General features: G+C 70.8%; 104 protein-coding genes, 2 tRNA genes and 1 pseudogene (1 of these 107 running past the window's edge). 55 read left to right on the top strand and 52 right to left on the bottom strand.

All coding sequences use genetic code 11. The features are described from left to right. On the top strand, positions 1 to 117 hold the end of the coding sequence (katG, locus tag EJV46_RS14990) for a catalase/peroxidase HPI (RefSeq protein ID WP_131549504.1). It extends 2,079 nt beyond the left edge of the window; the window shows 117 of its 2,196 coding nt (coding positions 2,080-2,196); the start codon falls outside the window, past its left edge; its stop codon occupies positions 115 to 117. 117 nt (positions 118 to 234) lie between these two features. Here katG and EJV46_RS14985 read toward each other — a convergent pair whose 3' ends face one another. After that, a complete protein-coding gene (locus EJV46_RS14985) occupies positions 235 to 1,461 on the bottom strand; it encodes an MFS transporter (protein WP_240782576.1) in 1,227 nt (408 codons plus the stop codon). 64 nt (positions 1,462 to 1,525) lie between these two features. Between EJV46_RS14985 and EJV46_RS14980 the strand changes: the two genes are divergently transcribed. After that, the gene (locus EJV46_RS14980) at positions 1,526 to 2,299 is read left to right on the top strand and encodes a helix-turn-helix domain-containing protein (protein ID WP_131549503.1); all 774 of its coding nucleotides are present in this window, start codon (positions 1,526 to 1,528) and stop codon (positions 2,297 to 2,299) included. On the opposite strand, the gene EJV46_RS14975 is transcribed toward EJV46_RS14980, so the two are convergent. The 3 genes from EJV46_RS14975 to EJV46_RS14965 all read right to left on the bottom strand — a co-directional run bounded on the left by EJV46_RS14975 (position 2,277) and on the right by EJV46_RS14965 (position 5,681). Beyond that, positions 2,277 to 3,842, bottom strand: a complete 1,566-nt coding sequence (locus EJV46_RS14975) for a D-aminopeptidase (RefSeq protein ID WP_131549502.1) — start codon at positions 3,840 to 3,842, stop codon at positions 2,277 to 2,279. The two genes, EJV46_RS14980 and EJV46_RS14975, sit on opposite strands and share 23 nt — an antisense overlap. A gap of 85 nt (positions 3,843 to 3,927) precedes the next feature. Continuing rightward, complete coding sequence (locus EJV46_RS14970; RefSeq protein WP_131549501.1) at positions 3,928 to 5,112, bottom strand: cupin domain-containing protein; 1,185 nt, start codon at positions 5,110 to 5,112, stop codon at positions 3,928 to 3,930. A gap of 104 nt (positions 5,113 to 5,216) precedes the next feature. Continuing rightward, positions 5,217 to 5,681 (bottom strand): hypothetical protein, encoded by a 465-nt coding sequence (locus EJV46_RS14965; protein WP_131549500.1) that lies wholly within the window; start codon positions 5,679 to 5,681, stop codon positions 5,217 to 5,219. Between the two features lie 252 nt (positions 5,682 to 5,933). On the opposite strand from EJV46_RS14965, the gene EJV46_RS14960 reads away from it, so the two are divergent. Next, on the top strand, positions 5,934 to 6,899 hold the full coding sequence (locus tag EJV46_RS14960; protein ID WP_131549499.1) for a tripartite tricarboxylate transporter substrate binding protein: 966 nt from the start codon (positions 5,934 to 5,936) through the stop codon (positions 6,897 to 6,899). Between the two features lie 117 nt (positions 6,900 to 7,016). On the opposite strand, the gene EJV46_RS14955 is transcribed toward EJV46_RS14960, so the two are convergent. After that, positions 7,017 to 7,652 carry a class I SAM-dependent methyltransferase gene (locus EJV46_RS14955; protein WP_131549498.1) on the bottom strand — a complete coding sequence of 212 codons (636 nt, stop codon included), beginning with the start codon at positions 7,650 to 7,652 and terminating at the stop codon, positions 7,017 to 7,019. Positions 7,653 to 7,783: 131 nt separating this feature from the next. Here EJV46_RS14955 and EJV46_RS14950 point away from each other — a divergent pair, with 131 nt between their 5' ends. Both EJV46_RS14950 and EJV46_RS14945 read left to right on the top strand, forming a co-directional pair. Next, positions 7,784 to 8,293, top strand: coding sequence for a tripartite tricarboxylate transporter TctB family protein (locus tag EJV46_RS14950; RefSeq protein ID WP_240782575.1), 510 nt, complete (start codon positions 7,784 to 7,786; stop codon positions 8,291 to 8,293). Continuing rightward, the gene (locus EJV46_RS14945; RefSeq protein ID WP_131549497.1) at positions 8,293 to 9,798 is read left to right on the top strand and encodes a tripartite tricarboxylate transporter permease; all 1,506 of its coding nucleotides are present in this window, start codon (positions 8,293 to 8,295) and stop codon (positions 9,796 to 9,798) included. Before EJV46_RS14950 ends, EJV46_RS14945 begins: the two co-directional genes overlap by 1 nt. Here the strand turns inward: EJV46_RS14945 and EJV46_RS14940 are convergent. Further along, on the bottom strand, positions 9,770 to 10,201 hold the full coding sequence (locus EJV46_RS14940) for a VOC family protein (protein WP_131549496.1): 432 nt from the start codon (positions 10,199 to 10,201) through the stop codon (positions 9,770 to 9,772). The two genes, EJV46_RS14945 and EJV46_RS14940, sit on opposite strands and share 29 nt — an antisense overlap. A gap of 114 nt (positions 10,202 to 10,315) precedes the next feature. Here EJV46_RS14940 and EJV46_RS22880 point away from each other — a divergent pair, with 114 nt between their 5' ends. The 14 genes from EJV46_RS22880 (at position 10,316) to EJV46_RS14870 (ending at position 26,144) form a co-directional block, all read left to right on the top strand. Next, a complete protein-coding gene (locus EJV46_RS22880) occupies positions 10,316 to 10,702 on the top strand; it encodes a type II toxin-antitoxin system CcdA family antitoxin (protein ID WP_165585560.1) in 387 nt (128 codons plus the stop codon). 4 nt (positions 10,703 to 10,706) lie between these two features. Then, the gene (locus tag EJV46_RS14930; protein ID WP_131549495.1) at positions 10,707 to 11,009 is read left to right on the top strand and encodes a CcdB family protein; all 303 of its coding nucleotides are present in this window, start codon (positions 10,707 to 10,709) and stop codon (positions 11,007 to 11,009) included. A 2-nt stretch (positions 11,010 to 11,011) separates the two neighbouring features. After that, complete coding sequence (locus EJV46_RS14925) at positions 11,012 to 12,682, top strand: stimulus-sensing domain-containing protein (protein WP_131549494.1); 1,671 nt, start codon at positions 11,012 to 11,014, stop codon at positions 12,680 to 12,682. A 34-nt stretch (positions 12,683 to 12,716) separates the two neighbouring features. Then, entirely contained in the window at positions 12,717 to 13,973 is a 1,257-nt protein-coding gene (locus EJV46_RS14920) for an HdeD family acid-resistance protein (RefSeq protein ID WP_131549493.1), read from the top strand. Positions 13,974 to 14,083: 110 nt separating this feature from the next. Beyond that, positions 14,084 to 14,602 (top strand): ribosome maturation factor RimP, encoded by a 519-nt coding sequence (gene rimP / locus EJV46_RS14915; RefSeq protein ID WP_370323087.1) that lies wholly within the window; start codon positions 14,084 to 14,086, stop codon positions 14,600 to 14,602. Positions 14,603 to 14,605: 3 nt separating this feature from the next. Continuing rightward, positions 14,606 to 16,159 (top strand): transcription termination factor NusA, encoded by a 1,554-nt coding sequence (nusA, locus tag EJV46_RS14910; protein ID WP_131549491.1) that lies wholly within the window; start codon positions 14,606 to 14,608, stop codon positions 16,157 to 16,159. Positions 16,160 to 16,187: 28 nt separating this feature from the next. Beyond that, positions 16,188 to 16,784, top strand: coding sequence for a DUF448 domain-containing protein (locus EJV46_RS14905; RefSeq protein ID WP_131549490.1), 597 nt, complete (start codon positions 16,188 to 16,190; stop codon positions 16,782 to 16,784). A gap of 21 nt (positions 16,785 to 16,805) precedes the next feature. Then, complete coding sequence (infB, locus tag EJV46_RS14900) at positions 16,806 to 19,598, top strand: translation initiation factor IF-2 (RefSeq protein ID WP_131549489.1); 2,793 nt, start codon at positions 16,806 to 16,808, stop codon at positions 19,596 to 19,598. A gap of 171 nt (positions 19,599 to 19,769) precedes the next feature. Further along, the gene (gene rbfA / locus EJV46_RS14895; RefSeq protein ID WP_131549488.1) at positions 19,770 to 20,189 is read left to right on the top strand and encodes a 30S ribosome-binding factor RbfA; all 420 of its coding nucleotides are present in this window, start codon (positions 19,770 to 19,772) and stop codon (positions 20,187 to 20,189) included. A 70-nt stretch (positions 20,190 to 20,259) separates the two neighbouring features. Continuing rightward, positions 20,260 to 21,204, top strand: a complete 945-nt coding sequence (gene truB, locus EJV46_RS14890; protein WP_131549487.1) for a tRNA pseudouridine(55) synthase TruB — start codon at positions 20,260 to 20,262, stop codon at positions 21,202 to 21,204. A 71-nt stretch (positions 21,205 to 21,275) separates the two neighbouring features. Continuing rightward, positions 21,276 to 21,545 carry a 30S ribosomal protein S15 gene (rpsO, locus tag EJV46_RS14885; protein WP_131549486.1) on the top strand — a complete coding sequence of 90 codons (270 nt, stop codon included), beginning with the start codon at positions 21,276 to 21,278 and terminating at the stop codon, positions 21,543 to 21,545. Positions 21,546 to 21,585: 40 nt separating this feature from the next. Further along, positions 21,586 to 22,101 carry a hypothetical protein gene (locus tag EJV46_RS14880; protein ID WP_165585559.1) on the top strand — a complete coding sequence of 172 codons (516 nt, stop codon included), beginning with the start codon at positions 21,586 to 21,588 and terminating at the stop codon, positions 22,099 to 22,101. Between the two features lie 302 nt (positions 22,102 to 22,403). Then, a complete protein-coding gene (gene pnp / locus EJV46_RS14875) occupies positions 22,404 to 24,614 on the top strand; it encodes a polyribonucleotide nucleotidyltransferase (RefSeq protein ID WP_131549484.1) in 2,211 nt (736 codons plus the stop codon). Positions 24,615 to 24,743: 129 nt separating this feature from the next. After that, complete coding sequence (locus EJV46_RS14870; RefSeq protein ID WP_131549483.1) at positions 24,744 to 26,144, top strand: nitronate monooxygenase family protein; 1,401 nt, start codon at positions 24,744 to 24,746, stop codon at positions 26,142 to 26,144. A gap of 12 nt (positions 26,145 to 26,156) precedes the next feature. Here EJV46_RS14870 and EJV46_RS14865 read toward each other — a convergent pair whose 3' ends face one another. Both EJV46_RS14865 and EJV46_RS14860 read right to left on the bottom strand, forming a co-directional pair. Next, positions 26,157 to 26,780 (bottom strand): hypothetical protein, encoded by a 624-nt coding sequence (locus EJV46_RS14865; RefSeq protein ID WP_131549482.1) that lies wholly within the window; start codon positions 26,778 to 26,780, stop codon positions 26,157 to 26,159. 53 nt (positions 26,781 to 26,833) lie between these two features. Beyond that, complete coding sequence (locus EJV46_RS14860) at positions 26,834 to 28,288, bottom strand: PLP-dependent aminotransferase family protein (protein WP_131549481.1); 1,455 nt, start codon at positions 28,286 to 28,288, stop codon at positions 26,834 to 26,836. 118 nt (positions 28,289 to 28,406) lie between these two features. Between EJV46_RS14860 and EJV46_RS14855 the strand changes: the two genes are divergently transcribed. From EJV46_RS14855 to EJV46_RS14845, 3 genes and pseudogenes are all read left to right on the top strand, one after another. Further along, positions 28,407 to 29,126 (top strand): pyridoxamine 5'-phosphate oxidase family protein, encoded by a 720-nt coding sequence (locus EJV46_RS14855; protein WP_131549480.1) that lies wholly within the window; start codon positions 28,407 to 28,409, stop codon positions 29,124 to 29,126. Continuing rightward, a pseudogene (locus EJV46_RS23540) lies at positions 29,080 to 30,512 on the top strand (amidase family protein). Before EJV46_RS14855 ends, EJV46_RS23540 begins: the two are co-directional and overlap by 47 nt. 7 nt (positions 30,513 to 30,519) lie before the next feature. Beyond that, a complete protein-coding gene (locus EJV46_RS14845) occupies positions 30,520 to 31,779 on the top strand; it encodes a hypothetical protein (protein ID WP_131549479.1) in 1,260 nt (419 codons plus the stop codon). Here the strand turns inward: EJV46_RS14845 and EJV46_RS14840 are convergent. The 7 genes from EJV46_RS14840 to EJV46_RS14810 all read right to left on the bottom strand — a co-directional run bounded on the left by EJV46_RS14840 (position 31,770) and on the right by EJV46_RS14810 (position 38,823). Continuing rightward, complete coding sequence (locus EJV46_RS14840) at positions 31,770 to 32,534, bottom strand: ABC transporter permease (protein ID WP_131549478.1); 765 nt, start codon at positions 32,532 to 32,534, stop codon at positions 31,770 to 31,772. The two genes, EJV46_RS14845 and EJV46_RS14840, sit on opposite strands and share 10 nt — an antisense overlap. After that, the gene (locus EJV46_RS14835; protein WP_240782573.1) at positions 32,531 to 33,289 is read right to left on the bottom strand and encodes an ABC transporter ATP-binding protein; all 759 of its coding nucleotides are present in this window, start codon (positions 33,287 to 33,289) and stop codon (positions 32,531 to 32,533) included. The genes EJV46_RS14840 and EJV46_RS14835 overlap by 4 nt, the downstream gene beginning before the upstream one ends. Before the next feature lie 26 nt (positions 33,290 to 33,315). Then, positions 33,316 to 34,320, bottom strand: a complete 1,005-nt coding sequence (locus EJV46_RS14830) for an ABC transporter substrate-binding protein (protein ID WP_131549475.1) — start codon at positions 34,318 to 34,320, stop codon at positions 33,316 to 33,318. Between the two features lie 87 nt (positions 34,321 to 34,407). Continuing rightward, entirely contained in the window at positions 34,408 to 35,298 is an 891-nt protein-coding gene (mmsB, locus tag EJV46_RS14825; RefSeq protein WP_131549474.1) for a 3-hydroxyisobutyrate dehydrogenase, read from the bottom strand. A 39-nt stretch (positions 35,299 to 35,337) separates the two neighbouring features. Then, positions 35,338 to 36,897: an alkaline phosphatase gene (locus EJV46_RS14820; RefSeq protein ID WP_206020828.1), complete on the bottom strand. Its 1,560-nt coding sequence runs from the start codon at positions 36,895 to 36,897 to the stop codon at positions 35,338 to 35,340. After that, a complete protein-coding gene (locus tag EJV46_RS14815) occupies positions 36,887 to 37,564 on the bottom strand; it encodes a DUF599 domain-containing protein (RefSeq protein ID WP_131549473.1) in 678 nt (225 codons plus the stop codon). Before EJV46_RS14815 ends, EJV46_RS14820 begins: the two co-directional genes overlap by 11 nt. Positions 37,565 to 37,608: 44 nt before the next feature. Further along, positions 37,609 to 38,823: an NADP-dependent isocitrate dehydrogenase gene (locus EJV46_RS14810; RefSeq protein WP_131549472.1), complete on the bottom strand. Its 1,215-nt coding sequence runs from the start codon at positions 38,821 to 38,823 to the stop codon at positions 37,609 to 37,611. Positions 38,824 to 38,998: 175 nt separating this feature from the next. Here EJV46_RS14810 and EJV46_RS14805 point away from each other — a divergent pair, with 175 nt between their 5' ends. Together EJV46_RS14805 and EJV46_RS14800 are read left to right on the top strand one after the other, a co-directional pair. Next, positions 38,999 to 40,351 carry a hypothetical protein gene (locus EJV46_RS14805; protein WP_131549470.1) on the top strand — a complete coding sequence of 451 codons (1,353 nt, stop codon included), beginning with the start codon at positions 38,999 to 39,001 and terminating at the stop codon, positions 40,349 to 40,351. Between the two features lie 47 nt (positions 40,352 to 40,398). Continuing rightward, positions 40,399 to 41,133 carry an SDR family NAD(P)-dependent oxidoreductase gene (locus EJV46_RS14800; protein WP_131549469.1) on the top strand — a complete coding sequence of 245 codons (735 nt, stop codon included), beginning with the start codon at positions 40,399 to 40,401 and terminating at the stop codon, positions 41,131 to 41,133. Positions 41,134 to 41,139: 6 nt separating this feature from the next. Here the strand turns inward: EJV46_RS14800 and EJV46_RS14795 are convergent, their stop codons facing one another. The 4 genes from EJV46_RS14795 to EJV46_RS14780 form a co-directional block, all read right to left on the bottom strand. Continuing rightward, positions 41,140 to 42,102, bottom strand: a complete 963-nt coding sequence (locus EJV46_RS14795) for an MBL fold metallo-hydrolase (RefSeq protein ID WP_131549468.1) — start codon at positions 42,100 to 42,102, stop codon at positions 41,140 to 41,142. Positions 42,103 to 42,116: 14 nt separating this feature from the next. Further along, a complete protein-coding gene (locus tag EJV46_RS14790) occupies positions 42,117 to 43,100 on the bottom strand; it encodes an MBL fold metallo-hydrolase (protein WP_131549466.1) in 984 nt (327 codons plus the stop codon). A 34-nt stretch (positions 43,101 to 43,134) separates the two neighbouring features. Next, positions 43,135 to 44,376: a class I SAM-dependent RNA methyltransferase gene (locus EJV46_RS14785; RefSeq protein ID WP_131549465.1), complete on the bottom strand. Its 1,242-nt coding sequence runs from the start codon at positions 44,374 to 44,376 to the stop codon at positions 43,135 to 43,137. 146 nt (positions 44,377 to 44,522) lie between these two features. Next, positions 44,523 to 45,713 (bottom strand): acyl-CoA dehydrogenase, encoded by a 1,191-nt coding sequence (locus EJV46_RS14780; RefSeq protein WP_131549464.1) that lies wholly within the window; start codon positions 45,711 to 45,713, stop codon positions 44,523 to 44,525. 231 nt (positions 45,714 to 45,944) lie between these two features. On the opposite strand from EJV46_RS14780, the gene EJV46_RS14775 reads away from it, so the two are divergent. Continuing rightward, positions 45,945 to 46,922 (top strand): serine hydrolase, encoded by a 978-nt coding sequence (locus tag EJV46_RS14775; protein WP_131549463.1) that lies wholly within the window; start codon positions 45,945 to 45,947, stop codon positions 46,920 to 46,922. 120 nt (positions 46,923 to 47,042) lie between these two features. On the opposite strand, the gene EJV46_RS14770 is transcribed toward EJV46_RS14775, so the two are convergent. Next, positions 47,043 to 48,653 (bottom strand): DEAD/DEAH box helicase, encoded by a 1,611-nt coding sequence (locus EJV46_RS14770; protein WP_240782600.1) that lies wholly within the window; start codon positions 48,651 to 48,653, stop codon positions 47,043 to 47,045. Positions 48,654 to 49,144: 491 nt separating this feature from the next. Here EJV46_RS14770 and EJV46_RS14765 point away from each other — a divergent pair, with 491 nt between their 5' ends. Then, on the top strand, positions 49,145 to 49,843 hold the full coding sequence (locus EJV46_RS14765) for an alpha/beta fold hydrolase (RefSeq protein ID WP_131549462.1): 699 nt from the start codon (positions 49,145 to 49,147) through the stop codon (positions 49,841 to 49,843). Positions 49,844 to 50,070: 227 nt separating this feature from the next. Here EJV46_RS14765 and EJV46_RS14760 read toward each other — a convergent pair whose 3' ends face one another. After that, positions 50,071 to 50,409 carry a hypothetical protein gene (locus EJV46_RS14760; protein ID WP_131549460.1) on the bottom strand — a complete coding sequence of 113 codons (339 nt, stop codon included), beginning with the start codon at positions 50,407 to 50,409 and terminating at the stop codon, positions 50,071 to 50,073. A 263-nt stretch (positions 50,410 to 50,672) separates the two neighbouring features. On the opposite strand from EJV46_RS14760, the gene EJV46_RS14755 reads away from it, so the two are divergent. Next, the gene (locus tag EJV46_RS14755; RefSeq protein ID WP_131549459.1) at positions 50,673 to 51,230 is read left to right on the top strand and encodes a DUF4189 domain-containing protein; all 558 of its coding nucleotides are present in this window, start codon (positions 50,673 to 50,675) and stop codon (positions 51,228 to 51,230) included. Between the two features lie 23 nt (positions 51,231 to 51,253). On the opposite strand, the gene EJV46_RS14750 is transcribed toward EJV46_RS14755, so the two are convergent. The 7 genes from EJV46_RS14750 to EJV46_RS14720 are packed head-to-tail and all read right to left on the bottom strand — an operon-like array spanning position 51,254 to position 58,019. Further along, entirely contained in the window at positions 51,254 to 52,957 is a 1,704-nt protein-coding gene (locus tag EJV46_RS14750) for a GMC family oxidoreductase (RefSeq protein ID WP_206020827.1), read from the bottom strand. Positions 52,958 to 52,969: 12 nt separating this feature from the next. Next, positions 52,970 to 53,626, bottom strand: a complete 657-nt coding sequence (locus tag EJV46_RS14745) for a glutathione S-transferase family protein (RefSeq protein ID WP_131549458.1) — start codon at positions 53,624 to 53,626, stop codon at positions 52,970 to 52,972. A 10-nt stretch (positions 53,627 to 53,636) separates the two neighbouring features. After that, entirely contained in the window at positions 53,637 to 54,371 is a 735-nt protein-coding gene (locus EJV46_RS14740) for an ABC transporter ATP-binding protein (protein ID WP_131549457.1), read from the bottom strand. After that, positions 54,368 to 55,123 carry an ABC transporter ATP-binding protein gene (locus tag EJV46_RS14735; protein WP_131549456.1) on the bottom strand — a complete coding sequence of 252 codons (756 nt, stop codon included), beginning with the start codon at positions 55,121 to 55,123 and terminating at the stop codon, positions 54,368 to 54,370. The genes EJV46_RS14740 and EJV46_RS14735 overlap by 4 nt, the downstream gene beginning before the upstream one ends. Next, a complete protein-coding gene (locus EJV46_RS14730) occupies positions 55,120 to 55,995 on the bottom strand; it encodes a branched-chain amino acid ABC transporter permease (protein WP_131549455.1) in 876 nt (291 codons plus the stop codon). Before EJV46_RS14730 ends, EJV46_RS14735 begins: the two co-directional genes overlap by 4 nt. Before the next feature lie 10 nt (positions 55,996 to 56,005). Beyond that, positions 56,006 to 56,875 (bottom strand): branched-chain amino acid ABC transporter permease, encoded by an 870-nt coding sequence (locus EJV46_RS14725; protein WP_131549453.1) that lies wholly within the window; start codon positions 56,873 to 56,875, stop codon positions 56,006 to 56,008. Between the two features lie 4 nt (positions 56,876 to 56,879). Next, positions 56,880 to 58,019: an ABC transporter substrate-binding protein gene (locus EJV46_RS14720; RefSeq protein ID WP_131549452.1), complete on the bottom strand. Its 1,140-nt coding sequence runs from the start codon at positions 58,017 to 58,019 to the stop codon at positions 56,880 to 56,882. Positions 58,020 to 58,129: 110 nt separating this feature from the next. On the opposite strand from EJV46_RS14720, the gene EJV46_RS14715 reads away from it, so the two are divergent. Both EJV46_RS14715 and EJV46_RS14710 read left to right on the top strand, forming a co-directional pair. Further along, the gene (locus tag EJV46_RS14715; RefSeq protein WP_165585558.1) at positions 58,130 to 59,605 is read left to right on the top strand and encodes a M81 family metallopeptidase; all 1,476 of its coding nucleotides are present in this window, start codon (positions 58,130 to 58,132) and stop codon (positions 59,603 to 59,605) included. Then, a complete protein-coding gene (locus EJV46_RS14710) occupies positions 59,602 to 61,164 on the top strand; it encodes an ABC transporter substrate-binding protein (protein ID WP_165585557.1) in 1,563 nt (520 codons plus the stop codon). The genes EJV46_RS14715 and EJV46_RS14710 overlap by 4 nt, the downstream gene beginning before the upstream one ends. 9 nt (positions 61,165 to 61,173) lie before the next feature. On the opposite strand, the gene EJV46_RS14705 is transcribed toward EJV46_RS14710, so the two are convergent. The 6 genes from EJV46_RS14705 to EJV46_RS14680 all read right to left on the bottom strand — a co-directional run bounded on the left by EJV46_RS14705 (position 61,174) and on the right by EJV46_RS14680 (position 66,151). Then, entirely contained in the window at positions 61,174 to 62,412 is a 1,239-nt protein-coding gene (locus EJV46_RS14705; RefSeq protein WP_131549447.1) for a diguanylate cyclase, read from the bottom strand. 178 nt (positions 62,413 to 62,590) lie between these two features. Continuing rightward, positions 62,591 to 63,352, bottom strand: coding sequence for a class II aldolase/adducin family protein (locus tag EJV46_RS14700; RefSeq protein ID WP_131549446.1), 762 nt, complete (start codon positions 63,350 to 63,352; stop codon positions 62,591 to 62,593). Positions 63,353 to 63,437: 85 nt separating this feature from the next. After that, the gene (locus tag EJV46_RS14695) at positions 63,438 to 63,806 is read right to left on the bottom strand and encodes a hypothetical protein (RefSeq protein ID WP_131549445.1); all 369 of its coding nucleotides are present in this window, start codon (positions 63,804 to 63,806) and stop codon (positions 63,438 to 63,440) included. A 108-nt stretch (positions 63,807 to 63,914) separates the two neighbouring features. After that, complete coding sequence (locus EJV46_RS14690) at positions 63,915 to 64,247, bottom strand: hypothetical protein (protein WP_131549444.1); 333 nt, start codon at positions 64,245 to 64,247, stop codon at positions 63,915 to 63,917. Between the two features lie 222 nt (positions 64,248 to 64,469). Further along, a complete protein-coding gene (locus EJV46_RS14685; RefSeq protein ID WP_131549442.1) occupies positions 64,470 to 65,393 on the bottom strand; it encodes a manganese catalase family protein in 924 nt (307 codons plus the stop codon). Between the two features lie 29 nt (positions 65,394 to 65,422). Beyond that, on the bottom strand, positions 65,423 to 66,151 hold the full coding sequence (locus EJV46_RS14680; protein WP_131549441.1) for a ferritin-like domain-containing protein: 729 nt from the start codon (positions 66,149 to 66,151) through the stop codon (positions 65,423 to 65,425). 268 nt (positions 66,152 to 66,419) lie between these two features. On the opposite strand from EJV46_RS14680, the gene EJV46_RS14675 reads away from it, so the two are divergent. Further along, positions 66,420 to 66,896, top strand: a complete 477-nt coding sequence (locus tag EJV46_RS14675; RefSeq protein WP_131549440.1) for a hypothetical protein — start codon at positions 66,420 to 66,422, stop codon at positions 66,894 to 66,896. Positions 66,897 to 67,889: 993 nt separating this feature from the next. Here EJV46_RS14675 and EJV46_RS14670 read toward each other — a convergent pair. Then, positions 67,890 to 67,964 (bottom strand) — tRNA-Thr (locus EJV46_RS14670). A gap of 116 nt (positions 67,965 to 68,080) precedes the next feature. Here EJV46_RS14670 and sppA point away from each other — a divergent pair. From sppA to trpA, 7 genes are all read left to right on the top strand, one after another. After that, on the top strand, positions 68,081 to 68,992 hold the full coding sequence (gene sppA / locus EJV46_RS14665; protein WP_131549438.1) for a signal peptide peptidase SppA: 912 nt from the start codon (positions 68,081 to 68,083) through the stop codon (positions 68,990 to 68,992). Between the two features lie 70 nt (positions 68,993 to 69,062). After that, a complete protein-coding gene (ihfB, locus tag EJV46_RS14660; protein WP_131549436.1) occupies positions 69,063 to 69,365 on the top strand; it encodes an integration host factor subunit beta in 303 nt (100 codons plus the stop codon). Next, positions 69,365 to 69,649 carry a lipopolysaccharide assembly protein LapA domain-containing protein gene (locus EJV46_RS14655; RefSeq protein WP_131549434.1) on the top strand — a complete coding sequence of 95 codons (285 nt, stop codon included), beginning with the start codon at positions 69,365 to 69,367 and terminating at the stop codon, positions 69,647 to 69,649. The genes ihfB and EJV46_RS14655 overlap by 1 nt, the downstream gene beginning before the upstream one ends. Positions 69,650 to 69,662: 13 nt before the next feature. Continuing rightward, positions 69,663 to 70,376: an orotidine-5'-phosphate decarboxylase gene (pyrF, locus tag EJV46_RS14650; RefSeq protein WP_131549433.1), complete on the top strand. Its 714-nt coding sequence runs from the start codon at positions 69,663 to 69,665 to the stop codon at positions 70,374 to 70,376. A gap of 11 nt (positions 70,377 to 70,387) precedes the next feature. After that, entirely contained in the window at positions 70,388 to 71,026 is a 639-nt protein-coding gene (locus tag EJV46_RS14645; protein WP_131549432.1) for a phosphoribosylanthranilate isomerase, read from the top strand. A gap of 71 nt (positions 71,027 to 71,097) precedes the next feature. Next, positions 71,098 to 72,360 carry a tryptophan synthase subunit beta gene (gene trpB / locus EJV46_RS14640; protein WP_131549431.1) on the top strand — a complete coding sequence of 421 codons (1,263 nt, stop codon included), beginning with the start codon at positions 71,098 to 71,100 and terminating at the stop codon, positions 72,358 to 72,360. After that, positions 72,357 to 73,229 (top strand): tryptophan synthase subunit alpha, encoded by an 873-nt coding sequence (gene trpA / locus EJV46_RS14635; protein WP_131549430.1) that lies wholly within the window; start codon positions 72,357 to 72,359, stop codon positions 73,227 to 73,229. Before trpB ends, trpA begins: the two co-directional genes overlap by 4 nt. Here the strand turns inward: trpA and EJV46_RS14630 are convergent. Next, a complete protein-coding gene (locus tag EJV46_RS14630) occupies positions 73,226 to 74,257 on the bottom strand; it encodes an LLM class flavin-dependent oxidoreductase (RefSeq protein ID WP_131549428.1) in 1,032 nt (343 codons plus the stop codon). The two genes, trpA and EJV46_RS14630, sit on opposite strands and share 4 nt — an antisense overlap. A gap of 28 nt (positions 74,258 to 74,285) precedes the next feature. Next, a complete protein-coding gene (locus EJV46_RS14625) occupies positions 74,286 to 74,951 on the bottom strand; it encodes a DUF2848 domain-containing protein (RefSeq protein ID WP_131549426.1) in 666 nt (221 codons plus the stop codon). Positions 74,952 to 75,018: 67 nt separating this feature from the next. Here EJV46_RS14625 and EJV46_RS14620 point away from each other — a divergent pair, with 67 nt between their 5' ends. The 5 genes from EJV46_RS14620 (at position 75,019) to EJV46_RS14600 (ending at position 80,181) form a co-directional block, all read left to right on the top strand. Then, on the top strand, positions 75,019 to 75,876 hold the full coding sequence (locus tag EJV46_RS14620) for an NAD(P)-dependent oxidoreductase (protein ID WP_206020826.1): 858 nt from the start codon (positions 75,019 to 75,021) through the stop codon (positions 75,874 to 75,876). A 93-nt stretch (positions 75,877 to 75,969) separates the two neighbouring features. Further along, positions 75,970 to 76,932: a tripartite tricarboxylate transporter substrate binding protein gene (locus EJV46_RS14615; protein ID WP_131549424.1), complete on the top strand. Its 963-nt coding sequence runs from the start codon at positions 75,970 to 75,972 to the stop codon at positions 76,930 to 76,932. Positions 76,933 to 76,981: 49 nt separating this feature from the next. Then, positions 76,982 to 77,941 carry a tripartite tricarboxylate transporter substrate binding protein gene (locus tag EJV46_RS14610; RefSeq protein WP_131549423.1) on the top strand — a complete coding sequence of 320 codons (960 nt, stop codon included), beginning with the start codon at positions 76,982 to 76,984 and terminating at the stop codon, positions 77,939 to 77,941. A gap of 71 nt (positions 77,942 to 78,012) precedes the next feature. Continuing rightward, positions 78,013 to 79,161, top strand: a complete 1,149-nt coding sequence (locus EJV46_RS14605) for a winged helix-turn-helix domain-containing protein (protein ID WP_240782572.1) — start codon at positions 78,013 to 78,015, stop codon at positions 79,159 to 79,161. 51 nt (positions 79,162 to 79,212) lie between these two features. Beyond that, complete coding sequence (locus tag EJV46_RS14600; protein WP_131549419.1) at positions 79,213 to 80,181, top strand: tripartite tricarboxylate transporter substrate binding protein; 969 nt, start codon at positions 79,213 to 79,215, stop codon at positions 80,179 to 80,181. A 62-nt stretch (positions 80,182 to 80,243) separates the two neighbouring features. Here the strand turns inward: EJV46_RS14600 and EJV46_RS14595 are convergent, their stop codons facing one another. Beyond that, positions 80,244 to 80,723 carry an AraC family ligand binding domain-containing protein gene (locus EJV46_RS14595; RefSeq protein WP_131549418.1) on the bottom strand — a complete coding sequence of 160 codons (480 nt, stop codon included), beginning with the start codon at positions 80,721 to 80,723 and terminating at the stop codon, positions 80,244 to 80,246. A gap of 77 nt (positions 80,724 to 80,800) precedes the next feature. Next, positions 80,801 to 81,742: an alpha/beta hydrolase gene (locus tag EJV46_RS14590; protein ID WP_240782571.1), complete on the bottom strand. Its 942-nt coding sequence runs from the start codon at positions 81,740 to 81,742 to the stop codon at positions 80,801 to 80,803. A 132-nt stretch (positions 81,743 to 81,874) separates the two neighbouring features. On the opposite strand from EJV46_RS14590, the gene EJV46_RS14585 reads away from it, so the two are divergent. From EJV46_RS14585 to EJV46_RS14580, 3 genes are all read left to right on the top strand, one after another. Further along, positions 81,875 to 84,478 carry a GNAT family N-acetyltransferase gene (locus EJV46_RS14585; protein ID WP_131549414.1) on the top strand — a complete coding sequence of 868 codons (2,604 nt, stop codon included), beginning with the start codon at positions 81,875 to 81,877 and terminating at the stop codon, positions 84,476 to 84,478. Positions 84,479 to 84,549: 71 nt separating this feature from the next. After that, positions 84,550 to 84,720 (top strand): hypothetical protein, encoded by a 171-nt coding sequence (locus tag EJV46_RS22875; RefSeq protein WP_165585556.1) that lies wholly within the window; start codon positions 84,550 to 84,552, stop codon positions 84,718 to 84,720. Positions 84,721 to 84,797: 77 nt separating this feature from the next. After that, on the top strand, positions 84,798 to 85,643 hold the full coding sequence (locus EJV46_RS14580; RefSeq protein WP_131549413.1) for a hypothetical protein: 846 nt from the start codon (positions 84,798 to 84,800) through the stop codon (positions 85,641 to 85,643). 65 nt (positions 85,644 to 85,708) lie between these two features. Here EJV46_RS14580 and EJV46_RS14575 read toward each other — a convergent pair whose 3' ends face one another. From EJV46_RS14575 to EJV46_RS22870, 4 genes are all read right to left on the bottom strand, one after another. Further along, positions 85,709 to 86,545, bottom strand: coding sequence for an alpha/beta fold hydrolase (locus tag EJV46_RS14575; RefSeq protein ID WP_131549412.1), 837 nt, complete (start codon positions 86,543 to 86,545; stop codon positions 85,709 to 85,711). Between the two features lie 166 nt (positions 86,546 to 86,711). After that, positions 86,712 to 87,668, bottom strand: a complete 957-nt coding sequence (msrP, locus tag EJV46_RS14570) for a protein-methionine-sulfoxide reductase catalytic subunit MsrP (RefSeq protein ID WP_131549411.1) — start codon at positions 87,666 to 87,668, stop codon at positions 86,712 to 86,714. Continuing rightward, entirely contained in the window at positions 87,640 to 89,352 is a 1,713-nt protein-coding gene (locus tag EJV46_RS14565) for a DUF6311 domain-containing protein (RefSeq protein ID WP_131549410.1), read from the bottom strand. Before EJV46_RS14565 ends, msrP begins: the two co-directional genes overlap by 29 nt. A gap of 241 nt (positions 89,353 to 89,593) precedes the next feature. Beyond that, positions 89,594 to 89,812 (bottom strand): hypothetical protein, encoded by a 219-nt coding sequence (locus EJV46_RS22870; protein WP_165585555.1) that lies wholly within the window; start codon positions 89,810 to 89,812, stop codon positions 89,594 to 89,596. 597 nt (positions 89,813 to 90,409) lie between these two features. Between EJV46_RS22870 and EJV46_RS14555 the strand changes: the two genes are divergently transcribed. From EJV46_RS14555 to EJV46_RS14535, 5 genes are all read left to right on the top strand, one after another. Then, positions 90,410 to 90,661, top strand: a complete 252-nt coding sequence (locus tag EJV46_RS14555) for a hypothetical protein (protein ID WP_165585554.1) — start codon at positions 90,410 to 90,412, stop codon at positions 90,659 to 90,661. Positions 90,662 to 90,842: 181 nt separating this feature from the next. Continuing rightward, positions 90,843 to 91,862 carry a sulfate ABC transporter substrate-binding protein gene (locus EJV46_RS14550; RefSeq protein ID WP_131549407.1) on the top strand — a complete coding sequence of 340 codons (1,020 nt, stop codon included), beginning with the start codon at positions 90,843 to 90,845 and terminating at the stop codon, positions 91,860 to 91,862. Positions 91,863 to 91,872: 10 nt separating this feature from the next. Then, a complete protein-coding gene (gene cysT, locus EJV46_RS14545) occupies positions 91,873 to 92,742 on the top strand; it encodes a sulfate ABC transporter permease subunit CysT (protein ID WP_131549406.1) in 870 nt (289 codons plus the stop codon). Then, a complete protein-coding gene (gene cysW / locus EJV46_RS14540) occupies positions 92,739 to 93,581 on the top strand; it encodes a sulfate ABC transporter permease subunit CysW (protein ID WP_131549405.1) in 843 nt (280 codons plus the stop codon). Before cysT ends, cysW begins: the two co-directional genes overlap by 4 nt. Beyond that, positions 93,578 to 94,687 (top strand): sulfate/molybdate ABC transporter ATP-binding protein, encoded by a 1,110-nt coding sequence (locus EJV46_RS14535; RefSeq protein WP_131549404.1) that lies wholly within the window; start codon positions 93,578 to 93,580, stop codon positions 94,685 to 94,687. Before cysW ends, EJV46_RS14535 begins: the two co-directional genes overlap by 4 nt. Before the next feature lie 89 nt (positions 94,688 to 94,776). On the opposite strand, the gene EJV46_RS14530 is transcribed toward EJV46_RS14535, so the two are convergent. The 6 genes from EJV46_RS14530 to ssb form a co-directional block, all read right to left on the bottom strand. Then, positions 94,777 to 94,849: transfer RNA gene (locus EJV46_RS14530), tRNA-Lys, on the bottom strand. 45 nt (positions 94,850 to 94,894) lie between these two features. Next, a complete protein-coding gene (locus tag EJV46_RS14525; RefSeq protein WP_131549403.1) occupies positions 94,895 to 95,416 on the bottom strand; it encodes a peptidylprolyl isomerase in 522 nt (173 codons plus the stop codon). A gap of 133 nt (positions 95,417 to 95,549) precedes the next feature. After that, on the bottom strand, positions 95,550 to 96,134 hold the full coding sequence (locus tag EJV46_RS14520; protein WP_131549402.1) for a peptidylprolyl isomerase: 585 nt from the start codon (positions 96,132 to 96,134) through the stop codon (positions 95,550 to 95,552). 40 nt (positions 96,135 to 96,174) lie between these two features. Continuing rightward, positions 96,175 to 96,687 (bottom strand): pantetheine-phosphate adenylyltransferase, encoded by a 513-nt coding sequence (coaD, locus tag EJV46_RS14515; protein WP_131549401.1) that lies wholly within the window; start codon positions 96,685 to 96,687, stop codon positions 96,175 to 96,177. Continuing rightward, complete coding sequence (gene gyrA / locus EJV46_RS14510; RefSeq protein WP_255466054.1) at positions 96,680 to 99,439, bottom strand: DNA gyrase subunit A; 2,760 nt, start codon at positions 99,437 to 99,439, stop codon at positions 96,680 to 96,682. Before gyrA ends, coaD begins: the two co-directional genes overlap by 8 nt. A gap of 141 nt (positions 99,440 to 99,580) precedes the next feature. Next, positions 99,581 to 100,096 (bottom strand): single-stranded DNA-binding protein, encoded by a 516-nt coding sequence (gene ssb / locus EJV46_RS14505; protein ID WP_131549400.1) that lies wholly within the window; start codon positions 100,094 to 100,096, stop codon positions 99,581 to 99,583. A gap of 167 nt (positions 100,097 to 100,263) precedes the next feature. On the opposite strand from ssb, the gene uvrA reads away from it, so the two are divergent. Next, a complete protein-coding gene (uvrA, locus tag EJV46_RS14500; RefSeq protein ID WP_131549399.1) occupies positions 100,264 to 103,161 on the top strand; it encodes an excinuclease ABC subunit UvrA in 2,898 nt (965 codons plus the stop codon). A 285-nt stretch (positions 103,162 to 103,446) separates the two neighbouring features. On the opposite strand, the gene EJV46_RS14495 is transcribed toward uvrA, so the two are convergent. After that, a complete protein-coding gene (locus EJV46_RS14495; protein WP_131549398.1) occupies positions 103,447 to 104,691 on the bottom strand; it encodes an MFS transporter in 1,245 nt (414 codons plus the stop codon). Between the two features lie 258 nt (positions 104,692 to 104,949). On the opposite strand from EJV46_RS14495, the gene EJV46_RS14490 reads away from it, so the two are divergent. Continuing rightward, positions 104,950 to 106,542 carry an ABC transporter substrate-binding protein gene (locus EJV46_RS14490; RefSeq protein ID WP_131549397.1) on the top strand — a complete coding sequence of 531 codons (1,593 nt, stop codon included), beginning with the start codon at positions 104,950 to 104,952 and terminating at the stop codon, positions 106,540 to 106,542. Between the two features lie 13 nt (positions 106,543 to 106,555). On the opposite strand, the gene EJV46_RS14485 is transcribed toward EJV46_RS14490, so the two are convergent. Both EJV46_RS14485 and EJV46_RS14480 read right to left on the bottom strand, forming a co-directional pair. Further along, positions 106,556 to 107,650, bottom strand: a complete 1,095-nt coding sequence (locus tag EJV46_RS14485; protein WP_131549396.1) for an NADH:flavin oxidoreductase — start codon at positions 107,648 to 107,650, stop codon at positions 106,556 to 106,558. Positions 107,651 to 107,726: 76 nt separating this feature from the next. After that, a complete protein-coding gene (locus EJV46_RS14480; protein WP_370323085.1) occupies positions 107,727 to 108,641 on the bottom strand; it encodes an A/G-specific adenine glycosylase in 915 nt (304 codons plus the stop codon). A 107-nt stretch (positions 108,642 to 108,748) separates the two neighbouring features. Between EJV46_RS14480 and EJV46_RS14475 the strand changes: the two genes are divergently transcribed. The 3 genes from EJV46_RS14475 to EJV46_RS14465 all read left to right on the top strand — a co-directional run. Beyond that, positions 108,749 to 109,228 (top strand): DUF721 domain-containing protein, encoded by a 480-nt coding sequence (locus tag EJV46_RS14475; protein WP_165585553.1) that lies wholly within the window; start codon positions 108,749 to 108,751, stop codon positions 109,226 to 109,228. 248 nt (positions 109,229 to 109,476) lie between these two features. Continuing rightward, a complete protein-coding gene (locus EJV46_RS14470; RefSeq protein ID WP_131549393.1) occupies positions 109,477 to 110,109 on the top strand; it encodes a thioredoxin domain-containing protein in 633 nt (210 codons plus the stop codon). Beyond that, positions 110,106 to 111,680, top strand: a 1,575-nt coding sequence (locus EJV46_RS14465) for an AAA family ATPase (RefSeq protein ID WP_165585552.1), incomplete at its 3' end; no start/stop codon positions are given. The genes EJV46_RS14470 and EJV46_RS14465, both read left to right, overlap by 4 nt.

Raw genomic sequence — 111,680 nt, 5'->3', positions numbered from 1 at the left:
GTGTTGCGCTCGCTGGCCGAGGTCTATGCCCAGGGCGACGCGAAGGAGAAGTTCGTGAAGGACTTCGCGTCCGCCTGGACGAAGGTCATGAATCTCGACCGCTTCGATTTGGCTTAGCCCCTAGACGCCGGGCGGCGGCATCCGCCGCCTTGGCTTCGCCGCGCCGCTGGACACCCGGGGGCGCGGTCGGCTGGGCGGCGCCGGCCGCGGTGCGGCCGGATGGTCGCTCCTGCTCTACTCCGCGGGAGCCGGCGCCGTGGCGGCGCGCCACAGTTCCGGCTTCAGCTCCTCCTTCCGGTTCGGGAACCAGAAGGCGCAGACCAGCGTCACCATCCCGAAGCCCGACAGCACCACCATCGCCGCCGCCAGATTGCCCGTGGCCTCGTGCAGGAAGCCCACGATCGGTGAGGCGAGGGCGGCGCCCAGGAAGCCCACCGTGAAGCGGATGGAGTAGATCTTCGCCCGCATCTCGGGGGCGATGTAGCGCGCGGTCATTGTCTCGTTCACCGTCACCTGGCCGAAGATCGCCGAGGCCACGAGGGCGGAGACCGGCAGCACCGCCCAGCCGTCCAGGAAGGACAAGGCGAGCAGCCCCGGAACCAGGACGATCGACAGCGGCATGAAGACCGATTTCAGCGTCTTGCGGTCGATCATCCGGCCGACGGTGTATTGCGTGACGCCCCCGCAGATCGTCGCCAGGAAGGCGAGCAGGCCGACCACCGGCAGCAAGTCCGGATTGCCGGCCAGGCGCTCCTGCATGAGCTTGGGCAGCAGCAGCGTGAAGGCGTTGAACACCAGCCCCGAGACGGCGCCGATGGTCAGCAGCGAGATCACCGCGTGGCGCACCACATGCCGCGGGATCACGGGGAAGGGTCGGGTCTGCACGCCGGCCTTCTTCGCGTCGAAGGCGGGCTCGCGCAGATAGATCAGGCCGACGCAGATGCAGACCAGCCCGGGCAGGATGAAGGCGTAGCGCCAGCCCATCTGGGCGGAGACGAAGGCGGTCACCACCGGCGCCAGCGCCACGCCGATATTGCCGAAGACGCCGTTGATCCCCATCGCGCGGCCCACCCGGTCGCCGCCGGCCTCGGCGATGATGGCCGTGCCGATCGGGTGATAGATCGCGAGGAAGCCCCCCATCACCACCAGGGCGGCGGCCAGGCCGAAGGGGCCCGAGGCGAAGCCCGCCGCCACCATGCCGGCGCCGGCGCCGAGGAAGCAGGCGATCATCATCGCCTTGCGGCCGACCTTGGAAGCGATCCAGCCCATCGGCAGCGCGCCGATCCCGTAGACGACGAACATGGCCGTGCCGAGCGCGAGGATGGGGCCATAGGCGGTCCCGAAGACCTCGCCATCTTGCTGGACCATGGCGAGGACGGCGGTCGCGAGGATCAGCAGCCCGTAATGGGTGAAGAGATGCGCGGCATTGATGAGGCAGATCTGCCGGGTGGCGGGTGACATGAGGGCGATTTCCTTTCGTTGCGCCAGGGAATAGCCTGTCCATCGATCAACGTCCGGACGAGTGATGTCGCGTATCTGCCACAACCCCCGTACCATCGCCCAGGAGCAGGTGGACCGCCCGCTCGCCGCCTTCGCGCGCGACTATGGCGAGGGCGAGAGGACGGGCTGGCACGACCACGGCCGCGCGCAGCTGCTCTACGCGATCGAGGGCGTGATGCGCGTGGATACGCCGGGCGCGCTTTTCGTGGTGCCGCCCGGCCGCGCGCTCTGGGTTCCCGCGGAGATGTCGCACGAGGTGCGCAGCCAGGGCCGCGTTGCCATGCGCGCCCTGTTCTTCCGCGCCGATGCGGCGCGGGTGGGCGAGGCCGTGCCGGCCGTGCTCGGCGTCTCGGCCCTGCTGCGCGAACTGATCCTCGCCGCCTGCGCCGAGCCGCTGGAATGGGACGAGGCCGGCCGCGGCGGCCATCTCGCGGCGCTGATCGCCGAAGAGGTGGCGCGTGCGCCGCGCTTGCCCTTCGGCGTCCCGGCGCTGCGAGACGCGCGGCTGAAGCGCCTCGCCGAGGCCCTGGCGACACAGCCGGCCAGCGCCCTCACGCTCGACGAATGGGCGGGCCGCTGCGGCGCCAGCGCGCGCACCCTCGCGCGGCTCTTTCATGCGGAGACCGGGATGGGCTTCGCCCGCTGGCGCCAGACGCTGCGCCTCGCCGAGGCGGCCGCGCTGCTGGCCCAGGGCGCGACGCCCGCGCGCGCCGCGGCGGCGGTGGGCTATGCCAGCGCGCCCGCCTTCGGCGCCGCGTTTCGCGCGGCCTTCGGGATCACGCCGGGCGAGGCGCGCTGAGCCTCTCGTAGACCAGCCGCCGCGCCAGCCAGCATCCCACCTCCACGCCCGCCGGCCTGCCCCCCGCATCGCGCCGGAAGGCCAGCGTCCAGTCGCCGGGCGGCGTGTGGTCCAGGGCGCGCGGGCAGGGCAGGGCCCAGAGGTCCGTCGCGATCGGCTTCAGCAGCTCCATCCGCCCCTGGCCGAGGAAGCCCGAGAAGCCGCCATAGAGCGTGCCGCCGCTCTCCACGACGGTGAGCTCGGCGTCCAGTTCCGCGCAGCGATAGCGCCCGCCGACATCCGCCGCGGCCTCGCCGGGGGCGGGCTGCAGGCGTGTCGAGGAATTCTCCTGCGGACGGAGCATCCAGAGGCCATCGCTGGCCATGCGGAGCTTCGTGCGGCCGTTGCCGGCCGTGCCACCGGCAAGGAGGTCCAGCCGCTCGGGCGAATGGCCGAAGCGCAGCAGGATCTGTCCAGGCGCCGCGTGCTCGATGCGCGCGGAAAGCCCGGTCTCCGGCTCGATATAGGCGCCGAGCCAGGAGGGCGGGGGGAGAGCGGCGTCGGGGGTGGTGCGTGTCTCGCCCAGCACGGCGGCCAGCAGGTCCATCGCGGCGCCATAGGCATCACCGAAATGGTTGAACATCACGACGACCGAGACGCGCTCGGAGGGCACGTAGACCCGATGGCTGCGCCAGCCGCGCAGCGCGCCGCCATGGCCGGTATGCGCGCGGCCGAAATCGCGGCCTCGCGCGAGGCCAAAGCCGTAGGGCGCCTCTGCGCCGTTCGCGAAATTCACCGGTGCCGAGATGCGCCCATAGAGCGAATCCGCCTCGCCGCGCGTCGCGTCGATATGGCGCTCCCAGGCGATCATGTCGTCGAGCGAGGCGCCAAGCCCCGCATCGCCTGTCCAGAGGATGCGGTTTTCCGCCGCGCGAAAGCCGCCGGCCTGGGTGCCTTCGTAGCCCTCGGTCCCGTCGGGCATGGCGCGCGTGTCGGCGGCGAGGATCGCCGTCTCCATGCCCGCGCGGTCGAAGACATGCGCGCGCAGCAGGTCGGCAAAGGGCTTTCCGGTGCGCTCCTGCAGCAGGTCGGAGAGCAGGCGGAAATTCTGGTTCACGTAGGAGTAGCGCGTTCCCGGCGCGAAATGCAGCGAGCGCGTGCCGGCGATGACGCGGGCGGCCTCCGTGTCGCCGAAGGGCGCCTCCACCGGCGAGCCGTGCAGCATCGCGACGGCCCAGTAGTCGCGCAGGCCGGACTGGTTATGCGCGAGATGCGTCGCCGAGGGCGCCGGCTCTTCGAGCAGAGGCAGATGCGCGCGCAGCCCGGCGTCGAGCGCCGTCGGATCGCGGAAGAGGTCCAGCAGCGTCGCGCAGGTGAACTGCTTGGTGATGGAGCACATGCGGAACAGCGTGCGCGGCGTGAACGGGATGCGCCGCTCGCTATTGGCCCAGCCCCAGGCGTGGCGGGCCAGGACCTCGCCGTCCCGCAGCACGGCGACGGCGCCGCCCGGTCCGGCATAGGCATGGGGGAGCTTCGCGAGGGCGGCGTCGAGACGGTCGGTCATGCGCGTCAGCTTCTCACGCCCATCGCCGCTTCGCGAGGGCAGGGCCGCCCGGCCCCGCATGCCGCGACACCGGTTGGAGTGAAGGCTAAACCGCCTCCAGCAGGCCCATCCGCCAGAGCTTGTGCGCGAAGTCCCGGTCCTCCGGCGCCGCGCCCTCGCTGAGCGCCGTGAGGGTCTCGGTCTGAGCCGCCGAGAGGTCCAGCGTGCCGCCGGTCCAGAACAGCGTCGCCGCGCCGTCATCGGCCAGGACCAGATGGGTGTGCATGCCTTCGGCCAGACGCAGCGGGCCCTCCGGCATCGGCGCGAAGAGGCCGCGGGCCGGCAGGGGCTGCCGGTCCCGGGCGAGCTGCTCCAGCAGCAGGTTGGTGAGGCGGCCGGCATGCTCGGGCCTGGCCATGCCGTTCAGCCGGGCGGCGAGGGCCGCGAACAGATCCGCCTCGCCGATGCGCCAGGTGGGGACGCTCTCGCGCAGCACGGGGTCGCTGAGCTCCAGCTCGTCGACGAGGCTGCGGATGGCCTGGGCCCAGCTCGCCTCCAGCAGCCCGAGCGTGATGTGCAGCGAGCGCTCGCCGGGTAGGGTGGCCGCGTCGTGCATCACCCCGCGCGGGATGTAGAGCAGGTCGCCGGGCGACATCGTCAGCTCGTGCGGCTCGCCGGCCGGCTGCATGTTCCCGGGCCAGGGGGTGCGGCGCGTGGGGCGCGGCAGGGGCTCGCCGTCCCAGACGCGCCAGCGCTTGCGGCCCTCGACCTGCAGCACGAAGACGTCATGCGTGTCGTAATGGGTGCGGAAGCCCTGCGCGGCCGGCGGGGTGAGATAGATATTGGCCTGCACGCCATGCAGGAACAGGCGCTCGAGGCCCCGGCAGAAATCGGCGAGCGGCGGATGGGTCTCGTGGAACTGCGAGACGACGAGGGAGGCGCCGGCGTCGAAGCGCGCGAGCAGCGCAGGCAGGTCCACGCGGCCGTCGGGCAGGGCGTATTCGTGCTCGGGCACGCCGGCGCTGCCGCTGCGCGATTCGTCGGCCATCGAGATGCGCGGGCTGCGCGCGCCATCGGTGCGCAGATGCGCGTCGATCGCGGCGACGCTCACGAGATGGTCGAAGCGGCTCGGCTCCGCGGCCGGGAAATGGCGCCAGTCCGGGCCCTCGCGGAGGGCGAGCACCTCGTCCACGGTCATCCCGGGGAAGGCGAGGGCGAAGGCGGCCTCGGCCAGTCCCCGGGCCATCTGGCCCCGACCGCCTTGCCCCTGATCCATGAGACCCTGATCCATTCGACCGTGATCCATGGCGCCCCGATCCATCGTCATTTCCATCAGGCGTTCCGCCGCGTTGTCCGGGCGCAGCTTAGCGCAGGTGCCGGCGATGCCGATGGGGGTCAGTAGCGGCCGCGGCCGGGCCCGTCATACGGGTCGCGGTCGGTGCGGCCCGTGTAGCCGCCGCCGCGATAGCCGCCGCGGCCGTTGCCCGCCCCATCGGAGGGGTCGTTGTCGGTGATGCCAGTGCCGCGTCTGGGAGCGCGATAGCCGCCGCGGCCGTTGCCGGCGCCGTCGCTGGGGTCGTTGTCGGTGATGCCGGTCCTGCCGCCGCGATAGCCGCCGCGCCCATTGCCGGCGCCGTCGTTCGGGTCGTTGTCGGTGATGCCGGTCCGGCCGCGATAGCCGCCGCGCCCGCGGCCTGCGCCGTCGCTCGGATCGTTGTCGGTGATGCCCGTGCGAGGCTGGGCTTCCGCCGGGGTCGAGAGCGCCGCCGCCGTGGCCGCCCCCAGGCCAGCGCCGCCCGCCACCCGGGCGATAAGGAGACGGCGCGTCAGGCGAGGGTCTTTCTTCTCGGCGTCGGACATTCGTTGGGCCTTGTTTCCCCTTGGATACAGCAGCTTGGCCCGAGACATTGCCGGATCGCAAGGTCTTTCCCCGCGGCGATGCGGTGAAGCATGATTTTTTGATCGCAGGCGCGGGTGCACAGGAGGCTCGGCGCGTTCCGCCCCGGTTGCGCCGGACGCCGTCCGGGACCCATCCTGGGGCCGAACCCGATCCCGGCGGGACGTCCAGGGAATCGCAGGAAAGGGCCGAGCCCCATGAACCGCAGGAATCGCATGAACCGCCGATCCCTCCTCGCCGCCGCGGCGCTTGCCCCGCTGGCCGCCGGCGAGGCCGCCGCCCAGGGCAGTCCGCGCTTCGCCCATATGAGCATGTTCATCCCGGCCGGCCCCGGCGGCGGCTGGGACGGACTCGGCCGCGCCATCGAGCAGGTCGCGCGGCCGGCGGGCCTGGTCGGCAGCTTCCAGTTCGAGAACGTCGGCGGCGCCGGCGGCATCGTCGGTCTGCCGCGCTTCGTGGCGCAGCGGCGCGGCCGCGGCGACGCGCTGATGGTCTCGGGCTCCATCATGGTGGGCGCGGTGCTGACCAACCGCTCGCCGCTCGGCCTGTCGAGCGTCACGCCGATCGCGCGAATGACCCAGGAGGTCGGCGTGGTGGTGGTGCCGGCGCAATCCGACATCCAGGACATCGCCGGATTGCTGAGCGCCTTCCGCACCCATCCCGGCGGCACCTCGGTCGCGGGCGGCAGCGCCGGCGGCACCGACCACATCACCCTCGGCCTCATCCTGCGGGCGCTGGGCCGCAGCGCCCGCGAGGGCAGCTACGTGGCCTTCGCCGGCGGCGGCCCGGCCCAGGCGGCGATCCTGGGCGCGCAGGTGAAGTGCGGCATCTCGGGCTACTCCGAATTCGCCGAGCAGATCCGGGCGGGACGGATGCGCGCGCTGGCCACCACGGGCGAGACGCGCAGCGCGCCTGGCATCCCGACGCTGAAGGAATCCGGCGTGGACGTGGTGATCGCCAATTGGCGCGGCGTCTTCGGCGCGCCCGGCATCACTGCGAACCAGAAGGCCGCGCTGACAGGCTTCGTCACCGACCTCGTGGCCTTGCCCGCCTGGCGCGAGCTGACGGCGACGCGTGGCTGGGACGACGCCTTCCTTTCGGGCGCCGAGTTCGAGCGCTTCCTGGCCGCCGACACCGCGGCCACGGAGACCGTGCTGAAGGAGCTCGGCCTCGCCGGCTGATGAGCCTCGTCACCAGGGCTGATGTCCCGTGCCGTCCCCCTAACCATCTCCGCTGCGGACGGGTGCCGCGCTGAACGCGCCGGACGCCGCCACCTTCCACCGCGGAGCGGCCAAGGGCTACGCGGACCCTCCGCCGCTCGCCGCGGCCTGATCGACCCTTTGGGCTAGCCAGACGGTGTGCCCATTGCAGCCGGGATCCTCGGCGCGGTGGGCCACCACCCGGAAGCCGTTCTGATCCAGCAGGGCCTGGTACTCCACCGGGTCCAGGCTGGCGTGGAAGAGCGTCTCGCCCTCGAATCGGCCCAGCGCCACGCCATGCGCCGGGCCGCTCGTGTACATCAGCGCCGCGCCCGCCGCCGCATGATCGCGGAACCGGGGGAAGATGCGGCGCTGGTCCTCCTGGTCCAGGTGGAAGAAGCTGTCCCAGGCCAGGATGCCGTCGAAGCGGCGGCCGAGCGCGAGGCCGCGCATATCGGCCACATGCCAGTCCCGGCCGGGGAAGCGCGTCCGGCACAGCTCGATCATCGAGGGCGAGGAATCCACGCCCGTCACGCGCAGGCCGGATTGCTCAAGATGCCGCGCGATCGGCTCGCCCGAGCCGCAGCCCAGGTCCAGCACCTCGCCGCCGGGGGGAATCAGCGCCGCGAAGCGGTCCAGCCAGGCCCGCTCGAACAGGTTCTTGCCGCGTCGCCTGTCGAAAGCGGCGGCATGCCGCTCGTAGAGGCCGATGATGCTTGCGGCGTCGGGATGCATGTCCGCAGCCTGCGACACGCCGCGCCGCCTGTCACGGCATGGCCGGAAAGCCATCTTCCGGACAGGTGACTCTCGGCGGCAAGCTGCCAGAAGAAGCCGAGGAACCGAGGAACCGAGGAGTCGCGAGGCCGATGACATCCCGTATGCCCTTGCCCGACCTGTTTGCCGGGCTCGCCGTGCTGGGCTTCGGCCTGATCGGCTTATGGCAGGCCTGGGCCATTCCGGTCTCGCCGCTCCATGCCCAGGTCGGCCCCAAGGCGATCCCCTATGTCGTCGCGGCCGGGCTGACGGCGCTCGGCGCCGGGCTCGTAGGCGCGGCGCTGCGCGGCGGCTGGTCGCACGGGATAGAAGAGCTGGCCGGCGCCGCGCCGCCGAACCGGCGGGCCCTGGGCTTTCTCTTTGCCGGCCTCCTCGCGAACCTCGTCCTGATCGGCCCGGCCGGCTTCTCCATCGCGGCCTCCGTGCAGTTCGTTCTGGTGGCCGCGGCCTTCGGCAGCCGCTCCATGGCGCGCGACCTGCTGATCGCCCTGCCGCTGACCCTGCTGGCCTGGTTCCTCTTCGTGCAGGGTCTCGGCGTGAACATCGGCGCCGGGCTGCTGGAAGGCTTCATTCTGCGGCTGCTCGGGCAGGAGCCGGTCTGATGGAGGCGATCGGCGGGCTGTCCCTCGGCTTCTCCCATGCGCTCAGCCTGGGCAACCTCGGCTGGGCGCTGCTGGGCTGCTTCCTCGGCACGGCGGTGGGCGTGCTGCCGGGCATCGGGCCGGCGCTGACCATCGCGCTGCTGCTGCCCATCACCTACCAGGTGAGCGCCACGGGGGCCTTCATCCTCTTCTGCGGCGTCTTCTACGGCGCGATGTACGGCGGCAGCACGACCTCGATCCTGCTGAACACGCCGGGCGAATCCGGCTCCATCATCACCGCGCTGGAGGGGGCCAAGATGGCGCGCAGCGGCCGGGCAGGGCCGGCGCTGGCGACGGCGGCCGTCGGCAGCTTCGTGGCCGGCGTCGTGGGCACGCTGGGCATCGCCTTTCTCGGCCCGATCATCGTGGACTACGCCCTGCTGCTGGGCCCGGCCGAGTACTTCTCGCTGATGCTGCTCTGCTTCGTCACGGTCTCCGCGGTGCTGGGCGGCTCGGCGCTGCGGGGGCTGACGAGCCTGTTCTTCGGCCTCTCGCTGGGACTCGTCGGCATCGACCTCCAGACAGGCCAGCCGCGCATGACCTTCGGCCTGCCGGAGCTCTTCGACGGGGTGAACGTGGTGCTGGTGGCCGTCGCGCTCTTCGCGGTGGCGGAGGCGCTCCACATGGCCTGGCACCATGTGGAGGGGAGGGCGCGGGTGCGGCCGGTGGGCCGTCTCTGGCTTTCGCGATCCGACCTGAAGCGCAGCTTCTGGCCCTGGATCCGCGGCGCCGGGCTGGGCTTCCCCTTCGGCGTGATGCCGGCCGGCGGCACCGAGATGCCGACGATGCTCAGCTACTACGCCGAAAAGAAACTGGTCGCGCCCGAGCATGCGGAGGAGTTCGGCACGACCGGCGCGATCGAGGGCGTGGCCGGGCCGGAGGCGGCCAACAACGCGGCGGCGGCCGGCGTCCTGGTGCCCATGCTGACATTGGGCCTGCCGACCAGCGCGACGGCGGCCATCATGCTCTCCGCCTTCCAGAGCTACGGCATCCAGCCCGGGCCGCTGCTGTTCCAGACGCAGGCCGAGCTGGTCTGGACGCTGATCGCGAGCCTCTTCGTCGCCAATGTGATGCTTGTGGTGCTGAACCTGCCGCTGATCGGCCTCTGGGTGCGGATCCTGAAGATTCCGCAGCCGCAGCTCTATGCCGGCATCCTCGTCTTCGCGACGATCGGCACCTACGGCATCTCCAACTCCGTCACCGACCTGCTGCTGCTCTATGGCATCGGGATCATCGGCATGTTCATGCGGCGCTTCGACTTTCCCGTGGCGCCCGTCGTGATCGGGATGATCCTGGGGCCCATGGCCGAGCAGGCGCTGCGCCAGGCCATGACCATCAGCGAGGGCGACTGGAGCACCTTCGTGACCCGGCCGGGCAGCCTCGCGATCCTGATTCTCGTGGCACTGGCGCTGCTGGGGCCGCGGTTCTACGTGCGGATCATGCGGCGGCGCGCGGCGGGGGCGTGAAGACGCATTCCAGCTTCAGCCCGTCCGGGTCGGCGAAGAAAACGGCATAGTAGCCGCGTCCCTGATTGTACTCGGGATATTCGGCCGGGGCGTCGAGGATAGGGGCGCCCGTCTTCAGGAGCAGGGCGTGCATCTCGTCCACGGCCGCCCGGCTTTCCACCGCGAAGGCCAGGTGATGCAGCCCGGGGGCGTAGCGGTCGTGCGGGCGGCCGGCGCTTTCCTCGCGGGCGCGCCGGATGTCGATGGAATGCTCGCCGAGCGGCGAGACGAGCTCCCAGCCACAGGCCTCCTCGCCCTGGCGCAGGAGCCGGTAGCCGAGGGCGGTCAGGACAGCATGGTAGAGCGCGAAGGACGCCTTCGGATCCCGGACGGTCAGGTCTATGTGATGCACGACGCCGCGCATGCGAACCGCTCCTGCTGCTGTCCAGAAATGCGCCGCGCCCGCCGTCGGTTTGCTAGGTTCGGCCTGTCAGGATCGACCTTGCAGGCCGCGAGGCCCTGGGCTAGCGTCCGGACCATGCGGGATCCCGGTCTTGCCAAGGCGATCGAGCGGGCCGGGGGCGTCAACGCCCTGGCGCGGGCGCTCGGCCTTGCCAGCGCCTCGGTCGCGCAGTGGCGCAGCGTGCCGCCGGCCCGGGTCGGCGAGGTCGCGCGGGCCACCGGCCTCGCCCCCGCCGAACTCCGGCCCGACCTGAATCCCGGCTTCGCCGAGACCCAGGCTCCTTTCGCGGAGGCGGAGGCCCTTGGCCTGGACGCGGCCGCCATCGCCGCCCAGGCCTTGCGCGAGGCTGTCCGCGCGGAAAAGGCCCGGCGCTGGCTGGAAGAGAATCGCGAGGCGATCGAGGCCTGGAACCGCTGGACCGAAGAGAACGGGCTTCCCCTCGCCGAATACCGGATGTTCTGACGCCATGGCGCGCTTCGACCTGTTCCGCCGCGCGCGCGGCGCCCCGGGCTATCTGCTCCAGGTGCAGAGCGAATTCCTCGACGCGCTCGAGACGCGCGTCGTGGCGCCGCTGCTGCCGCCGGCCGCCCTGCCCCTTCCGGTGCGCGACCTGCATCCCCGCTTCGAGATCGAAGGCGAGCCGTTCCTGATGGCGACTCAGCTTCTCGGCGCCATTCCGCGCCGCGAACTCGGCCGGCCGGTCGGCTCCCTCGCCGATCGCCAGGAAGAGATCACCCGCGCCCTCGACACATTGCTGACCGGCTTCTGACCATGCCCGAAGCCCCTCTCCTCAAGCCCGACGAGGCCGCCCCGGCCGAGGAGCGGCTGCGCCGCCGCTGGGTCTCGCCGCTGCTGCGGCGCATCCTGCTGGTGAACGCGCTGCCGCCGGCGCTGCTGGCCGCCGCGCTGCTCTACCTTGACCAGTACCAGAACGGCCTGCTGGCCGCCGAGGTTGAGGCCATGCGCAACCAGGCACGCATCTATGCCGGCGCCATTGCCGAGGCCGCCGTCCGCATCCAGGACGACCGCGCCGTGCTCCTCCCGGAGCAGGCGCGGCCGCTGCTGCGCCGGCTGGTCGAGCCCTCGCCCAACACCCAGGCGCGGCTCTTCGACACGGCCGGGCTCGTCGTGGCCGACAGCCGTGTGCGCGAGGCGGTGGGCGGCGCCGTAGTCACCGAGCCGCTGCCCGCGCCGGTCTCGCGCGGCGCGCTCTCGGACACCGTCTCGGGCCTCTACGAGCGTGTGCTGAGCCTGCTGCCGACCCAGTCGCGCAATCCCGTCGTGCTCGACACCACGCCCGACGCCCAGAGCTTCGACTGGCAGCCCGATCTCGGCCCCGAGCGCCAGGCGGAGCTGCGGCTGGCGCTGGAGGGCGGCGTCACCCCCTATATCCGCCGCACGCCCGACGGCCGCCTGCTGGTCTCCGTGGCCGAGCCCGCCCGGCGCGGCGCCCAGGCGGTGGGCATCGTGCTGCTGACGCGCGAGGCCCGCGAGGTGGACGAGCGGCTCTTCGAGATCCGCGCCAGCGTGCTCGGCCTCTTCGTGCTGGCGCTGATCCTGACCGTCGCCGTCTCCCTCTATCTCGCGCGCACCATCGCGACGCCGATCCTCCAGCTCGCCGGCGCGGCGGCCGAGATGCGGCAGGGCAAGGGCCGGACGGGCAGCGTGCCGAGCGGCTTGCTGGAGCGCCGCGACGAGATCGGCGTGCTCGCGCGCGACCTGCAGGCCGCGGCCCGCGCGCTCTGGGCCCGCATCGACGCGAACGAGCGCTTCGCGGCCGATGTCGCGCACGAGCTGAAGAACCCGCTCACCAGCGTGCGCAGCGCCATCGAGACGCTGCTGCGCGTGGAGGACCCGGCGCAGCAGCGCCGGCTGCTTTCCATCATCGCGAATGACGCCGTGCGCATGGACCGGCTGATCGGCGACATCTCGGACAGCTCGCGCGTCGATGCCGAGCTCTCGCGCAGCATCTCGGAGCCGGTGGATATCGGCCCGATCCTCGCCGTGCTGGTGGAGCTGCACAACACGACGCGCCAGCCGAACGACCCGGAGATGCTTCTGGAGGCGCCCGAGAAGCTGGTGGCGATGGGGGTGGAGGACCGCCTCGTGCAGGTCATCCGCAACCTGCTGGGCAATGCCGTCTCCTTCAGCCCGCAGAACGGCCATGTCTGGCTCCGCGCCCGAGAGACGGCGGCGGAGGTCGAGCTCACCGTGGAGGACGAGGGGCCCGGCATCCCCGACGCCAGGCTCGAGGGGATCTTCGACCGCTTCTATTCCGAGCGTCCGCGCGACGAGCGCTTCGGCCAGCATTCGGGGCTGGGCCTCTCCATCTCCAAGCAGATCATCGAGGGGCTGCGCGGGCGGATCGGCGCCGAGAACCGCAGGGACGCGGAGGGTAAGGTGCTGGGGGCGCGGTTCGTGGTGCGGCTGCCGAAGGCCTGAAGCGCATGACCGGCGTCCCCATGAGGGCAGGAGCATGATCGAAGTCGCCGCCATCCTGATCGGCGCCGAGACCGTCCGGCGCCGCTGGTGGGTGGTCGCCGCCATCGGGCTGCTCTGGATGGCGCTCGGCGCATTCTTCTTCGCCGATGCCCTCGTCGAGGAGGTGCGGATCAGCGACGTGTATTTCGTGATCCCGCTGCTGATCGACGGCGGCCTCTCGCTCGCCGCGGGCTTCAACAGCGCGGGCACGGGCCGGAAGGTCCGCTTCACCAAGGCCGCCGCCTTCCTGGCCATCGCGCTGCTGGTGATCTTCGACCCCGGGCACAGCGCGATGATCATCGGCTTCGTCGCGGGCATCTACCTGGTCGTCGACGCCGTCTGGCGGGCCATGAGCGCCCATGTGGTCCGGTTCCGGCGGTGGCGCCTCTCGCTGCTCCATGCCGGGATCGAGTTCCTGCTGGGCGCCTGGTCCTTCGTGCCCTGGCCGACGCAATGGCAGGGCGAGGTGGGCATCGATGTCGGGCTGCTCCTCATGGTCTCGGCCCTCGGCGTCTGCGGGCTGGCCTGGCGCATCCTCCGCATGCCTCCCGGCACGCCCATGTCCAGGATCATGGCGCATGAGGGCAGCCGGGAGGTCGCCTCTTCGCGGAACGCGGCCGCTTCCACGCAGCCGCGCGTGGCCGCCATCGTCCATGTCTGGACGCCCACCGGCGCGCTCGCGCCGATCGGCCGTGGGGTCAGCCGCTACGTGGCGGCGCTCGACGAGCAGGGCGTCATCTCGACCGGCCATGCCGCCCTCGAAGCGCCCGGCTTCTATGTCAGCCATTATCCGGCGGCGGAGATCGACCGTTCGGCCGGCGATTTCCGCCGGACGCTGAGGGCGACGCGCGACAACGACGTGCCGGGGCGGTTCCTGCCCAGCTACCAGGAGGAGAGCGCCGGCTGGTGCCCCTCCACGCTGCAGGTGCGTCTCCCGGGCCTCGACCTGCCCGCGATGCGCGGCTTCTGGGACGCCTACGGCGCCGACACGACCTACAACCTGACGAACCGGAACTGCTCGAGCACCGTGGCGGCCGTGATCGAGGCCGGGCTGGAGGGGGTCTTCGCCGCGGAGGCGCGCTCCCCCTGGTTCCTGCTGCGGCTGCTGCTGAGCCCCGAGCTCTGGATCGCCGGGCATCTGCGCGCCCGCACGGCCGCGATGGCCTGGACGCCGGGCCTTGTGCTGGATTACGCCCGGGCGCTGTCCTACCTCGTCACCCTCCCTGAGCGCCCGGGGCGGAGGCCGGCTTGACACCCGGGCCGCTGCACCCTTGCAACGGCATCCCGAAAGCGTCATATGAGGGCCTTGCCAACACCATCCGTTCATAGGGGGGTGGCCTTCCGGGGCCGCCTTTTTTGTTTTTGACGATCGAACGTCCGCGACATGAAGGGCTCGACGCCCGCATTGCCGATCTCGTGGCTCCCACCATCGAGCACATGGGTTACGAGCTCGTCCGCGTGCAGATCAGCGGGAAGGAGCGCCCGACGGTCCAGATCATGGCGGACCGGATGGACGGCGCGACCTTCACCGTCAGCGATTGCGAGAACATCAGCCATGCCGTGGGCGCCGTGCTCGACGTCGCCGATCCGATCAAGGCCGAATGGATGCTCGAAGTCTCCTCGCCCGGCATCGACCGCCCGCTGACCCGCACCAAGGACTGGGAGCGATACGCCGGCCATGTCGCGACGGTGGAGATGCAGATCCCCGTCGACGGCCGCAAGCGCTTCCGCGGCATCGTGCTCGGTGCGGACCTGGAGCAGGCGCGGCTCCGCCTGGACGAAGGCCCCGAGATCTCCCTCCCGCGCGACCAGATGCGGCGCGCGAAACTCGTCCTCACCGAAGAACTCATCGCCGCCACGTCGGCGAAAAAAGGGAACTGAGACATGGCCCTGGATGTTGCGATCCCCCGCCCCGAATTCCTGCAGGTCGCCGAGGCCGTCGCGCGCGAGAAGATGATCGAGCGCGAGGAAGTGCTCGAGGCCATGGAGCTGGCCATGGGCAAGGCCGGCAAGCAGACTTATGGCCAGAACAAGGACATCCGCGCCGAGATCGACCGCAAGACGGGCGCCGTGAAGCTCTCGCGCTGGACCCAGGTGGTCGACGACGAGGCGCTGGAGGACGAGGAGACGCAGATGCCGATGCGCATCGCGACCAGGATCCGCCCGGGGATCCAGGTCGGCGAGTTCATCGTGGATCCGCTCCCGCCGGTGGATTTCGGCCGCATCGGCGCGCAGACGGCCAAGCAGGTCATCGTCCAGCGCGTGCGCGAGGTCGAGCGGAAGAAGCAGTTCGACGAGTACAAGGACCGCGTCGGCGAGATCATCAACGGCACGGTGAAGCGCACCGAATACGGCAACCTGATGGTGGAGCTAGGCAAGGCCGAGGCGCTGCTGCGCCGCGACGAGACCATCCCCCGCGAGGCCTTCAAGAACGGCGACCGCGTGCGGGCCTATATCTACGACGTCCGGGAGGAGCCGCGCGGCCCGCAGATCTTCCTGTCGCGCACGCATCCCGGGTTCCTCGCGAAGCTCTTCGCCCAGGAAGTGCCCGAGATCTACGACGGCATCATCGAGATCAAGGCCGTGGCCCGCGACAGCGGCTCGCGCGCCAAGATGGCCGTCATCTCGCGTGACAGCAGCATCGATCCCGTCGGCGCCTGCGTCGGCATGCGCGGCTCGCGCGTGCAGGCCGTGGTCGCCGAGCTGCAGGGCGAGAAGATCGACATCATCCCCTGGAGCTCCGACATCGCGACCTTCATCGTGAACGCGATGGCGCCGGCCGAGGTCTCCAAGGTCGTGCTCGACGACGAGAGCAAGCGCGTCGAAGTCGTGGTGCCGGATGAGCAGCTTTCGCTCGCCATCGGCCGTCGCGGCCAGAATGTGCGCCTCGCCTCGCAGCTCACGCGCTACGACATTGACATCCTGACCGAGGCCGGCGAATCCGAGCGTCGCCAGGAGGACTTCCGCAAGCGCAGCGGCCTCTTCGTCGAGGCGCTGGATGTGGACGACGTGATCGCCGGCCTGCTGGTGACCGAGGGCTATTCGACGATCGAGGAGATCATCGAGGTCGACGACGAGGAGCTGGCCGGCATCGAGGGCTTCGACGAGGCCATCGCCACCGAGCTGAAGCGCCGCGGCATGGCCTTCCTCGAGGCCAAGGACGCCGAGTTCGAGAATCGCCGCGTCGAGATCGGCGTGTCGGACCAGATCGCCGAGATCGGCACCTTCACGCCGGCCATGCTGGTCGCGCTGGGCGAGGGCGGGGTCAAGTCGCTGGACGACCTGGCCGACCTGGCCTCCGACGAGCTCATCGAGATCCTGGGCGCCGATGCGATGGACGAGGAGACGGCCAACGCCGTCATCATGGCCGCGCGCGCGCATTGGTTCGGCGAGGAGGGCGAGCAGGGCCGGAACGAGGGGGAAGAGGCCACTGGCTGACCTTGCGCAACCCGCCGCGGAGACCGATATGCCGGATGACGCGATCGCGCGCGAGCGCGGTCCGTTGCGGCGCTGCATCGTCACGCGGCAGGTGCTCCCCAAGGAGCGGCTGGTCCGTTTCGTCATAGGTCCCGCGCGCGAGCTGGTGCCCGATCCGGGTGGACGCCTGCCGGGTAGGGGCCTATGGTTGCTGGCGCAGGAAGACGTGTTGCGGAAAGCGCTCAAGCAGGGCGCCTTTGCCAAGGCAGCGCGGGGCTCCGTGGGAGTTCCGGGCAACCTTGGCGCGCTTGTCGTTTCCGGCCTGCGGCAGCGCATCCGCGATTTCCTGGGCTTCGCCCGGCGCAGCGGCGAGGCGGTCGCGGGGCGTGAGGCGGTGATGGACTGGCTCCGCCACGGCAAGGTGGCGCTGCTGGTCCAGGCTTCGGACGGCAGCCCGGCCGAGCGGAGCAGGCTGGTCGGCAGCCGTGAATTGCCGGTGCTGACTCCGCTCACGGCCGCGGAGTTGGGAGGGGTTTTCGGAAGGGATCGCGCGGTGCATGTCGCGGTCTCCCCGGGTCGGATGGTGTCCTCGCTGCAGGCGGAGACGGCCCGGTTGGCCGGCTTCGAGCCGGCAGCCGGGGTTTAGGGATTGGTTTCGGAACGGCGAATGAGCGACCAGAACGATCAGGATGCGGCGAAGAGCCGGTTGAGCCTCCGCCCCGCGGGCCGCTTGGAGCTGGGGAAGACTGTCGACGCCGGAAGCGTCCGGCAGAGCTTCAGCCATGGGCGCTCGAAGGTGGTCCAGGTCGAGGTCGTGAAGAAGCGCGCCACGGTGCCCGGCACGCCGCCCGCGACGCTGCGTGCCCCCACGCCGCCGGCGCGCCCCGGTGCGCCGCAGCGCCCGGCCGCGCCCGGTGGCCCGGCAAAGCCCGGCGCGGCTCCCTCGCGCGGGCCGGCGCCCAGCGCCGGCCGGCCGCTGACCGCGAGCGAACTCGCCACGCGCCAGCGCGTGCTCGAGGAGAACCGCCGCCTCGAGGCCCAGCGCGAACGCGAGCAGCGCGAGCAGCAGGCCCTCATGGTGCGCAGCGCCGCCGAGGAGGCCGCCCGCCGTGCCGAGGACGAATCTCGCCAGCGTGAGGAGGACGAGGCCAACGCCCGCGCCGCCGAGCAGGAGGCCAAGCGCGCCGAGCGCGAGGCCGCCCGCGCGGCCCCGGCTCCGGCCGCCGCTCCCCAGCCGGCTCCGGCTGCTGTCGCTCCTGCCGCGGCTCCGGCGCCCGCGCCGCGTCCGGCCGCTCCCCAGGAGGCGCCCCGCCCCGCCGCGCCCCGCGTGACGCCGCTTGCGGCCCGCGCGACGCAGGGGCCCGCCGTTCGGCCGTCCAATCCGCCGTCGTCGCCTTCCGCGCCGTCGGCCAGGCTCTCGCTCAACCCGCGCGCCCGCGGCGAAGAGGAGGACGACCGCCGCGGCCCCGCGCGCCGTCCCGGTGGCTTCACGTCGCCCGGCGGCGTGAAGCGCCCGATGCCGGCGCCTGTGAAGAAAACCCCGCTGGCCGGCGGCCGCCGCGACGCCAGCGGCCGCATCGACGTGGCCGCCGCGATGGATGGCGAGGACGAGCGCAGCCGCTCGATGGCCTCGGTCCGCCGTGCCCGCGAGCGCGAGCGGCGCCAGCAGGAGCTGGCCCGCCTCCGTGCCGGCCAGGAGCGCGTCGTCCGCGACGTGGTCATCCCCGAGACCATCACCGTCCAGGAGCTGGCCAACCGCATGGCCGCCCGCGGCGGCGAGGTGGTGAAGGCGCTGTTCCGCATGGGCGTGATGGCGACTCTGACCCAGAGCATCGACGCCGACACGGCCGAACTGGTCGCGCAGGAATTCGGCCATCGCGTGAAGCGCGTGGCGGAAGACGACGTGGAAATGGGCCTCGAGGGCATGGTCGACGAGGACGAGGCGCTGCAGCCGCGCCCGCCCGTCGTCACCATCATGGGCCATGTCGACCACGGCAAGACGAGCCTGCTCGACGCCCTCCGCAAGACGGACGTGGCGGCGCGCGAGGCGGGCGGCATCACCCAGCATATCGGCGCCTATCAGGTCGAGACCGCGTCGGGGAAGGTCACCTTCATCGACACGCCGGGCCATGAGGCCTTCACGGCGATGCGTGCCCGCGGCGCCGGCGTCACCGACATGGTGGTGCTGGTGGTGGCGGCCGATGACGGCGTGATGCCGCAGACCATCGAGGCCATCAAGCACGCCCGCGCCGCGGACGTGCCGCTGATCGTGGCGGTGAACAAGATCGACAAGCCGGGCATCAACCTGGATCGCGTGCGGCAGGAGCTTCTGCAGCACGAGATCGTGGTGGAAAGTCTGGGCGGCGACACGCAGGAGATCCAGGTCTCGGCCACCAAGGGCACGAACCTCGACAAGCTTCTGGAGGCCATCATCCTCCAGGCCGAGATCCTCGACCTGCGCGCCAATCCGGACCGCTCGGGCGAGGGCACCGTGATCGAGAGCAAGCTCGATCGCGGCCGCGGCCCGGTGGCGACGGTGCTCGTGCAGAACGGCACGCTAAACCAGGGCGACATCGTGGTCGCCGGCTCCGAATGGGGCCGCGTGCGCGCGCTGGTGGACAATCGCGGCGCGCAGATCAAGGCGGCCGGCCCGTCCTTCCCGGTGGAGATCTTGGGCCTTTCGGGCGTGCCCTCGGCCGGCGAGAACTTCGTCGCCGTCGAGAGCGAATCCAAGGCGCGCGAGGTCAGCGAGTTCCGCCAGCGGCGGGCGCGCGACAAGGCGGCGGCGCTGCTGGGCGCCAACCGCGGCTCGCTCAACGAGATGCTGGCCCGGATCCAGGCCGGCGAGCAGAAGGAAGTGGCGGTCGTCGTCAAGGCGGACGTGCAGGGCTCGGCGGAGGCGATCAACGTCACCCTCGGCAAGCTCGGCAACGAGGAGGTGCGCGTGCGCGTGCTGCACTCGGCGGTCGGCCAGATCACCGAGAGCGACATCCAGCTCGCCAAGGCGTCCAACGCCGTAGTCGTGGCCTTCAACGTCCGCGCCACGACGCAGGCCCGCGAGATGGCGCAGCGCGACGGCGTGGACATCCGCTACTATTCGATCATCTACCAGGTGTCGGACGACATCGAGGCGATCTTCAAGTCCCGCCTGGCGCCGGTCCAGCGCGAGAACTTCATCGGCTACGCGACCATCCTGCAGGTCTTCGAGGTCAAGCGCCTCGGCAATGTGGCGGGTTGCCGCGTGACCGAGGGCGTGGTGAAGCGCGGCTGCGGCGTGCGCCTCATCCGCGAGGGCGTCGTGATCCACGAGGGCGAGCTCGGCACGCTGCGCCGCTTCAAGGACGATGTCCGCGAGGTCACCAATGGCTACGAATGCGGCATGGGCTTCAAGAACTATGACGACATCCGCGTCGGCGACCAGATCGAGTGCTTCGAGACGGAGACGGTCGCCGCGGCATAGCCGCGGCGAGTCTTTTTTGCCCTCAGGCGCCGGGCGCCGCCTCCGGCGGCTTGGCTCCGCCGCGCCCCTGGCGCGCCGGGCCGCAAGGTGGAGTGGGCGGCGCCGGCGGCTTTGCCGCCGGATTCCCTGAATTGGGTGCCCGTTCTTTCGGGGGCGCCATGAGGTAAGGCCATGGCCAAGCGTCAGCACGACACCCCGCCCGGCGCGCCCTCGCAGCGCCAGCTCCGCGTTTCGGAAGAGGTGCGCCACGCGCTGGCGGCCGTCTTCGAGCGGGGGGATTTCCGCGACCCCGACCTCGCCAATGCGCGGATCACCGTGACGGAGGTGCGGGCGAGCCCGGACCTCAAGCACATGACGGCCTTCATCAGCGGCCTAGGCCGCGACGTGCCGCCGGAGCAGTTTGCGGCGCTGAAGCGGGCCAGCGCCTTCCTGCGGGGGCAGGTGGCCAAGTCGGTGCGGCTGAAATTCGCGCCAGCGCTGCATTTCCAGCCGGACGAGGCGCTCGACTACGCCATGAAGATGGACGTGCTGATGAAGCAGCCGGAGGTGGTGCGGGATCTCAAGACCGACGAAAAGAAGGAAGAGAGTTGAGCGAAAGCCCTACCCCTCCTGGCTCAACCGCGTAGAACCCGCGCTGCAAATCGGACCGACTTCACCAGACATGGCACGCAACTTCCGCAAGAAGCCCCGCGGTCGCGAGATCGACGGCTGGCTCATCATCGACAAGCCCAGCGGCATCGGCAGCACCGACGTCGTGAACAAGGTGAAGCGCGCCTATGACGCGCAGAAGGCGGGGCATGGCGGCACGCTCGACCCGCTGGCCACGGGCCTGCTGCCCATCGCCTTCGGCCATGCCACCAAAACCGTTCCCTATGTCATGGACGGTACCAAGGTCTATCGCTTCACGCTGCGCTTCGGCGAGGCGCGCGACAGCGACGACGCCGACGGCGCCGTGATCGAGACCAGCGATGTCCGCCCAACGGACGAGGCCATCCGCGCCGCGCTGCCCGCCTTCACCGGCGACATCATGCAGGTTCCGCCCATCTATTCGGCCATCAAGGTGAATGGCGAGCGCGCCTACGATCTGGCGCGCGACGGGCAGGTGGTCGAGCTGGAGGCGCGCCCGGCGCGCGTCGATCGCTTCGAACTCATCGCTCGGCCCGACGCCGACACGGCCGAGTTCGAGGTCCAGTCCGGCAAGGGCGTCTACATGCGCTCGCTGGCCCGCGACGTCGCCCGCGCCACCGGGGCCGTCGGCCATATCGTCGCCCTGCGCCGCACGCGGGTCGGACCCTTCCAGGAATCGGACGGCGTGGCCCTGGACAGGATCGTCGTTACAGGCGATACGCCTCCCCCTTCGCTGGACCTCCTTCTGCCCCTGACGACCGCGCTGGCCGACATCCCGGCACTGGCCGTCGTGGAAGGGGAGGCCGCCCGCCTCAGTTTCGGCCAGGCTTTGAGCCTCGTGGATCTGATGGGCCGGGTTCCATCCGAGGCCAGCCCCGATGGGGGCCTGGTCCGCGTGATGGCAGGGGAGCGGTTCGTCGGGTTGTGTCGCCTCGAGGAGGGGATGCTGCGGCCCGAGCGGTTGATGGCCCCGGCTTGAGAAAGCCGGCCTAGACCAACGGATCGGTTCATCTCTCAGCCGCACCCGCGGCCAACCCGAAGGATCTCACGATGTCGATCACCGCGGAGCGCCGCCAGGCGCTCATCACCGAGCATGCCAAGAAGCCGGGCGACACCGGCAGCCCCGAAGTGCAGGTCGCCCTGCTCTCCGAGCGCATCTCGAACCTCACCGAGCACCTGAAGACCCACGCCAAGGATTTCCATAGCCGCCGTGGCCTGCTGGTCCTGGTCGGCCAGCGCCGTGGCCTGCTCGACTATGTGAAGCGCAAGGATAAGGCGCGCTACGACGCGCTGATCGCCAAGCTCGGCCTGCGCCGCTAGGGCAGATCCCGAACATGCTGCTTCGCATGATCGGGTGAAGATGCTCGAAAACAAAAAGTTAGAGCTTTTGAGTGAGCCTATTCGAACGGAAAAAGCTCTAAGGGCGATGGCGGCCGGGGGCGTTCCGCTCTACCGGAACAGCCGCTCCTGGCGCCTGCGCTGTCTGTGTCTCGGCTTCTGGGCCCTGGTCGCTTTCTTCGCGGCCGGGGCCCTTCTGATTCACGCGACCGGGTCGGATCGGGGTAACGACGTGGAAAGCTTCGCCGGCCTGGCACTCGTAATCGGCGCGTTCGCGCTGCTGCTCGATACGTATCGGCGCGTCTACGTGATCTCGATGCGCCGGCTCGGCGACGAACTCCATGTGGAGACGCTGGGACTGTTCAGCCCCGGCCGGCACCGGCTGGACGGGCGGGCGCTGCGCGGCGCGCGGCAGAGCCGGTATCTCGCGCGGGGCAGGGTCTCGACCGCGACCCTGCTGCCCCGGCCCGGCCGGTGGTTCCCCTTCGTGATCGACACGACCGAGGATCGCCTGCACGCCCCCATCCGGCGGCCGTGATTCGCGCTGGCATTCCCCGGCCATCCGGTCCATAAGGCCGCCCAGCCGGTCCCCGGGTCTGCCCGGGCCGGCTCAACCACGCGCGCAGCGGTGGGTTGTCAGAGCCTCCGATCCCCCCGAATGGAAGACGGGTCTGGCGGCGTTTCCGGCCACATGGCTTGCCGCGGGGGAACCCCGGCCCCCATGTTCCCCGAAGCGCCGAAAGCCTCCCTCCCACAAGGGCCTTTTCCGCGGACGGCTGTCACACCTGCCGCATGCGTACCAGAAGTCCCCGCACCGATGCGGGGCGAGAAGGACGACGCATGTTCGACAACTACTTCCGCAAGGATATCGCCTGGGGCGGTCAGATCCTGACGCTGGAGACCGGCAAGGTCGCCCGTCAGGCCGACGGCGCCGTCATGGCTCGCCTGGGCGACACTATCGTGCTCTGCACCGTGGTTGGCGCCCGCAACGTGAAGCCGGGCCAGGACTTCTTCCCGCTGACGGTCAACTACCAGGAAAAGGCCTTCGCGGCCGGGAAGATCCCCGGCGGCTTCTTCAAGCGGGAGGGCCGTCCCTCCGAGAGCGAGACGCTGATCTCGCGCCTCATCGACCGCCCGCTGCGCCCGCTCTTCCCCGAGGGCTTCCGCAACGAGGTGCAGGTCATCGCGACCGTTCTCAGCCATGATCTCGAGAACGATCCCGACATCGTGGCGCTGGTCGGCTGCTCGGCGGCGCTGACGCTCTCGGGCATTCCCTTCTTCGGCCCGGTGGGCGGCGCGCGCGTCGGCTACATCGGCGGCGAGTACGTGCTGAACCCGACCGCCGCGCAGCGCAAGCTGAGCGATCTCGACCTCGTCGTCGCCGGCACCGCCGAGGGCGTGCTGATGGTGGAGTCCGAGGCGAAGGAGCTCTCTGAGGAGGTGATGCTCGGCGCCGTCGAATTCGGCCACCAGCAGTTCCAGGCCGTCATCCAGGGCATCATCGCCTTGGCCGAAGTGGCCGCGAAGGAGCCCTGGGATGTGGCCGAGGCCGATCCGGCCCTGGCGACCCTGAAGGCCCGCATCGCCGAGCTCGGCACGGCCTCGGTCGGTGAAGCGTATAAGATCACCGAGAAGCTTTCGCGCCAGAAGGCCGTTGGCGCCGCCAAGAAGGCCGTGCTCGCGACCCTGGAGTCCGAGGGTGCCGACGTGGGCGCCGCCAAGGGCATGATGAAGGAGCTCGAGGCGGATGTGGTCCGCAACGCGATCCTGGACACCGGCCTGCGCATCGACGGCCGCGACACCAAGACGGTCCGCCCGATCCTCGCCGAGGTCGGCGTGCTGCCGCGCGCCCATGGCTCCGCGCTGTTCACCCGTGGCGAGACGCAGGCCCTCTGCGTCGCGACCCTGGGCACGGGCCAGGACGAGCAGGTCATCGACGCCCTCGCGGGCGAGTACCGCGAGAACTTCATGCTGCACTACAACTTCCCTCCCTACTCGGTGAACGAGACCGGCCGCATGGGCTCGCCGGGCCGTCGTGAGATCGGCCACGGCAAGCTGGCCTGGCGCGCGATCCACCCGGTCCTGCCGGAGAAGGAGAAGTTCCCGTACACGATGCGCGTCGTGTCCGAGATCACGGAGTCCAACGGCTCGTCGTCGATGGCGACGGTCTGCGGCACCTCGCTCTCGCTGATGGACAGCGGCTGCCCGCTGCTCCGTCCGGTGGCCGGCATCGCCATGGGCCTGATCAAGGAGGACCGCGGCTTCGCGGTGCTCTCCGACATCCTGGGCGACGAGGATCACCTCGGCGACATGGACTTCAAGGTGGCGGGCACGGAAGCCGGCATCACCGCGCTGCAGATGGACATCAAGATCACGTCCATCACCTTCGACATCATGAAGACGGCGCTGGGCCAGGCCAAGGATGGCCGCTTCCACATCCTCGGCGAGATGGCCAAGGCCATCAGCGGCGCCCGCGGCGAGATGGCGGCCACCGCGCCGCGCATCACCGTGATCAATGTGCCCAAGGACAAGATCCGCGAAGTCATCGGCACGGGCGGCAAGGTGATCCGCGAGATCGTCGAGCAGACCGGCACGAAGATCGACATCGAGGATGACGGCACGATCAAGATCGCGTCGACCAACCCCGAGGCGACCCAGGCCGCGATCGACCGCATCAAGGGCATCACGGCCGAGGCCGAGATCGGCGCCATCTACAACGGCAAAGTGGTGAAAACCGCCGAATTCGGCGCCTTCGTGAACTTCCTCGGCGCCAAGGACGGTCTCGTCCACATCTCCGAGCTGGCCAACGACCGCGTGAACAAGACCACCGACATCGTCAAGGACGGCGACGCGGTGAAGGTCAAGGTCATCGGCTTCGACGACCGCGGCAAGGTGAAGCTGTCCATGCGCGTGGTCGACCAGGCCACGGGCGCGGACATCACCGAGCAGGTCGGCGAGCGCCGCCCCCGCGCCGAGGGTGAGGGCGAGGACCGTCCCCGCCGCGACCGCGACGACCGTGGCGGCCGGGAGCGCCGTCCCCGCCGCGACTGATCCGGCACAATCGGCCGGGAACTTTGCATCCCGGCCGAAAATCCCCATATCCACCCGGCGCCCGATGGCACCGGGTGTTTTCATGCTAGTGTCACATCCTGAAATATGGACGGCGGGGACGACGCGGAAGTGAAGGCTATCAATACCATCCGCATGGGCGGCGTGGACGTTCTTCCCCTCGTGGAAGGCGGCAAGGGCGTCGCCGTCAGCAACGGCCTGACCGCCGGGGCCTGGGCCGCCGCCGGCGGCGTCGGCACCTTCTCCGCCGTCAATGCCGACAGCTACGACGCCGAGGGCCGGACCGTCCGGCAGATCTATACCGGCCGGACGCGCGTCGATCGCCATGAGGAACTCGTGGCCTACGGCATCGCCGGCGGCATCGCCCAGGCGCGCGAGGCCCGCGAGGTCGGCGGCAAGAATGCCCGCATCCACGCCAATATCCTCTGGGAGATGGGCGGCGCCGAGCGCGTGATCCGTGGCGTGCTGGAGGGGGCCCGCGGCCTCATCAACGGCATCACCTGCGGCGCCGGCATGCCCTATCGCCTGTCCGAAATCGCGCGCGAGTTCGGCGTGCACTACTACCCCATTGTCAGCTCCGCCCGCGCCTTCAGCGCGCTGTGGAAGCGCAGCTACTCCAAGGTCAGCGACTGGCTGGGCGGCGTGGTCTACGAGGATCCCTGGCTGGCCGGCGGCCATAACGGCCTGTCCAACGGCGAGGACCCGAAGCGGCCGGAAGCTCCCTATGACCGCGTCCGCAAGCTGCGCGAGCAGATGCGCGCCTTCGGCCTGGACGACACGCCGATCATCATGGCCGGCGGCGTCTGGTGGCTGGAGGAATGGGACGACTGGATCGACAATCCCGAGCTCGGCCCCATCGCCTTCCAGTTCGGCACGCGTCCCCTGCTGACCAAGGAGAGCCCGGTCAGCGAGGCCTGGAAGCAGCGGCTGACCGGCCTCAAGGCCGGCGACGTGCTGCTGCAGCCCTTCTCGCCGACGGGCTTCTATTCCTCCGCCGTCCGCAACGAGTTCCTGCAGGACCTGGAGGCGCGTAGCGAGCGCCAGGTGGCCTATACCAGCGAGCCGATCGGCGAGCACACGGCCGAGTTCGGCGTGGGCCCGCGCAAGCGCCCGGTGTGGCTGACGCCGGCCGACCGCGAGCACGCCGTGGCCTGGACCGGCCATGGCTTCAGCGAGGCGCTGCGCACGCCGGATTCCACGCTGGTCTTCGTGACGCCCGAGAATGCGCGCGAGATCGTGAAGGACCAGGTGGACTGCATGGGCTGCCTCAGCCAGTGCCGCTTCAGCAACTGGACGCAGCATGGGCCGGAGTTCAGCACGGGCAAGAAGGCCGATCCGCGCAGCTTCTGCATCCAGAAGACGCTGCAGGACATCGCGCATGACGGTAGCCTGGAGAACAACCTGATGTTCGCCGGGCACAATGCCTATCGCTTCGGTTCGGACCCCTTCTATTCCAACGGCTTCGTGCCGACTGTGAAGCAGCTGGTCGAGCGGATTCTGACGGGGCGTTGAGGCGCAGCCATTCTACAGCGGCTTACTGTCGAGCTTCAGGACTTTGGTCCGCGGATTGTAATCGAGCTGAGGGAAATCGTCGCGGATTTCCGCGATGTACGAGACTGGACTTGGATTGACCAGGATGGGCGTGTCGATTCCGGCGGCTTCCATCGTACCCTTCATCAGATGCAGGCAGGAATTCGTGAAAAATCCGTAGGACTCCCGCGTCGATACGGAGTTCTGCTTGATGCGATCGTCTGCGTATTTCTGCATGTCGCCGAATTTCCCAGGCGCCGCGATCCACGCGGCGCTGATCGACCCACCATGCCCCGCCTTCTGGGAAACGGCGTGCATTACGCTCTTCAAGGTCGACCAGACAGGTCCGCCCGACCGATCCAGCTTGAGGTCGGGAACGCTCTTCCGGCGGGCCACGCCCTTCGCGGCCGAATCATATCGCCCATACTCATAGTATCGTGTTCCGCCTGTCTTGCCCTGGATGATCAGGCAGCCCGCATGCCCGAGGTCTGACAGTTTGTCAGGCGTGGAAAAATCATCTATGCCCAGCCTGTTGACGAATTTCGGTAAGTCTACTTTCGCAGAAGGTACTGAAATTATGTATTCGACGAAAACAATCGGAACGCAAATGTCATCCATGGCCAATCCAATCATTCCATTTGAATGAGAGTAGATGGCTCGTTCTATATTCCCTAGAAAAATTCAGGGGTCTGCTGCATCGCGTTCGACAGCACTGTGGATGCCCACCGCAACGCCCCCGGCTCGTGTCCTGAGAATCCGAGCATGAGCGCCTGGATCGGCCGCTCCGCCAGGAACATCGGACTGACCGGCCGCGCGATCACGCCCGCCCGCTCCGCCGCCGCCGAGACCTCGGTGTCGAGCCATCCCGGCTTCAGCCGCGCGAGCAGCTTGAGGCCCTGATCCGGCGCCTCGACCTCCAGGAAGCGTCCGCAGGAGTCCCGCAGCGCCTCGACCAGCGCGTCCCGCGCCAGCCGGTAGCGCTGGCGCATGCGCCGCAGGTGCTGGCCGAAATGCCCCTCCGCGAGAAAATCCGTGACCACGCCTTCCTGGAAGACGGGAGGGTGCCAGTCGGAGAGCAGCCGCGCCGACTGCACCGGCCCCAGCAGCTCCGGCGGCAGCACCGCATAGCCGAGCCGCAGGCCCGGGAAGAGCACCTTGCTGAAGGTGCCGATATAGATCACCCGCCCGCCGTCATCCACGCCCTGCAGCGCGGCCAGGGGGCGGCCGGCGTAGCGGAACTCGCTGTCGTAATCGTCCTCGACGATCCAGGCGCCGGCGCGCCGCGCCCAGGCCAGCAGCTCCATGCGCCGCGCCATCGAGAGCACCACGCCCATGGGGTATTGCGAGGAGGGCGTGACATAGGCGAGCCGTGCGTTCGGCGAGGCGGCGATCCCTTCGCCCACGATCAGCCCCTGGGCATCCACCGGCACGGGAACGATCCTCGCGCCCGCCGCGGCCATGGCGGCGCGCAGGGCAGGGTAGCAGGGGTCCTCGATCCAGACCGGGTCGCCTGGCGCCACCACCACCTTGCGCACGAGGTCGATGGCCTGCTGCGCGCCGGAGGTGACGATCACCTGGTCCGGCGTGCAGCGCACCGCGCGCGCGGCGCCGAGATAATTCGCGATGGCCTCGCGGAGCGCCAGCGAGCCTCGGGGGTCGCCATAGCCCAGCATGTCGGGATCGGGCGATTGCAGCCGCCGCAGGGTGAGCTGGCGCCAGATGCGGGCTGTGGCCTCGTCCCAGGCGACGCGGCCGGTGTTGAAGGGCTGCGCGCCCGGCTGGACCATGTTGGGGAGGTTGAACGGCACGGGCTCGGGCGTCGCCGGGCGGGCGCGCGCGGCGGCGGGCCGTTCGAGGCCTTGCGGAAGGTCGCGGGAGACATAGCTGCCGGCGCCGACACGGCCCTCGATGAACCCCTCGGCCAGGAGCTGCTCATAGGCCGCGACGACGGTGTTGCGCGCGATGCCGAGCCGCTGCGCCAGGGCGCGCGTGGCGGGCAGCCGCGCGCCCGGCGGCAACGTGCCGCCCAGGATTGCCCGGCGCAGCTCCAGATAGACCTGGCGCAGGAGGGGCGTGCCGTTCGCGCGCTCGATGGCGAGCAGCAGCAGGTCGGAGAGGTCGGCCATGGGGCAGCCTAGCACCGATCGGAAAATGGACCAGAGGACATCGGGTAAATTGGTCCTCGCGACGGACCAATGCGTCTGCCACGCTGCGCCATCCATTCCCTTCACCAGGATGTCCGCCATGTCCGAGGTCGTCGACAGCTACCCCGTCACCGAACGCAACAAGGTTCGCCGCCTGCACGAGCGCGGCCGGCACGACTTCAGGTCGGTCTACGAGATCCTGGATGCGGCTATGCTCTGCCACATCTCCTACGTCATCGACGGCCAGCCCTATTGCACGCCGACCGCCTTCTGGCGCGAGGGCAATCACCTCTACTGGCACGGCTCCTCGGCGAGCCGGATGCTGCGCACGCAGAAGCCGGGCGTGCCGGTCTGCGTCACCGTCACGCATCTGGACAGTCTTGTCCTCGCGCGCTGCGGCTTCAATCACTCGGTCGACTACCGCTCGGCCATGTGCTTCGGCAACGCGCATATCATCGACGACCTGGACGAGAAGGCGAAGCTGCTCGACCTCATGATCGACCGCTTCTACCCGGGCCGGAACGCCGAGCTGCGCCCCAGCACGGCGCTGGAGCTGAAGGCGACGATGGTCGTCGGCATGAACATCGATCAGGCCTCCGGCAAGATCCGCAGCAAGGGCATTGGCGACGAGGAGGAGGACTATGCCCTGCCGATCTACGCCACGCGCTTCCCGGTGACGCAGGTGATCGGCGCGCCGGAGGACTGCCCGCGCATGCCCGCGGGCGTTCCCTATCCGGAAGGCCTTGCGGGTTTTACGCCGGGCCGTAGGCTCGATGAGATCATGTCCGAGAGCTACAAGACAACATATGGCGACAGCTGATCTGGCCACCGCCTCGGCGGTCGAGTTGGCGGCGATGGTGCGCGCCAGGCGCGCCTCGCCCGTGGAGATCACCCAGGCGGTCCTGGACCGGATCGCGGCGAAGAACCCCGCGCTGAACGCCTTCGTGACGCTCGACGCGGACGGCGCCATGGCCCAGGCCCGGGCGGCCGAGGCGGCGGTGATGCGCGGCGAGGCTCAGGGCGTCCTGCACGGCGTCCCCGTCACCATCAAGGACGTGCAGGACGTGAAGGGCCTGCCGACGCGGCGCGGAACGCGGCTCTCCAGCGAGGCGCCGGCATCGGCGGACGCTCCCCTCGTCGCACGGCTACGCGCGGCCGGCGCCATCCTCCTCGGCAAGACCACCCTGACCGAGCATGGCTGGACGGCGGTGAGCCACGGCCCGCTCACGGGCGCCACGCACAATCCCTGGATGCATGGGCGCACGGCCGGTGGCTCCTCGTCGGGCGCGGCCGCGCTCTGCGGGGCGGGCTGCGGGCCGCTGCATCTTGGTACGGACGGCGCGGGCTCCATCCGGCTACCGGCGCATTTCTGCGGGGTGGTGGGCTTCAAGCCGACGGCCGCGTGCCCTATGTCCCGGTGCCCAATAATGGCCTGCTCTCGCATGCGGGGCCGATCACGCGCAGCATCGAGGATGCGGCGCTGATGTTTTCCGTCATGGCCGGGCCCGATCCGCTCGACATCATGACGCTGGGCGAGACCTTCCCGCCGGAGGTGCCCGAGGGCGGCCTGAAGGGCCTCCGCATCGCCTACAGCCCCGATCTCGGCCATGCCCACGTGGATCCGGACGTGGCGGCGGCCGTGGAGGCGAGCCTGGAGGCGCTGGTCCGCGGCGGCGCGAGGGTCGAGCACGTCACCCCGCCCTGGGGCACGGCCGGCACGGCGCTGGAGCGCGACATGTGGGGCGGCGCCTACAAGGCCTTCCTGGCGAAGAGCCCCGAGGACGAGGCCCGGATGGATCCGGGCATGGTGGCCTGCACACGGGCTTACAAGGACCACACGCTGGAGCAGGCGCATGCGGCCATGGGCCGCCGCTTCGCCTATGCCGCGGCGGTGAATTCCTGGTTCGCCGAGGCGGGCTTCGACCTACTGGCCACGCCTTCCGCCTCGGTGGCGGCCTTCCCGGTCGGGCTGCAGCGCCCGCCGCATTGGCCGCAGCATGAATGGGACTGGCTGGTCTGGGCGGAGTTCTCCTACCCCTTCGATCTTTCGCACGGCCCCGCGATTTCCGTGCCCTGCGGCTTCGGTGCCGAGGGGCTGCCCGTCGGCCTCCAGCTCGCCGGCCCGCGCCTCGCCGATTCGCTGGTGCTGCGGGCCGCGGCCGGCTTCCTCGCGGAGAAGCCCTTCGAGGTGACGCCGGCGCTGTGACACGACCATGCCCACCGAAGAGCTGACCGCCGCGGCGGGCCTCGCGCTCCGCCTGCTGGGCGCCTTCTACGCCCTGGGGGCGCTGTTCGGCCTGCGGCGGCAGGCCACGGACATGCTGCTGACGCAGGCGCTCGCGGCCATTGCGCGGCCCGACCCGCGCGAGACGCAGGCCGAGACGCGGCGCGCCTGGTTCCTGGCGTCGCAGCTCATGCTGGTGGGCGTGGCCGGCCTGGCGTTGATGGCGCTGCTCGACCTGGCGCTGCCGCTCATGCTCGTCTCGGCGGGGATCTACGCGCTCTATCTTTTCGTGCTGGCCCCGCGCGTCTTCGATCCCTTCGATCCGCCGGAGGAGCCGGGCCGTGGGCAGACCTGGCGCGCCTTCTGGCTCTATCTCGCCGCCACGGCCCTGGTCGCGCTGGCCGGCTGGAGCGGCGTGCTGCGCCCGCTGCGCGACGAGCCCTGGCCGGTGCCGGCGCTGGTGGCGCTGCTGGCGGCCGGCCTGGTCGGCCATGGGCTGCGTCTCGTCCGGAGCATGCAGAGGGTGGCGAGCCTGCCCGCGCCGTCGAGCGAGGAACTGGCCGTCCAGCATGACGAGGAGATCGAGGAGCGCCTGCGCGCCACGCCGCTCATCCTCTCGCCCTCCTGGAACGAGGGGGCCTTTTTCGACGCGCGCACGCGCCAGCCCATCTGGGGCCGGCTGCCCGGCGACCTGCTGCCCTGGGAGGACGATGAGGCGATCGAGGCCTGGCAGCGCCTCTTCGTCGAGCTGGCCGATCCGGACGATCCCGAGAGGCGCCGTTTCCTGTTGCCGGACGGCGCGGCCCGCCTGGAGGCCGCCGGCCGGCCCATCTTCGAGCGGCTCGCGGAGCGCATGCCGCCCGGCCGGATCGTGTTCGAGCCCGTGCCCTGGCCGCGGCGGACGACGCGCGAGGCGACGGCGGTCAGGCTCATGGCCGAGGCCGGGACCGATCCGCTCTGGGTCGCCTCGGGCGATATACAGGAGCCCGTCTATCCGCATGGCTTCGGGCTTTCCTGGAGCCTGGGCAGCGATCTCTGCCTTTGGGCGGCGCAATACGACGACGCGATGGATTGGGACGATCCGGGCGGCCCCGCGCTCTGGGACGAGGCGGCGGCGGCCGCGCATGAGGCCGCGGGCCACGCGCTGGCCGTGCGCCTCGCGCGGGAGCTGGCGGCGACGGGCCGCGCCCATGTCCGCGTGACCTACTGGTCCGGCCGCGAGCAGGCCGCGCTCCCCATTCAGGGCTGATGCCAGCGCCGCAGCAGCAGGTGCGAGAGCAGCGTGAGCGCCCCGAAGATCAGGATGCCGAAGCCGGAGACCAGCACCAGCGCCGCGAACATGCGGGGGATCTGGAGCTGGTAGCCGGCTTCCAGGATGCGCGAGGCCAGGCCCGAGGACGCCCCGCCCGTGCCCGCCACGAATTCCGCGACGATCGCTCCGATCAGCGACAGCCCGCCCGAAATGCGCAGCCCGGCGAGGAAATAGGGCAGGGCGCTCGGCAGCTGCAGGCGCCACAGCACCTGCCAGCGGCTCGCGCGGTAGAGGCGGAAGAGGTCGCGCAGGTTGGGATCGACGCTGTTCAGCCCCTGCGCCGTATTGGACAGGATCGGGAAGAAGGCGACGATCCAGGCGCAGATCAGCAGGGCCAGCGTCAGGTCGTCGGCCCAGACGATGATGAGCGGCGCGATGGCCACGATCGGCGTCACCTGGAGCACCACCGCATAGGGGAAGAGCGACATCTCGATCACGCGCGACTGCGCGAAGAGGATGGCGAGCAGCAGGCCCAGCGTGGCCGCCACGAGGAGCGCCAGGAAGGTGATCCGCATGGTGACGAGCAGCGAGGGCGCCAGCGTGCCCCAGTCCTGCCCCAGCGTCCGCACGATCAGCATCGGGCCGGGCAGGATATAGGGCGGGACCGCGTAATGGCGCACGCCCCATTCCCACCCGCCCAGCACCAGCAGGCCGACGACCAGCGGCGCGAGGACGCGCAGCGCGAGGCTCATGCCGCCATGGCGCCGCCCAGGGCCTGCGAGACGGCGCGGCAATGCGCGGCATAGACCGCGGAGGTGCGGAAGTCCGGCGTGGCGCGGTCCTCCGGCGGGACGCGCAGCTCGGCGGCGATGCGGCCCGGGCGAGGCGTCATCACCAGGATGCGCTCGGCCAGGTAGACGCTCTCGAAGACCGAATGCGTCACGAAGATCGCGGTGAAGCGCTCCTCCTGCCAGAGCTTCAGCAGGTCGGCGTTGAGGCGGAAGCGAGTGATCTCGTCCAGCGCCGCGAAGGGCTCGTCCATCAGCAGCAGGCGCGGCCGCGTGACCAGCGCCCGGGCGATGGAGACGCGCATGCGCATGCCGCCGGAGAGGGCGCGGGGATAGGCCTCCTCGAAGCCCGAAAGCTCCACGCGTGCGAGCCATTCCCGCGCGCGGCGCCCGGCTTCGGCGTGCGGGACGCCGGCCAGTTCCAGCGGCAGGGCGACGTTGCGCAGCGCGGTCGCCCAGGGCATCAGCGTCGGCTCCTGGAAGACGAAGCCGATCTCGCGGCTTGCGTCGCGCCCCCAGTCGAGGCGGCCGGCGCTGGGCCCGGTCAGTCCCGCGACCATGCGGAGCAGGGTGGACTTGCCGCAGCCGGAGGGGCCGAGCAGCGCCAGGAAGTCGCCCTCCGCGACGTCGAGGCTGACATCCTCGACGGCGGCAACGCCCTTCGGAAAGCGCTTCGAGACCCCGCGGAGCGCCAGGAGATCGCCGCTTGGCCGCCCCACCTCTGCACCCGCAGAATCGCGCGCGATCAGAGCCCGACCCGCTGGTTCACGAAGCGCAGATCATAGGCGCGGCGGACATCGAGCCCCGGCGGATAGACGCCGGCATCGCGCATCGTGTGGTAGAAGCGCTCCCAACGCGCATCGGTCATGGCGCCCACGCCCATCGTCGTGGCGTCGCCCGAGATCACGATGCCGGCCTCGTTCATCACGCGGATCGCGTAGGCGATGCGCTCTTCCGTCATCTCCGGATTGTCGCGGATGATGAGGCGATTGGCGGCCGCGATGTCCTGGCCCCGCATATACTGCGTCCAGCCCTCGATGCTCGCGCTCACGAAGCGCTGCACGACGTCCGGCCGGTTGTCGAGGAAGCTGCGCTGAAGGTCGATCGTGGTCTGGTAATTCTCGTAGCCGGCATCGGCGATGAGGAAGACGCGCGGCGTGGCGCCGGCCTGGATCGCGGAAAGCGGTTCCGAGGAGAGGAAGCCCTGCTGGATGGCCGTGCGGTCGAGCAGGAAGGGCTGCAGGTTGAAGGTGTAGGGACGGACCTGCGCGTCGGTGAAGCCGAAGCGGGACTTGAGGAAGGGCCAATAGGTCACCCGTCCGCCGGAGCCCACCAGGATGGGCTTGCCGCGCATGTCCTCGAAGCTCCCGATGCCGTTGCCCGCATGGGTCATCAGCACCTGGGGATCCTTCTGCATCATCGCGGCGATGGTCAGCGCCGGGACGTTCTCGCGCACATAGGTCAGGGCCTGGAAGCCGTTGGACATGATCATGTCCACGCGGCCCATGAGCATCAGCCGCACGGGGTCGAGCTGCGGGCCGCCCTGGCGCAGCTCGCACTCGATGCCGTAGCGCCGGTAGATGCCCGCGGCCACGGCCTGGTAGTAGCCGCCCTGCTCGGCCTGGGCGCGCCAGTTGGTGTGGAAGGAGACACGGTCGAGGCTCTGCGCGACGGCGATGCGGGCGCCCGGGACGGCGGTGAGGACGAGGCCGCCTAAGGCGCGGCGTTCCATCCTGTAGCGGGTGCGCATCGGCGGTCTCCTGGGCTGCCGTCCGATTATGGGATGACGCGCGAGCCTCACGCCAGGGGGATCGGAGGGGCCGGGCGCCGCCGGAGGCTACCGCGCGGTCCCGCGCAGCATATTGATGATGCCCGAGAAGTCCGTGCCGGCACCGCCGCCCTCGGCGAAGCGCCGGTACAGCTCCAGCGCCGCGGCACCCAGGGGCGTGGCCGCGCCGGCCGCCTCGGCCGCCTGCTGCGACAGGCCGAGATCCTTCAGCATCAGCGCCGTCGCGAAGCCGGGCCTGTAGTCGCGATTGGCCGGGCTGCCGGGCACCGGGCCGGGGACCGGGCAATAGGTGGTCAGCGCCCAGCTCTGGCCCGAGGACTTGCTCGCGACCTCGAACAGCGCCTCGTGGCTGAGGCCGAGCTTCTCCGCCAGGGTGAAGGCCTCGCCCGTGCCGATCATGCAGATGGCCAGCAGCATGTTGTTGCAGAGCTTGGCGGCTTGCCCCGCGCCGGCCTCGCCGCAATGGACGATGGTGCGGCCCATGGCCTCGAAGATCGGCTTCGCGCTCGCGAAGGCCGCCGCGTCGCCGCCCACCATGAAGGTGAGCGTGCCGGCCTCGGCGCCCATGGTGCCGCCGGACACCGGCGCGTCGAGCATGGGCCGTCCGGCCGCGACGGAGCGAGCCGTCTCGACGTCGATGGTGGAGCAGTCGATCAGCACCGCCTGCGGATCGCAGGCCGCCGCCATGCCTCCCCCTTGGCCACCGGCGCCCAGCCAGGCGTCCTTCACATGCGCGCCGGCCGGCAGCATGGAGATGACGAAATCGGCGCCCCGTGCCGCGTCGGCGGCGGATTGCGCGCGCCCAACGCCGCCCTCCGCCGCAGCGTCCATCGCGGCGGCGCTGAGGTCGTAGCCGCGCACCTCGTGGCCCTTCCGCGCGAGATTGCGCGCCATGGGCAGCCCCATATTGCCGAGCCCGACGAAACCGATGCGTGCCATCCGCCCCTCCTCGTTTCCGGAGGCAGGCTAGGACAGGCGCTAGGCCGCAACCACCCCGGGGCGCCCGGCGAAGGTGACGAAATGCCCGCGATCCTCGCGCGGCGCGTCGGGCCGGACCACATAGGGCACGGCGCGGTAGATCGCCTCCACGCGATCCGCGCGGGCGACGTGCAGGGTGTAGCCGCGGCGGTTGTTGTGGAAGCGGAGATGCGGCTGCGCGGCCATGAGCCCGGCCGCGTAGTTCACCGCCTCGCCGCCGTCCCCGTTGCTCGCGATCGAGGTGCCGACGAACTCCACCAGCGCGGGCCGCTCGCCGGGGCGCGCCGCGACGTCATTGGCCCAGGCTGAATGGATGTCGCCCGTCAGGGCCACCGCGTCGCGCCCGCCGAGCATCCCGAGCAGCCGGGCCCGCGCCGCCGGATAGCCGTCCCAGCTGTCCATCGAGCGGGTGCCGTCGACGAAGGGCCGCTCCGCGAGGAAGACCTGCTGCGCCACCACCTGCCAGCGCGCCCCGCTGGCCGCGAGGCCCGCGTGCAGCCAGTTTTCCTGAGCCGGGCCGAGCATCTGCGCTTCGGGCCGCGCCACGGCCTCGCAGCGCGCGACGCGGCCGTCGCCGCAGGGCTGGTCGTCGCGGAAGCGGCGCGTGTCCAGCACGTGCAGGTCGAGCGCGCGGCCGAAGCGCAGGCGGCGGTAGGCGGTGATGTCCACGCCGCGCGGCAGGGCGGCGGCGCGGACCGGCATGTTCTCGTACCAGGCCTGGAAGGCGGCGGCGGCGCGCAGCGCGAAGATCTCGGGCGAGGTGCGGTCCGGGAAGCGCAGGCCGTCGCGCTGGCTGATCAGGCCGGCCCAGTTGTTCTCGATCTCGTGGTCGTCGTAGCTGCTGACGAAGGGATGCGCGGCATGCGCGGCCGCGAGATCCTGGTCCAGCCGGTACTGCGCGTAGCGGGCGCGGTAGTCCTCGAGGGTGAGCACGTCGGCGCTGTGATGCGTCCGCGCGAGCGGCCGGCTGCCGGGCCGCGAGCGGTATTCGTAGATGTAGTCGCCGTAGTGGAAGACAAAGTCGATGTCCTCTTCAGCGGCCGCGTGGCGCCAGGCCGTGAAGAGCCCGTGCTCGTAGTTCTGGCAGCCGGCGTTGAGGAAGCGGATGGACGCCTCGCTGTCCGGCTCCGGCGCGGTACGCGTGCGGCCGATGCGGCTCTCGTGGCCGGCCGCACGGAAGCGGTAGAAATAGGTCCGTGCCGGCTGGAGACCGCGCAGCTCGACATGCACGGAATGGCCGAGCGCCGGCGTCGCGGTGAGGCTGCCGCGCTGCGCCACGCGCGTCATGCGCTCGTCCTCCGCGACCTCCCAGGCCACCTCGACCGGCAGGGGCGCCATGCCGCCGCCGGCGGCCATCGGATCGGGGGCCAGCCGCGTCCAGATCACGGCCCCGTCCGGCCAGGGATCGCCCGAGGCCACGCCCAGCGTGAAGGGATCGCCCACCGCCTGCGGCCGGGCGAGGGAGGGCTGCAGCATCGCCAGGGCCGAAAGCCCGGCCGCGCCGCGCAGCAGGCCGCGCCGCGCCAGCGCGACCACATGGCGCGCCGCGCTATCCGCCACGCGACAGGACCTCACGCACGACGGAGCGGAACTCGCGCCGGTGCAACTCGCGCAGCACGATCAGCGAGGCCAGGATCAGCGCGACGGGATGGATGATCCAGCCCAGGGCCGCCAGCCCGAAGTAATAGGCGCGCAGCCCCGTGTTGAAGTGCCGCGCCGCGCGGTTCGCGACCTGCGCCGCGACCTCGGCCTGGCCCACATAGGCGTCGCCCTGGCCGAGCCCGCCGATGAGGATCGAGGTGTAGTTGAACTGCCGCAGAGCCCAGGTCAGCTCGAAGAAGGCGCGGATGAAGATGAAGAGCAGCAGGAAGATCCGCATCTCCCAGGCCATCTCGTTGGTGGGCGGATCGGAGAAGGGCAGGTTGGCCAGCACCCGCTGGCCGAGGTCGGAGGCGCTCAGCAGCGCGACGAGGCCGCCCAGGATGAAGATGGAGTTGTTGGCGAGGAAGGAGGTGCTCGTCATCAGGTTGTTGACGATCGAAACGTCGCTGATCCGGTTGTCCCGGTCGAGCAGCGCCAGCATCCAGCGCCGCCGGTGCTCGTCCATGGAGGCGATCACCGAGCGGGACCGGATGGCGGGGATCCGGTCCACGATGGCCGAATACCCCGCCCAGCACAGGAAGAAGATGGCCAGCGCGAGGTAGTCGAGCGGCACCAGCAGGTTCACGGCGTCAGGTCACCCGGAAAAGGCGGGCGAGACGCCGCGAGGCATCAGGCCATGGCCTTCTTCAGATTCTCGTCCAGCGCCGAGAGGAAGGCCTGGGTGGAGAGATAGGCCTGGTCCTTGCCGATCAGGATGGCGAGGTCCTTGGTCATCTGGCCGCCCTCGACGGTCGAGATGCAGACCTTCTCCAGCGTCTCGGCGAAGTTCACCACGTCCGGCGTGTTGTCGAACTTGCCGCGATAGGCCAGGCCGCGCGTCCAGGCGAAGATCGAGGCGATCGGGTTGGTCGAGGTCTCGCGGCCCTTCTGGTGCTCGCGGAAGTGGCGCGTCACCGTGCCGTGCGCCGCCTCGGACTCGACCGTATTGCCGTCGGGCGAGAGCAGCACCGAGGTCATCAGGCCGAGCGAGCCGAAGCCCTGCGCCACGATATCCGACTGCACGTCGCCGTCGTAGTTCTTGCAGGCCCAGATATAGCCGCCTTCCCACTTCAGCGCCGAGGCCACCATGTCGTCGATCAGGCGGTCCTCGTAGGTGATGCCGCGCTTCTCGTACTCGGCCTTGAACTCGGCGTCGTAGATGGCGCGGAAGATGTCCTTGAAGGAGCCGTCATAGGCCTTGAGGATGGTGTTCTTGTGGCTGAAGTACACCGAGTAGTTGCGGGCCAGGCCGTAGTTGAACGAGGCGCGGGCGAAGCCCTCGATCGACTTGTTGAGATTGTGGATCATCATCGCCACGCCGCCGGTCGCGGGCATGGAGAACTCGCCGATCTCCTGCGGCGCGCCGCCCTCGGGCGTGAAGGTCATGGACACCTTGCCGGCGCCGGGGACCTTCATCTCGACCGAGCGGTAGATGTCGCCATAGGCATGGCGGCCGACGACGATCGGCTTGGACCAGTGCGGCACCAGGCGGGGAACGTTCTGGCAGATGATCGGCTCGCGGAAGATCGTGCCGTCGAGGATGTTGCGGATCGTGCCGTTGGGCGACTTCCACATCTTCTTCAGGCCGAACTCCTTCACGCGGGCCTCGTCCGGCGTGATGGTCGCGCACTTCACGCCGACGCCGTACTGCTTCGTGGCATTCGCTGCGTCGACCGTGACCTGGTCGTCCGTCTGATCGCGGTACTCGATGCCGAGGTCGTAGTACTTCAGGTCGATGTCGAGGTAGGGGTGGATCAGCTTGTCCTTGATGAAGGCCCAGATGATCCGGGTCATCTCGTCGCCGTCCATTTCGACGACGGGGGTCTTCACCTTGATCTTCGCCATATCCTAATACCCTCACTGGCCCCTTCGGCGGGGGCCGTCCTGCTGTTGCGATGCGGGCCGCACATTCGCACCGGCCCGAAAGGGCGGCAAGGGAGATGCCTGGAAATCCCTGCTTGCACGCCATGAGCGCTGTCTATTTATTGCGCGCCTGAACATTGCCCGGAACGATCCATCCATGGCCATGGGAGGCCGCGAGCTGATCCGCGCTTTGACGCACCGGTCCTCCGCCGCCTTCATGGTCCTGGTCGCGACGCTGCTCGCCTGCACCTGGCTCCTTGTCGAGCAGGCCTCCCGCGCCTCGGAGCAGACGGCCCTGGCGCTGGCGGGCGAATCCGCGGCCCGGGCGGCCCTGGCCCTCCGCGGCGAGATCCTGACGGCCGAGGGCCGGCTCCGCCGCGCGCAGCAGGACGGCGCGCTGGTCGCCGGCGTGACGCTCGGGCCCTTGCCGGCCGGCACGGCGCGGCGGCTGGACGGGGCCACGCCCGGCCACCTCGTCTTCCTGCCGCTGGAAGAGGGACTGGCGCCGGAGATGCTCGCCGTCCTGGCGCCTTCCGCGCCCGGCGCCCCCACCGCCTCGCAGCGGCTGCCCATCTCGACGCTCGAAGCGCGGCTGACGCCGATGCCCGGAACAGGGCTGCGGCTGCTGACCGCGCAGGGCGTGGAGCTGGCGGCCCTGGCGCTGCCGGCCGGCTATGGCCATTCCGTCCGCGTGAGCCACTGGCTGCACGAGGGCAGCCTTCGGGTCGAGGGCGTCGCGCGCTCGCACGGCGTGGCGATCTTCTACTGGTTCTTCCCGGTCGTCGGCCTCTTCCTGATCGGGGCTATCTTCCAGCAGCAGGTCGCGGCGCGTGAGCGCGCGCAGCGCAAGCTCGCCGCGCTGCGTGGCAGCCTCGCGCGGCATGCTGCGCAGCTGAGCGTGAACGAGGCGCGGATGCGGCTCACCCAGGCCGAGCGCGTCGCCGCCGAGCGCCGGGACGCGGCCCTGATCGAGGCCTGGCCGGGGCCCGCCGCGCTGATCGACGCCTCGGAACGCCTCTGCGCCTGGAACGCCGCCTTCGCCGCGCTGGTGCCGGCGGGGCTGCTGCGGCGGGACCTGCAGCTCGGCATGCTGCTGCGCCACCTCGACACGCGCAGCGGTCCCCGTCGGCGCGAGCGCGGCCAGCGGCCGCAGGTGCGTCTCTCGCCGATGGCGGACGGCAGCCGGCTGATCGAGGGCGTGACCGACCAGGCAACGCCCAACACGGCCGGCAACGAGGCCCGCCGCCTTTGCCGCGCGGAGCTGGAAAGCCGGGCGCCGCTGCTGCGCGAGGCCGTCGTGGCCGCCGATGTCGAGGCGGCCAAGGCTCAGGCGCATGCCATGCGGGGCCTCGCCTCGAACTTCAGCCTGACCGAGCTGGCCTCGCCCCTGGAATGGATCGAGCGGGGCGCCGAGACGCAGGACGCGGCGGCCATGGCCGCCGGTCTCAACGCGCTTGACGCGCATCTGGAAGCGGCGCTGCGCCAGCTCGACGAGCAGCGCGCGGCTTGACCCGGGAGCCCCTTGGGCGATGCTCCCCGAAAGCCTCGGGGGATACCATGGGACAGCTGGAAGGCCGGGTGGCCGTTGTGACGGGCGGGGCCCGCGGCATTGGCCTCGCCATTGCGGAGCGCCTGTCCCGGGACGGCGCGCGCGTGGCGCTCTGGGATGCCGACGTCGGCGTGGCGCGGTCGGCCGCCGCCGCGTCCGGCGCGCATGCCGAGGCCGCCGACGTCACCGACGCCGCGAGCCTGCAAGCCGCTCTCGCCCGCACCGAGGCGGTGCTCGGTCCGGTCGACATCATGGTGGCCAATGCCGGCATCACCGGCCCCAACCACCGGCTCGAGGATTATCCGGTGGACGACTGGCGCCGGGTCATCGAGGTGGATCTGGTCGGCGTCTATCTCACCTGCCGCTGCGTCGTTCCGGGCATGCGGGCGCGCAATCGCGGGCGCATCGTCAACATCGCCAGCATCGCCGGGAAGGAGGGCAACCCCATGGCCTCGGCCTATTCCGCGGCCAAGGCGGGGGTGATCGGCCTGACGAAGTCGCTCGGCAAGGAGCTGGCCGGGACGGAGGTGCGGGTGAACTGCATCACCCCGGCCGCGGTGGAGACCGAGCTGTTCCAGCAGATGACGGCCGAGCAGGTGGCCTGGATGAAGTCGAAGATCCCGCTGGGCCGCTTCGGCCTCACCTCCGAGGTGGCGGAGATGGCCGCCTTCCTGGCCTCGGACGCGGTGAGCTTTTCCACCGGCGCGATCTTCGACTGCTCGGGCGGCCGCGCGGTCTACTGAACCCGCTCAGACCACGCTGGACCAGTCGGCGGGCACGAAGCGGAAGCCGCCCGTCTCCTCCAGGATGTAGCCGGTCCCGGGGAAGGGGAAGTGGTAGGCCGCCATGCGGGCGCGCTCGGCGGCGATCCGGCCGAAGAGGCGGCGCCGGCTTTCCACCGCCATCGCCCCACCGAAGTCGAAGACGGAGTGCCAGCCCGGCTGCCGCAGGAAAAGCTCCGGCCGGCCGGCCGCGTCGGCCGTGACGAAGAACTGCTCGCGGCCGCTCGCGATGTGAAAGGCGCAATGGCCCGGCGTGTGGCCCGGCGTCGCGATGGCGCGGATGCCCGGCGCGACCTCGGCCTCCGCTTCGAAGATCCGCATCCGGGCGCGCAGGGGAGCGAAGCGGCGCGCGGTGTTCGCGAAATTCCCGCGCTGGAATTGCGGACTGCGCGCCTCGTTGGCGGTGTCGCTCCACCAGGCCCATTCGGCGGCCGGCACCGCCACCTCGGCATTGGGGAAGAAGGGCTGGTTCTCGCGCGTCGTGAGGCCGGTGATGTGGTCGCCGTGGAAGTGGCTGATGGCGACCAGGGTGACGTCCTCTGGCCGCAGCCCGGCCGCCGCCATGTTGCGCGGCAGGAGGCCCGTGCCCGGCGCCATCTGCCCCGCCCCGGTGCCGGCGTCGAAGGCGACGAGGCCCCGGCCGGTCTCGACGAAGGTGACGATATAGGGGTTCATCAGCCCGCGGACCGGCAGGGCCGCGCCTTCCAGCACGGCCTGGACCTCGGCGGCCGGCGCGTTGGTGACCAGCCCCTCCAGCGGATTGGCCCGGAGCACGAAGCCGTCATGCACGGTGGTGACGGTGAAGTCGCCCACCTTGAAGCGGTAGAAGCCGGGCGCCTGGGTTTCAGGCGTCGCGGCGGTCTGGGCAGGGGCAGTCCGGGCGGCCGCGATGCCCGCAGCGGCCCCGGCCAGGAGGAGGCGGCGGTTCATGTCCGTGCCTCTCGTCAGATCGCGCTCGACCAGTCGCCCGGGACGAAGCGGTAGCCGTTGCCGTCCTTCACGAAGTAGCCGTTGGCCGGGAAGGGGAAGTGGTAGCCCGTGACGCGCATGCGGTCCGTCGCCACCTGGTCGAGCACGCGGCGGCGGACGGCGGCGGCCGTGTCGCCGTCGAAGTCGAAGACGATCTGCCAATCCGGGCGCGGCGCCATGAGCTCCGGACGGTTGGTGATGTCGGCCACATACATCATCTGCTCGCCGCCATCGGCGATGCGGTACATCGTGTGCCCCGGCGTATGGCCGTAGGCGGCCACGGCGCGGATGCCGGGCACGGCCTCGGCCCCGTCGGCGATCTGGCGGATGCGGCCCTGATAGGGCGCGAAGCGGTTCTTCGTGTTCGCGAAAGTGCCGCGCTGGCCCTCGGGACTGCGCGTGACGTTGCCTTCCTCCGTCCACCAGGCCCATTCCGTCGCGGGCACGATGATCTCGGCATTGGGGAAGAGGCGTTGGCCGTCGGCCGAGCCCAGGCCGGAGATGTGGTCGCCGTGGAAGTGGCTCACGATCACCGCCACGACGCGGGCCGGGTCGATCCCCGCCGCGCGCATGTTGGCCGCGGCTTGGCCGTTGGTGGCGGTGCCGGACGGGGGGGCGTTGCCGGCGTCGAAGGCCACGAGGCCCGCGGGCGTCGTCACGAAGGTCATGGTGAAGGGGATGGTCAGCGTGTCGGCCGGCATGAAGTTGCTGGCCAGCACGGCCTGGACCTCCGAGAGCTCGGCATTGCGCACGAAGCCCTGCACGGGGCGGCGGGCGAAGCCGTCATGGACGGTCGTGACGGTCAGGCCGCCCACCTTGAAGCGGTAGAAGCCAGGCGCCTGGGCGTTGGTGGCGGTCGGCGCGGCGGGGGCGGCCGCCTGCTGGGCGAGGGCGGGCAGCGCCAGGGCGGTCGCGATCGTGGCCGAGCCGGCGAAGAGCGTGCGGCGGTCTGTGGACATGGTGCTTGTCTCCCGTGAGCCCCCGTTTGGGGGCTCAGCGGGCGAAGACAACCACAGATTCGAGGTGCGGGGACCAGAGAAATTGATCCACCGGCGTCGCCGTCAGAAGTTTGAAGCCCGCGGCGCGCAGGGTGGCGGCGTCCCGGCTCAGCGCGGCCGGGCCGCAGGAGACGTAGATCACGCGCTCCAGCTTGCTGCGCGCGATCTGCGCCACCTGCTCGGGCGCGCCGGCGAAGGGCGGGTCCAGCACAACGGCGAGGTAGTTCTTCAGCTCGGCGGGGAGGAGCGGCTGGCGGGCGAGGTCGCGACGTTCGGTGCGGATATGGGCCTGGGCGGCGTTGGAGCCGGCGCGCAGCGCCTCGGCGGCGGCCGGGTCGCCCTCGAAGGCATCGACCAGCACGTGGTTCCGCAGCGGGAAGGAGAGCGTGCCGATGCCGGCATAGAGGTCGGCCACGCGGGCGCGCGCAGAGCGCTTCCTCGGCAGTCCGGCGACGACCGCCTCGATGATGGCCGCCTCGCCCGGAGCGCTGGCCTGGAGGAAGGCGCCGGGCGGCGGCGAGACCGTGACCCCGGACAGCCTGTGCCGCACCGGCCGAATCTGCGCCGCGACCTCGGCGCCGCCCTTGGTTTCCCATGCGATGCGCGGAATGCCCTCGGCCTCCGCGAAGGCGGCCAGCAGGCGCCGGTCCGGCATGGAAAGCGGCATGTCGGTGCGCAGCAGGATGTCCGGCCCGCTGTCGAGCATGTTGATCACGGCCGAGCCCAGCCGGCGCAGCGCGTTCAGTCCGCGCAGCGCCTCGGCCAGATTAGGCAGCAGCGCGACCAGGTTCGGCAGCACCACATGACATTCGCGCATCGGCACGAGGTTGGTGGTGCCGCGCTCATGGAAGCCGATCTCGACGCGGCCGTCGGCCAGGCGCTCCAGGCCGAAATCCGCGCGCTGGCGGACGTTGCGCGGCGTCGGCACCATGGGCCCGACTTCGGGGTCGCCATAGCCCGCGCGCGACAGGGCCTCGGCGAGGCGACCGCGCTTCCAGGCGGCGTAGGGATGCCTGTCCCAATGCTGCAGGGCGCAGCCTCCGCAGATGGTGAAGTGGCGGCAGGGCCAGTCCACGCGCTCGGGGCTGGCCTCCAGCACCTCCACGAGCGCCGCGCGCTCCTTGCCGGAGGGGCGGGCCTCGACGCGCTCGCCGGGGAGGGTGAAGGAGATGTGAGTGGGACCGGGAGCGATGCCGTCGCCGCCGGCGCCCATGCGCTCGATCCGGTAATCCGGCATGATGGTCCCTTGTTGGATGCGAGGGGGCTCTGCCCCCTCGACCCCCGCCAGGGCTTTATGCCCTGAACCCCAATACTGGTCGGAGATGCAAGAACCTGAGGTTCTTGCTGGGGAGAGTTTGAGAGGGGCAAAGCCCCTCTCGAGGATCAGAACGCGTTGAGCCCCGTGATCGCCCGCCCGAGGATCAGCGCGTGCACGTCATGCGTCCCCTCGTAGGTGTTCACCGTCTCGAGGTTCATGACGTGCCGGATCACGTGATACTCGTCGACGATCCCGTTGCCGCCATGCATGTCGCGGCTCATCCGCGCGATGTCGAGCGACTTCCCGCAGTTGTTGCGCTTCACGAGCGAGATCATCTCCGGCGCCGCCTTGCCCTCGTCGAAGAGCCGGCCCACGCGCAGCACCGCCTGCAGGCCGAGGGTGATCTCGGTCTCCATGTCGGCGAGCTTCTTCTGGATGAGCTGCGTCTGCGCCAGCGGGCGGCCGAACATCTTGCGGTTCAGCGTGTAGTCGCGGGCGGCCGCCATGCAGAACTCGGCCGCGCCCAGCGCGCCCCAGGCGATGCCGTAGCGGGCGCGGTTGAGGCAGGAGAAGGGGCCGGCGAAGGAGCGCACGCCCGGCAGGCGGTTCTCATCGGGGACGAAGACCTCGTCCATCATGATCATGCCGGTGGTGGAGGCGCGCAGGCTGAACTTGCCCTCGATCTTCGGCGTGGTGAGGCCCTTCATGCCCCGCTCGAGCAGGAAGCCGCCGAGCGTGCCCTCGTCGTCCTTGGCCCAGACCACGCAGACGTCGGCTATGGGGGAGTTGGTGATCCAGGTCTTGGAGCCCGAGACCAGCCAACCGCCATCGACCTTCTTCGCGCGGGTGCGCATGGAATTGGGATCGGAGCCGGCATCGGGCTCGGTCAGGCCGAAACAGCCGACCCACTCGCCGGTGCGCAGCTTGGGCAGGAACTTCTGCTTCTGCGCCTCGGAGCCATAGGCGTGGATGGGGAACATCACCAGCGAGGACTGGACCGAGAAGGCGGAGCGGTAGCCGCTGTCCACGCGCTCGACCTCGCGCGCCATGAGGCCGTAGGCCACGTAGGAAACGCCGGCGCAGCCGTAGCCTTCCAGGGTGGCGCCGAGAAAACCCTGCTCGCCGAAGGCGTTCATGATGGAGCGGTCGAAGGTCTCGTTCCGGTTGGCCATCAGCACGCCGGGCATCAGCTTGTCCTGGCAGAAGTCGCGCGCGGCGTCGCGGATCATCCGCTCGTCCTCGGTCAGCTGCTCGTCCAGCAGGAGGGCGTCGTCCCACGTGAAGGGCGGGGTCTTTGTCCTGGTGACGACGTTCATCTTCGCTTTCCTTCGGGCGCGCCGGTTCGACGGGAGATGCGCGTCCTATCACGCCCCCGCCAGGGAAGCGCAAGCCCGCCGTCGTCGGGGCATGTGCGGCCTGTGCGCCGCGCATGGACGTCTGGCCGGCGGCGAACGAAGATGCACGGGAATGGGAGGGTTTGAGCTACCCTGCGCGACGACCCGGGCGGAACGGCGTTTGCTCCCCCGACACATCGAGGATGCCCGAAGATGCCGATCCAGATCCGCCGGCGACATGCCTTCCTCGCGGCGCCCCTGCTCCTGCCGGCGGGCGTTCTCGCCCAGGGGGTGCCGGTGAACGCCGCCGAGGAGGCCATGACCGCCCTGGCCGCGTTGCCGGGCACGGTGAGTGCTTTCGTCGCGGTCGACGATCCGGCCGGCGCCTGGCAGCTCGGCCATCAGCCGGACCGGCCGCTCTTCGTGGGCAGCGTGGTGAAGACCTTCATCCTCGCGGCCTATCTGCTGGCGGTGCAGGACGACGGGCTGAGCTTGGCCGAGCAGCTGCCGCTGAACGACGAGGTCCGCTCGCTGGTCAGCCCCGTGCTGGAGAAGCTCACCGGCACGCTGCCCGCGCGATCGGCGCTGGAGGCCATGATCGCGCATAGCGACAACACGGCGACCGACATGGTGCTGAAGAAGATCGGCGTGGACGCGGTGCGCGCGGTGATCGCGCGCGTGCCGCTCGCGGGCGTGCAGGTCCCGACCTCGACGCGGCGGCTCTTCTCCTATCTGGCAGGCGCGGCGCCGGAGCAGGATATCGGCTGGGACGGCGTGCAGGCGGTGCTCGCGGACCGGCTGCCCGGCCCGCCGCGACCGATCATGAACAATGTCGAGAGCATGTCCGCGTCCGCCACCGCGCTGGTGACCTGGTATCGCTATGTGCTGTCCGGGCGGCTCTTCACCTCGGCGACGGCGCTGTCGGAGTTCCGGCGGATCTCCTCCATGGCGGATGCGCTGAGCGCCACCGTCCCTCCGGGGATCGCGTCCTACGGCAAGGGCGGCAGCATCGTCTGGCAAGGGGAAAATGCGCTCTCGCTGGCCGGCCAGATGATGGTGCGCGGCATCCCCGCGAGCTTCTGCTTCTCGTACAACTGGCAGGGCGGCCCGGAGACCGTGCAGCCCGCCACCGCCGCGATGGTCCCCGCGGCGCAAGCGGTGCTGCGCGCCGTCGCGGCGCGCATTTCCTAGAGCACGATCCGCTGAGGCGGAATCGCCGAAGCGGCGAATCGTCCTCTCAGCCAAGGTCTGGACCGTGATCCACCGAAGTGGATCACGGTCCGGAGAGGGTCCAGGCCCCCTCGCTGTCCTTTACGCCGCGGCGTCGGTATTCTCGGCGGCCTCGACGGTCTCCCGCGCCTCGCGCTTGGCCCGGATCGGCACCAGCATGAAGGCCGGCACGCTGTCGCCGAAGCCGACGACCGACGGGCCCATGTCGTCGCGATCGCGGCCGCGCGCGCGGAACTCCTCGCGGCGATACTCCTCGCGCCGCGGGCGCTCCTCGCGAGCCCGGAATTCCTCACGCGGCGGCGGCACCTCGCGGGGAGCCTCGTCGCGGCCGCGGCCGCGCGGGCGGTCGTCGCGGTCGCGCCGGGGACGCTCTTCGCGGGGCGCCTCCTCGGCGGCGCGCGGCGCGGCCTCGGCGCGTGGGCGATCGTCGCGGTCGCGGGCGCTGCGGCCGCCGCGATCCCGGCCGCCACGCTCGCGCCCGGAATCGCGTCCACCGGAGGAAGCCCCCATGGACCGGCCGTTGCGGCCGCGCTTGCGGGTCGCCGCCTCGGCGATCTCCTCGTCGCTGACGGGATCGATGCCCTCGATCTCGATGCGCGGGATCGGCGCATTGGTCAGCTTCTCGATGGCCTGGACCAGCTTGCCGTCATCCGCCGTCGCGATCGAATAGGCATGCCCCTCGCGCCCCGCGCGGCCCGTGCGGCCGATGCGGTGGACATAGTCCTCGGAGTGGAAGGGGATGTCGAAGTTGAAGACATGGCTGAGGCCGCCGATGTCGAGCCCCCGCGCCGCGACATCGGAGCAGACCAGCAGCCGGATCTCGTTCGCCTTGAAGGCGTTCAGCGTGGCGAAGCGGGCCGACTGGTCCATGTCGCCATGCAGCTCGCCGACCGAGAAGCCGTGCCGCTTGAGCGACTTGTAGAGGATGTTCACGTCGATCTTGCGGTTGCAGAAGATCAGCGCGTTCTGCACCTGCTCGCGGCGGATCAGCCGGCGCAGCGCCTCGCGCTTCTCGCGCTCCTGCACATAGACCACGCCGGCGGTGATGGTGGTCGCCACCGAGGCCGGGCGGCTGACCGTGATCTCCTTGGGGTTCTGCAGGAAGGCATCGGCCAGGCGGCGGATCTCAGGGGCCATGGTGGCTGAGAAGAACAGCGTCTGCCGCAGCTGCGGAATGATCGAGACGATGCGCTCGACATCGGGGATGAAGCCCATGTCCAGCATGCGGTCGGCCTCGTCGATGACGAGGAGCTTGCAGTCGGCCATCAGGATGCGGCCGCGGTCGAAGAGGTCGAGCAGGCGCCCGGGGGTGGCGATCAGCACGTCCACGCCCTTTTCGAGCACGTCGCGCTGGTCGTTCATGCTCTCGCCGCCGATGAGCAGCGCGTGGTTCAGGTTGAGGTACTTGCCGTACTTGACGAACTGCTCGGCCACCTGCAGCGCGAGCTCGCGCGTGGGCTCGAGGATGAGGCTTCGCGGCATGCGCGCCTTGGCCCGCGTGCCGGCGAGGATGTCCATCATCGGCAGGGTGAAGCTGGCCGTCTTGCCCGTGCCGGTCTGGGCGCAGCCCAGAACATCGCGGCCCATCAGCACGATGGGGATGGCCTGCTCCTGGATCGGCGTCGGGTGGACGTAGCCGGACTCGATGACGGCGCGGAGCAGCTCGTCGGAGAGGCCGAGATCGGAGAACATGGCGCGCGGCGGGCCGGGCTCGGCGGCGTCGTAATCGGCGTCGGAGACCTCGTCCTCGCCGAGCGGGGCGGCGTCCTCGGCATCGGGGCCGGCCTCGGCCACGACTTCGGGCGTCGTCTCCTCGGACGCGGCCGGCTGGGCGACGATCTCCGTGGCCCCCGGCTCGGCCGGCGGGGCGGCCTCGGCGACGGGATCGGTGGGGGCCGCTTCCGCGACAGCCTCTTCCGCAGCGGCGGCGATGGGGGTGTCGGGGGTGGTCTTGGTCTCGGTTTCCGTCACGGCAGGATCGGTGCCGGCATGCGCGCTGGGCGCGGTGGTCTCGTTCAAAGTTGGGCTTCCTGGCCTGAGGGCCGGCGCATGGCGCGCGCACGGCCGGTCGGGCGGACTTGCCGCCCTCATCTGCAACGAGCCGCATATGCGCCCGATGCCGGTGGAACGCAACACGAAACCCGCGCATTGCGCGCCGCCCTGGCGCGAATTATCCACAGGGCATGCCTCGCCCCCTTCTGCTGCTTCCCGGCCTTCTCTGCGACGGCCGCCTCTGGCGCGACTGCCTGCCGGCTTTGGCGGGAATCGCCGATCCGCGCATCGCCGATCTCGCGCGCGACGACAGCGTGGCCGAGATGGCCTCGCGCGCGCTGGACCTGGTGGAAGGCGAGGAGCGCTTCGCCGTGGCGGGGCTGTCGATGGGCGGCTATGTCGCGCTGGAAGTGTGGCGCCAGGCGCGCGGCCGGATCACACATCTGGCGCTGCTCGACACCTCGGCGCGGCCCGACACGGAAGAGCAGAAGCGCCGTCGCCGCGCGCTGATGGCGCTGTCCAAGTCCGGGCAGTTCAGGGGCGTGACGCCGCGGCTGCTGCCGAGCCTCATCCACCCCTCGCGGCTGGGGACGCCGCTCGCGGAGGAGGTGATGGAGATGGCAGCCCGCGTCGGCCATGAGGGCTTTCTCCGGCAGCAGCTCGCGATCATGGGCCGGCCGGATTCCCGGCCCGACCTGCCGGAGATCGATGTTCCCACCCTGGTCGCCTGCGGCGAGGACGATGTGCTGACCCCGCCCGCGCTGCATGACGAGATGGCCGCGCTCATTCCCGGCGCGCGGCGGATGGGCTTCGCGCGGACGGGACATCTGCCGACGATGGAGGTTCCGGAAGAGGCTGGGGCGCTGCTGCGGGGCTGGCTGGCCGCCTGACGGGCGCGACAGTTCCGAAGCTGGCCCATTCGGGCGTTGCCATGGTTTCCGGGCCTCGCCCTTCACCGGCCCGGGCGGAGCTCCGCGCGGATGGCTGGCGGATCGTCGCCATGACCTGGCGCGTGGGCCGCTTCAGCTGAGTCTGCATCACGGACGCGCTGGGCGCCTCGTCTGCGACGACGATGGGGCCTGAAGGGCGGCAACATCCACAGCTGAAGCGGGCGGGCTCAGCCAGCGATGCAGCGCGTGACGCCGGGCTGCGCGCGGGCCGTGCTCGCGGTCGTGCCGGGCGGACAGGGGGCCTGGGCGCGGGTGGGAGCGGCGATCCCGCGGTCCCAACCGCGCACGTCCGGATCGCCGCCCGGCATTCCTCCGCCGCTGGCCGGCGCGCAGCGGCCGCGGCCCTGCGGCACGCCGCCATGCGGGCAAAGGAAGCGCCGCGCCGCCTCGAGCGCGGCGCCGCTCGCATGAGGGCCCCGAAGCCCGGGCATGCGCGCGCGCGACTGGGCCTCCGCCGGCCAGGGAAGGGCCGCGAGCAGGGCCAGCAGGATCAGAACGAGGCGCATCGGTGATTCGAAATCCGGCCCGGACGACGCGGTTGCCCGTGCCGCCGGCCGCCGCCCATCCTGCGGGCCTGGATACACCCCGGCCGGCGCCGCGGGAAACCCTGGCGCGGAGGGAGGCCTCAGACGTCGCGCGCTTTTCCGGACTGAAAATAGACTTGTCGCGAAAAAGCGACAATTCTGGCTTGAGAGTGCAACCTGTTGTTGCTAGCCTTCTCCCTCGCTTGGGGGCGAGGCGAGGAAAACCTCGTCTTGTAAGGGGCTGCATGAAGCTGGTCGCTGTGCTGGTCGGGGTCTTCTTCGTGGTCGCGCTCACGATTCCGCTGGGCAGCCCGGGGCCTGGGGACAACTGCGGCACCTCCTGCATCCGCGCCGTCCCGCAGGCGCGGGCGACGGGCGTGGTTCAGTCTGTCGCCTTCGCCCAGCCCCTGGCCGCACCGTCGCCGGCGACGCCTGCGCCTTCGGCCGTGCGCTACGGCGCCTTCTCCCTCGCCCGCCCGCCGAGCTTCCGCTACGGCGTGGCCGTCGGCCAGCGGGAACGGCGCGCGGCGCAGGAAGCGGCGGAGGCCAGCTGCCGCTCCTCGCCCCGCGGCTGCTCGCGGATCGTCGAGTTCACCGACGCCTGCATCGCCGTGACCGAGGGCATCAAGCGCGTCGCGCTGTTCATCACCAGCGATCCCCGCACCTACGAGGTGCGGGGCATCGATTACGGAACCGCCTCCAACCCCGCCGACGCGCAGCAGGCCGCCATGCGGGATTGTCAGGCGCGCGAGCGCGGTGCGCTCAACTGCCGCGTGGTGCAGACCCTCTGCGCGGGCCGCTGAGGTCTGGTGGAGGCCGGAAACGGCTACCCCGCCAGCATCGTCTCCGCGATCTTCTCCGCCGTCATGAGCGTCGGGATATTGGTGTTCGCGCAGGGCACCACCGGGAAAATGGATGCGTCGACCACGCGCAGACCTTCCATACCCCGCACACGGCCCTCATGGTCCACGACGGCGCGCGGGTCGCCCTCCGCGCCCATTCGGCAGGAGCAGGAGGCGTGCCAGACGCCGATCGTCGCCTTGCGGATGAAGGCCTCCAGCGCGGCGTCGTCGGTCATCACCTGGTCGAAGGTGAAGCCCTCGATCACGAATTTCTCGATGAAGCGGCGGCGGATGAACTCCGGCCCGTCCATGACTAGGCTGATCATCGAGGTCAGGAAGCGGTTCTTGTTGTTCACGATGCCGAGCTTGCGCACGCGGTCGCTGTAGCTGGCCGGGAAATGGTTGGAGGTGAGCTGCCCCAACTCGCCGCTCATCTGGATGGCCGCCATCATGCGGAAGCCCGTCATCAGACGATCGAGGTCGCGGCGGTCGGAGAGAAGGTTGAACTCCACCACCGGCTCGGCGCGCCAGTCCTTGGAGGCGAGATACACCTGGCCCGTCTCGGAATAGGTCTTGTTCACCCAGAGCAGGAAGGAGGCGATCTGCTGGCCGACCGCGTGCCAGGCCGACTTGCTGACGGCGGCGGCGAACATGTCGCCGGCCGGGATGCCCTCGAGCCCCGAGGAATAGCGCAGCGCGACCTGGATGTGCCGGCGCGTCTGCACATTGTCCATGCGCGCGCTGCGCCGCAGGTGGGAGGAGAGCGAGATGGCCGGGTGGTCCATCAGCCCCTGGCCCACGCCGGGCAAGGCGTGCAGCACATCGATGCCCATGTCGCGCAGATGCGCGACGGGGCCGATGCCGGCCCGCAGCAGATGCGCGGGCGAATGGATGGCGCCGGAGGAGAGGATGATCTCGTTCGCGCGGAACTCCTGCTCCTGCCCGCGCACCAGCGCCTTCACGCCCACGCAGCGCAGCCCCTCGAAGATCAGCGAGGTGACCTGCGTCTCGGTCGAGATCGTGAGGTTGGCGCGCCGGCGCGTCTCGCGGTCGAGATAGCCCATGGCCGCCGAGGCGCGCTGCTCGTTCTCGTTCGACATGGTGCAGGCGAACCAGCCGTCCTCGTAGAGGCCGTTCTGGTCGGGCAGATACTTGAAGCCCGCGGCCTTGAAGGCCTCCCCCGCCGCGCGGGCATGCGGGTTCCATTGCGATTCCTTGAGGCGGCGGACGGGGATCTTGCCTTCCTTGCCGTGGAAGGGGCCGTCGAAGTCCAGGTCGCGCTCGACCTTGCGGAAATAGGGCAGGACGGAATCCCAGTTCCAGCCCTCGGCCCCGCGCTCGGCCCATTCGTCGTAATCGGTCGGCGCGCCGCGATTGGCGAGCTGGCCGTTGATGGACGAGCCTCCGCCCAGCACGCGCGCCTGCTCGTACTTGCGCAGCGGCGGGCGCTCCTCGGGCCGGTTGTGCGGCACGATCTGGGTGTGGACCTTGAGCTCGGTCCAGTGGAAGCGCGGGTCGAAATAGGCGGTGCCGGGATAGCTGTCCTTGATCTCGGCGGGCTCCTCGCCAGGGGGCGTGTCCGGGCCGGCCTCGCAGACCAGGACCTGGTTCGTCCCCCGCGCCGAGAGGCGGTGCGCGAGGCATGATCCGGCGGAGCCGCCGCCGACGATGATGTAGTCGTAGATCATGCGGGCTCCCCCCTACGCCGGTTCTTTGTCGCGGGCGGCCACCATGTCCTTGAAGCCCTGGCGCGCGTGGCACGCCTGGAGCCAGGCCTTCACGCGCGGCGCGGCGTCGAAAAGCTGCGGCGCGGGCATGGCGTAGCGGACGACCTCGGCGAGGTTGATGTCGGCGACGGTGAAGCGGCCGCCGACGATGAAGCCCGTCCTGGCCAGGGCCTCGTCCAGCACGGCGAAGGGGCCGGCCAGGGCTTCGATGGATCGCTGCAACAGCGCCGCGTCCCTCTGCTCGGGCGGCTTGCCGACGGTGTTGTACAGGATCTGGATGGAGTGCGGCTCCACCTCGGTCATGGCCCAGATGGACCACATGGTCATCTCGGCGTCCTCGGCGAGGTCCTTCGGCGCCAGAGGGCCGCCATGCTTCTTCGCCATGTAGAGGTTGATGGCGAGCGACTCATGCAGACGCAGCTCTCCATCCGCCATCGAGGGAATGCGGGCGTTCGGGTTCACCTTGAGGAAGGCCTCCGAGTGCGTGTGCATCGGCGCGTCCGGCGCCGACTTGTCCTTCACGCGATCCGCCTGGAGGACCGGCACATGCCTGACCTCCATCCCGAGCTCATTGGCCAGCCAGAGGTTGCGTGAGGCACGCGAGCGGTAGCAGCCATAGATCGTCAGCATCGTCGGTCCTTCAGAAGAGTTCCATCAGCCGGGCATGGTCGGCGAAGGCCGAGGGCGGCCCTTCCTCGATGATCGCGCCGGATTTCATCACGAGCACGCGGTCGGAGATGGCGAAGGCCTCGCGGACATTCTGCTCGACGAGAAGGATGGCGATGCCCCGGCTCTCCCGCAGCGCGGCGATGGGCGCCAGCAGATCCTGGAAGAGCTTCGGCGCGAGGCCGATGGAGGGTTCGTCCAGCAGCAGCGCGCGGGGCCGGGTGAGCAGCGCGCGGGCGATGGAGACCATCTGCTGCTGCCCGCCGGAGAGGGTGCCGGCGCGGCGGTTGCGGAAATCGCGGATGCGGGGGAGGAGGGTCAGCACCTCCTCGATGCGCTCCGGGCGCTCCGGCTTGGGCACGGCGGCGGCCCAGAGGGCGAGTCCGAAGATCTCGTCCACGGTGAGATCGGGGAAGACGCCGCGGCCTTCTGGCACCAGCGCCAGCCCCGCGGCGCCGAGCGCGGCGGGCGAGTGGTTCGGCAATTCCTGCCCGAAGACGCGGATGCGACCGGCCTCCGGCCGGTGCAGGCCGAAGAGCACGCGCAGCAGCGTGGACTTCCCCGCGCCGTTATGGCCGACGAGTGTGACGATCTCGCTCGCGCCCAGGGTGAGCGAGATGTTCTCCAGCACCGCGCGCCCGCCATAGCCGGCGGCGAGGCCGATCGCCTCGATCGCGGGGTTGGCGCCCGGCCGATCGGTCCCGCTCATGCCGCGTCCTCGCGGTCGCCGAAGTAGATCGCGGCCAGCTTCGGATCGCGCAGGATGGTCTGCGGGTCGCCCTCCGCCAGCACCTGGCCCTGGTCCAGGAAGGCGATGCGATCGGCCAGCTCCGTCACGACGTCGAGATTGTGCTCGATGAGGCAGATGGCCACGCCCTGGCGTCGCGCCTCCTTCAGCAACTCGCCGAAGCGCCGGCGGGAGGAGAGGTCGAGGCCCGAGGCCGGCTCGTCCAGCAGCCAGATATCGGCCCGGGCGGCCAGGATGCGCGCCATCGAGAGGAATTTCCGTTCCGCATAGGCGAGGTCGATGGCGCGCGCCTCGGCCAGCGCGGTCAGGCCGGTGCGGGCGAGCGCCTCCTCGGCCGCGGCCTCGCGTGCCTTGCGGGCGGCGGCACCGCCCGGCTGCCAGAACCAGGCGGAGGTCTCCGTCGCGGCGCGGACGTTGTCGCGCACCGACATGTGCGTGAAGAGCCGCAGATCCTGGAAGCTGCGCGCCACGCCCATCCGCGCCACGCGATGCGGCTTGAGCCCCATGATCGACTGGCCGCGCAGCAGCGCGCTGCCCGCGTCGGCGCGGAGATTTCCGGTGATGAGGTTGAAGCAGGTCGTCTTGCCCGCGCCGTTGGGGCCGACCAGCGCGGTGACCATCCCCGCGGTGAGGGAGAGCGAGACGCCCGCCACGGCCTTCACGCCGCCGAAGGAGCGCGAGAGGCCCTCGCAGACGAGCAAAGGTTCGCTCATGCGTGGCTCTTCCCGCGGCTGAGGTCGCCGACGAGGCCGGCCGGCCGGAACACCATCAGCAAGGTCATGGCGAGGCCGTAGATGATCTGCTGCACGGCGCCGACCTCGGTGGAGGGGATGAAGGGCATGAAGGCGAGCCCGGCCGGCAGCGAGAGCAGGATGACCGCGCCGACCAGCGGCCCCCAGAGCGTCCCCGTGCCGCCGATGATGACCATGGCCATGATCAGCACGGACTGGTCGAGGTTGAAGCTCTCGACGTTCACGAACTGCATGTGCATGGCGAAGAGCGCGCCCGCCACGCCCGCGCCCGCGCAGGCGAAGGCCACGGCCAGCGCCTTGGCGGCGGCGACGTTCTTGCCCAGCGCCTCGGCCGCGCTCTCGCCGTCGCGGATGGCCTGGAGCGTGCGGCCGAAGGAGCCGCGCATGAGCAGCGCCGTGGCCAGCAGGATCAGGGCGAGCGCGGCGAGCGCCACCGGCAGGGTGCTGACCTCCACGCCGAGGATATGCGGCCGCGGAATGCCGGTGAGGCCGCCGATGCCGCCGGTGAGGGTCTTCGCCTCGCTGAACAGCGTGACGGCCATCATCTGCAGCCCCAGCGAGGCGGCGACGAAGTACTCGCCCCGCACGCGCAGCGCCGGCAGCGCCAGGCAGAGCGACAGCGCGCCCGCGACGAGGGCCGCGACCACCATGGCCACCAGCGCGTCGGGGATCAGCAGCAGCGAGACCTGCGCGCCGGCATAGGCGCCCAGGCCGAAGAAGACCGCATGCGCCACGCTGAAGATGCCGGCATAGCCGACCGCCACGTTCAGCGTCGCCGCCAGGATGCAGAAAATCGCGCCCAGCGAGGCGAGATTGGTGAAATAGGCGATCATCGTGCCCCCCTCATCGCGCCTGGGTGATCCCGAAGATGCCGCTCGGGCGGAAGATGATGAAGGCGAAGAGCACGAGGAAGGAGACGGCCTCGGCCCATTGCGTGTCCACGAAACTGAGCGCGACAGCCTCGGCCACGCCCAGCATGAGCCCGGCCAGCGCCGCCCCGCGCAGCGAGCCGACGCCCCCCACGATGGTCGCCGCCATGGAGATGAGCATGACCTGGTGGCCGATCGCCTCGTTGAGGCCGGAGGTCATCGCCGTCAGGATCGCGGCCGGTGCCGCCAGCGCCGAGCCCACCGCGAAGGCCAGCAGCGAGAGCTTGGTGGAGGAGAGGCCGTAGGCGCGCAGCAGGTCCGGGTTCTGGTGCAGCGCGCGCAGCGCGACGCCCGCATTGTGGCGCGTGAGGAACAGCGTCAGCAGCAGGAAGAGCAGCAGCGACAGGCCGATGGCGACCCAGAAGACCTCGGCGAGATAGACGTCGGGCAACACCTCGACGGCGCGCGACAGCGGCGTGTCCACGCTCGCGAAGCCGCGTCCGGCGAACATGCCGATCAGGTTCTGAACGACGATTCCGACCCCGAAGGCCGCCACGAAGACCGTGAAAAAAGAACCCTCGTGCCGCTGGATCGGCCGGTAGACGAACCAGTAGATGCCGAGGCCGAAGAGCGTGGCGACGACCACGCCCGCCAGCCCGCCCAGATACCAGGGCCATCCCGCCTGCGTGGCGAAGAGGAAGGTGTATCCCGCCAGCGTGAAGGCCGAGCCATGCGCGAAATGGAAGATGCGCGTCGCGCCGAAGATCAGCGCGAAGCCGGCCGCGGTCAGCGCGTAGAGCGCGCCGACCTGCAGCCCCTGCAGGAGAAGCTGAAGGAGAAGCACCGGGTCAGCCGACCTTGACCAGCCGTCCGCCGCGGATCTCGGTGATCTGGAGCGCCGCGCTCATATTGCCCAGCTCGTCGAAGCGGCCCTTGCCGCCCACCAGGTCGAATTCGCGCTGGGCGAGCAGCACGCGGCGGAGATTCTCGCCATTCACCTCGGCATTCTCGCGCTCGAGCGATTGCGCGAGCAGGCCGAAGAGCCGCACGGCATTGTAGTAGTTCACCTGGTAAGTGCCGGGGTCGGCGTTGTGCCGCGCCTTGAAGTCGGTGGCGAAGCGGCGGGTGACGGCGTCGCCGCCCTCGAAATCGGTGCTCTGGGTGGTGAAGATCAGCCCTTCCGCCTCGGTCAACGTGCGCACGCTGTCGATGTTCATCGCCGAATAGGAGACGAGTGGCTGGGACACGCCGTTGTCGCGCAGCTGCTTGATGATCTGGCTCTGTTGGGCGCCGAAGGAGGCGATATAGACCGCATCCGGCCGGGTCTGGCGGATGCGCGCGGCGACGGGGGCGAATTGCTGCGCCGTGCGCGGCACGGAGAACTGGCCGACGAGCGAGCCGCCCACCTGGGGCAGGGCCGTGCGCAGGATGCCGAGAATGGCGTCGCCCAGCGGGTCGTCCACATAGACCAGCGCCACGCGCTTGAGGTTGCGCTGCATCATGAAGGGCAGCAGCGCCTGCGTCTCCAGATGGGCGAGCGGGATGACGTTCCAGAAATAGGGCGAGAGGCCCGAGAGGTCCGGCCCGACCGCGCCGCCATTGACCATGACCGTCTTCGCGCGATCGCCCACCGGGGCGACGGCCTTGGAAACGGCCGTGAAGGCGGACAGCACGTAATGCGCGCGGTCCACGTTCACGAGCTTGGTCATGCCCACGACGGCCTGCTGCGGCAGGGCCTGGGTGTCCTCGGCCTGGATGCGGACCGGGCGGCGCAGCATGCTGTCGGCGTTGATGTGCTGCACGGCCAGCGCGGCGCCGGCGGTGAAGACCGAGCCGTATTCGGCATTTGGCCCGCTCATCGGGAAGAGGGTGCCGACGATGTAGGGATCGCCGGAAGGGCTCGTCCCCTGGGCGCGGGCCTGGCCGATGTAGGGGGCGGCGGCAAGCCCGCCCAGGACCGCGCGACGCCCTGCCTTGAAGCCGTTCATGGCCATTTCTCCCGAGGATTCTTGTGGCCCGCATGTTCGGTCGCGCCGCTTGCACGTGTCAACCGCGGCCGGGCCTTTCCTCGGGCGCGGCACCGCGCCAATGTACGGTCATGACGACAAATTCCCTGCGCCTCTCGGTCGCGATGTTCAAGCACGAGACCAACACCTTCTCCCCCGTGCCGACGCGCTGGGAGGACTTCACCATCCATCACGGCGAGGAGGCGCGGGCGATGTACCGCCACTCCGGCTACTCGCTCTCCGGCCTGCTGGAGGAGGCGGAGAAATGGGATGCGCGGATCACCATCCCCATCGCCGCCCGCGCCCTGCCCAGCGCCCCCGTCGCGCGCGAGGCCTTCGAGCGGCTGAGCGAGATCCTCTGCGCCGCCGCGCGCGACTGCGACGCCATGCTGCTCGACCTGCACGGCGCCATGGTCGCCGAGGGCTTCCAGGACGGCGAGGGCGAGATGCTTCGCCGCATCCGCAGCGTGCGCCCGGGCCTTCCCATCGGCGCCGCGCTCGACAGCCACGGCAACATCACCCAGCTCTTCGTCGACAACTGCACGGTGATGCCGGGCTATCGCACCTATCCGCACACCGACATGCCCGAGACGGGCCGCATGGCCGCGCGCATGCTGCGCGAGGTGCTGGACGGCCGGCTCGACCCCGTCACCGTCCTGCACCGCGTGCCCATGCTGCCCGACATGGTGCGCGGCCTCTCCAGCCAGCCGCCCATGTCCGTGCTCATCGAGGCCGCGGCGGCCGAGGAGGCGCGAGGATTGCCCTGCTGCACCGTCTTCACCGGCTTCCCGCTGGCCGACACCGAGGACACCGCGCTCACGGTCCTCGCCACCGCGCATCGCGACCGCGCCCAGGCCGAGGCGGCGGCGAAGCGCGTGGGCGACCTGGCCTGGTCGCTGCGCGACGAATTCGTGCAGAAGCTGGAGCCGCTGGACAGCGCCGTCGCCCGTGCCTCCGAGATCCAGGACGGGCCGGTCATCCTCGCGGACATGTCGGACAACTGCCATTCCGGCGGCAGCATGGACAGCATGGCGGTGATCGCCGAGGCGCTGCACCAGGGGCTCGACGGCATCCTGGCCGGGCCGATCCGCGATCCGGCGGCGGTGGCGCAGATGGTCGCGGCCGGGATCGGCGCGACGGTGACAATCGACATCGGCGGCAAGCTGCATGCGCCGGCCCTGAAGGAGCAGCTCCGGCCCATGCGGCTCACCGGCGTCGTGAAGACGCTCTCCATGGGCAAGTTCCGGGTGGAGGGGCCGATCTTCACGGGCATGCCCGTCGATCTCGGCCGCTGCGCCGTGCTCGAGACGCCGAAGATGACGCTGCTGGTCAGCGAGGGCCGCGTGGAGGCGCTGGACCCGCTCCAGTACCGGATCTTCGGGCTGGAGCCGACGCGCTTCCGCTACATCATCCTCAAGGCCAAGACGAACCACCGCCCGGGCTTCCTGCCGCTCGCCGCGGCGAACATCGATTGCCACGGGCCGGGTGTGGCGACGCTCGACCTGCACAGCCTCGAATGGCGCAACCTGCGCCGGCCGATCTTTCCCCTCGACAGGAGCAACGCATGATCCGCCACCTCGCAGCCCTTGCGTTGCTGATCGCCCCTGTGGCCGCCGGGGCGCAGACCGTCCGCTGGGGCAACAACGGCGAGATCTCGACCATGGATCCGCACGGCGCCTTCTCCACGGCCAATGCGGCCGTGCTCGGCAATATCTACGAGACGCTCATCCGCCTCGACCGCGACCTGAAGTTCGAGCCCGGCCTGGCCACCGGCTGGGAGGTGCTGGCGCCGGACCACTACCGCTTCGCCATCCGCCAGGGCGTGCGCTTTCATGACGGCACGCCCATGACGGCGGGGGACGTCGTCGCCTCGCTGCGGCGGGCCAGCGTGCCCAATTCGCCCTATGCTTCGGTCACGCACATGATCCGCGAGGTGACGCAAAGCGGCGAATGGAGCGTCGACGTGCTGCTCCGCGGCGCATACCCCGTGCTCATCAACGACCTGGCCGGCATCTCCATCCTCTCCGAGGCGTGGATGACGCGGAACGACGCGCTGCTGCCGGCCGATCCCGCGCGCGGCCGCACTGCCTATACGAGCATGAACACCAACGGCACCGGCCCCTTCCGCCTCGTCTCGCGCACGGTGGATTCCGCGACGGTGATGGAGCGGTTCCCCGAATGGTGGGACCGCGCGACGCACAACATCCAGCGCGTCGAGTTCCGCCCCGTGGCCAATGACGCGACGCGGGTGGCGGGGCTGATCGCCGGCCAGCTCGACGTCATCACGCCGACGCCGCTGCAGGATCTCGACCGCTTCCGTTCCACGCCCGCCATCCGCGTGATCGAGGCGCAGGACCTGCGCGTGCAGTTCTTCGGCTTCAACGTGGCACCCGGCCACGCCGTGGAGGGCCAGCCGCGCAACCCGCTGGCCGATGTCCGCGTGCGCGAGGCGCTGACGCGCGCCGTGGACATCCAGGCCATCACCACCAGCGTGATGCGCAACCTGACGCGTCCCATCCACACCCTCATCGCCCAGGAGATCGGCGGCTACGACGCCTCGCTCGCCGGCCCGCGCGTGGCCCATGATCCCGCCCGCGCCCGGCAATTGCTCGCCGAGGCCGGCTATCCCGACGGCTTCCAGATCGGCATGGACTGCCCGAACGACCGCTTCGTGAACGGCGAGCGGGTCTGCCGCGCGGTGGCGTCCATGTGGGCGCGGATCGGCGTGCGCGTGAACCTCAACATCATGCGCTACCCGGCCTACACGGCGCGCTTCCTCAACCAGCAGAGCGACATCTTCTTCCTCGGCTGGGCGAATACGCCGCAGCTCGACGGCTTTTCCATCCTGAACAACATGCTGCACACCAAGACGCAGCGCCGGGGGAGCTGGAATGCCGGCGCCGTCTCCGACGCGCGCTTCGACGCGCTCGTCGAAGGGATCTCGACGGAGATGGACCCTGCCCGCCGCACCGCCCTGATGACCGAGGCCTTCCAGATGGAGCGCAACAACTTCTGGACCGTCCCGCTCTACCGGGAGCCGATGGTGCTCGCGATGCGCCGCCAGCTCGAGATGCCGGCCTCGGCCGATGGCCGCATGCGCTTCTGGCTGGCGCGGTGGAGCGAGTGAGCGCCGGCCTCAGCCGCTGATCGCCTGGTTCCGGCCGAGCCCCTTGGCGTCGTAGAGGCGCTGGTCGGCCCGGCGCATCAGCTCGCCGAAACCGCCGGCATCGCGGGGGAAGACCGCAATGCCGATGGAGACGGAGAGGGTCACCGGCAGCGCCCCGCCCTCCGCGGCCACGGCCAGCCGCAGGCGCTCGGCATAGGCGGCCGCATCGGCGGGGCGCAGGTCCTGGGCGAGGACGACGAATTCGTCGCCGCCGTAGCGGAAGACCTCGTCGCCAGGCCGGATGGAAGCCTTCATCGCGGCGACCGTGCGCTTGAGGGCCTCGTCGCCCGACTGGTGGCCGAGCGTGTCGTTCACCTGCTTGAAGTTGTCGAGGTCGACGATCGCGAGGCCGAGCGGCCGACCCAGCGCCGCCGCCCGGGCAAGCCGCGCGGGGCCCAGGCTGTCGAACTGCTGCCGGTTCCAGGCGCCGGTCAGGGCATCGACCCGGCTCGCGGTCAGCAGCGCCTCGTAGCGGTGGCGGTAGGTCAGCCGGCCGAGGAGGCGAGCGGTCCCGGCCTCGGGATGATCGGCGGAGGGGTGCTCCACCCATTGCAGATAGGCCGCGGCCATCAGCGCGAAGGTGAGCGCGGCGCCCATCTTCGCCACCCAGCCGCCGAAAAGGGCCGGGAAGGGCGTCCCGGCCACCAGATGAAGGCCGCTGAAGAAGGCGATCTGGTCGAAGGTCAGCACCGCGCCGAGGCTCAGCAGCATCGGCAGGAAGACGCGCCCGGCCCATCGCCGTGACAGGGCCTCGTAGAGCAGGACGATGGCGAGGCTGTCGATGAAGAGCAGCGTCGTGCCCCAGACCATGAGCACGCCCATGTTGTCGATCAGCATCAGGTCCGGCACCAGCTCGGACAGGCCCGCGGCGGGCTCGTGGAAGCGCAGCAGCAGGACCAGGCCCACCATCAGCATATTGCCGATCAGCAGGCCGTAGATGGGCTGGCGGACGGTTTCGGTGTCCTCGATGACGTAGAGAAGAAGGATCATCGCGAGCTTGCCGCTGAACAGCACGGTCGAGCCGGGGGAGATGAGACCGAAGGGCAGCTCGATGAAGAAGACCGCCGCGAGATAGGTCTCCAGGAAGTGCATGACGCCGAGCGCGCAGACGAAGACGCCGATGCCGACCCGCCGCCGCAGACCCAGCAGCAGGGTCATGACGCAAAAGTAGAGGGCCGCCTGGGTCAGCAGCAGCAGGACGCCGTTCACCCAGGGCATCCCCGCCCCAGGGCTGCCGGAGCGGTGCCGGGCCGTTTCGGCAGAGTAAATTGAAGTTGTCTAAAAATGTGCGAAGTCAGTATGTTATGGCCGATCTTCAGGCATTTGGTCACATGAGGCCTTCTCGCGCAAGATCAGGTCGGGCCTGGGCGGAGCAAGCTGCAACCGCTCAGCGCCGGTAGTCGGCGCCCTTCCGGTCGATGTGCCGCAGCAGTGCCTCCCATTGCCGCACGCCGTATTCCGGCTGCTGGCGCATCGTGGACTGCCGCTTCGCGGCACGCTCCACGATATGCGGCTCGATCAGGACCGGCGGCTCGTCCATGCTGCGCGCGATCATTTCCACCTCGCAGGCCCGCTCCAGCATGTAGAGGCGATAGAGCGCGGCCGGGATGGTCCTGCCGGCCGAGAGCAGCCCGTGGTTCAGCAGCACGATGCAGCCACCCTTCTTCGCACTCTCGCCGAGCGCGAGGCATTCCTCGGCCGAGGCCGGCACGCCGTATTCGTGATAGACCACGTCGTCGAGCACATGCAGCGCGTCCTGGCTGATGGGGCGCAGGCCGTTCCGCAGCACCGAGACGCCTGCGCCGGCGCGGGTATGGGTATGCATGATGCAGGCGACGTCCGGGCAGGCCTTGTAGACGCCGCTGTGGATCGTGAAGCCGGCCGCATTGTACTTCGTGCCGCCGCCGAGCACCTCGCCCTCCAGGTTCATCTTCACCAGGCTCGACGCGGTGATCTCGTCGAACATGTCGCCGTAGTTGTTGATGAGGAAGGTGCCGGGCTCGTCAGGGACGCGCACGGTCATGTGCGTCTCGAGCAGGTCGGTCCAGCCGAGATGCTCGACGATGCGATAGAGCGCGGCGAGGTCGCAGCGCGCGGTCCACTCGGCGTCGCTCATGCTGGCGGGGGCGGGCTTCACGGCGGCGGACATGGACTTTCCTGGCTTGTCGAGGCTTGGCGCAGGCTAAGGTGCCCAGCCGGCGGCGTACAGGGCCGATGCGCCGGGATTCCCCCGGTCAGGCGACGCGCCGCAGGGCCACGAAGCCGATCGCATCCCGGGCCTGCACCAGCCAGGGCGCACGGTCGATGGTGCCGATCAGCGTGCTGTTCGCGGCATGGGCCAGATGCACGGCGTAGCCGTCCGCCGTTACGAAGCGAAGCCGGCTGCCGGTGAGGATGATGGACACGGGCGCGCCGGCCCAGGCGCCCTGTGCCGTCTCCTTCTCCGCTTCGACGGCGGTCACGGCCAGAAACTGGCCCTCGATCCCGCCCTGCCATTGGCCGAGCAGCCAATCCGCGCTCGCGCGGGGTTCGTCGTGGCTGGCGCAGGCGGGGAGGGCGCCCGCAAGGCCGGTCAGGATGCTTCTGCGAAACCACTGGCTCATCGGGGCCCCTCGCGCGCGCCCGGACGGATGGCCCGGGCTCGCGGCATCAAAACACCCAATGGCTTTCCGGGGAATGGGCGGCCAGGCCCGCGCGATCCCCGCACGTCATCACATGCCGGAGAAGACGGGAGCGCGGGGCGAGGCCGCCTGCGCCGCCGCATCGAGCTTGGCGAATTCGATCCCGCCGTCCCGCAGGCGGGGGAGGCAATGCCTCTCCATCGCCCACCCGCGGCAACGCGACAGGAGATCGACGGGCTGGTCTGCGGTGCCCGGGAACAGCGCATCGCAGAGATGGCCGGCAAGGTGGAAGCTGGCGCCCGGACGCAGATAGGCCACCAGTTCGGACAGGTCGGAAAGATCGAAGCTCAGGGTGTGGCGCCGCCCGTCGAGCGCCCCGCGAGGAATGAATGCGCTCTGGGTCTTGCGTCGGTCGGCCTGCATTCCGGACAATTAACCCTCCCGGAGCGTGGCTCGCTTCCACACATGTTATGAGGGTTGACTAATATCCTTTTGGCGACACGCGATGGCCGCCTGTCGCCGGCGACGGGCGCCGCTGCGCCTCGGCCCCGGACGATCGGCGGCGATTCCGCCGCCTGCCGGAGCGGGTGTCCGCGGCGCGCCGCGGACACCCTGCCGGCCCGCGCTCTCGCGAGCTGCCCGCTCTCAGCGCGACGCCTGGTAGAGCTTGGTGGCGATCTCGAGCATTTCCTCCGGCGCGTAGTTCGGCGAGAAGGCCGAGGGCATCCCGGTCAGCTCATGGATCTTCCCGCCCTCCGGCATGCCCGGAACCACTTCGAGCTCGCCCGGCGGATCGGTGGGCAAGGCCATCTCGCCATTGCCCCAGATGCCGGCCATCTCCGTGTAGTCGGCCGGGCTGAAGGTGTAGAGGCGGCGGTGAGATCCTTCCGCCAGATACTTCTGGCACTCGGGGATGTTGCCCAGCGGGATGTTGGGGACGGGCAGCATCTGCTCGATCGCGACGCCGGTGAGATTCTTGATCGCGAGCGCATAGGCATGCGCATGCACCGAGCCGCGGACGAGCAGGTAGCCGCAAACCTCGCGCCCGGTGGGATCCGACAGCGTCTCGTAGACCCGCAGCTTGTGCAGCCGCGCGCCGCATTCGAGGTGGAAGTTGTGCAGCAGGTCGAAGATCACGTTGCCCGTGGTGGTCACCATGTCGACGTTCCAGGACATGGAGTTGGCGTTGACCGGCACCGCGCCCCCGCCATGCGACGCGAAGCTGGAGAAGGAACGGATGTCCTTCATCGCCTCGAAGGGCGCGCCGGAGATGTCGCCGCCGTCCATCTCGTCGAGATCGGTGTCGGGGCCATTGTTGAGCATGGCGATGCCGTTGCTCACCAGCTCCACATGGCCCAGCTCCTCGGCGGTGATGGCCGCGACGAGGCTGTAGAAGGGCTTCAGCTTGGTCTTGCTGCGGAAGTTGAAGCTCTGGAACAGGTAGTTCCCGAGCGTGGACATCTCGCCGTACTTGCCGCCGAGCAGCTCCTGCAGGGCGGCGCCCGCGTTCGGGTCGGGACGGGTGGGCGGCGGAAGCTCCACCTGGAGCTTGTTGATGCGCTGGAACATGGGGTTCTCCTGAGGGGAAGGGAAAGCGCCTAACGGGACCGGCGGGCGGCCGGCCGGGACGAGGAGCCAGTTCTGGAACCGGACCTTGCCGGGGGTTTCGCCGGGGCGGCCTTGCCCCCCGGGGACTTCCCGCTCGCCGGCTTGTCGGCCTTCCGCTTGGCCGGCGGGGATTTGGAAGAGCCGGACTTCGCGGAGCCGGATTTCGAGGAGGCAGACCTGGAAGCAGGCTTGGGGGGCGGCTGCCCTGCCTCATCCTCGTCGCCGACCTCGTCCTCGAGGGCCGAGGTCATCAGCTCCGCCTTGGCCATCTGGGCGAGGTTGGCCTCGGTCCGCTGCTCCTCCGCCAGAGTCTGCTCGAGCACCTTCACGACCGGCTGGAGTTCCAGCGCCTCCGCGGTCATGACCATCGTGCCGTAGGCGGAAATCTCGTAGTGCTCGATGCGCTGCATGGATGCGGTGATCACGAGGTCCATGATCGGCCCCTTATCGTGGTCGCCCGCCTCGGCGGCGGCTTCCTCCACGAGGCCCTTCATGGCAAGGCAGAGCTTGCGCCCCGGCTTTGCGTTCATGGCCTGGAAGATCTCGTCGAGGCGGCCGATCTGAACCTTCGTTTCCTCGACATGCGTGTCGATGGCGCCTTTGAGCAGGGGCGAGGTCGCCAGCCGGGCGGATTGCTGCATGCAGCGCAGTGCCTGCTTTTCGGCGCTGTAGGCGTCCTTCAGCTGCTCCAGGAGCAGCCCCTCGACTTCGTCTTCCATTGCCTGCTCCTCAGCCGGTGGCGCGCGACGCCGCTCGCGACACGGAGAACAGCCTGTCTGAAAGAATAGTTTCAGCGCGTTCGATATAATTGGCGGTTCACGACACTGACGGAAGGCTCAACTAACAAATGATGGTCAAATGCCGGGCGTCACTATCGGGCAGATATTCTGGATCGGTGCGCTCCAGTCACGGGCGCGGCGGCGCATGAGTTGCGGCGCGCCCGGGGCAGGACGTCCGCTGCCCTGGGGGCGCGGATCGGCGGCACCGATGCTGGCGATCGGCGTGCCGGCCTGTCCCGGCGCGGGCGGGGGTGGCAAAACCGCTTCGAGGCATTCGCCCCTCATGTGGAAAGGCAAACCGATGCACCTCCCCATCATTGCGTTGACGGCTCTGGCGCTGGCCGCTGCGATCCCTGCCGCCAGGGCGGACGTGATCGTCGTCAACAACGCCGGCAGCAGCGTGCGCTACACCGTCTCGGCCCTGAACGGGGCCAACCAGCAGCAGCGCCTCGCCACCGGTTGCCTGGTGAACTTCAACCGCTTCCGCCATGTGGCCGGCGCCGGGATGCTGGGCGGGACGAATTCGGTGATCTGGGTCACGGGCGAGTTGATGGCCAATCCGGATTGCTCGGGTCCGGTGCGATCCTCCGTGCCTCAAGGCGTCGGCCTGAGGATGGACTCCCCACACCTGACCGTGACCTTCACGGCGCGGGGCGGCGCGCTCCAGTCGGCCGCCACCCGCTAGGATTCCGCCCCGCCCGCGGCGCGCACGGAACCGGCTGACTCGAGGAACCGAAGTCCGAACCTAACTGATTACGAGTTCGCGCAGAGTTCAACCGAATCAATGACCGTTCCGACAGCGCCGGCCGCAGGATTGCGGCAAGGGCGTCCGATGGAACCCGGCCTTCCAATGTGGACCCTCATAATGCATGCGGATCCGCATGCACCGCGATCCGGCGGCGGGCGGAGATGAGGCTCAGGTCCAAGAAGTAGGCGCCCCGTCCAGATCGGTAGCGGAAGGGTGGCGCAACGGTATGATGCGATGCGCCCCTCTATGACGTTTCTCCGCCATAGGCACAGCTGCGCCAGTATTCGCGCTGCACTTCAGCGAGAGCAGCGCTCCCGACGAGCCGATAGCTTTCAATGTGGGCCTTTCCGGCACCCATCATTGCGACCCAACACCATCTCCGACACGCAAAGAGCCCGGCGCGGGTCTCCCCGGCCGGGCTAGCAACTCTAGCACCCCGTCACTGAGGGCATCGCAGCTCGACGCCGCCGGAGCTTCCTCCACCCGGCGCTCCGACGCTGACCGGCCGCATCGTCCCGGTCACAGCCCGGACAGAATTGCTCGCAGTCACGCAGAACAAGCTGGCCCCCGTGCCCGGCGTAACCCCGCCAGCACTTCCGTTCAGCACATTCATTCGGGCCTGCGCGACAATAGCGCCGAGGGCTATGCCTCCTGCGAAGAAGCCGGCGATGAAGGCAGTGGTGGAAGTTGCATGCATTTTTGATCCTCCCGGACGTCAAAGCCATACGGGCCGGTTCCCAGGCGGGCAATGCGACGATACCTATCGGATCGATAGGCGAGACGCGCAAAGCCCGGCGCGGATCTCCCGGGCCGGGCTGCCGCACAACATCCAAGAGGAGTTGGAGCGGCTTGGTGGAGCGGTGTTGGAACGCGCGAGCGCGCGCAAGCTTCAAGGACGTTGGAGCGCCTTGAACTTGCAAAAGAAGAGGCTGGTGCCGACTCGGGGAATCGAACCCCGGACCTACTGATTACGAATCAGTTGCTCTACCCCTGAGCTAAGTCGGCCCGCTCACGCGGCGGGTGAATAGCGCCCCCCTGGTCCCCTGGCAACCGCCGGCCTTCGCAGAAGGCGCGCCACGTCCTATCTCCTGCGTGAACCAGCACGGAACCCCGGCCCAACCATGACCCTGGAGTCCGATCTCCTCCTCGACCGCCGGCGCCTCAAGCGGCAGCTCGGCTTCTGGCGCGGCGCCCTGATCCTGGGCCTCCTGCTGGCGGCAGCCCTCTATTGGGGCGACAAGCTGCCCGATGCCCTGGCCGGCGAGCACGTCGCCCGCCTGCCCATCGAGGGCACCATCACCGACGAGCCCAAGCTCCTCCGTGAGATCGCGCGCGTCGGCCGCGATTCCCAGGTTCGCGCTGTCATGGTCGTGATCGACAGCCCCGGCGGCACCGTCGCCGGCGGGGAGGGGCTGTACCGCGCCATCCGCGCGCTGCGCGAGGCGGGCAAGCCGGTGGTGGCCGTCCTGACCGGCACCGCGGCCTCGGCGGGCTACATGGTGGCGCTGCCGGCCGAGCGGATCTTCTCCCGCGAATCCACGCTGACCGGCTCGATCGGCGTGCTGCTGCAATCCTTCGAGGTCTCGGAGCTCATCGCCCGCCTCGGCCTGCACGCCGAGACCCTGACCTCCGGCCCGCTGAAGGACCAGCCAAGCCCCTTCCGCCCGCTCACCGAGGAGGGCCGCGCCGCGCTGGCCGCCGTGGTGGACGACATGTATCGGCAATTCGTCGCCATGGTCGTGGCCAGCCGCGGCATGCCGGAGGAGCGGGTGCTGCCGCTCGCCGACGGCCGGGTCATGACCGGCCGCCAGGCGCTGGCCGCCGGGCTGGTGGACGCCATCGGCGGCGAGGCGGAGGCGCGGTCCTGGCTGGCGGCGAACCGCGGCATCGCCGCCGACCTGCCGGTGCGCGAGATCGATCCCCGCAGCACCACCGAGCGCGCGCTGTCCCTGGCCTCGGCCAGCGTCTGGCGGGCCGGAATTGCCGCCTTCCGCGCCGAAGGCTGGTGGCCGGGCGGGATTCTTCCCCGTTGATCCCCATATCCGGGCTTGCAAATCCTTTGACTTCCGACTGCTATGGACGCGCCACGATGCGGGGACCTGCATGACGAAAAGCGAGCTCATCGCGCATCTGGCGGCGCAGCACCCGCATCTGCGGCAGCCCGATATCGAGCTGGTGGTCGGCACCATCTTCGAGGAGGTGAGCGCCGCCCTCGCCCGGGGCGACCGGGTGGAGCTGCGCGGCTTCGGCGCCTTCACGACCCGCCGGCGCGACCCGCGCCAGGGCCGCAATCCCCGGACCGGCGAGGCGGTGTCCGTCGCCGGCAAGGGCATGCCGCACTTCCGCCCGGGCAAGGAGCTGCGGGCCCGCGTCAATGGCGGCCAGGACCCCGGCGAGAGCGACTGATGAGCCTGATCCTTCCGGTCCTGATCGCCCTGGCCCTGGGCGTCTTCGCGCTCGCCAACGGACACCCCGTCTCGGTCTCGCTCTGGCCGGGCGGCTGGACGCTGGAGCTGGCCTTGTGGCAGGCCGTGCTCGCGCCCTGCCTGGTCGCCTTCCTCGCCGGCGCGATGCTCGTCTGGTTCTCGCATCTGCCGCAGAAGTGGAGCAACCGGCGTCTGCGCCGGACCGCGAAGCGGCTTGACGCCGAGCTGGCCGCGCGCGATGCGGCGCTCGCCAAGCCGAACTGAAGGTTCCTCGCCCATGCTGCCGCGTCCGGACGGTCCCCAGGGCCGGCTGATCGTCGCCCTCGACACGCCGACTCTGGCCCAGGCCGAGGCCCTGGCGGGCCCGGTCGCGCCGGAGGCCGGGCTGCTGAAGCTCGGGCTGGAGCTGTTCTGCGCCGAAGGCCCTCCGGCACTGGCGCGCCTGCGCGGCCTGGCGCCGGTCTTCCTGGACGTGAAGCTGCACGACATCCCCAACACCGTGGCGGGCGCGATCGGCGCGCTGGCGGCGCTGGGCCCGGCGATGATCACGATACATGCGGCCGGCGGCCCGGCCATGATCGCCGCCGCACGCAAAGCCGCCGAGGCGGCCGGCGCCGCCCGCCCGATGATCCTGGCGGTGACCGTGCTCACCAGCCTCGATGCCGCGACGCTGCGCGCCATCGGCGTGGAGGCGGACCCCGTGAACCAGGTGATCCGCCTCGCCCGCATGGCGCTGGAGGCCGGCGCCGACGGGCTGGTCTGCTCGCCGCGCGAGGTGGGGCCGATCCGCGCGGCGCTGGGGGAGGGCCCCCGCCTCGTGGTGCCCGGCATCCGTCCGGCCGGCAGCGCGCTCGGCGACCAGGCGCGGGTCGCGACGCCCGAGGAGGCGGTGCGCGACGGCGCCGACTGGATCGTCGTCGGCCGGCCGGTCACGGGCGCGGCCGATCCCGCTGCCGCCGCCCGCGCCATCGTCGCAAGCCTGCCCCGGTGACGGAGCAAAGGATGTCCACGGTCAAGATCTGCGGAATCTCCACGCCCGAGGCGCTGCGCGTCGCCGCCGAGGCGGGCGCCGATCTCGTGGGCTTCGTCTTCTTCCCGCCCTCGCCGCGGGCCCTCACGCCCGCCCAGGCCGGGGCGCTCTCGGCCTCATGCGAGGGAGGGCCGGGGCGGGTGGGCCTCTTCGTCGACCCGAGGGACGAGCTCATCGAGGCCGTGCTGGCCACCACGCCGCTCGACATCGTCCAGCTCCACGGCGGCGAGACGCCCGCGCGGGTCGCGGAGATTCGCGCCACCTTCGGCCGGCCGGTCATGAAGGCCCTGGGCATCGCCGCCGAGGCGGATCTGGCGCAGATCGACGCCTTCGCGCAGGTGGCCGACCGGCTTCTGCTGGATGCCAAGCCGCCGCCGGAGGCCACGCGCCCGGGCGGCAATGCCGAGGCCTTCGAATGGCGCCTGGCGCGCTTGAGGAAGATTCCTGTCCCCTGGCTGCTCGCCGGCGGGCTCACCCCGGCCAATGTGGCCGAGGCCATCGCAGTCGGCGGCGCGCCGGGCGTGGACGTTTCCTCGGGCGTCGAGCGTGCCCGCGGCGTGAAGGACGAGGGCCTGATCCGCGACTTCATCCGGGCCGTCCGGCAAATGTGAGCGGCCGGGCTTGGGGAAAGCCCCGGCCTTCGCTATCAAGACCGCCCCTCCACGCCAGACTGGGGACACCAGTGAACAAGCCCGTGACGCCGCCCCTGCGGCCCAACACCTTCAAGAGCGGCCCGGATTCCGCGGGACGTTTCGGCGGCTTCGGCGGCCGCTACGTCGCTGAGACCCTGATGCCGCTCATCCTGGAGGTGGAGGCCGCCTATACCGCAGCGAGGAACGATCCGGGCTTCGACAAGGAATGGCGCTGGCTGCTGAAGGAATATGTGGGCCGCCCCAGCCCGCTCTGGTTCGCCGAGCGCATCACGAAGCATTGCGCCGGCCTGGCCGGCAAGCCCGGCCACGGCGCCAAGGTCTATTTCAAGCGCGAGGACCTGAACCACACGGGCGCCCACAAGATCAACGCCGTGATCGGCCAGATCCTGCTGGCCCGCCGCATGGGGAAGAAGCGCATCATCGCCGAGACGGGCGCGGGCCAGCACGGCGTCGCCACCGCCACGGCCTGCGCGCTCTTCGGCCTGCCCTGCACCGTCTTCATGGGCGCGGTCGACGTCGAGCGCCAGCAGCCCAACGTCTTCCGCATGAAGCTGCTTGGTGCCGAGGTCGTCCCGGTCACCTCCGGCGCGGCCACGCTCAAGGACGCGATGAACGAGGCGCTCCGCCATTGGGTCGCCAATGTCGAGGACACCTATTACTGCATCGGCACCGTCGCGGGCCCGCATCCCTATCCGGTGATGGTGCGCGACTTCCAGTCGGTCATCGGCGAGGAGGTGCGCTGGCAGCTCGCGGAGCAGGAGGGCGAGGGGCGGCTGCCCGATGTCCTCGTGGCCGCCATTGGCGGCGGCTCCAACGCCATGGGGCTGTTCTTCCCCTTTCTCGACGATCCCTCGGTGGAGATCCACGGCGTCGAGGCCGGTGGCCATGGCGTGGACACGCCGGCGCATGCGGCGAGCCTCACCGGCGGCCGGCCGGGCGTGCTGCACGGCAACCGCACCTACCTGCTGCAGGACGAGCACGGCCAGATCCTCGAAGGCCATTCCATCAGCGCCGGGCTCGACTATCCCGGCGTCGGGCCCGAGCATTCCTGGCTGCACGAACTCGGTCGCGTGCAATACGTGAACGCGACCGACCAGGAGGCGCTGGACGCCTTCCAGCTCTGCACCAGGCTGGAGGGCATCATCCCCGCGCTGGAGCCCGCCCATGCGCTGGCCCATGTGCTGCGGCTGGCGCCGACGCTGCCAGCCGACAAGATCATCGTGATGAACATGTCCGGCCGCGGCGACAAGGACATCTTCACGGTGGCCGGCCACCTGGGGGTGAAGATATGAGTGCGCCCGGTCCCGGAGCCGTGGAGAGCGTGGCCCGGCCGCAGGGCGGCTCGCGCATCGCCGCCCGCTTTGCGGAGCTGAAGAACCAGGGGCGGGGGGCGCTGATCCCCTTCCTCGAAGCCTATGATCCCGATCCCGCCACCAGCATGGCCATCCTGCGCGGCATGCCGGGCGCGGGCGCGGATCTCATCGAGATCGGCGTGCCCTTCACCGATCCGATGGCCGATGGACCCATCATCCAGCTGGCCAGCCAGCGCGGGCTGAAGGCGGGCGCGACCATGGCCGGCACGCTGGCCATGGTGCGCGACTTCCGCACCGAGGACACGACGACGCCCGTGATCCTGATGGGGTATCTGAACCCCATCCTGTCCTACGGCGCCGAGCGCTTCGTCACCGACGCGCAGGCGAGCGGCGTGGACGGCCTCATCGTGGTGGACATGCCGCCCGAGGAGGCCGAAGTCCTGGCCCCTTCCGCGCTGGCGGCCGGGATCGACATCATCCGCCTCGTCGCGCCCACGACGGACGAGGCGCGGCTGCCGGTGGTGCTCAACGCCTCCTCCGGCTTCGTCTACTACGTCGCGATCACGGGCATCACGGGCACCCGCAGCGCCGATCCCGAGGCGCTGCGGCAGGCCATCCCGCGCCTGCGCCGCCACACCGACCTGCCCATCGCCATCGGCTTCGGCGTCCGCACGCCGGAGCAGGCGGGCGAGGCCTCGCGCATCGCCGACGGCGCGGTGGTGGCGAGCGCGCTGATCGACACGCTGGCCCATTCGCTCGACGAGCAGGGCCGCGCGAAGCCGGACAGCGTGCGCAAGGTGCTGGACCAGGTGCGTGGGCTGGCCGAGGCGGTGCGCTCGGGGGCTTAGGCGAGCAACGCCCGCACGCGGGGGATCACCTTCGTCGCGTAGAGCTCGATGCTGCGCATGAGCTTCCCGTGCGGCAGCGCGCCGGCGCTGTACTTCAGCTGGAAGCGCTGGACGCGCAGCGCCCTCACCGTCGCGGCGATCCTGCCCGCGACGGTCTCCGGCGAGCCCACATAGAGCGAGCCCTGGGCCGCCTCGCTGTCGAATTCCGCGCGGTCCATCGGCCCCCAGCCGCGCTCGGCGCCGATGCGGTCGCGCATGCGCCGGTAGTCCGGCCAGAGCTCCTCGCGGGCCTGCGCATCCGTCTCGGCGACATAGCCGGGGGAATGCACGCCGATCGGCCGCAACTCCTGGCCCAGCTTCTCGCAGGCTTGCCGGTACAGCTCGGCATAGGGCGCGAAGCGCCGCGGATCGCCGCCGATGATGGCCAGCATCAGCGGCAGCCCGTGCCGCGCCGCGCGCACCACCGATTGCGGACTGCCGCCGACGCCGATCCAGGTCTTCAGCGGCGGGCTCTCCACAGTCGGGAAGACACGCTGGTTCTTCAGCGCCGGCCGGGTCATGCCGTTCCAGTCGACCGGCGTCTGCGGCAGCAGCCTCGCGAAGAGATCGAGCTTCTCGTCGAACAGCACCTCGTACTGGTCCAGCGCGTAGCCGAAGAGCGGGAAGGATTCCGTGAAGGAGCCGCGTCCCAGGATCACCTCCGCCCGCCCGTCCGAGGCCGCGTCCAGCGTCGCGAAGCGCTGGAACACGCGGATCGGATCGTCGGAGCTGAGCACCGTCACCGCCGAGCCCAGCCTGATCCGTTCCGTGCGGCCGGCGATCGCAGCCAGCACGATCTCGGGAGCGGAGACCGCGAAATCCTCGCGGTGGTGCTCGCCGACGCCGAAGAAGTCGACGCCCAGCCGGTCGGCCAGCACTCCCTCGGCGATGACGTCGCGGATCACCCGGGCATGCGGCAGGAGGGCGCCGTCCGGCCCCGCGGTGACGTCGCCGAAGGTGTCCAGTCCGAATTCGAGCGTCGCGGTCATCGGGCCTCCATGCTGCGGGGCCGCCCCGTCAGACCGGCCGGGCCGCGTAGCCGTGCCCCAGCGAGCGGCCCAACACGGGATCGTGCAGGGTCACGCGGAACTGGGCGGCGGGGCGGATCGCGCCGTGGACGGGCAGGGTGCCGCCGAACATCAGCACGCCCGGGCCGGTGGGGACGTTCAGGTCGCGCGCCCGCTCGATCAGGTCGTCCGGATGGCGCATCGCGGCGACGGAGCCGTGCTGATAGGTGATCCAGGTGCCGTCCTCGAGGATCTCGCTCTGGATCTCGAGCCGGTCCCAATGGTCCCGCACCTCCTCCCAGGCCCAGAGATGGCCGCCGATGGGCTTGGGGCACATCTGCTTCGAGACGGGGATGGAATAGGCCTCGACCTTGCGGTCGGTATGGTCGGAGCCGCAGCCGATGAAGCGGCCCTCCGGCGTCTCCAGGACGAAGTACTCCCCCTCGCCGCTGCTGTCGGCGCCGAGCACGTCCACGAAGGGCGATTGGGTCAGCGTCTCGATGCCGGCGCGGTAGAAGCAGGGCACGGTCTCCGGCGGCGCGACGCCGAGGGCGGCGAGCTCGTCGATATGCTCCTGGACCTTGTGCGGGTCGCGCCCCGTCCAGCCGGCGATCACGACCTCGGTGATGGCGGCCTTCACCGTGCCGTCAGGGGTCGAGAAGTCGAATTCGCGCATGGGGGTGTCCTGGACACGGGGCGGGGAGCATCGGAACATGCAACGCAGCGGATGGGGAGGCTTAAACGTGGAACAGGTGGGATTTATCGGGCTCGGCATGATGGGCAAGCCCATGGCCATGAACCTCGTGTCCAAGGGCGTCTCCGTGACCAGCCTGGACGCCGCGGGCGTGACCATTCCGGGCGCGGCGGCCGCTGCCGACGCGGCGGCGCTGGCCCAGGCGGCCAGGCTGGTCATCCTGATGCTGCCCGACAGCGGGATCGTGGCCTCGGTGATGGCGGCGCTGCTGCCGGCGCTGCAGCCGGGCTCGCTGGTCGTCGACATGGGCAGCAGCGAGCCGGGCGAGACGCGGCGCTGGGCCGCGGCGCTGGGGCAAAAGGGCTGCGGCATGTTGGACGCGCCGGTCTCGGGCGGCGTGACCAAGGCGCGCGCGGGCACGCTGGCGATCATGGTGGGCGGCGGCGATGCGGATTACGCGCGCGCCGAGCCGGTGCTGAAGGCGGTGGGCGAGAACCTGATCCGCACGGGCGGGATCGGCAGCGCCCATGCGATGAAGGCGCTGAACAACTACGTCTATGCCGCCGGCCTGCTGGCCGTGAGCGAGGCGGCGCAGATGGCGGAGGCTCAGGGGCTCGACCTCGGCATCTTCGCCTCGGTGCTGAACGCCAGCTCGGGCCGCAACATCGCCTCCGAGACAAAGCTGGCGCAGGAGATGACCTCCGGCCGCTATGCCGGCGGCTTCCAGCTCGGGCTCATGCGCAAGGACCTGGAGACGGCGGGCAGCATCTCGGAGCAGACCGGCGTGGCGGCCGATATGCTGCAGCTCTGCCGCGGGGTCTGGACGGAAGCGCTGTCCGAATACGGCCCGAAGGTGGACAACACCGAGATCCATCGCTTCATCAAGAGCCGCCCCGTCACGGTGTAGGGAGGCTCCTGGCCGGGAAGAACCGCGGCGGGACCCGGCTTGCAGGGCGTGGCCGCATCGGCAAGGCTGCGGCCACATAAACGAGGAACATCCATGCCGCTTCACCGTCGCCATATGCTGGCCGCGCCCGCGCTTCTCGCGCCGCGCGCGGCTCAGGCGCAATCCGCCTGGCCCGAGCGCACCATCCGCATCACCATCGGTTTCCCGGCGGGCAGCGTGACGGACAGCCTCATGCGCAATCTGCTGGAGCCGCTCTCGCGCGAGCTCGGCCAGACGGTGATCATCGACAACCGGCCCGGCGGCAATGGCGTGGTCGGCACCATGGCGGTGAAGAACGCGGCGCCCGACGGCTACAACCAGGCGATCCTCAGCGTGACCAACGGGGCGCTGAACACCTATCTCGTGCGCAACCTGCCCTACGATCCGATCAAGGACTTCGCCCATACCGGCTTCCTGGCCGAAGCGCCCTACCTGCTGGTGGTGCCGGCCAATTCGCCGGCGCGCAGCGTGGCGGAGCTCATCGAGCTGGCGAAGCAGCGGCCGGGCGAGCTGACCTTCAGCCACGGCAATTTCTCCGCCCTCATCGGCAGCGAGATGCTGTGCCGGATGACGGGCACGCGCATGCTGGCCGTGCCCTCGCGCGGCGGGCCGGAGGCGCTGACGGAGGTGCTCGCGGGCCGCATCGACAGCACGCTGACGGACTTCGCGGCGGGTCTCGCGCAGGTGCGGGAAGGGCGGGTCCGGGCGCTGGGCGTGACCTCGAGGACGGTCTTCCCGCTGGCGCCGGAGATTCCGCCGATCGCCGCGGCGGTGCCGGGCTACGAGCTGATCGTGTGGTTCGGGCTGGCGGCCCCCCTGGGCACGCCGGCGCCGGCGGTGGCCCGCTTCAACGAGGCGCTCGGCAAGGTGCTGGCGCAGCCGGAGACGCGCGAGAAGCTGGGGCGGCTGGGCTTCGCGCCGCGCGCGATGCCGCCGGAGCAGTGGCGCGATTTCCTGCAGTCGCAGATCACGAGCCTCACGCAGCTGGCGCGCGAGATCGGGCTGGAGCCGAGCTGAGTTCCGCCGGCACGCGTCTGGAGCTGGTTCAACAAACGGAGGAACGGCCATGCGCCGACGTCACATCCTGGGCGCCAGCCTGGCCTTTCCCGCGATCGCGCGCGCCCAGGTCGCCTACCCCCAGCGCCCCGTCCGCCTCGTCGTGCCCTTCGCGGCCGGCGGCGCCACGGACATCCTCGCCCGCGCCGTCGCGCAGTCGCTGCAGGCGGAGTACGGCCAGTCCTTCGTGGCCGAGAACCGCACCGGCGCGGGCGGCACCATCGGCGCCGAGGCCGTCGCGAAATCGGCGCCCGACGGCCACACGCTGCTGCTCGGCACCACGGCCACGCAGTCCATCACGCCGCACCTCTATGCGCGCCTCTCCTATGATGCCGCGCGCGATTTCTCGGCCGTCAGCGCCGTGGCCTCCGTGCCGATGGTGCTGGCCGTGCATCCCTCGCTGGGTGTGACCGACGTGGCCGGGCTGGTCGCCAGGGCGAAGGCCGAGCCGGGGCGGATCACCTTCGCCTCCTCCGGCCAGGGCTCCATCACGCATCTCGCCTCCGAGCTCTTCCGCGCGCGCGCCGGCGTGGAGCTCACGCACATCCCCTATCGCGGCAGCGCGCCGGCCATGACGGACCTCGTGGCCGGCCGCGTGCTGATGATGATCGACCATGCGCCCACCATCCTGCCGCAGATCTCCGGCGGCGCGCTGCGGGCGCTGGGCGTCGCCGGCACGGAGCCAATCGCGCAGCTGCCGGGCGTGGCGCCCATCGGCCGCACGCTGGCCGGCTTCGAGGTGAGCTCCTGGTTCGGCGTGCTCGCGCCGGCGGGCACGCCGGAGGCCATCGTCTCGCAGCTCAACGCCAGCATCGGCAAGGCGCTCACCCAGCCGGAGGTCGCGGCCAAGCTGCGCGAACAGGGCGCCGACCCGATGCCGGGCAGTCCGGACGCCTTCGCCTCGCTGATCACGCGGGATTCGCGGCTCTGGGGCGAGGTGGTGCGGCGCGCGGGCGTGACGCTGGGCTAGGCTTTACGGCGAGGCAGGCCGCGCCGAAGCTCCGGACCATGCACGGCCTCAAGCCATCCCCCCGGCGTCGCGTGAAGCCGCCCGTCCTGCTGAGGATGACGCAGGTCCGCGCCGCCTGGCTGCACGCGCAGCGCCTCGACGCGGACGCTCCCTTCGGCGCGGGGCCGGAGGCCGTGCGCCGCGCGGTGGCGCATCTGGGCTATGTGCAGATCGACACGATCCACGTCATCGAGCGCAGCCACCACCACATCCTGCACACGCGCATCCCGGCCTATGCGCGCACGGACCTGGAACAGGCGCAGTCGGCGGGAAAAACCGTCTTCGAATACTGGACGCACGCGCTCGCCTATGTCGCGGCCGAGGATTTCCGGTTCTTCCGGGCGGCCATGGAGCGCCACCGCACCGCGCCGCACGGGAACTTCGCCGATGTGGACCCGAAGGACTACGCCGCGATGCTCAAGCGCATCCGCCGCGACGGCCCGCTCACCATCCGCGACATCGACGACGAGGTGCTGGTCGAGAAGACGCATCCCTGGGCCAGCCGCAAGCCGTCCCGTCGCGTGCTGCGCGCCGGCTTCTTCGCCGGCGACCTCGTGATCTCGAAGCGCGAGGGCATGCTGAAGACCTACGAGCTCACGAAGCGCCACTTCGGCTGGCGCGCGCTGCCGAAGCCCGCGACCGAGGCGCAGATCGCCGGCTACATGCTGCGCCGCGCGCTGACCGCGCAGGGCGTCGTGAGCCTGGATTCCATCTGCTACGGCAACCTCTCCATGAAGCCGCTGGTCGCGGCGGCCATCGAGGCGGAGGTCCGGCGCGGGCGGCTGGTGCCGGTGCGGATCGAGGGCTTGGAGAAGATCGCGCATTGGGCGGAACCGGCGACCCTCGAAACGGGGGTGACGGTGGAGCCGCGCGTCCACATCCTCTCGCCCTTCGATCCGCTGGTGATCCAGCGCAGGCGGCTGGAGATGGTCTTCGGCCATGCGCACCGCTTCGAGGCCTATGTCCCGGCGGAGAAGCGGGTGCTCGGCTACTTCGCGCTGCCGGTGCTGGTCGGCGACGAGATCGTGGCCGCGCTCGACATCAAGACCGACCGCCAAGCCCGGAAGCTGCTGATCCGGAAATGGACCTGGATCGGGCGGCAGCGGGCCGGCCTGCAGGCCGCGATCGAGGCGGCGCTGGCGCCCTTCGAGACCTTCCAGCTCGCGCCCGCGGCGGAGTGACGGGATCGGGCCATCGGCGCATCCTGCGGCGAGTCAGAATAAGGACTATCCATGCTCCGCCGCAGCCTGCTGTCCCTGCCGCCCGCCCTCGCGCTCGCCGCCTCGGCGCGAGCCCAGCAGACCTATCCCAGCCGCCCGATCCGCGTGCTGATCGGCTTCGCGCCCGGCGGCTCGACCGACGTCACCGCGCGCATCATGTCGGGCAGGCTGCAGTCGCTGCTCGGCCAGTCGATCGTGATCGAGAACCGCCCCGGCGCCGGCGGCAACATCGCGACCGAGGCGGTGAGCCGCGCCGCGCCGGACGGCTACACCCTGCTGCTCGGCACGATCGGCGCGCTGGCCATCAATCCGACGCTCTATCGCGACCTGTCCTTCGATCCGCAGAGGGACCTGGCGCCCATCTCGCGCATCGGCACGGTGCTGAACGTGCTGGCGGTGCGGGTTGACCGCCCCTGGCGCAGCGTCGCCGAGCTGATCGCCGCCGCGAAGGCGCGCCCGGACACGCTGACCTGCGCCTCTTCCGGCGTCGGCGGCGCCGGGCATCTCGCCAACCAGCAGCTGAACATGCTGGCGGACATTCGCACCGTGCATGTGCCCTATCGCGGCGGCGGCGCGCTGCAGGCGGACCTCGTCTCGGGCAAGGTGGACTATGCCTTCACCACGGCGCTGAACGCCGTCCCGCACGCCGAGAACGGCAGGCTCCGGATCCTCGCCGTGCCGGACGCCCAGCGCAGCCGCCTGCTTCCGGAGGTGCCGACCATGGCCGAGAGCGGCCTGCCGGGCTTCGAGATGGTGGACTGGGTGGCGCTCATGGGCCCGCGCGGCCTGCCGGAGCCGATCGCCAAGGCGGTAGGCGACGCCATCCGCGCCACGCTGACCGATCCGGCCCTGGTGGCCCAGCTCGCGGAGCGGAAGGTCGAGGCGCAGCCGTCCACGCCCCAGGAGCTGGCGCGGTTCCTGCGGGACGAGACGGCGAAATGGGCGCCGATCGTGCACGCCTCCGGCGCCGTGCCGGACTGACGGGGCCTGATCCTGGGGGCGCGGGATTCAGACCTCCGGCGCCTCCGCTCATCCCGTCCGGCTCAGGGGGCGGGCGCCGGAACCGTGTCCCCCGCGCGCTGCGGCGGCAGCTTGATCGCCAGCGCGCGGAACCGCCCGGTGGTGGCGCGCGAGCCCGCATGCGCCACGCCGCGCGGAATGATGATCAGGTCGCCCGGCTTCACCTGCACCTGGCGGTCGCCGAGCCAGAAGGAGCCCTCGCCCTGCAGGATCAGCTGAATCTCATGCGCGTCCGCGTGGTAGTGCCGCATCACATTGCCGCTCTGCACGCCCACGGTCCCCTCCGGCGTCGCGGCCAGGGTGCGGCTGCGCAGGTCGGTGTTGGGGATGAGGTTGCCGATCTCCTCATCGGTCATGCTGAAGAGGTTGACGATCTGCGGCGTGAGCGGCGCCGGGCCGGACTGCGCATCGGCATGCGGGACCAGGCGGTCGGCGAAAAGGCCCGCGGCGAAGGCGGCCGCGAAGCCGGCCACGATGAGGGGCGAGCGCTTGTTGAAAGCCATGGGGGCGTTTCCTTGCGGGTTTGTTCCCGCCGCGGATCATTGGCTGCCTGCGCCCCGCATGCAATCAGGTCGTGCCCTCAGCCGGCGAAGCGCGCCTTCAGCCAGGCGCCCGCCGCCTCCGCCGCCCGGTCCGCGGCGCCGACGAAGCCCAGCGCCCGCGCGAAACCATGCACCGTGCCGGGAAAGGTCTGCAGCTCCAGGCTCACGCCCGCCCTGCGCAGCTTCTCCGCGAAGGCCAGGTTCTCCGAGGCCAGCACGTCCAGCTCCGCGACATGCATGAGCGCCGGCGGCAACGAGGAGAGCTCGCCGCGCATGGGCGAGGCGAAGGGCGACATGCGGGCCACCGCATCGGGGCAATAGGCGTCCCAATAAAAGCGCATCTTGGCAAGCGTCAGCCCATAGCCCTCGCCGAATTCGCGGTAGCTCGGCGTGTCGAGCACATGGTCGTAGACGCCGTAGTTCAGCAGCAGCCCCTTGAGCCCCACGGGCGAGGGCTGCTCGGCATTCAGCAGCGCCGCGGCGGCCGCGAGGTTCGCCCCCGCGCTGTCGCCGCCCAGGACGATGCGCGAAGGATCGAGCCCCAGCTCTGCGCCGCGCGTCGCGACATGGCGCAGCACCGCCGCGCATTCCTCCAGCGCCGTCGGGAACACCGCCTCCGGGCTCAGCGCATAATCCGGCCCGAGAACGGCGCAGCCGGCGGCCGCAGCATAGGCGCGCATCAGCTTGTCATGCGTGTCGACGCTGCCCCAGACCCAGCCGCCGCCATGGAAGTAGATCAGCACCGGCAGGTTCGGGTCGTCGGAGGGCCGGTGGAAGCGCAGCTGCATGCGTCGCCCCCGGATAGGCAGCAGCAGGTCGCGGCTCTCGGCCATGACCGCGCCGCCCTGGGCCTGGGGCAGCTGCGGCTCGTCGTTGAGGCGGCGCTGCTCGTCGAAGGGGGCACTGCGCGGCGGATTCGGGAAGACGGTCGGCGGGTTCCCCGCGCCGCGCGCCGCCACCATGGCGCTGAACGCCGCCATTTCCGGATCCATCCGCCGATCGGTCATCTCGTAGCCTCGCCTTGGTGAGCCGACAGGGCAGCGCGTCGCGGACCATGGCGCAAGATGCGCCCGCCTTCCGCGCGACCTGTTTCCGGGCGCTATAGTCCCTCCATGTCGCTGATTCTGACAGGCCGTCCGGGTTCCGGCTTCCGGGACACCGCGCTCTTCCGCCCGCGCTCCGTGCTGCTGCGCGCCGATCTGGCGCTGCCCGAGGCGCGCATCCTCGCCCGCAACCTGCTCGACGGCCGCTTCCACGGGAAGCTGATGGCCGAGGACATCGAGGGCTTCGAGGCGCCCGAGGATGTGCCCGACCTGGCTGTCCTTTGCGTCGCGCCCGACGCGCAGGCCCAGGCCTTTCACGACATCGCGACGATGGGCTGCCGCGCCGTCGTGGTGCCCACGGCGGCACCGGGCCTCGCCGCCATGGCGGCCGCCACCGGCGTGAGGGCGCTCGGCGAGCGCAGCTTCGGCCTGGCGCTGCCGGGCATGGGCCTCAACGCCACGCTGGCGCATCTGCATATCCCCAAGGGCCGGCTCGCGCTGATGGCGCAGTCCTCGGCCATCGCGCGCGCCGTGATCGACTGGGCCGCCGCGGAAGGGCTCGGCTTCAGCCACATCGTCGGCATCGGCTCCAACGAGGATCTGGGCTTCGCCCTTGGCCTCGACTGGCTGGCGCGCGACAGCGCCACCGCCTGCGTCCTGCTGGAGCTGCGCCGCATCAAGCAGCGCCGCCGCTTCGTCTCCGCGGCCCGCGCCACGGCCCGCACCCGCCCCGTGCTCGCGCTACGGCCCGGTGGCCGCTCCGACGATCCCTCCGGCATCGGCGACGCGGTGATGGATGCGGTGCTGCGCCGCGCCGGCATCCTGCGCGCCGCCGGCTTCGAGGACTGGCTCGCCGCCGCCGAGACCCTGGCGCGCACCAGGCCGCGCGCCGGCAACGGCCCGGGCGACCGCGTGGCGATCGTCGCCAACGGGCTCGGCATGGCGCGGCTGGCCGCAGACGCGGCGCTGGGGCAGGGGCTGCGCCTCTCCGAGCTGACCGAGGCCACGCAGGCGGCGCTGGTTCCCCTGCTGGAGGGCCGCGCGCCGCGCAATCCCCTCGCGCTCAACGCCGCCGCCGGAGCCGCGCTGGCCGAGGCCGCGAAGGTCCTGGCCGCCGCGCGCGAGGTGGATGTGGTGATGGCGCTGCACGCCCCCGAGCAGGAGGCGGTGCCGGCCCAGGCCTTCGGCGCCGCCGCGCGGGGCAACCGCGGCGCGCCGATCCTCCTCGGCTGGACCGGCGAGGCGAGCGCGCATGACGAGCGCGCGGCCCTCACCGAGGCCGGCCTGCCGGTCTTCGCCACCCCCGAGGCCGTTGCCCGGGGCGCCGCCCACCTGGCCGCCGAGCGCCGCAACCGCGCCACCGCCGCCGAGCTCCCCGCCTCCGACGTGCTCACCTTCCAGCCCGACCGCGCCGCGGTGCGCGCCCGCTTCGCCGCCGCCCGGGCCGAGGGCCGCCTGCGCCTGCTGGAGGACGAGGCGCTGTCCGTCCTCGCCGCCTATGGGCTGGAGAGCCTGCCCGTCTTCCTCGCGCACACCCCAGCCCGCGCGGCGGGCGCCGCGGTCGGGATGGGCTTTCCCGTCGTTCTCAAGGCCCGCGCGCTGCTGCGCCACAAGAGCGAGGCCGGCGGCGTGGTGCTCAACCTGCGCGACGGCGCTTCCGTCACCGCGGCGGCGGCAGCGATGGCGGAGGAAGTCCCCCGCCGCGCGCCTGGCACGGTGCTCCAGGGCTTCCTCGTCCAGCGCCAGGCGCCGCGCGGCATGATGGAGCTGCGGCTGCGCATGGGCGACGACGCCATGTTCGGCCCCTGGATCGGCTTCGGCCAGGGCGGCACCGCCGCGGACCTCGCCCAGGACGAGGCCTTCGACCTGCCCCCGCTCAACCTGCCCCTCGCGCATGGCCTGATCGCCCGCACCCGCCTCTCCCGCCTCCTTCCCGGCTTCCGCGACCGCCCGCCGGTGAACGAGCCGGCCATCGCCGATGCCCTGGTGCGCGTGAGCCAGCTCCTCGTCGACTTCCCGGAGATCGCGACCCTTTTCGTGAACCCGCTCTTCGCCGATGCGCGCGGCGTGCTGGCCGCCGACGCCGCGCTCACGCTCCGGCCGGAGGGCGAGGCCGTGCTGCTCGCCATACCGCCCTATCCCGCCGAGCTCGCCGCGAGCTTCACGGCCGAGGACGGCCGGACCTACGAGGTCCGCCCCATCCGTCCCGAGGATGCCGCCGCCCAGGGCGAGCACTTCCGGAGCCTGCCGCCGGAGGATGTCCGCTTCCGCTTCTTTTCCACGATGCGCGAGCTGCCGCCGGCCATGCTCGCCCGCCTCACGCAGATCGACTACGATCGCGAGATGGCCTTCGTCGCCGCGCGGGACGGACACATCCTCGGCACCGCGCGCATCATCCGGGAGGGCGCCGGCGGCGGCGCCGAATTCGCGGTGGTGGTCAGCCCCTCGGCCAAGGGGACCGGCCTCGCGAGCCATCTGATGGAGCGCGCCATCGCCTGGGCGCGGGGCGAGGGGCTCACCGAGCTGGTGGGGCACATCCTCGCGGACAACAGGCCGATGCTGGCCTTCGCCGAGGGCCTGGGCTTCACGCTGAGCCGGAGCCTCGAGGACACGGAGATCATGGAGGCGCGGCTGGAACTCGCCGGGCCGCGCCGCGTTTCGGCCCCCGGGTAGCCCTAACCCCGCCATGGACCGCGCGTTTTCTCCCATAGGCGGCACCGGACAGCGCCGCCCGGGAGGTTATCATGTCCAAGACCAAGCTCCTGGCCTGCCTGGCCCTGCTGGCGCTTTCGACCCTGCCGGGCTGCGTGGCCTATCCCGCCTACGGGCCCGGCTATTACGGCCCGCCGCGTTACCACGGCGGCGGTTACTACCATCGCCCTTATTACCGCGGCGGCTGGGGCTACTACCGCTGACGGCGACGCGAAGCTGACGCGATGGACCTGACGCGGGGGCCTTGCCTCCCATGCCCGAGCATGGTCAGCCTGGAGGCATGCCGAACGATCCGTGGAAGGGGCCCGGAAGGCCCGTCCTGTCCGACCCCATCGCGCGCGCCTTCCCCGCGCGGCCGCTGCGCGTCAGGGCGCCCATCGCGGCCTGGCGCGCCTGGCTCTTCGGAATCCTGGGCTTTCTCCTCTTCGCCGTCGGCATGGCGGTCGTCTCGATGGAGGTCGTGCCGGTCCTGGCCACCGACTATCGGATCCGCGACACGGCCGTCGCCCTGCCCAAGACGCGCGTCGAGAGCGGCCGATGCCAGGTCCGCTTCTTCCTGCTGAACGATTGCGAGGCGACCCTGGTCATCCCGCAGGATCGCGGCCCCGCGCTCCGGCGCGAGGTGGGCTACGTCTTCTTCGAGCCCAGCTCCGGCAACCGGCAGGTCATGCCCATGGGCGATCCGGCGCGGCCCGAGCTCACCACCACCGACCTCGGCCTGGAGCGCTTCGTCAACCGCGCCGTCACCTACGGCGTGCTGATGGCGCTGATGCTGGCCCTCTGCCTGGGCGCGCTCTTCGTTCCGGCTGCCGTCGCGCGGCAGAAGCGCCTGGCGGCGGCCATGTCGGGGCATGTGCTGAACCCGGTGCCGGCGCGGCTCGTCCGCGCACAGCAGGTCTGGAACGTGACCTCGATCGACGACGGCCAGGCCGGCGCCTGGAACCTGGGCAACAAGGGCGAGCCCTTCGTCGTGGACCCCCGGGGCGGCATCGTCCTGGCGGTGACAGGATCGGCCGGCGGCCCGCCCTTTCCGCTGGACGAGAAGCTGACCTGGCTGGACCTGACGGAGGAGGAGAGGGCGGCCATATGGGCGGCGCGGGCGGAGATCCAGCGGGCAGGGCGGTGAAGGGGTTTCGTGCCCTCAGGCCCCCACCAGCGACCGCAAGTCCTCGGACGGTAGGTTATGACTCTTCAGGACCGGAAGAAGGCCAGAAGGTCCGGATTGATCACGTCCGGATGGGTCGTGCACAGGCCGTGCGGCAGGCCGGCATAGGTCTTCAGCGTGCCGTGCTTCAGCAGCTTGACCGAGAGCGGCGCCGAATCCGCATAGGGTACGATCTGGTCATCGTCGCCATGCATGACCAGCACCGGTACTTCGATCTTCTTCAGGTCCTCCGTGAAGTCGGTCTCGGAAAAGGCCTTGATGCAGTCGTAATGGGCCTTGGCGCCGCCCATCATGCCCTGGCGCCACCAATTGGCGATCACGCCCTCGGATGCCGTCGCGCCGGGGCGGTTGTAGCCATAGAAGGGCCCCGCCGGCACGTCGCGGAAGAACTGGGCCCGATTGGCCAGGAAGGCGGCGCGGAAGCCGTCGAACACCTCGATCGGCAGGCCGCCGGGATTCGTCTCGCTCTTCACCATGATCGGCGGCACCGCGCCGATCAGCACGGCCTTGGCCACCCGGCCGCCGCCATGCCGCGCGACATAGCGCGCGACCTCGCCGCCGCCAGTCGAATGGCCGACATGGATGGCGTTCCTCAGATCGAGGTGCTTCGCCAGCGCGGCGACATCGGCCGCATAGGTGTCCATCTCGTTGCCGCTCTCCGTCTGGCTGGAGCGGCCGTGCCCGCGGCGGTCATGCGCGATGACGCGATAATCCTTCGAGAGGAAGAACATCATCTGCGCGTCCCAGTCGTCCGCGCTGAGTGGCCAGCCGTGATGGAAGACGACCGGCTGCGCGTCCCTGGGGCCCCAATCCTTGTACCAGATCTGCGTGCCGTCGGTGACGGTGATGGTTCCGCTGCTCATGTCTTCTCCTCTTGTCCTGGTGGCGTGAGGCGGTCACGCAAGCGCGGCCGGCTACGATGAGCGGCCGGCGGTCGCGACTGTGCATGATTCATTGGCGGTCTTTAAAGGCCGCGATGGTTGGAATCCGATCGCGCGCGGATCACGCCGCAAGTGCGCGGCGCAGCCGCTACGCCCAGAGCCGCTCCCGCTGCATGTTCGTGTAGAGGTCTGCCACGAACTCGCCATAGCCGTTGAACAGCTGCGTCGGCACGCGCTCGCCCGTGCCCAGCACGCGTTCCGTCGCCTGGCTCCAGCGCGGATGCGCCACCTGCGGGTTCACATTCGCCCAGAAGCCGTATTCGGAGGGCTGGATGGTGTTCCAGTAGGTCGCCGGCTGGCGGTCGGTGAAGGTGATCCGCACGATCGACTTGCCGGACTTGAATCCGTATTTCCACGGGAAGAGCACGCGGATCGGTGCGCCGTTCGAGCCCTGCAGCGGCTTGCCGTAATTGCCCACGGCCAGGAAGGACATGTCGTTCATCGCCTCGGCGACGGTGCAGCCCTCGGTGTGCGGCCAGGGGTACCAGGTCTGGCGCAGGCCGGGCATCACGGAGGGGATCGCCGCGGTCTGGAAGGCGATGAAGCGCGCGCTCGAGGCCGGCTCCACCAGCTTCACCAGCTCGGCGAGCGGGAAGCCCGTCCAGGGCACGACCATGGACCACCCCTCGACGCAGCGCAGCCGGAGCACGCGCTCCTCCAGGGGCATCAGCCCGATCAGCTCGTCGATGGCGAATTCGCGCGGCTTGCCCACCATGCCCTCGACCTTGATGGTCCAGGGACGCAGCGGCATGCGGGCCGCGTCGCGCGCGATGCCCTTGCTCGAGCCGAACTCGTAGAAGTTGTTGTAGGTCGTGGCCTCGCGCTCGGACGTGATGTCGCGGCCGGCGACGTAGCGCGGATTGCGCTGGGCCGCGGGCAGCGGCGGCGAGGCGGTGGCGCTTTGCGCGAGGGCCCCAGGCGCGAAGGCTACCGAAGGCAGCAACGCGGCGCCCGCGCCGACCAGCGCGCGCCGGTTCAGCACCAGCGCCTCCGGCGTCACCTGGCTTTCGGGGATTTCAAAGCCGCGGCGGCTGCGGATGAGCATCGGGTTTCTCCGGGTCGGGAGGCACCCGGACCGGGACGTCCGGTCGCGGAACCTCACCTGAGGCGATCGAAGTCCAGTTCGTCAAGGCGACCGTGGAGGTAACGGCCCAGTCCGGCGCCAGCACGTCGAGCCCGTCGGCCCGGAGCATCCGGTCGCGCCCGTCCTGCATGCCGGCGCGGGCCAACTCGGCCGTCGCGGCGTCGCGCAGCACGTAGAGCACGCCGGGCTCGTGGTCGCCCCGGGCGAGGCGGCCGGCGATCTCGGCGCGCAGCCGCTCGATGGCGCCGGCATCGGCGCGGGCAAGGTAGATGGCATCCGTCGCCATGCCGTGACGCGCGGCGAAGACGGCGACCTCCTCCCAGCCGCGCCCCTGGTTGCCGGCCGGCACGAGCCGGATAGCGCGGTAGCGTTGCGCCGCCTCGCCCCAGAAGGGATCGGCGAGGCGCAGCGGCAGCTGGTCGGCCGTGGGCGGGAAGTAGTGGGCGACGCGGGCATAGCCCGGCCGGAGGTCGACCGCCTGGACCAGCAGCAGCGCCAGCAGCGCCAGTCCGCCCCAGCGGGGCCCGGCGACGCGCAGCAGCCCGGCCATCCCGGCGAGGATCAGCGCATAGGCCAGCGGCCAGAAATAGCGCTCCGAGCAGCGCAGCATGCCGAGCAGCGTGACCAGCCGCTCGGGCAGGGGAAGGGTCGCGACCGTCGTGCCGCCGATGGTCACGTGGTGGCTGACGGCGAAGAGCAGCATCGCGGCCAGGACGACCATCAGCGGGACGAGCCGCCGCCTGGGGGGCACGAAGAGCAGGAACGGGAGCAGCAGCAGCGCCCCGAGGCCGAGATAGGAGCTGCCGGATTCCGGATGCTCGGGGTCGGGCAGGTCGGGCAGGAGGCTGCCCCAGAAGGCCGGGTCGAAGGGCGCCAGCAGATCGAGCTGCATGGTGCCGTATTGCGCGTTGCCGTGGCCCGCGCCGAGCACGAAGAAGCCGGCGGCCCAGAGCCCCGCCAGCCCCGCGGCCGGGACGAACACGGCCTCGGCGACGTGCCGCCGCGACCACCAGTCGGCGGCCCAGAGCGCCAGCACCATCGGCAGGATGTAGGAGTGGATCAGCGAGGCCGCGAGCACCAGCGCGGCCCAGGCCAACCAGCGGAGCCGCCCGGCCGGGCTCAGCGCGAGCAGCAGCCCCCAGAGCACCAGCCATTGCGCGGAAAGCGCGAAATGCCCGCCCATCCGGTTCAGCAGCATGGGCTGGAGCACGAAGAGCATCGCGCCGGCGAGGCGGGCGAGGGGGTCCTGCGTGACACGCCCGATCAGCAGCCAGGCCAGCATGCCCTGCAGCGCGCCGCAGGCCACGATCCACATCCCCCAATACTGGTCCACCTCGACCACGCTGCGCAGCGCCTTGAAGGCAAAGGCGAGAAGCGGGATGGAATCGGCATAGAAGATGGAGGACGAGATCTCCATCCCGAACAGCGGATTGAGCCCCGGCGGCAGGCTCCAGGGCGCCAGGCGGAAATAGGTCCAGCCGAGCCAGTACTGCACCGGGTCCGGCCCGACCTGGCCGGACAGCATCCAGCCCGTGTGGGACGGGGGCACGATCTGCACGCCGAAGACGACAAGGATGACGGCTCCGCCCAGCAGCGCCGCGAGGGCGGCGCCGGAGAATGATGACGAGAAGGGCGGCAGGCGCATGCGAGGCCTCCATGGAGCCAGCATGCAACGGGCAAAAGGTGGCCGAGTTGCGGCCGTGCCGCACTGCAGCATGGGCAACCCCTTCGCCGCCGGGATGTTTCTCCGGCAAGCCCGGGCGACAGAAGGCCCGGATCCCTGGCGAAGGAAACACCCGCATGACCCGATATGCCGCAACCCGCCTGACGCTCCTCGGCGCGAGCCTCGGCGCCGCTCTCCTGCTTGCGCCCGGCGCCGGGCAGGCTCAGGCTCCAGGCGCCCAGCCCGGTTCCCCCGGCAGCGCCACGACCGGGCCCACCGTGCCCGCGCCCTCCATGCCCGGTGCGGCCTCGACCGATCCGGGCGGGCGCTCGGCCACCGGCTTCTCCACGCCGAACGTCGCGCCGCCGAGTGCCGGTCCGGGATCGCGGGGCCCGACCGGCCCCGGCGCCGGCACGCCGGGCGCGCCGGGATCGGCAGGCACGGGGACTCTGGGCTCGCCCGGATCGTCGCCGGGCGGTGCCGCAGGCTCCGCGCGAGGTGGGGCTTCAGGCAGCGCGGGCGGCTCGGCCGGTGGCGGGGCCAGCGGCGGGACGGGCGGTTCGTCCTCCGGCACCGGTGGCGGCTCGGGCGGCGGCTCGGGCGGAGGGTCTGGCGGCGGCTCGGGTGGCTAGGACCGGGGCCGTGCGGCGGCTCGTCCCGCTGGCGGGAATGGCCGTCGCCGCCGTGATGCTGACCGCGCCGTTGGCGGCCCTGAGCCAGGGGGGAGCCATGCCTTCCTCCGACCCGCCGGCCGCCTCGACGGGCGGGACGAGTCCGGCCTTACCGCCGATGCCCCGGTCCGCGGGCGAGCCGGCGCCGGATCCCACGGGCGCGCCGACCGGCACCGGCGCGACCCGCCCGGGCCTGGTACCGGGAACGCCAGCGGAATCGCCGGCGCCCACGCCCTCCCTCAATCCACTGGCGCCGGTCGAGGCCCCGGCCCCGCGGACCGGCGCCACGACTATCCGCTAAGCCGGGATCCTTTCCGGCGCCTGCCGCATCGCGGCCCTCCGCGCCAAGCTTCGCGCGGAGGGCCGCGATGCATCTGCTGATGTTGCCGATCCTGTTCGCCTCGGCTCCGGCTTGGGCGCAGACGACGGGCCTTTGCCCGGCCACTCCGGACCGCGCTGACCGGCTGGAATGCCTCGGCCGACCTGCGGATCGCCCGCTGGCGCCCCAACCCCCGGCCGCCGCGGCGCGCGACTGCACGCCGGCCGCGCCCTGCACGGATTCGCGCGGCGCCTACTACACCATGCGCAGCGGCGGGAAGCGGTATGTCAGCCGGCGCTGAGCCGGCCCGGGTTGCGCGGCTCCGCCCGGGCGGAACTTGGCGCTGCGAATGAGCGGGCGAGCCGCTGGACGCCGGCCGTGAGCGGTGCCGCGCTCCGACCTGGCAGGGCCGTGCGTCGTCGGCAGCTCGGTTGCAACCGGGCCGGGCCTTCCCAACTTCTGGCCTCAAGGAGACCCGACGCATGACCGTCTCGCCTCTTCCGCGCCGATCGCTGCTCGCCGCTGGCTCCGCGCTCGCCCTTGCCGGGGGCGCCCAGGCGCAATCGGCCCAGACCCTGCTCAACGTCAGCTACGACCCCACCCGCGAGCTCTACCGCGAGTTCAGCGCCGCTTTCGCGGCCCACTGGGCCGCGCAGGGCCATCCCCGGCCCCGGATCAACACCTCGCATGGCGGCTCGGGCCGGCAGGCGCGCAGCGTGATCGACGGGCTGCAGGCGGACGTCGTGACCCTGGCGCTGGCCTACGACATCGACGAGATCGCCGCGCGCGGGTTCCTCGCGCGCGAATGGCAGAAGCGCCTGCCGCACAACTCGGCGCCCTACACCAGCACCATCGTCTTCCTGGTGCGGCGCGGCAATCCGAAGGGGCTGCGCGACTGGGGCGATCTCGTGAGGCCCGGCGTCTCGATCATCACGCCCAACCCCAAGACCTCGGGCGGCGCGCGCTGGAACTACCTGGCCTTCTGGGCCTGGGCGCTCCGACAGCCCGGCGGCAGCGCGGCGACGGCCGAGCAGGCGACGGGGCAGCTCTTCCGCCAGGTGCCGGTGCTCGACACCGGCGCGCGCGGCTCCACCACCACCTTCGTGCAGCGCGCCCAGGGCGACGTGCTGCTCGCCTGGGAGAACGAGGCCCATCTGGCCCTGAAGGAATTCCCCGATGCGGGGCTGGAGATCGTCTATCCGCCCTTCTCCATCCTAGCCGAGCCGCCGGTGGCGGTGGTGGACCGCAACGTCGACCGTCGCGGCACCCGCGCCATGGCTGAGGCCTTCCTCAACCACCTCTACGGCGAGGAGGGCCAGCGCATCGCCGCGAAGAACTTCTACCGCCCGCGCGAGGCCTCCGTCCTGGCCGCCCATGCCTCGGTCTTCCCGGGCATCGAGCTCGTGACCATCGACGGCGCCTTCAACGGCTGGGCAGAGGCGCAGCGCCTCCATTTCAACGATGGCGGCGTCTTCGACCGCATCTACCGGCCCGGCCGCTGAGCGGGCGGCGATGAGCGCGGGCGCGTCCCTGACGCCCGGCGCGCCTTCGCTCGCCCTACGGCGACGGCGCCATGCCCTGCCGGGCCTCGGCGTCTCGCTGGGGCTGACACTGGCCTGGCTGGGGCTGATCGTGCTGATCCCGCTTGCGGCCCTGGCCATCAAGCCCTGGGAGCTCGGGCCGTCGGGGCTCCTGGAGGTGCTGTCGGAGCCGCGCGTGCTCGCCTCCCTCCGCCTCTCCTTCGGGGCCGCGCTGCTGGCCGCCCTGGTCAGCGTGCCGCTCGGCCTGCTGCTGGCCTGGACGGTGACGCGCTACCGCTTCCCCGGCCGGCGCCTGCTGGACGCGCTGGTCGACCTGCCCTTCGCCCTGCCGACCGCCGTCGCGGGCCTCGCGCTCACCGCGCTCTTCGCGCCCAATGGCTGGCTGGGCGCGCCGCTCGCGGCGGCATTCGGCTGGCAGGTGGCCTTCAAGCCGGCGGGCGTGGTGGTGGCGCTCGTTTTCGTGGCGCTGCCCTTCGTCGTCCGCAGCGTGGAGCCGGTGCTGCGCGACCTTCCGCTCGACGCGGAGGAGGCCGCCGCCACGCTCGGCGCCACGCGGCTGCAGACCATCCGGCGCGTCGTCCTTCCCGCGCTGCTGCCCGCGACGATCACCGGCTTCGGCCTGGGCTTCGCGCGCGCTGTCGGCGAGTACGGCAGCGTCATCTTCATCGCCGGCAACATGCCCATGGTGAGCGAGATCGCGCCGCTGCTGATCGTGGTGAAGCTGGAACAGTTCAACTATGCGGCGGCGGCCGGCATCGGGCTGGCCATGCTGCTGCTGTCCTTCGCGATCCTGCTGGCGCTCAACCTCTGGCAGCGCAGGCTGCGGCGGGGGCGGGCATGAGCGCCGCCGGCCCCGCCGCCGCCGATCCCGCCTGGCTGCGCTGGACGGCGGTGACGCTCGCTTTGCTCCTGGCGGTCGTCATCTTCCTGCTGCCGCTCGCCGCCGTCTTCACCGAGGCGCTGCGCCGCGGCTGGGAGCCCGCGCTGGCCGCCATCCAGGAGGAGGATGCGCGCGCGGCCGTGCGCCTGACTCTGCTGGTCGCGGCCATTTCCGTGCCGGTGAACGCCATGGGCGGCGTCGCGGCCGCCTGGGCGGTGACCAAGTTCGATTTCCCGGGCAGGCGCCTGCTGATCACCCTGATCGAGCTGCCCTTCTCGGTCTCGCCCGTCATCTCGGGCCTGGTCTACGTGCTGCTCTTCGGCGCGCAGGGCTACCTCGGCCCCTGGCTGCAGGAGCACGACATCGAGATCATCTTCGCCGTGCCCGGCCTGGTGCTCGCGACCGTCTTCGTCACCTTTCCCTTCGTCGCGCGCACGCTCATCCCGCTGATGCAGGAGCAGGGGCGCGACGAGGAGGAGGCCGCGGCCACGCTCGGGGCCGGGGGCTGGGACATCTTCCGCCGGGTGACGCTGCCGAACGTGAAATGGGCGCTGCTCAGCGGCGTGCTGCTCTGCAACGCCCGCGCCATGGGCGAGTTCGGTGCGGTCTCGGTCGTCTCCGGCCATATCCGCGGACAGACGAACACCATGCCGCTGCATGTCGAGATCCTCTACAACGAGTACATGTTCGTGGGCGCCTTCGCGGTCGCCTCGCTGCTGGCGCTGCTGGGCCTGCTCACCCTGCTCGCCAAGGCGCTGCTCGAGATCCTGGCAGGACGCCGGATGGGAGATGCCGCTTGACGGTCGATGTGGAGAACCTGGCCCGCCGCTTCGGCGGCACCGCCGCGCTGGACGGCGTGTCGCTGGCGCTGGAGCCGGGCGAGTTCGTCGCGCTGCTCGGACCGTCGGGCTCGGGGAAGACGACGCTGCTGCGCGTCCTGGCCGGCCTCGACTTTCCCGACGAGGGCCGGGTCCGCATCGCGGGGCGGGACATGGCCGGCGTGCCGGCCCGTGAGCGCGGGGTGGGCGTCGTCTTCCAGAATTATGCGCTCTTCCGCCACATGAGCGTGGCGGAGAACGTCGCCTTCGGCCTGCGCGTGCGGCCCCGGAACCGCCGGCCGCCCGAGGCCGAGATCCAGCGGCGCGTGCGCGAGCTGCTGGAGCTGGTGCAGATTCCCGAGCTCGCGGCGCGCTATCCGGACCAGGTCTCCGGAGGCCAGCGGCAGCGGGTGGCGCTGGCCCGCGCGCTCGCCATCGAGCCGCAGCTCCTGCTGCTGGACGAGCCCTTCGGCGCGCTCGACGCGCTGGTGCGCAAGGAGGTGCGCCGCTGGGTGCGCGGCCTGCACGACCGCCTGGGCCTCACCTCCATCCTCGTCACGCACGACCAGGAGGAGGCCATGGAGATGGCGGACCGCGTGGCCGTCATGGAAGCCGGGCGCATCGTGCAACTCGATACGCCCGACGCTCTCCTGCAGACGCCGGCGACGGCCTTCGTGGCGGGCTTCATGGGCGAGGCGACGCGGTTGCCGCTGTGCATCCGGGGCCGGGTCGCGCGCCTTTCGGAATTCGGGCTGGACGATGTCGAGCTCGACCTGCCGGATGGGGAAGCGGTGCTCTTCCTCCGCCCGCATGAGGTGCGGATCGAGCCCTCGGCGGCGGGCCGGGCGCTGGTCCGCTCCGTCCGGCCCGAGGGCACGGGCGGCACGCGAATCCTCGCGGACGTCGATGGCCATAGGATCGAGGGGATTTGCGCGGTCGCGCTCGCCCGTGGCGATGCGTGCCGCATCCGCGCCGTTTCCGGGACCTTCTTCCATGGCGACGGCACAAGCCGCCGCTGGTCGGCGGGGCCTGGAGCCCCGGCGCCGCTGGACAGCTCACGGACGCCGTCCGCCTCCCCGGCGGGATGACCTTCCGACCGCGCCGGCGCGTCATGGACCGGCGGAATCTGATTCAGCGCTTCCGCAGAAGGGCAGAACGGCGGCCTGTTTGGGGGGAATGAGCCCGGTGGGACTCGAACCCACGACCCCATGATTAAAAGTCACGTGCTCTACCGGCTGAGCTACGGGCTCACGGGAACTCCCGCGCGGCGCAGAAGCACCGCGCGGGGCCAGAGGTCAAGTGTCGGCGAGCACGCGCATGCTGACGATCTTGTCCGGCGTGCGGACCATGCCGCTGCTGCCGGCGCCGCGGGCGATCTTGTCCACGGCCTCCATGCCCTCCGTTACCTCGCCCCAGATGGTGTACTGGCCGTCGAGGCTCGAGGCCGGCGCGAACATGATGAAGAACTGGCTGTTCGCCGTGTTCGGGTCCTGCGTGCGTGCCATGCCGCAGGTGCCGCGCAGGAAGCGCGCCTTGCCCGGGGCGCTGAACTCGGCCTTCAGGTTCGGCAGGTCCGAGCCGCCGGTGCCGGTGCCGGTCGGGTCGCCGCCCTGGGCCATGAAGCCCTCGATCACGCGGTGGAAGGGCGTCCCGTCATAGAAGCCCTTGCGGGCCAGCTCCTTGATCCGCTCGACATGCAGCGGCGCGAGATCGGGGCGGAGCTTGATGGTGACGGTGGCGCCGTCCTTCAGCTCGAGGACGAGGATGTTCTCGCGGTCCGGAGCGCCCTGGGCTTCGGCTTCATTGGTCTCGGACATGGTCGCTCCTGCAGCAGCAATGGGGGGTGGTCGCGAAATCTTCGGCCGGCGCGTCCTGGGGAGCGCCGGCCATGGTTCGCGGGATCAATAGTTGGGAATGCCGCGGGCTCCAAGGCGGGCCCGCGGCCGGTCATCAGCTGTCCGCGAGCAGCCGCATGCGGATCAGGCGGTCCGGCGGGTTCGGCACCATCCCGCTGCCGCCCACGCCGCGCTTGATCTTGTCCACGGCCTCCATGCCGTCCGTCACCTGGCCCCAGATGGTGTACTGGCCATCGAGGCTCGTATTGGGCGCGAACATGATGAAGAACTGGCTGTTCGCGCTGTTCGGGTCCTGCGCGCGGGCCATGCCGCAGGTTCCGCGCAGGAAGCGCGCCCGACTCGGCGGGCTGAACTCGGCGCGGATATCCGCGAAGCCGCGGTCGCGGAAGCCGCCGGTGCCGGTGCCGGTCGGGTCGCCGCCCTGGGCCATGAAGCCCTCCATCACGCGGTGGAACGGCGTGCCGTCGTAGAGGCCGCGCTGGGTGAGCGTCTTGATGCGCTCCACATGCAGCGGCGCCAGGTCGGGGCGCAGGCGGATCGTGACGCGGGCATTGTCCTTCAGCGTCATGACGAGCGTGTTCTGCGGGTCGGGCGCGCCCTGGGCGCCGGCCCGGCCGAGTCCGGTGGCGGTGGCCCCGGCGATGAGAAAGGGCGTGGTCAGCAGGCGGCGGCGGTTCATGGTGATCCTCCGTGGAGTGACAGGGGCAGGCCTGGTGGCCCTATTCGGCGGCGGATTTCCGCGTCTTGGCCAGCGTCCGTTCGAGCGTGAGCGGGGGCACGAAGCTGGTGATGTCGCCGCCGAGCTGCGCGATCTCCTTCACAAAGCGCGAGGAGATGAAGTGGTTGCGTTCGCTGGCCATGAGGAAGACGGTCTCGACCTCCTGGTCGAGACGCGCGTTCATGCCGGCCATCTGGAACTCGTAGTCGAAGTCGGTGACGGCGCGCAGCCCGCGGAAGATCATCTGCGCGCCGACCTCGCGCGCGAAGCCGATCAGCAATCCGGTGAAGGGCCGCACCTCGATCGCGCAGCCCGTGCGGGCGGCGATCACGTCGGTCTCGGCGCGGACCAGCTCGGCGCGCTCCTCCAGCGGAAAGAGCGGGCCCTTGCCGATGTTCATCGCGACGCCGACGACCAGCCGGTCCACGAGCCGCGCCGCGCGGCCGATCACGTCGAGATGCCCATTCGTCACGGGATCGAAGGTGCCCGGGTAAAGGGCGATACGCTCAACCATCTTCTGGACCATCCTCCGGGCCTTCGACCGGGCCTTCGGATGGCCCTTCCTCGACATCTTCGACGACGGGGAAGCAGCTCATGACCCGCTCCGCCTCATCCATCCTCTGCAGCATGACGCCCTGCGAGGTACGCCCCGTCTGGCGCACCTGGTCCGCCTCGAAGCGGATCGCCTGGCCGCCATCCGTCATCAGCATGATGTGGTCGCCCGAGGTGACGGTGAAGGTGGCGACCACCTCCGTGCCCGTGCGCCGGCTCAGGGTGATGTTGCCGATGCCCTGGCCGCCGCGGCCGGAGACGCGGTACTCGTATGCGCTGGTGCGCTTGCCGAAGCCGCGGTCGGTGACGACGAGCAGGAACTGCTCCGCCGCCTCCAGCTCGGCGACGCGCTCGGGGCTGAGCGTGACATCCTCGACCAGAACCTCCTCCGTCTCCTCGGCGGCCGGCGCCTCGGCGACCTCCTCGCCGGCGGCGCGGCGCTTCTGGGCCGCGAGCTTCAGATAGGCCTGGCGCTCCTCGATGCGGGCCTCCACATGGCCCAGCACGGCGAGCGCGATGACCTTGTCGCCCGTCGCGAGCCTGATGCCGCGCACGCCGGTCGAATCGCGGCCGGCGAAGACGCGCAGCGTGTCGGCATCCGCCACGAAGCGGATCGCCCTCCCGCGGCGCGTGGCGAGCAGCACGTCGTCGCCCTCGCGGCAGGTGGCGACGCCGATCAGCGAATCGCCCTCGTCCAGCTTCATGGCGATGAGACCGGAGGAGCGCACGTTGCGGAAGTCGCTCAGCCGGTTGCGGCGGACATTGCCCTGGATCGTCGCAAAGACGAGGTGCAGATGCTCCCACAGGCTCTCATCCTGCGGCAGCGGCAGCACGGCCGTGACGGATTCGCCCTCGGCCAGCTGCAGCACCTGGCGCAGCGAGCGCCCCTTGCCACCGGTGCCGCCCTCGGGGAGCTGCCAGACCTTCTCGCGGAAGACGATGCCGCGGCTGGTGAAGAACAGCACCCATTGATGCGTGTGCCCCACGAAGCTGCGCACCACCACGTCGTCGGCGCGGGTCGAGGCCGCGCTCCGTCCACGGCCGCCGCGATGCTGCGCGCGGAAGACGTCCAGCGCGGTGCGCTTCACGTAGCCGTCGCGCGTGAGCGTCACGATCATCGAGGCCGGCGCGATCAGGCTCTCGTCGTCGATGTCGGCGGCATAGTCGGCGATGCGGGTGAGGCGAGGGGAGTGCAGCGTGGCGCGGACGGCCAGCAGCTCCTCGGTCATCACCTCCATGCGGCGCGGACGGCTGCCGAGGATCTCCAGCAGCTCGCTGATCTTGAGGCCGACCTCCTTGAGCTCGGCGTCGATCTTCTCGCGCTCGAGGCCCGTGAGCCGCTGCAGCCGCAGCTCCAGGATGCCGCGCGCCTGCGCCTCGGTGAAGCGCATCGTGCCCTCGGCCGAGAGCTCGTTGCCCTCGTCCTGCACGAGGGCCACCAGCGGCGCCACGTCCACGGCCGGCCAGTCGCGCGCCATCAGCGCCACGCGGGCGGCGGCGGCGTCGGGGCTCGCGCGGATGAGGCGGATGACCTCGTCGATATTGGCCACCGCGATGGCCAGGCCGATCAGGTTGTGCGCCCGCTCGCGTGCCTTGGCGAGGCGATGGCGCGAGCGCCGCAGGATCACCTCCTCGCGGAAGGCGATGAAGGCGAGCAGCGCGTCGCGCAGGCCCATCTGCTGCGGGCGGCCGCCGTTCAGGGCCAGGAAGTTCACGGGGAAGCTGATCTGCAGCGAGGTCATGCGATAGAGCTGGTTCAGCACCACCTCGGCCACCGCGTCGCGCTTCAGTTCCATCACGATGCGCAGGCCCGAGCGGTCGCTCTCGTCGCGCATGTCGCTGATGCCCTCGATCTGCTTCGAGCGCACGAGCTCCGCGATGCGCTCCATCAGCACCGACTTGTTCACCTGGTAGGGGATCTCGGAGACGATGATCGCCTCCCGGCCGCCTTTCATCTCCTCGATCTGGCAGTCGGCGCGCAGCGGGATGGAGCCGCGGCCCGTCTCGAAGGCGGAGCGGATGCCGGCGCGGCCGAGGATGATGCCGCCGGTCGGGAAATCCGGCCCGGGGATGATCTCCATCAGCTGCTCGAGCGTGGTGTCCGGCTCGGCCACCAGCTTGAGGGCGGCATCGATCACCTCGGTCGGGTTGTGCGGCGGGATATTGGTCGCCATGCCGACGGCGATGCCGCCGGCGCCGTTCACCAGCAGGTTGGGGAAGGCGGCGGGCAGAACCCGCGGCTCGTTGGCGCTCTCGTCGTAGTTGGGCGAGAAGTCGACCGTGTCCTCGTCGATGCCTTCCAGCAGGGCCGCGGCGGATTTCGCCAGGCGGACCTCGGTGTAGCGCATGGCCGCCGGCGGATCGCCGTCCATGGAGCCGAAATTGCCCTGCCCGTCGACCAGGGGCACGCGCATGGAGAAGCCCTGCGCCATGCGGACCATGGCGTCATAGATCGCGCTGTCGCCATGCGGGTGATACTTGCCCATCACGTCGCCGACGACGCGGGCCGACTTGCGATGCGGCTTGTCCGAAGTGTAGCCGGCCTCGTGCATGGCAAAGAGGATGCGCCGGTGCACGGGCTTGAGGCCGTCACGCACGTCGGGCAGGGCGCGGCTGACGATGACGGACATTGCGTAGTCGAGGTAGGAGCGGCGCATCTCCTCCTCGAGCCCGACGGGCGCGACATCCTGTGGTTTCGTGTCGTCTTCGGCCAAGGGTGGGTCCTAGAAGTTGAAGGCCAGGGGCGCTGCCCCTGGACCCCGGCAGGAAACTCGTTTCCTGCACCTTCATCAGTGAGAGGGTCCAGGGCCAAAAGCCCCGGTGGGGGAGTTTGGGGGGCAACGCCCCCTCAGGATTCAGAACGGAATATCGTCGTCCATATCCGCTTTCTTCCCGGAATCCCATCCGCCCGACTTCGGCGCCCCGCCGCGGGCCGGCGCGGAACTGCGCTCGCCATAGCCGCCGCTGCGGCTTGCCCCGCCGCCGCCGTATTCACGCTCCTCGCCCGAATCGCCGCCGCCGGAGGCCCGGCCGCCGATCAGGGCGAGCTCGCCGCGGAACTGCCGCAGCACGATCTCGGTGGTGTACTTGTCCGCGCCGGACTGGTCCTGCCACTTCCGGGTCTCGAGCTGGCCTTCGATGTAGACCTCGCTGCCCTTCTTCAGGTAGCGCTCGGCGATCTCGCCCAGCTTCTCGTTGAAGATGGCGACCGAGTGCCACTCGGTGCGCTCCTGCTGGTTGCCCTCGCGGTCCTTGAAGCGCTCGCTCGTCGCCAGGCGCAGGTTTACGACCTTCCCGCCATTCTGGAAGTTCCGCACCTCCGGGTCCTTGCCGAGGCGCCCCAGGATGATCACCTTGTTCACTCCGGCCATCGGCCGCGCCTCCTTCAAATCGGCCGCGGAACCTACCTTTTCCGCGGCATTCCGGCCAGCCCTGGAAAAACCCCGGGCAATGGCCGATTTCGTGCTTTGCGTCGCGGCATATATGGTGCATGCAGCGTGAACACAATGTGAACACTTGCATGTGGAGTCCGATATAAATGCCGCGCGATGCTGCCGACCCTGTCGCCAAGGGCGAGCTGATCCGGATTCGGGGCGCGCGCCAGCACAACCTGAAGTCGCTCGACCTGGACCTGCCGCGCGGGAAGCTGGTGGTGCTGACGGGCCTCTCTGGCTCGGGAAAATCCTCACTGGCCTTCGACACCATCTATGCCGAGGGCCAGCGCCGCTACGTCGAGAGCCTGAGCGCCTATGCGCGGCAGTTCCTCCAGCTCATGCAGAAGCCGGACGTAGACAGCATCGAGGGCCTCTCCCCGGCCATCTCGATCGAGCAGAAGACCACCTCGCACAACCCACGCTCGACGGTCGGCACCGTCACCGAGATTCACGACTACATGCGCCTGCTTTGGGCGCGGGTGGGCGTGCCCTATTCGCCGGCGACCGGCCTGCCCATCGAGGCGCAGACGGTCAGCCAGATGGTCGATCGCGTGATGGACATGCCCGAGGGCACGCGGCTGCTCATCCTGGCGCCCGTCATCCGCGGCAAGAAGGGCGAGTACCGCAAGGAGCTGGCCGAGTTCCAGCGCCGCGGTTTCGAGCGCGTGAAGATCAACGGCACGCTGATGCAGATCGGCGACGCGCCCAAGCTCGACAAGAAGCTGAAGCACGACATCGAGGTCGTGGTGGACCGCGTCGTGGTGCGCGAGGGGCTGGCGCAGCGGCTGGCGGACAGCTTCGAGACCGCGCTCGCTCTGGCCGACGGCATCGCCTATGCCGAGAACGCCGATGGCGGCGAGCGCACGGTGTTCTCGCAGAAATTCGCCTGCCCGGTCTCCGGCTTCTCCATCGAGGAGATCGAGCCGCGGCTGTTTTCCTTCAACTCGCCCCAGGGCGCCTGCCCGACCTGCGACGGGCTCGGCACGGAGAGCTTCTTCGATCCGGCGCTGGTCGTCCCCAATCCGTCGCTGAACCTCAAGGAAGGTACCATCGCCCCCTGGGCCGGCAATGCCAGCACCCCTTATTTCGACCAGACGCTGGCTTCGCTCGCCCTGCATCTGAGGATCGATCTCAAGGCCCCCTGGGAGGCGCTTCCCGAGGAGGCCCGGAACGCCATCCTCTTCGGCACCGGCAAGGAGCCGGTGACGCTGAGGTACAAGGACGGCCTGCGCGCCTATGAGGTCCAGAAGCCCTTCGAGGGCGTGATCTCCAACCTCGAGCGCCGCTTCCGCGAGAGCGACAATCCCTGGGTCCGCGAGGACATGGCGCGCTACCGCGCCGACAAACCCTGCCATGTCTGCGAGGGCCATCGCCTCAAGCCGCAGTCGCTCGCCGTGAAGATCGCGGGCCGGCATATCGGCGAGGCCTCGGCGCTCTCCATCCGCCGCGCGCGCGAATGGTTCGGCTCCGTCATGCCGACGCTCACGCCGCAGCGGCAGGAGATCGCGCGGCGCATCCTGCGCGAAATCGAGGAGCGGCTACAGTTCCTGGTGGATGTGGGGCTCGACTACCTCTCGCTCGCGCGCTCCTCCGCGACGCTCTCGGGCGGCGAGAGCCAGCGCATCCGCCTCGCTTCGCAGATCGGCAGCGGCCTCACCGGCGTGCTCTATGTGCTGGACGAGCCCTCCATCGGCCTGCACCAGCGCGACAACGAGCGGCTGCTGGGCACGCTGCGGCGCCTGCGCGACCTCGGCAATTCGGTGATCGTCGTCGAGCATGACGAGGATGCGATCCGCACGGCCGACTGGCTCGTGGATATCGGTCCCGGCGCGGGCAAGGCGGGCGGGACGGTCGTGTCGCAGGGCACCCCCGACGAGGTCGCGGCCGATCCGGACAGCCTGACCGGCGCCTATCTGTCGGGCCGGCGCGAGATCCCGATGCCGGAGGCGCGCCGAACCTTCGACAGGAAGCGCATGCTCCGCGTCGTCGGCGCGACGGGAAACAACCTCAAGGACGTCACGGCGGAATTCCCGCTGGGCACCTTCACGGCCGTGGCCGGCGTCTCGGGCGGCGGCAAGTCGACGCTGGTCATCGAGACCCTGTTCAACGGGCTCAGCCGCAAGCTGATGGGCGCCTCCGTCGTGCCCGCGCCGCACCAGCGCATCGAGGGGCTGGAGCTGATCGACAAGGTCATCGACATCGACCAGTCGCCCATCGGCCGCACGCCGCGCTCCAATCCGGCGACCTATACGGGCCTCTTCGCGCCCATCCGCGACTGGTTCTCCGAACTGCCGGAGAGCCGTTCGCGCGGCTACAAGCCGGGCCGCTTCAGCTTCAACGTGAAGGGCGGCCGCTGCGAGGCTTGCCAGGGCGACGGCCTCATCAAGATCGAGATGCACTTCCTGCCGGATGTCTACGTCACCTGCGACACCTGCAAGGGCAAGCGCTACAACCGCGAGACCCTGGAGGTGAAGTTCCGCGGCAAGTCCATCGCGGACGTGCTCGACATGACGGTGACGGAGGGGCGCGAGTTCTTCTCCGCGGTGCCGACCATCCACGAGAAGCTGCGCATGCTGGAGGAGGTGGGCCTGGGCTACATCCATCTCGGCCAGCAGGCGACGACGCTCTCGGGCGGCGAGGCGCAGCGCATCAAGCTGGCCAAGGAGCTTTCGCGCCGCGCCACCGGCCGCACGCTCTACATCCTCGACGAACCCACCACCGGCCTGCATTTCGAGGATGTCCGGAAGCTGCTGGAGGTGCTTCACCAGTTGGTGAGCACGGGCAACACCGTGCTGGTGATCGAGCACAATCTGGAGGTCATCAAGACGGCCGACTGGGTGCTGGACCTGGGGCCCGAGGGCGGCGAGGGCGGCGGCGTCATCGTGGCCAGCGGCACGCCGGAGGAGATCGTGGAGATCCCGGCGAGCCACACCGGCCGCTTTCTCAAGCCCATCCTGGCGCGGCATACGAAGGTGACGGCGAAGAAGGCGAAGAAGAAGTAGCCGCGACCGTCGCCGCAGCGGGCCGGCGCGGCCAGGAACTCGCCCCGGTCCAGCGGCAGCGACAGCGTGAAGCGGCTGCCGCGTCCCCTGGGCCGTCCTCCGGATCAGGCGGCCCCCCCAGCCACCGGACTGGCGCGTTCCCGTCCAGCTCAGCCCGAGGCTGACGCAGACCGGCGCATTGGCCAGGTCGCAGCTGGAACAAACCTTGGCTTCGGATGAGGCCTGGGCATGCCTCTGGATGATCGGACGGGGGTTCGGCCATCGCGGCGCCCGGCCGGCCGCGCGTCAGCCCTCCCGGCGCCAGAGCGGGCCGCGCCAGTGCCAGGCGATCAGCGCCGTCGCGGCAAGTCCGAAGGCCGCGTAGATCGTCGCGGTCGAGGCGAAGCCGATCCGCGCCACGCCGAAGCCCGCCCCCAGCAGCCCCAGCGGCAGCCCGTAGATGGAGAGCATCCGCAGCCCCATCACCCGTCCGCGGAAGGCCGCCTCGGTCGAGCGGAGCAGCAGCACCGACATCGGGATCATGCAGAAGCTCTGCACGAAGCCGGCGAGGAACAGCATGGCCATCCCCGCCCCGGCCGTGCCGATCTGCGCGAAGACCAGCAGGAGCGCGAACCACAGCCCGGCCGCTGCCAGCATGACCTGCGCCGGCCGCTCGCCCACGCCGCGCAGGCTGACGATCATCGAGCCCGCCAGCGCCCCGCCCGCGAAGGAGGCGACGAGCAGGCCGAGGCCCGTCCGGTCCATGCCGTAGACCTCGCGCGCCACGTGCGGCAGCAGCCCGCCGGAGAGCGGATAGGCCGCGAAATTCGCGAGCCATGCCATCCACAGCGCCGCCATCAGCACCGGCGAGCCCCGCGTGTGCGCCACGCCCTCGGCGAGCTCCCGCCAGACCGAGAGGACCGTGGCCGGCCCGGCCTTGGGCCCGGCGCGCGGCGGCTCGTGGACGGCCAGCGTCAGCAGCACGGCCGCCAGATAGAGTCCCACCACCACCCCATAGGCCGCCCCAATGCCGAGGGCCGCGACGAGCCCCGCCCCGGCCAGCGCCCCGACCACCCGGGCGCCGTCCATGCTGGCGCGGCTGACGCCCAGCGCGCCGGCGAGCATGTCGGCCGGCAGGATCGCGGCCACCAGCGTGTTGCGCACGCCGATGTCGGACGGCCGCACCAGCCCGAGCAGCGCGGCCGCGACCAGCACCGCCGCCGGGCTGAGATTCCCCGTCGCCGCGAGGGCCGCGACGCAGGCGGCGATGACCAGGTAGACCATCCGCATCGCGGCGAGCAGGTTCCGCTGCCCCACCCTGTCGCCGGCCACGCCCAGCAGCGGCGCCAGCAGCGTCCCGGTGAACTGCAGCGCGCCGAAGGCGGTCAGCCAGACCACCGATTCCGTGGTGACCAGCACATACCAGCCGAGGATGAGCGTCTCCATCTCGAAGCCCAGCGAGGTCGCGAGGTCGGCCGGCCACTGGAACCGGAAATTGCGCTGGGTGAAGGGCGAGCGGCGCGCAGGTCTTCGGTCTTCGGCGCCGGTCATGATCCGCCCGGATGGGCGCGGGCCGGATGGGGGCGAGCCTGGCGGCCGGGCATTTCGTTTCCTCTCCGCGGGCCTCGAAAGGGCGCCGTCGGCGCCGACTATGGCGGAGCGCGGGGAGCGGCGGGAGCCCCCGCCCGAGCGGGGCGGCCGCCCGCGCGTCATGCCTGGCGGCCCCGGGCCGCTGCGCGGCCGCAAAAACATTGACGCACCGGGAAGCTGCGCCGCAGCATCGCGGCACAGCTTGGCCGGAGGCACTTCATGCACCGTCGCAACTTGCTCAGGACCGGGCTCACGGCCGGCGCCGCCATCGCGGCACCCCGGCTCGCCGCCGCCCAGGGGGCGCCGGGCCGGCGGACCCTCCGCTTCGTGCCCCAGGCGGACCTGGCGCTGCTGGACCCGATCCACTCGGTGGCTTTCGTCACGCGCAACCACGCGATGATGGTCTTCGACACGCTCTACGGCTGGGATTCCGACCTGCGCGCGCGGCCGCAGATGGCCGAGGGCGACACCATCGAGAACGATGGGAAGACCTTCACCATCCGCCTGCGCGAGGGCCTGGTCTTCCACGACGGCGAGCCCGTCCGCGGGCGCGACTGCGTGGCCTCCATCCGTCGCTGGGCGACGCGGGACGCCTTCGGCCAGGCGCTCTGGGCCGTGACGGACGAGCTCTCCGCCCCTGACGACCGCAGCCTCCGCTTCCGCCTGAAGAAGCCCTTTCCGCTGCTGCCCGACGCGCTGGCCAAGGTCGGCACGCATCTCTGCGCCATCATGCCCGAGCGCCTGGCCGCGACGCCCTCCTCCCAGGCCGTGCCGGAGCTGATCGGCAGCGGCCCCTTCCGCTACGTCGCGGAGGAGCGGCTGGCCGGCTCGCGCAACGTCTATGCGAGGTTCGACCGCTACCGGCCGCGGCAGGAGCCAGCCTCCTACATGTCGGGCGGCAAGCAGGTGCATTTCGACCGCGTCGAGTGGATCACCATCCCCGACGGCGCCACGGCCAGCGCGGCGGTCCAGCGCGGCGAGGTGGACTGGTGGGAACTGCCGACCATCGACGTGATCCCGCAGCTGAAGCGCGCCCGCGGCGTGAAGGTCGAGATCCTCGACCCCAACGGCTCGATCGGCTTCTTACGGCCGAACGCCCTCCACCCGCCCTTCGACAATCCGGCCATCCGCCGCGTGCTGCTGCGCGCCACCAACCAGACCGACTTCATGCTCGCCGCCGCCAGCGAGGACCGCACCTTCTGGCGTGTGCCCTACGGCTTCTTCGCGCCGCCCAGCGTGATGGCGAGCGACGAGGGCATGGAGATCCTGCGCAACCCCATCAGCGCCGACGCCGCGAAGCGCGAGCTCGAGGCGGCCGGCTACAAGGGCGAGAAGGTCACCTTCCTCGTCCCCACCGACTTCCCCGTGATCAATGCGATGGGCGAGGTGGCGGGCGACCTCATGCGCCGGATGGGCCTGAACCTCGACTACGTCGCGACCGACTGGGGCAGCGTCGTACGCCGCATGCTGAACCAGGACCCGCCCGAGCGCGGCGGCTGGAACGCGACGGTGAGCTTCACGGCCGGCAGCGCCCAGGTGAACCCGGCGGCGAACAACCTGATCCGCGGGCACGGCCGAAGCGCGATCTTCGGCTGGCCCAGCGTCCCGGAGCTGGAGACCCTGCGCGACACCTGGTTCGACGCGCCCGACGATGCCGCCCGCGCGCAGATCGGGCGGCAGATGCAGCGCGCGGCCTTCGACCAGGTGCCCTATGTGCCGCTCGGCCAGTTCTTCTCGCCCACGGCGCTGCGCGCGAACCTGGAGGGGATGCTCCAAGGCGTGGCGCTGTTCTACAACATCCGGCGCGTGTAGCGCCGGCCCAGCCTCAGCTCAGCGTGGCGAGCTGCGCCTTCTCGAAGGGCAGCAGTTCGCCCAGCCGCCCCTCGCGCACCTTCTTCGCCCAGACCGGATCGGTGATAAGCGCGCGGCCGATGGCGATGAGGTCGAACTCCTCGGCCGCCATCCGGCGCAGGAGGTCGTCGAGCGATCCCACGGGCGCGCCCAGCGACGGGCCTCGCAGCTGCTCGACGAAGTCGCCGCCCGCGAGGCCGACCGAACCCACGGAGATCGCCGGCTTGCCCGTGATCTTCTTCGTCCATCCCGCCAGGTTGAGGTCGGAGCCGTCGAATTCCGGCACCCAGAAGCGGCGCGTCGAGGCATGGAAGATGTCCACGCCCGCCTCGCTCAGCGGCCTCAGCACGCGCTCCAGCTCGGCTGGCGTCGGGGCCATCTTCGCGCCGTAGTCCTGCAGCTTCCACTGCGAGAAGCGGAAGATCAGCGGGAAGTCCGGCCCTACGGCCGCGCGGATGGCGCGGAGGATGTCGGTCGCGAATCGCGTGCGCCCGACCGCGTCGCCCCCATAGGCGTCGGTGCGCGGGTTGGTGCCGGACCACAGGAACTGGTCGATCAGATAGCCATGCGCGCCATGCAGCTCCACGGCGTCGAAGCCGATCCGCTGCGCCGCCGCGGCGGCCTTGGCGAAGGCCTCGATCGTATCGGCGATGTCGGCGTCGCTCATCGCCCGCGAGGCCTTGTGCGAGGGCGCGGGCCCCTCGGACGGCGCCTCCGGATGCGGGCCCAGCCCCGCCGCCCGGGCGTTGCCCTGGTGCCAGAGCTGCGGCGCGATGCACCCGCCCGCGGCATGCACCGCTGCGACGACCCGGGCCCATCCATCCAGGCTCGCCGGATCGTGGAAGTTCGGGATCGCCGCGTCGTTGGAGGCGGCCTTGCGGTCGATCGTCGTGCCTTCCGTGATGATGAGGCCGACGCCCCCTTCCGTCCGGCGGCGATAGTAGCCCACCACCTCCTCGGAGGGCGTGCCGCCCGGGCTCTGCCGCCGCGTCATGGGCGCCATGACGATGCGGTTCGGCAAGTTGAGCTGACCGAGCCGGAAGGGGCGGAACAGGGGAGAGGTGTCCATGAAAGGTCCTTGGCGTGAGTGGGGCCGTACAGCTGTGCGGCCGAGAATTGATCGGATCGGTCGTCGCGGCGAGGGGTCAGAGCAGGGCGAGGAGCTTCCGCATCGCCGTCGGCAGGCTTTTCGCCGCCTCCTCCATCGTTGCCCGCTCGCCCCAATTGGGCAGGTCCGGCACCTGCGCCGCCACCACCCGCATGCTGAGATCGCGATGCGTGAAGCCGTGCAGCGCGATGCCGGGACGCGGCGTCCAGCACAGGCCGGGCAGGGGCGCATGGCCCAGCGCCTCCCCGTCGGTCCAGGGCGACGCCCGCCACGGCGTCCCGGGCAGGCCGAGCATGCCGCCGAGCAACCCGGCCTCCGGCCGGCGGACCAGCAGCAGCCGTCCCTCCCGATCGGTCACGGCGAAATGCACGCCGTGCAGCGCGGTCCGCGCCGCCTTCGGCACCTTGCGCGGCAAGCTTGCCTGGATGCCCTTCGCCGCGCCCAGGCAATCCGCCCGCCAGGGGCAGAGCACGCAGGCGGGGTTCCGCGGCGTGCAGACCGTCGCGCCCAGGTCGAAGAGCGCCTGCGCAAAATCGCCCGGGCGGGCGCGCACCGGGACCTGCTCGGCGAAGGCCTGCGCCAGGCGGCCCAGCTCCGGCCGGGACGAGGGCAGGGGGGCCTCGATGGCGAAGAGGCGCGAGACCACCCGCTCCACATTCCCGTCCAGCGGCACCACCGGCTCGCCCAGCGCGATCGCCCCGATCGCCGCCGCCGTATAGGGCCCGATCCCCGGCAGGGCCCGCCATCCGGCCGAGTCGGCGGGAAACCCGCCCGCCGCGATGGCCTTGGCCGCGGCATGCAGGTTGCGCGCCCGGGCGTAGTAGCCGAGCCCGGCCCATTCCTCCGCCAGTTCGCCCCAATCGGCTGCCGCCAGCGCGCCCACATCCGGGAATCGCTCCAGGAAGCGCGCATAGCGCGGTGCCACGGCCGCGACGGTCGTCTGCTGGAGCATGACCTCGCTCACCCATATGCGGTATGGGTCCACCTGGCCGCGCCAGCCGAGGCGTCTGGCGGAGCGGTCGTACCAGGCGAGCAGTTCGTCAGCGGAGGGGTGAGGCATTGGCGAAGAAGGAGATGGTCCTGCCGCCGCTGTCCAGCGCCCCCTTCGGCGGCGCACGCGACCTCGCTTCCCTCATCCCCCGCCTGACCCGCCCGGCCTTCCGCAAGCGCAGCCCGGATTCGGCGCAGATCCTGGCGGACTGGCCGATCATCGTGGGGCCCGGCACGGCCGGCATGGCGGAGCCGGTGAAGCTCTCGGCCGGCACGCTGCTGCTGGCCTGCGCCGGCCCCGCCGCGATGGAGCTCGGCATGGCGGCGCCGGCGATCATGGAGCGGATCAATTCCCATCTCGGCCGGATCGCGGTCCGCAAGCTGGCCTTCGTGCAGCGCCCGCCCCGGCCGGCGCCGCCGCAGTCCGCGCGACCTGTCCCCGGCCCGGTCCCCGCGCCCGTGCGAAGCCGTCTCGAGGGCGTGCCCGGCGAGGAGCTGCGCGCGGCGCTGGAGCGCCTGGCCAAGGGCGTCTATGCCCGGAAACCTTGATTCCGGCGGTGCATGGCCGGGCGGGTCTACTCGATCCCCCGGAGCGATTCCGCCTCACCCCAGGGCTGCGCGCGCGGCGATCCCCGTCATGGCGCGGAGCGGCCCCGAGATACGCTTCTTCACCCCATGCCGCCGCTGATCGGCCCGACGGGGCCGTGGGCGGGACCTGCACTCCGGCCGCAGGAAACTGGACATCCCCGGCCCCCTACGCCAGATGATGGGCCACCATCCAGCCGGAGCACAGGCTCATGCCGCTTTCCCGTCGGTCCCTCGGCCTCCTCGCCGCCGCCCCGCTGGGGCCCAGCCTCCTGGGACCCAGCCTGGCGCTCGCCCAGGGGAGCACCGCCAACTCCGACCCGCGCCTCGGGCCGCGCTCCATCGGCCGCGCCGACGCCCCGGTCACGGTCATGGAGTTCTTCTCGCTCACCTGCGGCCATTGCGCCGCCTTCCACAACAACACCTGGGCGCGCGTGAAGTCCGAGCTGGTGGACACCGGCCGCATCCGCTTCGTCTGGCGCGATTTCCCCCTCGACGGCATCGCCCTCGCCGGGGCCTGCATCGCCCGTTCGCTGCCCGAGGACCGCTACGGTCCCTTCATCGGCACGCTGCTTCAGACGCAGGACCGCTGGGCCTTCCAGCAGGGCCGCCAGATGGAGGAGCTGGCCCGCATGGCCGCGCTCGCCGGCATGGACCGGAAGGGCTTCGACGCCGTCGTCGCGGATGAAGGCTTGCGCCGCGGCATCCTGGAGCAGCGCATGGAGGCCGAGCGCCAGTTCCGCATCTCGGCCACGCCGAGCTTCGTCTTCAACGGCCGGATGCAGTCGGGCAACCTGCCCTTCGACCAGTTCGTCCAGCTGGTGCAGCAAGCGCCTAAATCTTGACGGAACCCAAGCCGGCCCCCTCCGCTGATGTGGAGGCCGGTGAGGGGATCGCGCCGGATGCCGCCCCCGACACCAGCCCGGCGGCCGAGGCGCGGCGCCTCACGGCCACGCTGACGGGACTGCGCGTCGCGGGCTTCAAGTCCTTCGCCGAGCCGGTGCAGGTTCCCGTCCTGCCGGGGCTCACCGGCATCGTCGGCCCCAATGGCTGCGGCAAGTCCAATGTCGTCGAGGCGCTGCGCTGGGCCATGGGCGAGAGCTCGGCCAAGTCGCTGCGCGGCGGCGAGATGGACGATATTATCTTCGCCGGCACCGCGACCCGCCCGGCCAGGAACCTCGCCGAGGTGGTGCTGAGCCTGGAGGACGCCCAGGGCGTGGCCCCCGCGCCCATGGACCAGGCCGCCGAGCTGGAGGTGATCCGCCGCATCGACCGCGGCGCCGGCAGCACCTACCGCATCAACGGCCGCGAGGTGCGGGCGCGGGACGTGCAGACCATGTTCGCGGACCTCGCCAGCGGCCCGCGTGCCTCGGGCATGGTCAGCCAGGGCCGCGTGGCGGCGCTGATCGGCGCCAAGCCCGAGGAGCGCCGCGGCGTGCTGGAGGAGGCGGCCGGCATCGCCGGCCTGCGTGCCCGCCGGCACGAGGCCGAGCTGAAGCTGCGCCAGGCCGAGACCAACCTCTCCCGCAGCGAGGATCTGCTGGGCCAGCTCGGCGTCCAGCAGGAAAGCCTGAAGAAGCAGGCCCGGCAGGCCATCCGCTACCGCAACATCTCCGGCCTGGTGCGCGACGCCGAGGGCGACTGGTTCGCCATCCTCGTCGCCCGCGCCGAGGCGGCGATCGAGGCCGCGCGCGAGACCCTCGCCGCCCGGACACAGGCGCTGGCCCTGGCCGAGGCCGCCGCCGGGGAGGCGCGCCGGCTGGCCGAGGCCGCCTTCGCCGCCATCGAGGCGCCGCGCGCCGAGGAGGGCGTGGCCCGAACCCTGCTGGAGCGTCGCCGCGTCGAGGCGGAGAACCTCGCCGCCGAGGCCGGCCGCGCCCAGGCCACGCTGGACGAGGCCGAGGCGGCGCTGACCCAGCTCCTCGCCGATCTGGAGGACGCCCGCTCCGTCGAGGCCGATGCCCGCGCGGCGGAAACCCGCGCCCAGCGCGAGGCGGCCGGTCTCGCCTCGGCCGAGGCGCAGATCCCCGCCCGCATCGAGACCGCCGAGGCCGAGGCGCGCGGCCTGGATGGCGAGCTTGCCGGCGCCGAGGCCCGCACCGAGGCCGCGACCGAGGCGGCCGCCGCGCTGGCCGCCCGCGCCAACCAGATCGCCGCCGAGCTGGCCTTCGCCGAGGGGCGCCATCGCCGCGTGCAGGATCAGCTGGCCCAGCTCGCCATGCAGCGCGCCGCCGCCGAGGCGCAGGCGCTGCCCGAATCCGCGCTCCAGGCCGCCGACGCCAGGCTGCGCGACGCCGAGGCCGCGCTGGAAGCCTCCCGCACGGCGTTCGAGGCCGCCGAGGGCCGCCGCGCCGAGGCCGCCAGCCGCGCCACCGCCGCGCGCGACGCCGCCCGCGCCGCCGACATCGAGCGCGGC

The sequence above is a fragment of the Roseococcus sp. SYP-B2431 genome (assembly GCF_004336745.1).
In the GTDB taxonomy this organism is placed as follows: domain Bacteria; phylum Pseudomonadota; class Alphaproteobacteria; order Acetobacterales; family Acetobacteraceae; genus Roseococcus.
The sequence above is the reverse complement of the archived record's forward strand: the minus strand, read 5'-3'. Positions and strand labels throughout refer to the sequence as shown.

Coding starts and splice junctions, on each gene's coding strand:
- EJV46_RS14655 (WP_131549434.1), top strand. CDS start 69,365: ATGAGCCTGATCCTTCCGGTCCTGATCGCCCTGGCCCTGGGCGTCTTC.
- uvrA (WP_131549399.1), top strand. CDS start 100,264: ATGCCGCGCGATGCTGCCGACCCTGTCGCCAAGGGCGAGCTGATCCGG.
- EJV46_RS14480 (WP_370323085.1), bottom strand. CDS start 108,641: ATGCTCCAGCAGACGACCGTCGCGGCCGTGGCACCGCGCTATGCGCGC.
- EJV46_RS14965 (WP_131549500.1), bottom strand. CDS start 5,681: ATGTCCGACGCCGAGAAGAAAGACCCTCGCCTGACGCGCCGTCTCCTT.
- EJV46_RS14975 (WP_131549502.1), bottom strand. CDS start 3,842: ATGACCGACCGTCTCGACGCCGCCCTCGCGAAGCTCCCCCATGCCTAT.
- EJV46_RS14565 (WP_131549410.1), bottom strand. CDS start 89,352: ATGCGCCTGCCGCCCTTCTCGTCATCATTCTCCGGCGCCGCCCTCGCG.
- EJV46_RS14555 (WP_165585554.1), top strand. CDS start 90,410: ATGCATCTGCTGATGTTGCCGATCCTGTTCGCCTCGGCTCCGGCTTGG.
- mmsB (WP_131549474.1), bottom strand. CDS start 35,298: ATGGCACGCATCGGTTTCGTCGGGCTCGGCAATATGGGGCTGCCCATG.
- EJV46_RS14720 (WP_131549452.1), bottom strand. CDS start 58,019: ATGAACGGCTTCAAGGCAGGGCGTCGCGCGGTCCTGGGCGGGCTTGCC.
- EJV46_RS14595 (WP_131549418.1), bottom strand. CDS start 80,723: ATGGCTTTCAACAAGCGCTCGCCCCTCATCGTGGCCGGCTTCGCGGCC.
- EJV46_RS14750 (WP_206020827.1), bottom strand. CDS start 52,957: ATGATCTACGACTACATCATCGTCGGCGGCGGCTCCGCCGGATCATGC.
- EJV46_RS14645 (WP_131549432.1), top strand. CDS start 70,388: ATGTCCACGGTCAAGATCTGCGGAATCTCCACGCCCGAGGCGCTGCGC.
- ssb (WP_131549400.1), bottom strand. CDS start 100,096: ATGGCCGGAGTGAACAAGGTGATCATCCTGGGGCGCCTCGGCAAGGAC.
- EJV46_RS14980 (WP_131549503.1), top strand. CDS start 1,526: ATGTCGCGTATCTGCCACAACCCCCGTACCATCGCCCAGGAGCAGGTG.
- EJV46_RS14710 (WP_165585557.1), top strand. CDS start 59,602: ATGATCCGCCACCTCGCAGCCCTTGCGTTGCTGATCGCCCCTGTGGCC.
- EJV46_RS22880 (WP_165585560.1), top strand. CDS start 10,316: ATGCGGGATCCCGGTCTTGCCAAGGCGATCGAGCGGGCCGGGGGCGTC.
- EJV46_RS14730 (WP_131549455.1), bottom strand. CDS start 55,995: ATGATCGCCTATTTCACCAATCTCGCCTCGCTGGGCGCGATTTTCTGC.
- pnp (WP_131549484.1), top strand. CDS start 22,404: ATGTTCGACAACTACTTCCGCAAGGATATCGCCTGGGGCGGTCAGATC.
- EJV46_RS14840 (WP_131549478.1), bottom strand. CDS start 32,534: ATGAGCCTCGCGCTGCGCGTCCTCGCGCCGCTGGTCGTCGGCCTGCTG.
- EJV46_RS14810 (WP_131549472.1), bottom strand. CDS start 38,823: ATGGCGAAGATCAAGGTGAAGACCCCCGTCGTCGAAATGGACGGCGAC.
- EJV46_RS14690 (WP_131549444.1), bottom strand. CDS start 64,247: ATGCAGGCCGACCGACGCAAGACCCAGAGCGCATTCATTCCTCGCGGG.
- EJV46_RS14860 (WP_131549481.1), bottom strand. CDS start 28,288: ATGGCCGACCTCTCCGACCTGCTGCTGCTCGCCATCGAGCGCGCGAAC.
- EJV46_RS14880 (WP_165585559.1), top strand. CDS start 21,586: ATGCTCGAAAACAAAAAGTTAGAGCTTTTGAGTGAGCCTATTCGAACG.
- EJV46_RS14585 (WP_131549414.1), top strand. CDS start 81,875: ATGTCGCTGATTCTGACAGGCCGTCCGGGTTCCGGCTTCCGGGACACC.
- EJV46_RS14785 (WP_131549465.1), bottom strand. CDS start 44,376: ATGCCGGATTACCGGATCGAGCGCATGGGCGCCGGCGGCGACGGCATC.
- EJV46_RS14925 (WP_131549494.1), top strand. CDS start 11,012: ATGCCCGAAGCCCCTCTCCTCAAGCCCGACGAGGCCGCCCCGGCCGAG.
- EJV46_RS14930 (WP_131549495.1), top strand. CDS start 10,707: ATGGCGCGCTTCGACCTGTTCCGCCGCGCGCGCGGCGCCCCGGGCTAT.
- EJV46_RS14740 (WP_131549457.1), bottom strand. CDS start 54,371: ATGAGCGGGACCGATCGGCCGGGCGCCAACCCCGCGATCGAGGCGATC.
- EJV46_RS14675 (WP_131549440.1), top strand. CDS start 66,420: ATGCTGGCGATCGGCGTGCCGGCCTGTCCCGGCGCGGGCGGGGGTGGC.
- EJV46_RS14610 (WP_131549423.1), top strand. CDS start 76,982: ATGCGCCGACGTCACATCCTGGGCGCCAGCCTGGCCTTTCCCGCGATC.
- trpA (WP_131549430.1), top strand. CDS start 72,357: ATGAGTGCGCCCGGTCCCGGAGCCGTGGAGAGCGTGGCCCGGCCGCAG.
- EJV46_RS14845 (WP_131549479.1), top strand. CDS start 30,520: ATGCCCACCGAAGAGCTGACCGCCGCGGCGGGCCTCGCGCTCCGCCTG.
- EJV46_RS14950 (WP_240782575.1), top strand. CDS start 7,784: ATGACATCCCGTATGCCCTTGCCCGACCTGTTTGCCGGGCTCGCCGTG.
- EJV46_RS14945 (WP_131549497.1), top strand. CDS start 8,293: ATGGAGGCGATCGGCGGGCTGTCCCTCGGCTTCTCCCATGCGCTCAGC.
- EJV46_RS14490 (WP_131549397.1), top strand. CDS start 104,950: ATGCACCGTCGCAACTTGCTCAGGACCGGGCTCACGGCCGGCGCCGCC.
- EJV46_RS14615 (WP_131549424.1), top strand. CDS start 75,970: ATGCCGCTTCACCGTCGCCATATGCTGGCCGCGCCCGCGCTTCTCGCG.
- EJV46_RS14770 (WP_240782600.1), bottom strand. CDS start 48,653: ATGTTCTCCGATCTCGGCCTCTCCGACGAGCTGCTCCGCGCCGTCATC.
- EJV46_RS14735 (WP_131549456.1), bottom strand. CDS start 55,123: ATGAGCGAACCTTTGCTCGTCTGCGAGGGCCTCTCGCGCTCCTTCGGC.
- infB (WP_131549489.1), top strand. CDS start 16,806: ATGAGCGACCAGAACGATCAGGATGCGGCGAAGAGCCGGTTGAGCCTC.
- EJV46_RS14970 (WP_131549501.1), bottom strand. CDS start 5,112: ATGGATCAGGGTCTCATGGATCAGGGGCAAGGCGGTCGGGGCCAGATG.
- EJV46_RS14590 (WP_240782571.1), bottom strand. CDS start 81,742: ATGGCGGCGTTCAGCGCCATGGTGGCGGCGCGCGGCGCGGGGAACCCG.
- EJV46_RS14800 (WP_131549469.1), top strand. CDS start 40,399: ATGGGACAGCTGGAAGGCCGGGTGGCCGTTGTGACGGGCGGGGCCCGC.
- EJV46_RS14960 (WP_131549499.1), top strand. CDS start 5,934: ATGAACCGCCGATCCCTCCTCGCCGCCGCGGCGCTTGCCCCGCTGGCC.
- EJV46_RS14985 (WP_240782576.1), bottom strand. CDS start 1,461: ATGTCACCCGCCACCCGGCAGATCTGCCTCATCAATGCCGCGCATCTC.
- EJV46_RS14715 (WP_165585558.1), top strand. CDS start 58,130: ATGACGACAAATTCCCTGCGCCTCTCGGTCGCGATGTTCAAGCACGAG.
- coaD (WP_131549401.1), bottom strand. CDS start 96,687: ATGGTTGAGCGTATCGCCCTTTACCCGGGCACCTTCGATCCCGTGACG.
- cysT (WP_131549406.1), top strand. CDS start 91,873: ATGAGCGCGGGCGCGTCCCTGACGCCCGGCGCGCCTTCGCTCGCCCTA.
- truB (WP_131549487.1), top strand. CDS start 20,260: ATGGCACGCAACTTCCGCAAGAAGCCCCGCGGTCGCGAGATCGACGGC.
- EJV46_RS14600 (WP_131549419.1), top strand. CDS start 79,213: ATGCTCCGCCGCAGCCTGCTGTCCCTGCCGCCCGCCCTCGCGCTCGCC.
- EJV46_RS14755 (WP_131549459.1), top strand. CDS start 50,673: ATGAAGCTGGTCGCTGTGCTGGTCGGGGTCTTCTTCGTGGTCGCGCTC.
- EJV46_RS14940 (WP_131549496.1), bottom strand. CDS start 10,201: ATGCGCGGCGTCGTGCATCACATAGACCTGACCGTCCGGGATCCGAAG.
- EJV46_RS14920 (WP_131549493.1), top strand. CDS start 12,717: ATGATCGAAGTCGCCGCCATCCTGATCGGCGCCGAGACCGTCCGGCGC.
- EJV46_RS14830 (WP_131549475.1), bottom strand. CDS start 34,320: ATGCGCACCCGCTACAGGATGGAACGCCGCGCCTTAGGCGGCCTCGTC.
- EJV46_RS14805 (WP_131549470.1), top strand. CDS start 38,999: ATGGCCATGGGAGGCCGCGAGCTGATCCGCGCTTTGACGCACCGGTCC.
- EJV46_RS14520 (WP_131549402.1), bottom strand. CDS start 96,134: ATGAACCGCCGCCGCCTGCTGACCACGCCCTTTCTCATCGCCGGGGCC.
- EJV46_RS14485 (WP_131549396.1), bottom strand. CDS start 107,650: ATGGACACCTCTCCCCTGTTCCGCCCCTTCCGGCTCGGTCAGCTCAAC.
- EJV46_RS14685 (WP_131549442.1), bottom strand. CDS start 65,393: ATGTTCCAGCGCATCAACAAGCTCCAGGTGGAGCTTCCGCCGCCCACC.
- EJV46_RS14745 (WP_131549458.1), bottom strand. CDS start 53,626: ATGCTGACGATCTATGGCTGCTACCGCTCGCGTGCCTCACGCAACCTC.
- EJV46_RS14795 (WP_131549468.1), bottom strand. CDS start 42,102: ATGAACCGCCGCCTCCTCCTGGCCGGGGCCGCTGCGGGCATCGCGGCC.
- ihfB (WP_131549436.1), top strand. CDS start 69,063: ATGACGAAAAGCGAGCTCATCGCGCATCTGGCGGCGCAGCACCCGCAT.
- EJV46_RS14760 (WP_131549460.1), bottom strand. CDS start 50,409: ATGCGCCTCGTTCTGATCCTGCTGGCCCTGCTCGCGGCCCTTCCCTGG.
- rbfA (WP_131549488.1), top strand. CDS start 19,770: ATGGCCAAGCGTCAGCACGACACCCCGCCCGGCGCGCCCTCGCAGCGC.
- EJV46_RS14625 (WP_131549426.1), bottom strand. CDS start 74,951: ATGCGCGAATTCGACTTCTCGACCCCTGACGGCACGGTGAAGGCCGCC.
- sppA (WP_131549438.1), top strand. CDS start 68,081: ATGACCCTGGAGTCCGATCTCCTCCTCGACCGCCGGCGCCTCAAGCGG.
- EJV46_RS14855 (WP_131549480.1), top strand. CDS start 28,407: ATGTCCGAGGTCGTCGACAGCTACCCCGTCACCGAACGCAACAAGGTT.
- EJV46_RS14790 (WP_131549466.1), bottom strand. CDS start 43,100: ATGTCCACAGACCGCCGCACGCTCTTCGCCGGCTCGGCCACGATCGCG.
- EJV46_RS14680 (WP_131549441.1), bottom strand. CDS start 66,151: ATGGAAGACGAAGTCGAGGGGCTGCTCCTGGAGCAGCTGAAGGACGCC.
- EJV46_RS14905 (WP_131549490.1), top strand. CDS start 16,188: ATGCCGGATGACGCGATCGCGCGCGAGCGCGGTCCGTTGCGGCGCTGC.
- EJV46_RS14955 (WP_131549498.1), bottom strand. CDS start 7,652: ATGCATCCCGACGCCGCAAGCATCATCGGCCTCTACGAGCGGCATGCC.
- EJV46_RS14630 (WP_131549428.1), bottom strand. CDS start 74,257: ATGACCGCGACGCTCGAATTCGGACTGGACACCTTCGGCGACGTCACC.
- EJV46_RS14780 (WP_131549464.1), bottom strand. CDS start 45,713: ATGAACGTCGTCACCAGGACAAAGACCCCGCCCTTCACGTGGGACGAC.
- EJV46_RS14695 (WP_131549445.1), bottom strand. CDS start 63,806: ATGAGCCAGTGGTTTCGCAGAAGCATCCTGACCGGCCTTGCGGGCGCC.
- EJV46_RS14470 (WP_131549393.1), top strand. CDS start 109,477: ATGCCGCTTTCCCGTCGGTCCCTCGGCCTCCTCGCCGCCGCCCCGCTG.
- msrP (WP_131549411.1), bottom strand. CDS start 87,668: ATGCTCATCCGCAGCCGCCGCGGCTTTGAAATCCCCGAAAGCCAGGTG.
- EJV46_RS14495 (WP_131549398.1), bottom strand. CDS start 104,691: ATGACCGGCGCCGAAGACCGAAGACCTGCGCGCCGCTCGCCCTTCACC.
- pyrF (WP_131549433.1), top strand. CDS start 69,663: ATGCTGCCGCGTCCGGACGGTCCCCAGGGCCGGCTGATCGTCGCCCTC.
- EJV46_RS14765 (WP_131549462.1), top strand. CDS start 49,145: ATGCCTCGCCCCCTTCTGCTGCTTCCCGGCCTTCTCTGCGACGGCCGC.
- EJV46_RS14580 (WP_131549413.1), top strand. CDS start 84,798: ATGCCGAACGATCCGTGGAAGGGGCCCGGAAGGCCCGTCCTGTCCGAC.
- EJV46_RS14700 (WP_131549446.1), bottom strand. CDS start 63,352: ATGTCCGCCGCCGTGAAGCCCGCCCCCGCCAGCATGAGCGACGCCGAG.
- EJV46_RS22875 (WP_165585556.1), top strand. CDS start 84,550: ATGTCCAAGACCAAGCTCCTGGCCTGCCTGGCCCTGCTGGCGCTTTCG.
- EJV46_RS14550 (WP_131549407.1), top strand. CDS start 90,843: ATGACCGTCTCGCCTCTTCCGCGCCGATCGCTGCTCGCCGCTGGCTCC.
- EJV46_RS14865 (WP_131549482.1), bottom strand. CDS start 26,780: ATGGATGACATTTGCGTTCCGATTGTTTTCGTCGAATACATAATTTCA.
- EJV46_RS14575 (WP_131549412.1), bottom strand. CDS start 86,545: ATGAGCAGCGGAACCATCACCGTCACCGACGGCACGCAGATCTGGTAC.
- cysW (WP_131549405.1), top strand. CDS start 92,739: ATGAGCGCCGCCGGCCCCGCCGCCGCCGATCCCGCCTGGCTGCGCTGG.
- rpsO (WP_131549486.1), top strand. CDS start 21,276: ATGTCGATCACCGCGGAGCGCCGCCAGGCGCTCATCACCGAGCATGCC.
- nusA (WP_131549491.1), top strand. CDS start 14,606: ATGGCCCTGGATGTTGCGATCCCCCGCCCCGAATTCCTGCAGGTCGCC.
- EJV46_RS14775 (WP_131549463.1), top strand. CDS start 45,945: ATGCCGATCCAGATCCGCCGGCGACATGCCTTCCTCGCGGCGCCCCTG.
- EJV46_RS14525 (WP_131549403.1), bottom strand. CDS start 95,416: ATGTCCGAGACCAATGAAGCCGAAGCCCAGGGCGCTCCGGACCGCGAG.